Genomic DNA, 115,343 nt, shown 5'->3' on the forward strand with positions numbered 1-115,343 from the left:
GCAGGCCGTCCAGCTCCAGAATGCGCGCCGCCTCCCGCACGCGTTCTTCAATATGCGCTTTACTCATACCGCGAATTTTCAGCCCCCACGCCATGTTCTCCTCTACGCTCATATGGGGATAGAGAGCATAGTTCTGAAATACCATCGCGATGCCGCGATCTTTGGGCTCCATCTCGGTGACACGTTTGCGATCAATCCAGATATCGCCGCTGGTCACGCGTTCCAGACCGGCCACCATCCGCAACAACGTTGATTTGCCGCAGCCGGACGGCCCGACCATCACGATAAATTCGCCATCCGCCACGTCCAGCGTTAACGGTTGAATGACCTGGGTTTTGCCGTCCCAGCTTTTGGTTACTGCCTGTAGTTTTAAACCAGCCATTTTTATTTCTCACTGTCCACTAAACCACGCACAAACGCCCGTTGCATGGCTAACACAATTACGACCGGAGGGATAAGGGTGAGCAGCATTGCCGCCATCACCTGGTTCCATTGCGTGGTACCTTCGCCAGTGGCGATCATCCCTTTGATACCCGCTACGGCAGTGCCAAGATTCACGTCGGTGATAATCAACAGCGGCCACAGATACTGGTTCCAGCCGTAGATAAAGGTGATGACGAATAACGCCGCCAGGTTGGTTTTTGACAGCGGCAACACGATGTCGCGGAAAAAGCGCATCGGCGACGCGCCGTCAATACGGGCCGCCTCCACCAGTTCATCCGGAAGCGTCATGAAGAACTGACGAAACAGGAAAGTGGCGGTAGCGGACGCCATCAGCGGTAGCGTCAGACCGGCATAGCTGTCGAGCATTTTCAGGTTGGCGATCACTTCCACCGTCGGGAAGATACGCACTTCAACCGGCAGCATCAGGGTGATAAAAATCATCCAGAAGAACAGGTTACGCAGGGGAAAACGAAACCAGACGATGGCGAATGCGGAAAGCATAGATACCGTGATTTTGCCTACCGTAATGCTGAACGCCATAATGAAACTGTTAAGCATCATCAGCCAGAATGGCGCGCTATTAACACCGACGCCGTTGACCCAAATAGTTTTGATATTCTCCAGTAACTGCGTGCCGGGAAGCAGCGTCATCGGCGTCTCAAACACCGCACGGTCGTCCAGCGTCGCCGCGACAAACGCGACATACAGCGGAAACAAAATGACCGCGATCCCCAGAATCAACATGGTATGGCTGAATATTGTCAGCCCGCGACGATTCTCTATCATTGGTAACGCACCTTACTTTCCACATAGCGGAACTGCACCACCGTCAGAATGATGACGAGGAACATCAACACCACCGACTGCGCGGCGGACGCCGAGAGATCCAGGCCGGTAAACCCTTCGCGATAAATCTTATAAATCAGCGTCGTGGTGGCTTGTACCGGCCCGCCGGCGGTCGCGGCGTCGATCACCGGGAAGGTGTCGAAAAAGGCATACACCAGGTTGACCACCAGCAGGAAGAAACTGACCGGCGCAATAAGCGGCAAAGAAAGCCGGAAGAAACGACGAATCGGCCCGGCGCCGTCAATGGCCGCCGCTTCCACCAGCGAGCGGGGAATGGATTGCAGCGCGGCAAAGAAGAATAAAAAGTTGTAACTAATCTGCTTCCAGACTGACGCAAATACCACCAGGAACATCGCCTGACCGCTGTTTTGCGCGTGGTTCCAGTTATAGCCGAATTCGCCGAGGAAATGGGTGATTAATCCCCGCCCCGGGTTAAACAGGAAAATCCACAATACGGCGGCGACGGCGGGCGCGACGGCATAAGGCAGCAGCATCAGCGTCTGATAAAAACGGCTGCCGCGCACCACGTAATCCACCAGGGCGGCGAAAAACAACGAGACCAGCAGGCCGCTAAACGTGACCAGCGCGCTGAATTTAATCGTCGTCCAGAAGGCGTCGAGATAATAACTGTCGTGAAAAAGCGCGACAAAATTCTCCAGCCCGACAAATTGGCTGGAAAAACCAAACGGATCGACGCTTTGCAGCGAATACCACAGCGCTTCGCCCGCAGGCCAGATAAAGAAAATAACGGTGATAACCAACTGCGGGGCAACCAGTAAATACGGCAGCCAACGCGAGCGGAACACCGGACGGGATGATGACATGAAGGTTCTTTTCCTGGAAGGTGCCGGATGGCGGTGCAAGCACCTTATCCGGCCTACAAACGCTGTAGGCCTGATAAGCGCAGCGCCATCAGGCACTTATACACTTAAGATTTGCTCGCTTTCTCAAAACGACGCAGTAACTGATTCCCGCGATCCACTGCGGTATCCAACGCCTGTTGTGGGGTTTTCTTCCCGGTCCAGACGCTTTCCAGCTCTTCGTCCACGATAGTACGAATCTGCGGCATATTGCCCAGACGCAAGCCTTTGGTGAAGGGTAACGGCGGCTTATTCAACATCTGGCGAGTGGCGATATCCGCACCGGGGTTTTTATCGTAATAACCCTGCTCGCGGGTCAGCTCGTAGGCGGCGGTGGTAATCGGCAGGTAGCCGGTTTTTTGATGCCATTCAGCAGCGTTTTCCGGTTTTGCCAGGAAGTCGAGGAATTTGGCGACGCCGGTATAGGTTTCTTTATCTTTACCCTGCATGACCCATAGGCTGGCTCCGCCGATAATGGCGTTTTGCGGCGCGCCCTTGATATCAGCGTCGTACGGCATCATACCCACGCCATAGTTAAATTTGGCATACTGGCGGATATTGGCGAGCGAGCCGGAGGACGCGGTTGTCATCGCGCAGTCACCGTTATAAAACTTCTCGGTAGACTCGTCCTTACGCCCAACATAGCTAAAATCGCCTTTCTTATTCATCTCTTCCAGCAGCGCGATATGTTTCACCTGCTCTGGCTTATTAAACTCCAGCACCGCATCTGTACCGTCAAAACCATTGTTTTTACTGGCGAAGGGGAGACCGTTCCAGGCGCTGAAGTTTTCCAGTTGGATCCAACCTTGCCAGCCGCTGGCGTAACCGCATTTCATGCCTGCCGCTCTCAGTTTCTCAGTATAGTCAGCCAGCTCCTGCCAGGTTTTCGGCGGCTGTTCCGGATCTAAACCGGCTTTCTTAAAGGCGTCTTTGTTGTAGTACAGTACCGGCGTGGAGCTGTTAAAGGGCTGGGAGAGCAGATGCCCGCTTTTAGCATCGGTGTAGTAGCCTGCAACGGTTGGCACAAACTGGGACTCGTCAAAGTTAATACCGGCGTCTTTAAACACTTCATAAACCGGCTTAATGGCTTTCGAGGCCATCATGGTCGCTGTCCCAACCTCATAAACCTGCAATATTGCCGGCGCGTTGCCGGTACGGAATGCCGCGATCCCGGCGCTCAGGTTCTGTTCATAGTTCCCCTTATAGACCGGAACGATTTTGTAATCCGGATTGGCCTGGTTGAAACGTTGCGCCAGTGAATCAACTTCTTTGCCTAACTCCCCTTCCATTGAATGCCAGAATGGAATAGTGGTGACGGCCAACGCCTGACCCGTAAATGCCAGACTCAGCGCCAGTCCTAAAGCTGTATGTCGTAACGATATCATCGGTTATCTCTCTTTTTGTGCCGGGATGCGCGATATCACGCGTTTTATGTTCGCGGGGGTAACATGACATGCTCGAATGACAGAAAAATAACTTTTTTATTACAAAAAAAAGATAGTAAGGCGACAGAGAGATGGCAAGGCAGTGAAAGCGCCGGAAAAGAAAAGTGGGAGCTACGGCACGTCTGACAGCGTAATGCTGACCAGACATGCGTTATTTGGCTGGCGTCAGCAGTTAATCACGATGAGAATACTTTTTGTACAGATTTTGTAAGCGCCGCTGATCTCGCCGCTCACGTTCACGCTGAATGTCGGATTTTTCATCCTCCCACGTTGCACAATCCGGATGATGACGCACTTCGCAGGTCGTTGCGGCCAGTGGATAAGGCGTTGCGGTTTCTTCTTGCCAGATAGCAGGATCGCGGGGATCAAAATCGTTTGAGGTTAAGGCGTTAACACTGAACGAAGCCGCGAACAACAGCGTTCCCATTATGCAGACGCCTGAACGTATCATCCTTGCTCCTTCTTCGGTGGTTATAGTTGATAACTATTCTCAACTATAACATATTGGTACGAAAAATGTTCTACTGATTTGCCGAATGCCAAGTAATCCGCCAGGTCCGGTAAGCGGTAGCGCCACCGGGCGCGTTTGCCAGATGGCAGCTGTAAACTGCGCCTTATCCGCCCAGATAGGCGCTGCGCACCGCTTCGTTCGCCAGCAGTGCATCACCGGTATCGGATAGCACCACGTGGCCGTTTTCCAGCACATAACCGCGGTCGGCGAGCTTCAGCGCCTGGTTGGCGTTCTGCTCGACAAGGAAGATGGTCATACCCTGCTCGCGCAACTGCTCAATGGTGTCGAAGATCTGCTGGATGATGATCGGCGCCAGCCCCAGCGACGGTTCATCCAGCAGCAATAGCCTCGGCTGGCTCATCAGCGCGCGGCCAATCGCCAGCATCTGCTGTTCACCGCCGGACATGGTGCCCGCTCGCTGGATACGGCGTTCATGCAGGCGCGGAAACAGCTCGTACACCCATTTGATACGCTCCTGAAACCGATCGCGCTCGGCAAAAAAACCGCCCATCGCCAGGTTCTCTTCCACCGTCATCCGCGAGAAGACGCGCCGCCCTTCCGGCACTATCGCCACCGCTTCACGCATGATTTTCGCCGTCTGCCAGTCGGTGATGTCTTTACCGTCAAACACCACCCGTCCGCTGGAGGCGCGCGGATCGCCGCACAAGGTGCCAAGCAGCGTCGTTTTCCCCGCGCCGTTAGCGCCAATCAGGGTAACGATTTCCCCCTGGTTGATGTGCAGACTGACGTCGTGCAGCGCCTGAATCTTGCCGTAGTGGGCGCTAACTTTTTCAAACGTTAACATCGTTTTTTCCATCTTATGCCTCACCCAGATAAGCGCGGATGACGTCCGGGTTGTTGCGAACCTCTTCCGGCGTGCCGTTCGCCAGCGGCGTGCCCTGATTCACCACGTAAATGCGATCGGAAATGCCCATCACCAGCTTCATATCGTGTTCAATCAGCAAGATAGTAGTGTTGTGATGGTTACGTAGTTCGGCAATCAGCTCATCCAGCTCTTTGGTCTCTTTCGGGTTAAGGCCGGCCGCCGGTTCGTCGAGCATCAGAATTTCTGGCTGCGTCACCATGCAGCGGGCAATCTCCAGCCGGCGCTGGTCGCCGTAGGCCAGATTACTGGCCTGGCGGTTGGCATGTTCCAGCAGGCCAATACGCTCAAGCCAGGTCGCCGCGCGGTCCAGCGCTTCGCTTTGCGCGCGGCGGAAAGCGGGCGTTTTCAACAGGCCGGAAAAGAGGCCCGTTTTCAGTTGCTGGTGCTGCGCCACCAGCAGGTTTTCAATCACCGTCATTTCGCGAAACAGGCGCACATGCTGGAAAGTGCGTACCACGCCCATGCGGGCGATCTGCTGGCCCGGCAACCCTTCCAGATGCCGCTCGCGCAACGTGATCGTACCGCCTGTCGGCTTATAGAAACCGGTCAGGCAGTTAAACACCGTCGTTTTACCCGCGCCGTTAGGGCCAATCAGCGACACAATTTCCCGCTCACGCAATTCCAGCGATACATTGTTGACCGCCAGCAAACCGCCAAAGCGCATCATCAGGCCGTTAACCGCTAATAATGGCTGACTCATGCCTGCTCTCCTTTCGCCTGACCACTTTTCAGCTTCAACTGCGGACGCGTCATCGGCAGCAATCCCTGCGGGCGCCAGATCATCATCAACACCATCAAACCGCCGAGCATCAACATGCTGTATTCGTTGAAGTCGCGCATCAACTCGCGCGACACCACCAGCAGAACCGCCGCCAGGATCACCGCAAACTGCGAGCCCATTCCGCCCAGCACCACAATCGCCAGCACGAAGGCGGATTCGGCGAAAGTGAAGGATTCCGGGCTGACAAAGCCCTGGCGGGCGGCAAACAACGTCCCGGCGAAACCGGCAAACGCGGCGCTGATAGTAAAAGCGGTCAGCTTGATGCGCGTCGGGCTTAAACCTAATGAGCGACAGGCGATCTCATCTTCACGCAACGCTTCCCACGCCCGGCCCAGCGGCATACGCAGCAGGCGGTTAATGACAAACAGCGACAGGACCACCAGCAACAGGGCCACCAGATAAAGGAAAATGACCCGGTCGGATGGGTCGTACTTCACGCCAAAGAAATTGCTGAAGGTATCCCAGCCGCCTTCGCGGGTACTGCGGCTAAACTCCAGACCAAACAGCGTCGGTTTGGGGATCTGGCTGATACCGTTCGGGCCGCCGGTAATTTCAGTGTTGTTGAGCAACAGGATACGGACGATTTCGCCGAAGCCGAGCGTCACAATCGCCAGATAGTCGCCGCGCAGGCGCAGTACGGGGAAGCCGAGCAGGAAACCGGCGGCGGCGGAGACCAGTCCCGCCAGCGGCAGGCAGGTCCAGAAACCCAAACCATAATAGTGGTTGAGCAGCGCAAAGGTATAAGCGCCGATGGCGTAAAAGCCGCCGTAGCCCAATACCAGCAAACCGGACAGCCCCACCACCACGTTCAGCCCCAGACCGAGGATGATATAAATCATGGTCATGGTGGCGATATCGACGCTACCGCGCGACACCATAAACGGCCACGCCACGGCGATAACCAGCAGCGCCATCAGAAACAGCTTTTGCTTAACGGTAGAGCCATCGATCGCCGGCAGAATAAACTTCGGTCCGGAGACGTGCTTCACCGCTTTCTGGAACATCGGACGCAGCAACTGAAAGAAAAAAACCACTGCCGTACCGATAAAGATCCACTGCCAGCGAATGTCGGCGGCGGTATCCACCACCAGTTTGGTGCCGTCCAGCTCCAGTTGTACGCCCATGAAGACGCCAGCCAGAACGAAGAACATCGCCGCAGAGAACAGAGCCATCGCAATATGCATCGGTTTCATACTTTCTCTACCTCCGGACGCCCCAGGATACCGGTCGGCATCACCAGCAGTACCAGAATCAGCAGAGCGAACGATACGACATCTTTATATTCGGTACTTAAATATGCAGACGAGAGCGCTTCGGCGACGCCCAAAATCAGACCGCCGATCATCGCGCCCGGAATGCTGCCAATACCGCCCAGCACCGCCGCGGTGAATGCTTTCATCCCGGCCATAAAACCGATGTAGGGGTTAATTACGCCATAGAACTGACCGAGCAGCACGCCCGCCACCGCCGCCATTGCCGCGCCGATAACAAACGTTAGCGCAATGACGCGGTCGGTATTAATGCCGAGCAGGCTGGCCATTTTCAGATCCTCCGCGCAGGCGCGGCAGGCGCGGCCCATCCGGGAGTAGCGAATGAAAATGGTGAGCGCCAGCATAGCCAGAAAGGTGACTATCCAGATAACCGCCTGCATGGTGGTGATGGACGCGGAAAAGTTTTCGCTGCTGCCCACAATCCACTGGCCGTTAAACAGGCTGGGTAACGCCACGTCGCGCGAACCTTCCGTCAGGCTGACGTAGTTTTGCAGAAAGATGGACATCCCGATGGCGGAAATCAGGGCGATCAGGCGTTTGGAGTTGCGCACGGGCCGGTAAGCGACTCGCTCGATACTCCAGCCGTAGGCGCTGGCAATAATAATCGCGCCGATAAATCCGGCGGCCACCAGGAGCCAACTGGTGTCTATTCCCATCATCATTAGCGCGGCGATGATCATAAAAGAGACGTAGCTGCCGATCATATACACCTCGCCATGAGCGAAGTTGATCATGCCGATAATGCCGTACACCATCGTATAACCGATAGCAATCAGCGCGTAGGTGCTCCCCAGCGTGACGCCGTTAAACATCTGCTGCAAGAAATAGAGAAACTGCTCGGACATAAGGTAACCTTTTTAAACCCGCCCGGCGTGCGGGCGGTGGGATAACTTATCTTCTGGCATTACTTCGCGACGGTTGACGAGCCGTCGGCGTGCCACTGGAAGACGCCAAATTCAAATCCCTTAAGATCGCCTTTTTCATCCCATTTCAGCGGCCCAATAACGGTATCAGCCCCGTTCGCTTTAAGATCTTTCACCAGATCCAGCGGAGCATGGCTGGCGCTACGCGTCATTGCGGTCGCCAGCGACTGGACGGCGGCGTAGGTGATCCAGACATACGGACCGCTGGGATCTTTCTTGTCGGCTTTCAGCGCCTCAACAATCGCTTTATTCGCCGGGTCCTGGTCATAACGTTTTGGCATCGTCACCAACATGCCTTCCGCCGCACCGCCCGCAATATTGGACAGCGACGCGTTACCCACGCCTTCCGGCCCCATAAATTGCGTTTTCAGGCCATTAGCCCGCGCCTGGCGCAGCATCTGCCCCATTTCCGGGTAGTAGCCGCCGTAATACACAAAGTCGATATTCTCTTTTTGCAAGCGAGCAATCAGGGCGGAGAAATCTTTTTCACCGGCGGTAATACCATCAAAAAAGACAATATTGGCATTGCCCTGCTTCAGACCATCCTGCACGGAGCGCGCCAGTCCTTCGCCGTATTGCTGTTTATCGTGAATGATAGCGATGCGCTGCGGTTTCACCGTTTCCAGGATGTATTTTGCGGCCGTTGGCCCCTGGGAGGAGTCCAGTCCGGCGGTACGCATAATGTACTGATAGCCGCGCTGGGTCAGCTCCGGGTTAGTCGCCCCCGGGGAGATCATCAGAATACCTTCATCTTCATAGATATCGGATGCTGGCTGAGTAGAAGAAGAACACAAGTGACCAATAACGTATTGAATACCGTCGTTAACGATTTTGTTGGCCACCGCCACCGCCTGTTTTGGATCGCAGGCATCATCGTACTCTACGCCGACCAGCTTATCACCTTTAATACCGCCTTTAGCGTTGATGTCTTTAATGGCCTGGCGCGCGCCGTTAAATTCCATATCGCCCCATTGCGCTACCGGGCCGGACATCGCCCCGACTATGGCGACTTTAATATCATCTGCCATTGCCCCCTGCGAGACTGCTAATGCAACAATCCCTGCGATTATCGTTTTCGCTTTCCGTTTCATGTGCCTGTATCCCCATTCGTGATGTTATATGTTTTGTTTTTTGCTGGTTAAAAAGCAGACTGTACTTTTTATAAATGGTGCGCTTTTTACTGACTCATTAATGAGTTAGCGCAGCATTTAAAGCATAATAAGATTAAAATCTCTATTTTTCAGTCTATTAAGGAAAGATAATATTCTGCTTTTCGCTATAGATAAACAAAAAAAAGCACGCTTGTCAGCATAAAATAACGGCATATTAAGCGGAATAATTCACTAGCATTCAGGGAATTATGCTGCCTGTTTTCCATTCTCTAATGCTTCAAACTGTAATTATCGTTGTTAAAAAATTAATAACCTGGTAAATGACACAAAAAAGAGAAAGCATCTGGCCTGCCTGTTTCGGTACACTGATCGCATCTTTTGAAATCGGGACAAGCCGTCGATGAAGCTGACTATCCTTCGTTTAGAACACTTTAGCGCTCAGGATCAGATCGATCTGGGCAAAATCTGGCCGGAATATTCCGCCTCCTCATTAAGCGTAGATGAAACGCACCGGATTTATGCCGCGCGGTTTAACGAGCGTTTGTTGGGCGCCGTAAGAGTGACGCTGAGCGGAACGCAGGGCGCGCTGGATTCCTTACGCGTGCGTGAAATCACCCGTCGTCGCGGCGTCGGACAATATCTGGTAGAAGAAGTCATCCGCGATAATCCCAACGTCTCGTCGTGGTGGATGGCAGATGTCGGTGTTGAAGACCGTAGCGTGATGGCCGCGTTTATGCAGGCGTTAGGCTTTACCGCACAGCATGACGGCTGGGAGAAGCGCTAAAAGAAAGCCGGATGGCGCTGACGCTTATCCGGCCTACATGCCGGGAGCAAAGATAAAAACCACCTCGCAATTTTCCAAGAATTTCGCGTTGCAGGCAGGCGGCAAGTTATGAAATCCCCGGGAGCTTACATAAGTAAGTGACCGGGGTTGAATAACGTAGCCAACGCACCTGCAGCGCGAAAGGCGCCAGGAAAATTACTTAGCGTCTGTCGCCGTACCATTCGCATGCCAGTCAAACACGCCGAACTCAAAGCCTTTCAGATCGCCCTTCTCATCCCACGACAGCGGTCCCATTACGGTGTCGACCGTGGCGCCTTTCAGGTATTTGGCAATTTCCGCCGGATCGTCAGACTGGTTCAGACCCGCCTGTAAGGATTGCAGCGCAGCGTAGGTGGTCCAGACAAACGCGCCGCTAGGATCTTGTTTCTTGGCTTTGATGGCATCCACAATCGGTTTGTTCGCCGGGACCTGATCGTAGTTCTTCGGTTTGGTGACCAGTAAGCCTTCCGCTGACTCTCCGGCGATGTTAGACAGCGAGACGTTCGCCACCCCTTCCGGCCCCATAAACTGGGTTTTCAGCCCTGCGGCGCGGGACTGGCGCAAAATCTGCCCCATTTCCGGGTGATAACCGCCGTAGTAGACAAAGTCGATATTCTCTTTCTTCAGACGCGCTACCAGAGTGGAGAAATCTTTTTCGCCGGCGGTGATGCCGTCAAAGAATACGACATTAACGCCGCCTTTCTTCAGACCGTCCTGCACCGCGCGCGCCAGCCCTTCGCCGTACTGCTGCTTATCGTGGATAATCGCGATGCGCTGCGGTTTTACCTTCTCCAGAATATACTTTGCCGCCGTTGGCCCCTGGTCAGAGTCCAGGCCGGTGGTACGCAAAATCAGGTTATAGCCGCGTGCGGTCAGCTCCGGCGCGGTCGCCGCCGGGGTTATCATCAGGATACCTTCGTCTTCGTAGATATCAGACGCTGGCTGTGTGGAAGAGGAGCATAAGTGACCGATAACATACTTGATGCCGTCGTTCACCACTTTGTTAGCGACAGCTACCGCCTGTTTCGGGTCACAGGCGTCGTCATATTTCACCGCGACGAGCTTATCGCCTTTAATACCGCCTTTCGCATTGATATCGGCAATTGCCTGTTCCGCACCGGTAAACTCCTGATCGCCATACTGCGCTACCGGACCGGACATCGCGCCGACAACCGCGACTTTAATGTCCTCGGCGAATGCCATATGGCTTAATGACAGGGCGATACATCCTGCCAATAACGTTTTACCCTTCATATTCATCCTGATAATCCCCATTATTCTGGTTGTTACGTGTGTTGTGGTGTTATTGTTCAGCACTTTATTTCGATTATTGGCTAGCTACTCGTGCTTTAGCAGCATACTCTGCTAAAACATACCCGATTTTTATTATTTTGGAATAGCTAAATTTACATCCAGATAACAGATTTGTGTCGGTGGGGGAGAGGAAGGGCCCGTAGGCCCGATAAGCGAAGCGCCATCGGGCAAACGTGTTGCCGGATGGCAGCGTAAACGCCTTATCCGGCCTACAAAAAACAAAACCCCCGAATTCACATTCGAGGGTTCATTGGCAATTCGCGAAGATTACGCTTCGATCGCAGCGCGAAGCTTTTTCATGGCGTTCTTTTCAAGCTGGCGCACACGCTCAGCGGAGACGCCGTAACGATCGGCCAGCTCCTGCAACGTAGACTTATTGTCTTCGTCCAGCCAGCGAGCGCGGATAATATCCTGGCTACGCTCGTCGAGCCCCTGCATCGCGTCGGTCAGTCGGTTGGCGGCCTGCTCTTCCCAGTTATCGTCTTCAATGCCGTCGGCAAAGTTAGACGATTTATCCTGCAGATACAGCACCGGCGCCATTGGCTGGCTGTCGGACTCATCGTCCGAAGACATGTCAAACGTCATGTCCTGCGCCGCCATACGCGACTCCATCTCACGCACGTCTTTACTGGAAACACCCAGTTCGCGCGCCACCATTTCAACCTCATCCTGATTAAACCAGCCCAGACGCTGCTTGGTTTTACGCAGATTAAAGAACAGCTTACGCTGCGCTTTCGTGGTTGCGACTTTAACGATACGCCAGTTACGCAGCACGTATTCGTGAATTTCTGCTTTAATCCAGTGTACGGCGAAGGAAACCAGGCGCACGCCTACTTCCGGGTTAAAACGACGTACGGCTTTCATCAGGCCGATGTTGCCTTCCTGGATCAAATCCGCCTGCGGCAGACCATAGCCCGCATAGTTACGAGCAATATGAACAACAAAGCGCAGGTGAGACAGGATCAGCGTTTTAGCTGCTTCCAGATCGCCCTGGTAATGCAGCCTTTCAGCCAATGCCCGCTCCTCGTCAGCCGATAACATCGGCCACGCGTTCGCCGCCCGGATATAAGATTCCAGGTTGCCAACAGGGGCTAAAGCTAAATTTTGCATTTCTTTGGTCATTCAAATCCTCTCAATCAGTATTGCCTGGCACCGTCAGCGAGCAACAACCGTGCCAAAGCCGATGAGCAACGAGAATATCACCCACTCTTTTATCAGACAGTGATTTTATCCACAAGTTCAATGTAACACTGTGCATAATTTGCACAAATCTTGTGACATAAAGATGACGCGCGGGGAAGAGACAACAGGGACTCTTTCCCTGCGAACGGAAGCCCATTGCAGGGAAAGATTATACCACGATTTTATCAATCGGGAGTAAAGTGACGTAAATGTTGCACCGTGGCCAGCCAGGCGGCGATCCAGCCAATCATGGAACAGACCAGCAGCAGCAACAGGCACTCATCGAACGATAAGCCATTGAGATCAAACTTCGTGCCGAAGACCTGCGCCACTTCAGTCACCGCCGATGATAAACGCATCACCAAAATTTCAGACAATATCAGTGACAGAAACGCGCCGGAAAAACCGAGCAACGCGCCGCCGTAGAGGAACGGACGCAGGATAAAGCCATCGGTCGCGCCAATCAGCTTTTGCACGTTAATGGTGTCGCGACGGGCAAAAATGCTCAGGCGCACGCTGTTGCCGATAACGAGGAAGACCGCCGCGACCATCAGCACGCCGATCATCGCCGACACACGGCCCACCAGCCCGGTGAGCGCCGCCAGGCGCGCAAACCAGCTATCATCCATGCGGACTTCGTCAATGCCGTTAATCTGCGAGATACGGTCGCGCAGCGTATTAAGCGAGGCGGTACTTTGAAAGTCCAGCTTGGGGATCACCACCGCCACCGCCGGTAGCGGGTTCTCTTCCAGCATATCCAGCGCGCCGCCAAAACCCGACCAGTTGCGGAATTCTCCCAGCGCGTCCTCACGGGACAGGTAGTTGACCTTCTCAACGCCCTGCTCGGCCTGAAGCTGCCCAACGACCCGCGCCGCCGCGTCATCATCCAGCGTTTTTTGCAGATAAACGGTGATCTGCGGCGACGGATAATACTGAGTCGCCGCCTGGTTGACGTTCTTATAGACCATGTAACAGACGCTGGGCAGCGTCAGGGAGATGGCGATCACCATCACCGTCAGAAACGTCGCCAGCGGTTTGCTTTTCAGATCCTGCAGCGCGCCGTGCCAGGCATAGCGCACCTGCTCATTAAAGACGTTCGTTTTACGTGAGTTCGGTTTCGGCGTCGGCTTCTGGCGTCCTGGCGCGTTGCGCCCGCCGCCTGTTCCGCCGCGAGACTTACGCAGTCGATCCAACCGTCCGCCGAACTGCCTGATTTGGTTAATCGCGTCGCGCCTATTCATTGGCCAGGCCTCCATGCAGATGTCCATCGCTCAGGACGAGCTGCCTATAGGAACGACGGGAGATAAGTCCAATATCGTGCGTCGCCATCAGTACCGTCACCCCTACGCGGTTAAACTCTTCAAACAGACGTAAAATCCCTTCCGACAACGCGTCGTCCAGGTTCCCGGTCGGTTCATCCGCCAGCAATACCGCTGGCTTATTGACCACCGCGCGGGCGATGCCCACGCGCTGTTGTTCGCCTCCGGAGAGTTGAATCGGGAAGTTTCTCGCTTTGTCCAGTAGTCCAACCTTATCCAGCGCCGCCGACACACGACGACGGATATCATCGCCGCTGGCGCCGGCAATGATTAACGGTATCGCCACATTGTCATAGACCGTGCGATCCATCAGCAGATGGTGATCCTGGAAAATCATCCCAATCTGGCGGCGCAAAAACGGCACTTCGCGGTTTTTCAGGCGCGTAATATCATGCCCGCTGAAGAAGATTTTGCCGGCGCTGGGCCGCTCAATCCCACAGATTAGCTTCAGCAGGGTACTTTTCCCCGCGCCGGAGTGGCCGGTCAGAAACGCCATCTCGCCTGGCCGCATATGGAATGTCACTCCCTGCAGCGCTTGTCTCCCGCCGAGATAGGCCTTGCTGACATGTTCAAAGCGAATCATTGTTAATCCTCTCGGGCAAAAAGTGCCTCAATAAAATCGTCCGCCTTAAACGGACGCAAATCCTCGATACGTTCGCCCACGCCAATGTAACGAATAGGAATGCCAAACTGGTCAGCTACCGAGAAAATCACCCCGCCTTTCGCCGTACCGTCCAGCTTGGTCAGGGTAATACCGGTTAAGCCTACCGCTTCATGGAACAGTTTGGCCTGGCTTACCGCGTTCTGTCCGGTGCTGGCGTCAATGGTCAGCATAACTTCATGTGGCGCTTCTTCGTCCAGCTTTTTCATGACGCGAACGATTTTTTTCAGCTCTTCCATCAGGTGCGACTTGTTCTGCAGACGCCCTGCCGTATCGGCAATTAACACATCCACATTACGCGCCTTCGCGGCCTGGATAGCGTCAAAAATCACCGAGGCGGAGTCCGCGCCGGTATGCTGGGCGATAACCGGAATGTTATTACGCTGTCCCCAGACCTGTAGCTGTTCGACCGCCGCCGCGCGGAAAGTATCCCCCGCCGCCAGCATCACTGATTTACCCTGCTGCTCAAACTGGCGCGCCAGTTTACCGATAGTGGTGGTTTTACCCACGCCGTTCACGCCAACCATCAGAATAACAAAAGGCGTTTTACCTTCAATATTAAGCGGTTCGTCTACCTTCGCCAGAATCTCGCCCATCTCGTCTTTCAACAGACCATACAGCGCCTCAGCATCTTTAAGCTGTTTGCGGCTGGCGCCTTCCGTCAGATTAGCGATAATCTTACGCGTGGTTTCCACCCCGACATCAGCGATGAGCAACTGCTCTTCCAGCTCCTCGAACAAATCATCGTCGATTTTCTTGCCGCGGAACAGACTGATAAATCCGGAACCGAGATTTTCTTTGGTTTTCAGCAGGCTGCGTTTCAGGCGGGCAAAGAAACCTTCTTTAGTCGGTTTTTCCTGCTCCTGAACGATCGCTTCCACCGGCGCGTCTTCTTCCGCTGGCGGAACAACCATCACCGCCTCTTCCGCCGCCTGAGCGGCCAGCGCCTGCGCTTCCAGCTCTTCGTCGGTGAATTTCGCCGCGTTTTCGCCCTCTTCTTCTACCGCGGCAATGACCTCTACGGTTTCCGCTTCGGCCTGCCACTCTTCCGGCGAGATAGCCTCGTCTTTGACCTCTTCCGGCAGCGGCAATTCTTCGCGTTCCACCGCGATCTGCGGCGCTGCCGTCTCAACAGCCGTCGCGGGCTCCGGCTCTACCGGCTGCGGTTTTTCGCTCTCCTGAACTTTCTCAGTAACGTCCACCACCTCTTCCGCAAAGGCTTCGGTTTCTGCTTTGCTGTGCGCGGGCGTTTGCGCGTCTATGTCTGCCGCCGTTTCAACAGGGGGCTCAACCGGTCGTTGTTCCTCAACAATCTGCTGTTCTTCGGTCTGTTCCTGCTTCTGCTCTTTATCACCGAAGCCCAACCAGGAAAAGAAGCCACGTTTTTTCTGTTTTGCCATCTGCGACTACACCCCTCGCGGCGCTATATACATGGAAGCTAAAAAAATGATGAAATAGTCTATCACTTAACTTAATTCACATCACCGCCTGGAATAACTTGCAACAGGCGGTTCGAGCAAGAGAAATGAAAAAACCGACTCACTCTGGCAGCGGCCAAATCCGCATTATTGGCGGGCAATGGCGTGGCCGTAAATTACCGGTTCCGGACAGCCCGGGTCTGCGTCCCACCACCGATCGCGTGCGCGAAACGTTATTTAACTGGCTGGCTCCGGTAATGGTAGACGCCCATTGTCTGGATTGCTTTGCCGGCAGCGGCGCTCTGGGCCTGGAGGCGCTATCGCGTTATGCGGCCCAGGCAACGTTACTGGAAATGGATCGCGCCGTATCGCAGCAGTTGCAAAAAAATCTGGCGACGCTGAAAGCCAACAATGCTCGCGTCGTCAATACCAATACTCTGGCCTTCCTCAGCCAGCCGGGAACGCCGCATCACGTCGTCTTTGTCGACCCGCCGTTTCGTAAAGGGCTGCTGGAAGAGACGTTACAATTGCTGGAAACCCAGGGATGGCTGGCCGACGACGCGCTAATCTACGTAGAAAGCGAGGTGGAAAACGGTCTGCCGCCCGTTCCGGCGAACTGGGCATTGTATCGAGAAAAGGTGGCCGGACAGGTCGCTTATCGTCTGTATCAGCGCGACGCGCAAGGAGAAAATGATGTTGATTAATCTGGGCCGCTTATTAATGCTCTTCGTGTGGGCATTTTTGATTCTTAATCTGGTGCAACCCTTCCCGCGCCCGCTCAATATCTTCGTCAACGTGGCGTTGGTGTTCATGGCGCTGATGCACGGTATGCAACTGGCGCTACTGAAATCAACGATACCGAAAGCGGGTCCGCAGATGACGACGGGAGAGAAAATCCGCATTTTCCTGTTCGGCGTGTTTGAGCTGCTGGTCTGGCAGAAGAAGTTTAAGAACAAAAAATAACGTTTGCTGCCGGATGACGGTTTATTCGTTATCCGGGGTACAGCTAACAAACCCGACGAACCGCGTTCCCTTATAGCTCAGCGTACCTTGATCGCCCACCGTCAAAGCGTGGTACTGCTGCGCTTGTAAACGGAACGTTTTTTCCAGACCGCCATTGAGCGGCTTAAAACTTGCCTCATAGCGCATACTGGTTCCCGCCGGGATCACTTCCTGCTGGCGAGAGCGTCGGTCATTAACCGGCTTCTCCCGTTTACTGCTGACCACGACCAGCTTTTGCTGTAACGGCGCCGCCTCATTAGCGGCTTTTTCCCGCCGTTGCTGAACGAAGCGGAACGACGCGGCAACTACGATTAATGCAATGATTATAATGAAGAAAAGCGGTGGCTTACTCATACTGTTAACCTGTCAGAAAATGCGGAAATAAGCATACCCTGCCCGTTATAGTGTTGTCATCTGACCGTCACGGCCTCTACACTGAATAATAGAGCCGCAAGCATACCGTTTGCGAAAAAATAACGAATTCAAGGAATTAAGATGCTTTGGTCGTTTATCGCTGTCTGCCTGTCCGCATGGCTGTATGTGGACGCCTCCTATCGCGGGCCAGCCTGGCAACGCTGGGTTTTTAAGCCCGTCACGTTATTACTGTTGCTGTTACTGGCCTGGCAAGCGCCGATGTTTGACGCCATCAGTTATCTTGTGTTGGCCGGGCTGTGCGCCTCGCTGGTCGGCGATGCGTTAACGCTCTTACCGCGTCAACGCCTGCTGTACGCCGTCGGGGCATTTTTCTTATCGCATCTGCTCTACACCATTTACTTTGCCAGCCAAATGACGTTGTCGTTCTTCTGGCCGCTGCCGCTGGCGTTACTGATAGTCGGCGCGTTGCTTATCGCCGTTATCTGGACGCGACTGGAGGAGCTACGCTGGCCGGTATGTACTTTTATCGCCATGACTCTGGTCATGGTCTGGCTGGCGGGCGAACTGTGGTTCTTCCGCCCAACGGCGCCAGCCCTTTCGGCCTTTACCGGCGCGACGCTGCTGTTTATCGGCAATATCGTCTGGCTGGGTAGCCATTACCGCCGCCGTTTCCGGGCGGATAACGCGATTGCCGCCGCCTGCTACTTTGCCGGACACTTCCTGATTGTTCGCTCGCTGTACCTGTAAATAATAGCGCTTGACTCTGGAGTCGACTCCAGAGTGTATCCTCCGGTTAATGAGAAAATTATCATCAACCGGAGGACGTTATGTCGACCCCTGATACCGATGGCAAAAAAGTCCCGCCCTTTACCTCCTTCAGATTAGCCCCGGCAATACAGAAGGCCGATAGCTGCTGCTGCGAAGAACATTGCGCGTCCAGCGCGCCTGTTTCTACTGCCGTGGCAGGCACGCGCTATACCTGGAAAATCTCCGGCATGGACTGCGCCGCCTGCGCCCGAAAAGTGGAGAATGCGGTCCGCCAAATTCGCGGCGTCAACCAGGCGCAAGTGCTGTTCGCCACCGAAAAGTTAGTGGTCGATGCCGACGCCGACCTCCGCGCGCAAATTGAACGCGCCGTACAGAAGGCGGGTTATACCTTGCGTAGCGAAGATTCGCGCGACGCCGCGCCTGAATCTCGTCTTAAAGAGAACCTGCCGCTTATTACGCTGATCATTATGATGGCGATAAGCTGGGGGCTGGAGCAATTTAACCACCCGTTCGGCCAACTGGCCTTTATCGTCACTACCCTGGTCGGTCTGTATCCTATTGCCCGCCAGGCGCTGCGGCTGATGAAAAGCGGCAGTTGGTTCGCTATTGAAACGCTGATGAGCGTCGCCGCCATTGGCGCGCTGTTTATTGGCGCGACGGCGGAGGCGGCAATGGTATTGCTGCTGTTCCTCATCGGCGAGCGCCTGGAAGGATGGGCCGCCAGCCGCGCCCGTAAAGGCGTCAGCGCGTTAATGGCGCTTAAACCGGAAACGGCGACCCGTCTGCGCGACGGCGTGCGGGAAGAGGTCGCTATTAATACCCTGCGACCGGGCGATATTATCGAAGTCGCCGCCGGGGGGCGTTTACCCGCCGACGGTAAACTGGTTTCCGGTTTCGCCAGCTTTGATGAAAGCGCGCTCACCGGCGAGTCTATCCCTGTGGAGCGCGCAACGGGCGACAAAGTCCCGGCAGGCGCGACCAGCGTTGACCGTCTCGTCACCCTGGAGGTGCTATCTGAACCTGGCGCCAGCGCGATTGACCGTATCCTGACGCTGATTGAAGAGGCGGAAGAGCGCCGTGCGCCCATTGAGCGGTTTATTGACCGTTTCAGCCGCATCTACACGCCAGTCATTATGGTCATCGCGCTGCTGGTGACGCTTATTCCGCCGCTGATGTTCGATGGCGGCTGGCAGGAGTGGATTTATAAAGGGCTGACGCTGCTGCTCATCGGTTGCCCGTGCGCGCTGGTGATCTCCACGCCCGCGGCCATTACCTCTGGGCTGGCGGCGGCGGCACGGCGCGGCGCATTGATTAAAGGCGGCGCAGCGCTGGAGCAACTGGGCCGTATCACGCAGGTCGCCTTTGATAAAACCGGTACGTTGACCATTGGTAAACCACGGGTGACGGCGATTCATCCGGCAAGCGGTATCAGCGAAGCCGAACTGTTGGCGCTGGCGGCAGCCGTAGAACAAGGCGCTACGCACCCGCTGGCGCAGGCTATTGTCCGCGAAGCGCAGACACGCGATCTGGCGATCCCGACGGCGGAATCGCAGCGAACGCTGGCCGGCACCGGAATTGAAGCGCAGGTTAACGGCGAACGTATTCTGATTTGCGCGGCGGGAAAACAGCCTGCGGCAGCGTTTGCCGGGCAAATTAGCGAACTGGAAAACGCCGGGCAGACGGTGGTTCTGGTGCTGCGTAACGAGACCGTACTTGGCGTCCTCGCCCTCCAGGATACGTTGCGTGACGATGCGCGCGACGCCATCCGCGAACTGCATCAGTTAGGCGTTAACGGCGTGATTCTGACCGGCGATAACCCACGGGCGGCGGCAGCGATTGCCGGCGAGCTGGATCTGGCGTTTAAAGCCGGACTACTGCCGGAAGACAAGGTGCGGGCAGTCACCGCCCTTAACCAACAAGCGCCGCTGGCAATGGTGGGCGACGGCATTAATGATGCGCCCGCGATGAAAGCCGCCAGTATCGGAATTGCGATGGGCAGCGGTACTGACGTCGCGCTGGAAACGGCTGACGCCGCCCTTACTCATAACCGTCTGCGCGGGTTAGCGCAGATGATTACGCTGGCGCGCGCTACCCACGCGAATATCCGGCAGAACATCACCATTGCGCTGGGGCTGAAAGCTATTTTCCTGGTGACGACGCTACTTGGTTTTACCGGGCTATGGCTGGCAATCCTGGCGGATACGGGAGCCACGGTATTGGTGACTGCCAACGCGCTACGTTTGCTGCGTAAAAACTAATCTTCTCCCGCCCGGCGGCGTCGTGTCGCCGGGTTATCCCGCGATATTCCTTTCTTTATACATATTATTCACGCGAAAATTATTTATTTTCTATTACTTATCAAACCATTAATCAGAAATAGCGTGATTTGATGTAAGGTTAATTTTTATCCAACCGATATTGATCATACCGTCTACAAAATAAGGAATGTTAGGCACTATGAAAAATATCAAAGTCATCACCGGCGTTATCGCGACGCTGGGCATATTTAGCGCCTTATTGCTGGTGACAGGAATACTGTTTTATTCCGCCGTCAGTAGCGATCGGCTGAATTTCCAGAATGCGAGCGCACTGAGTTACCAACAACAGGAACTGGGCGGCAGTTTTCAGACATTGATTGAAACCCGCGTTACCATTAACCGCGTGGCGATACGCATGTTAAAAAATCAGCGCGATCCCGCCTCGCTGGACGCCATGAACACGCTGTTAACCAACGCTGGCGCGTCGCTCAACGAAGCGGAAAAGCATTTCAACAACTACGTGAACTCCGAAGCGATCGCGGGCAAAGATCCGGCGTTGGATGCCCAGGCCGAAGCCAGCTTTAAGCAGATGTATGACGTTTTGCAGCAGTCTATCCACTATCTTAAAGCCGATAATTACGCCGCCTATGGCAACCTTGACGCGCAAAAAGCGCAGGATGACATGGAGCAGGTATATGACCAGTGGCTCTCTCAAAATGCGCAATTAATAAAATTAGCCAGCGATCAGAATCAGAGCAGTTTTACCCAGATGCAATGGACGCTGGGGATAATTCTACTTATCGTGCTCATCGTACTGGCGTTTATCTGGCTGGGGCTGCAACGCGTTCTACTCCGCCCGCTGCAACGGATTATGGCGCACATTCAAACTATCGCCGACGGCGATCTTACCCATGAGATAGAGGCTGAAGGACGCAGTGAAATGGGTCAACTGGCCGCCGGTCTTAAAACGATGCAGCAGTCGTTAATCCGTACCGTCAGCGCGGTGCGCGATAACGCAGACTCTATCTATACTGGCGCAGGCGAAATTTCCGCCGGCAGCAGCGACCTCTCTTCCCGTACCGAACAGCAGGCCTCGGCGCTGGAGGAGACCGCCGCCAGCATGGAACAGTTAACCGCCACGGTACGGCAAAACACCGATAACGCACGACAGGCGACGGGTCTGGCGAAAACCGCATCAGAAACCGCGCGTAAAGGAGGACGCGTGGTGGATAACGTAGTGAACACCATGAACGATATCGCCGAAAGCTCGGAAAAAATCGTGGACATCACCAGCGTGATTGACGGTATCGCCTTCCAGACTAATATCCTGGCGCTGAACGCCGCGGTAGAAGCCGCCCGCGCCGGCGAACAGGGGCGAGGATTCGCGGTCGTGGCCGGAGAGGTACGCACGTTGGCCAGCCGTAGCGCGCAGGCCGCCAAAGAGATCAAAGTGCTGATTGAAAACTCCGTGTCGCGCATTGATACCGGCTCTACGCAGGTACGCGAAGCGGGAGAAACCATGAAAGAGATCGTTAACGCCGTGACCCGCGTGACCGATATTATGGGCGAAATCGCCTCTGCCTCCGATGAGCAAAGCAAAGGCATTGAGCAGGTGGCGCAGGCGGTATCGGAAATGGACAGCGTGACGCAGCAAAACGCCTCGCTGGTAGAGGAATCCGCAGCAGCGGCGGCGGCGCTGGAAGATCAGGCTAACGAACTTCGTCAGGCGGTCGCCGCGTTCCGCATCCAGAAACAGCCTCGTCGGGAGGCGTCGCCAACGCCGTTAAGCAAAGGTTTAACGCCACAGCCCGCCGCAGAACAGGCGAACTGGGAAAGCTTCTAATCAGAATGCTATCTGCCGTGCGGTTAATGCGCTTTACGCAATAAATAGCGGTACGGCAGACCCTCCGTCTCTTGCGCCAGCAAATCGTGTTCCATAAAGGTACAGAACCCCGGAATATCACGCGTTGTCGCCGGATCGTCGGCGATAATCAGCAATGTTTCGCCAGTTTGCATGTTGCGCACCGTTTTGCGCACCATCATTACCGGTTCAGGGCAACGCAGCCCCAGGGCGTCAAGCGTATGGTCAGGGGAGGAAAACAGATCGCTCATCTTCGTCTCAATGGTAGAAAAACGGCGATATTTTACGCCCATCTTCGTCAGTAAGCCAGGCAGGTTAACGATTGCGTGAAAATTAGCCATTGCAATGCCAGCACAAAACAGTATTATGCGGCGGTTCTTTATTGGGTTCCCTCACCCCATCCAACAAAAAGGTCACAATATGACTCCGTTTACACAATCACAGCGCGTAAAAGCGTTGTTCTGGCTATCGCTATTCCATTTACTGGTGATCATTTCCAGTAACTATCTGGTGCAGCTCCCCATCACTATTTTTGGTTTCCACACGACCTGGGGCGCGTTTAGTTTTCCTTTTATTTTTCTCGCCACCGATCTTACCGTGCGTATTTTTGGCGCACCGCTGGCGCGCCGCATTATCTTCGCCGTCATGATCCCTGCGCTGCTGGTGTCATATGTGGTGTCATCGCTGTTCTATATGGGCGCCTGGCAAGGTTTCGCCGCGTTGGCGAACTTTAATCTGTTTGTCGCCCGTATCGCCGCCGCCAGCTTTATGGCCTACGCGCTGGGACAGATCCTTGACGTCCATGTGTTTAACCGCCTGCGCCAAAATCGTCGCTGGTGGCTGGCGCCGACCGCTTCAACGCTGTTTGGCAATATCAGCGATACCCTTGCCTTTTTCTTTATTGCGTTCTGGCGAAGCCCCGATGCCTTTATGGCCGGGCACTGGATGGAAATTGCGCTGGTGGATTATTGCTTTAAGGTACTCATCAGCATTATTTTCTTCCTGCCGATGTACGGCGTTCTACTGAATATGTTGCTAAAAAAGCTGGCAGATAAATCTGAAATTTTCCCATTACCGGCAAGTTAAAGGTTCGTTTTCCGAGTTGTGATAAGATGAGCGAATGAGCCGTTATGGCCGTTTATCGAAAGGAAGAAGTCAATGCGCAATTTGGTTAAATATGCCGGTATTGGCCTGCTGGTTATGGGGCTTGCGGCCTGTGATAACAACGATACAAAAGCGTCGGCAGAAAGCGCCGCCGCAGAAAGCCAGGCCTCCGGTCAGCCCATCAGCCTGATGGATGGCAAACTCAGTTTCTCACTGCCGGCGGATATGACCGATCAAAGCGGTAAGCTGGGCACCCAGGCGAATAATATGCACGTTTATTCTGACCCGACGGGCCAGAAAGCGGTGATTGTTATCGTCGGCGATAATACCGATGAAGCGTTGCCGGTGCTGGCGAACCGCCTGCTCGAGCAACAGCGTAGCCGCGACCCGCAGCTTCAGGTCGTCACCAATAAGTCTATTGAGCTCAAAGGCCATACGTTGCAACAACTGGACAGCATTATCTCCGCGAAGGGCCAGACGGCGTACTCTTCCATCGTGCTGGGTAAAGTGGATAACCAATTGCTGACGATTCAGGTCACGCTGCCTGCGGACAATCAGCAAAAAGCGCAAACCACGGCTGAAAACATCATCAATACGTTAGTTATTAAATAACCTTTACGATGATGATGCGGCCTCCGGCAGTGCAGACGGAGGCCGTTTTTTTAAGCGCCAGGTCAGCAATAGCGCCATCGCTACCAGCCCGGCCGCCGCCAGATAAATCACCGGCACGCCCGCCCAGGTCATCACCAGCCCCGCCAGCGGCCCGGTCACCCCCAAAGACATATCCATAAAGACGGTATAGGTCGCCAGCGCCGCGCCCTGGTTCTGCGGCGGCACGGCTTTGACGGCCACCACGCCCAGCGCCGGAAAGACCAGCGAAAACCCCATCCCCGTGAGTAAAACGCCGATTTTTGCCATCCACGGCATGGCTGCTGTCCCCACCAGTAACAGACCAATAATCTCCACGCCAAAGCAGATCATGGCGACATTCAACCCGCCTAAACGATTGATACCGTTAGGGAACAACAAACGCGTGCCGACAAACGCGACGCTAAATAACGTGAGCGCAAAGGCGGCGCCATCCCAACCTTTAGCATCATAAAATAAGGTAATAAACGTCGCGATGACGCCAAACCCTGCCGAGGCCAGCGCCAACGCCATACCATACAGCCAGACACGCCCCAGCACCGCGCGAAACGGCAGCGGCTTGCCTTTGTTCGCCTTCACCGACGGACGTGGAAGGGCTAACAGTATCGCCAACAGCGCCACGCCCATCACCGTTAGCGCCAGTCCCTGTAACCCGCCCCAGGCATAACACAGCACGCCCAGCGGCGCGCCCATCGCCATTGCGCCGTAGGTGACGATACCGTTCCAGGAGATGACCCGACCAATATGCAACGACCCGACGACGCCGACGCCCCACAGTGTCGAACCGGTGCCGGCAAAACTTTGCCCAATCCCTAAAATCACGCGACCCAGCCCCAGTAGCAACAAACTGATCATCGGCCAGGCGCTGGCGATATCCGCCAGCAGGTAGCCGAGTCCGCTTAAAAAACAGCCGCATAAGCCAAAGACAACGATTTTTTTCGGCCCTAATACATCCGCATACCGCCCGGCATGGGGACGGCTTAACAGAGTGGCGAAGTATTGCAGGCTGATAATAAGCCCCGCCCAGAACGCGCTGAATCCCATCGCATCATGTACATAGCCGGGCAAGACGGCGAGCGGCAGGCCGATGGTCAGGTAGCTGGCAAAGTTAAACATCACAATGGAGACAATACGCAGATTGAGGCGCAATCCGTTTAGCGCCGGTTCAGCGACGGGTTCGGGCATGAGTATCACCGCATTTTTACAACATGTTTTCTTTTCTATCATGGCGCGCGGTGAAAATCAGTAGTGAGATTCAGATTATCGGTATCAGGGCAGCCGCTACACTTAGAAAAAAACACAACAAGGAAAACTTCATGGCAACCGCTCAACCCGACAAAACGGGTATGCATATTCTGCTGAAACTGGCCTCCCTGGTTATTATTCTCGCCGGGATTCATGCCGCGGCGGATATTATTGTACAACTCTTGCTGGCGCTCTTTTTCGCCATTGTTCTTAATCCATTAGTGACCTGGTTTATTCGCCGGGGCGTGAAGCGACCGCTGGCGATTACTATCGTGGTGGTCGTCATGCTGATCGTGCTTACCGCGCTGGTGGGTGTGCTTGCCGCATCGCTTAATGAATTTATCGCTATGCTGCCTAAATACAGCAAGGAGCTGACGCGTAAAGTCTTACACCTTCAGGAGTTAATGCCCTTCCTGAATTTACATATGTCGCCGGAACGTATGCTCCGCGGGATGGACTCCGATAAAATCATGCTCTTCACCACAACATTAATGACCGGCGTATCGGGCGCGATGGCAAGCATTGTGCTGCTGGTGATGACCGTGGTTTTTATGCTGTTTGAGGTGCGTCACGTGCCTTATAAATTACGTTTCGCGCTAAACAATCCACAAATCCATATTGCCGGCCTGCACCGCGCTCTGAAAGGCGTCTCGCATTATCTGGCGCTGAAAACGCTGCTCAGTTTATGGACGGGCGCGATTATCTGGCTGGGGCTGGCGTTAATGGATATTCAGTTTGCGCTAATGTGGGGCGTACTGGCCTTTTTGCTCAATTACGTTCCTAATATCGGCTCGGTGATTTCCGCCGTTCCCCCCATGATTCAGGCGCTGTTATTTAACGGTTTTTACGAGTGCGTACTGGTCGGCGCGCTCTTTTTGGTGGTCCATATGGTGATTGGCAACATTATGGAGCCACGCATGATGGGCCATCGTCTGGGAATGTCCACGCTGGTGGTATTTCTTTCGTTATTGGTCTGGGGATGGCTATTAGGCCCGGTCGGGATGCTCTTGTCCGTTCCTTTGACCAGCGTCTGCAAAATCTGGATGGAAACTACTAAAGGCGGCAGCAAACTGGCGATCTTGCTGGGGCCAGGCCGACCGAAAAGCCGTTTACCGGGATGAGGCGACAGATGCTACAATCTCCTCTTCTTCATAGGCAACGTTGGTCCTGATATGTACCAGATCGTTCTGGGAAAAGTGTCAACATTAAGCGCAGGTCAATTGCCCGACGCGTTAATAGCTCAGGCACCGCAGGGCGTTCGCCGGGCAAGCTGGCTGGCCGGGCGCGTGCTGCTTTCCCGTGCGCTCTCGCCGCTACCGGAGATGGTGTATGGCGAACAGGGTAAACCGGCTTTTTCCGCCGGAACGCCGCTGTGGTTTAACCTCAGCCATAGCGGCGACACTATTGCTCTGTTGCTTAGCGACGAAGGTGAAGTCGGCTGCGATATTGAAGTGATCCGCCCGCGCGATAACTGGCGTTCGCTGGCAAATGCGGTATTCAGCCTCGGCGAACATGCTGAAATGGAAGCGGAACGTCCGGAGCGACAACTGGCGGCCTTCTGGCGTATCTGGACGCGTAAAGAAGCCATCGTAAAACAACGCGGCGGCAGCGCCTGGCAAATCGTCAGCGTGGACAGCACGTTGCCCTCTCCCTTGTCGGTCAGCCAGTGTCAGCTCGATACGCTCAGTCTGGCAGTCTGTACCCCCACACCGTTTACGCTGACGCCGCAGACGATAACAAAAGCGTTATGACACATTAATTTTTCCCTCTGGCGGCGGACGTGTGTTACAAAATGCGGAGCTTCCCATGCGCCGACGCGCCATACCAAAAGGTTTAAGTCAGATGCAACGTGTCACCATCACCCTCGATGACGATTTACTGGAAACGCTGGACAGCCTGAGCCAGCGACGCGGCTATAACAATCGCTCCGAAGCGATCCGTGATATTCTGCGCGGCGCTCTGGCGCAGGAGGCCACCCAGGAACACGGTACACAAGGTTTCGCGGTACTTTCATATGTTTATGAACATGAGAAACGGGATTTAGCCAGCCGCATCGTCTCCACCCAGCATCATCATCATGATTTATCCGTCGCCACGCTGCACGTCCATATCAACCACGATGACTGTCTGGAGATCGCCGTTCTGAAGGGCGATATGGGCGACGTACAGCATTTTGCCGATGATGTTATCGCCCAGCGCGGCGTGCGCCACGGCCACTTGCAGTGTTTGCCGAAAGAAGACTAACGCCCCAGCGCCTTGCCGGGGGGGCTTCGCTTGCCCGGCCTACGTTCGCACGTCTGTCGTTTGTAGGCCAGATAAGGCGCAGCCGCCCTCCGGCAATAATGTTCACGCCATTGTGCCAATCGTTTTTCTGAAGCGTAACAGCGCTATCAGGAAGAACACGCCGCCTATCGCCAGCAAGGTCAGGAACTGCGGCCAGACGATACTCAAACCTGCGCCGCGATAAAGAATAGCCTGGGCAAGGCTGACAAAATGCGTCGTCGGCATGGTCAGCATAATATCCTGCACCGCCTGCGGCATACTTTCGCGCGGCGTGGAACCGCCGGAAAGCATTTGTAGCGGTAACAGTACCAGAATCATTAATAACCCCAGTTGCGGCATCGAACGGGCGATGGTGCCCATAAAAATCCCAATTGAAGTGGTGGCGAACAGGCTCAGCGCCACGCCCAACATAAACAATGGGATCGATCCTTCAATCGGTACGCCAAGTACGCCTTTCACCATCAGCATCAAAGACAAACCGGAAACCACCAGCACGACCAGCCCCATCGACCATACTTTTGCCATCATGATCTCAAAGGGCGTGACCGGCATCACCAACAGATGCTCTACCGTGCCGTGTTCTCGCTCGCGGATCAGCGCCGATCCGGTCAGCACTATCGCCAGCATGGTAATGTTGTTGATAATCGCCATCACGCCGCCAAACCACGCCGGGTCCAGATTCGGGTTAAAGCGCATCCGAATCTCCAGCGACACCGGCTGAACGTTATCTCCCCGCGCGCGCGCCACAAAGCTGTTGACCTCGCCGCTAATAATATTCTGGATATAACTGTTGCCGGTAAACGCCTGGCTCATGCGCGTCGCATCGACGTTAACCTGAATATCAGGCTGACGTCCGGCCAGCACATCACGCTGGAAATTCGGCGGAATATTGACCGCAAAGGTATAGCGTCCGGCATCCAGTCCGGCATCCATTTCCGTTGCCGTAATCATCTCCGGCGGCAGAAACCACGGGCGGTAAAAACTATTCACAATACGGTTCGACAACTGCGACTGATCCATATCGGCGATGGCGATAGGGGCAAGATGCAACGAACCGGGCAGGACGGTAGCGGAGGAGTAAACCGAAATCGTAAAGGCGAAGACGATCAGCGCCAGCATCGCTTTGTCGCCCAGCAGACTGCGCAGTTCTTTGACGCCGAGATTATAAATATTACGTAATCCGCGCATTACCCCTCCTGTTTTTTCAGCAGCAGAATGCTCAGACCCATCACCACCGGGACGGCAATCAGTAACGGCATAAATAACGGCCAGAGATCGGGCAGATCCAACGCTTTGGAAAACGTCCCGCGTGCGATCGTCAGAAAATGGCTGGTCGGGTAGATCTCGCCGATCCATCTTCCCGGTCCTTCCAGCGAAGCCACCGGATCGATCATGCCGGAAAATTGTGTTGCCGGAATGAGGGTAATAATCGACGTCCCAAAAATAGCGGCGATTTGACTCTTCATAAACGTAGAGATCAGCAGCCCCAGACCGGTGGCGATGATGACGTAAAGCAGCGCCGCGAGGGTAAGCGTGAGAAAGCTGCCTTTCAGCGGCACGCCGAACACAAAGACCGACAGCGCGCACAGTAGCAAGAAGTTCAGCATACCCAGCGCGATATACGGCAGTTGTTTACCCAGCAAAAATTCGCTGCGCGTCGTCGGCGTTACGTACAGATTAATCATCGACCCCAGCTCTTTCTCCCGCACCACGCTCAGGGCGCTAAGCATTGACGGGATCATCATGAGCAGCAGCGGAATGACCGCCGGAACGATAGCGGGCAGACTTTTCACATCCGGGTTATAACGATAGCGCGTTTCAATGTTGAGCAGCCCGGTCTGTTTAACCGGGTTCGGCTGACGACTTGCCGCCTCCTGCAGCCAGCTTTGGTGCATCGCCTGAACGTACCCCTTCACCGTCTCGGCGCGGCTGGGCATGGCGCCATCCACCCAGACGCCAATCTGCGCTGGCGTACCGCGAGCAATATCGCGGCCAAAATTAGGCGGGATCTCAATGGCAACCGCCAACTCTCCCGAACGCATCCGCCGGTCAAGCTCGTCATAGCTGGCGAGCGGCGGCTGTTCGATAAAATAGCGCGATCCCGCCAGATTGAGCGACCATGCCTGACTACTGACGGTTTGATCGCGGTCGAGTACGGCAAAACGCAGGTTCTCCACGTCCATACTGATGCCATAGCCCATAATCAACATCAGAATTACCGTTCCCAGCAGCGCCAGCGTGGAACGTACCGGATCGCGGCGTAGCTCCAGCGCTTCGCGGCGACTGTAGCTGAACAAACGCCGGAAGCTCAATCCCTGCCGCGACGGTTTACCTGACGCGGCGGGCGTCTGGGATGGCGGTATTGGGGTTTCAGGTGCCGCTCCCGCAGCTTCCTGTAGCCAGGAAATAAACGCCGCCTCCAGATTGGCCGCGCCCCGCTGTTGCACCAATTCCTGCGGCGTACCGCTGGCGAGCACTTTACCGGCGTGCATCAATGACATTCGGTCGCAACGTTCCGCTTCGTTCATAAAATGGGTCGAGATAAAAATCGTCACCTTATCCTGACGCGAAAGATCGACCATAAGCTGCCAGAACATATCCCTGGCGACCGGATCAACGCCGGACGTTGGCTCATCAAGAATCAGCATTTCCGGGCGATGGATCACCGCTACCGCCAGCGATAAACGCTGGCGGATACCGAGCGGCAACGAAGCGGGGAGCGTATCTTCCACCTCCGTTAGCATAAAGCGTTCGATCATCTGCGCGACGCGCGCCGGGATCTCCGCTGGCGGAATATGAAACAGGCGGGCATGAAGTTCCAGATTCTGCCGCACGGTGAGTTCGTTATAGAGCGAAAAAGCCTGCGACATATACCCGACCCGGCGACGGGTATCGATGTCGTTCGGGTCTACCGGCTGGCCAAATAGCCAAGCCTGGCCTTCGCTGGCGGGAAGCAGACCGGTCAGCATTTTCATGGTGGTCGATTTGCCGCAACCGTTTGAACCGAGGAAGCCAAAAATCTCGCCGCGCGGAATGCGGAAATTAACATGGTCAACCGCGACGAACTTACCGAAGCGCATGGTCAGATCTTTCGCCTCAATGGCAATCTCTTCCTGCTCAGCGTGATACGGCGGGATCACCACTGGCTTATGCGCCTGGCGCTGCGCTTCTGGCAACAGGGCGATAAACGCCTGTTCCAGCGTCGCGCTATGGGTTTTTGCCCGCAGTTGCTGCGCGCTGCCGGTTGCCAGTATCTCGCCCGCATTCATCGCCACCAGCCAGTCAAAACGCTCCGCCTCTTCCATATAGGCCGTTGCGACCAACACGCTCATATTGGTCTGCCGTTGGCGGATACTGTCAATTAAGTCCCAGAACTGAGCTCGGGAGAGCGGGTCCACGCCGGTGGTAGGCTCATCAAGAATCAGCAATTCCGGGTCATGAATCAGCGCACAGCACAGCCCCAGCTTTTGTTTCATCCCACCGGACAGCTTCCCGGCAGGACGGTCACGAAACGGCGCCAGGCCGGTGCTGTTCAGCAGCTCGGTAATACGCGCTTCGCGTTCAGCTTTGTCATGACCAAAGAGACGAGCGAAAAAATCGACGTTCTCATAAACCGATAACGTGTGATAAAGGTTTTTCCCCAGCCCCTGCGGCATCCAGGCGATGCGCGGACAGACGTCGCGGCGATGTTTCGCATCGCGCATATCGCCGCCCAGGACGATAACGTTCCCTTGCTCAATCACCCGCGCGCCAGAAATCAGCGACAGCAGGCTCGACTTACCCACCCCGTCCGGACCAATCAGCCCGACCATACTACGGGCGGGAATGTCCAGCGTGATATTGTTCAGCGCGACCGTTTTTCCGTAATGCTGGCTCACCCCCTCAAGCTGCGCCACGGGAGGAACAGGCACCAGCGTCAGCGACGTCATTGCGACAACCTCACGCTTAGAGCGTCAGGCCAGGGCACGCGCTCATCCAGACGAACCCAGGCCATTCCCGGCAAACCGGTTTTGACATATTCCAGATGCTGTCGCAGTAGCTCTGGCGGAATACGCGCTTTGACACGGAACATCAGCTTTAACCGTTCATCGTGGGTTTCCACGGTTTTGGGTGTGAACTGCGCCACGCTGGCGACAAAACTGATCGTCGCCGGAATACGCAGATCCGGCGCGGCGTCCAGCACCAGTCGCGCTTCGCCGCCGATCTTCAACAACCCCGCCTGTTCGGTCGGCAGGAAAAATGTCATATAGACATCGCTGAGATCGACCATGTTCAACACCCGGCCGCCAGCCGATAACACTTCGCCCGGCTCCGCAACGCGGTACTGCACGCGTCCATCGCGCGGCGCTTTTAATTCGCTGTCGTCGATGTCGGCGACAATACGCCGCTCGGTCGCCTGCGCCGCTTCCACGCGCGTTTGCGCCTGGATAATACTGGTACGCGCCGCCTCAATCGCCGCTTTTGCCGCAGATACCTGCGCTTTGGCGGTATCGAGGGCGGCGCGCGCGCTTTCCGCCGCCGCACGATCGTCATCTAACTGTTGTACAGATACCGCGCCACGCTGCGACAGCGAACGGGAACGCACGTGACGTTTAGAGACGGAGTCCAGCTCAGCTTCCCGCTGTTTGACGACCGACTGCGCGGCGCGCATTTCACTCTGGCGTTGCTCCAGCAAGGCACGGGCGGCGGCAACTGCGCTCTCGGCCTCTTTAATCTGCGCAATCGCCTCCAGCCGCTGCTCCTGCAGCACGCGGGTATCCATTTTCGCCAGCACCTCGCCCTGACGAACGAACTGCCCTTCCGAAACGAGGATGGTATCAATACGCCCGGCAATCTTAGTGGCAATATCCACTTCGGTGGCTTCAATTCTGCCGTTGCTGGCGGCAAATCCCTCCGGTATTCCCGCAGGGCGCAGCATCCACCAGGCTATCGCGGCCACCGCCACAAGAATCCCCGCTCCCCACCACACCAGATGACGCTTCATTTTGTCCATAATCGACCCGCCGTAATCCCTGTTGTCTAACCATGCGTGTCACAAAGTCCGCCAAGCGTGCGCTCAGCGGGGGTTTCCATCCGGGATAAGAAGGAATGAAAAACAATGGCCATTGAGCGAGCAAGCGTTAAGGCAACGCGCGCCGCGAAGGAAGTGAATGACGAAAATGCTGTGAAATCGGGTAGTAATGTTGTCATCATCAGCGTTCCTGGCCGGAAATGAAACACGCATACTCATAACTGCTGTCTATTGAATACTAACACCTGGATTCAATATGTCTATTCGGTTGTAGCACAGATGTTGCAGACAAAAAATCGTGCCCGTCAATCTATTTACCGAAGGGGCTGGTAACGAAAGCATGCGTGATTACCCCTGCTCAAGTCGCCGGGCCCGGCTAAAAAACATGGATACAGCCCACGGCATCAAATATTCGTACTTCTAATAAGGAAACCCTCCTGCCGGAGGAAAAATACGATAATATTTTATCCACTTTCCTGCCCCTATTCTCCGCCCTACTCAGCATATATGTTGTCAAACAGTTACGGCCTGAAATATAAAAATTTATAATTTTTATAAAATTACAACCGTAAATAATTAATGCCCCACACATATGTATAATTTATTATATATATAAGCACATGATTTTAATGATATTTAATTAGAATAGATAATTTTTTATCTTTTCTACCCACTCTGTGAGATGCTTCATAATATTCATGCGTATAAAAAATTATATTCTCACATGAACACTTGGTTCTTATTTATGGACAGGCGAAGGTTTATGAAAACATCCAATTTTCAAAAATGGTTGATGGTCATTCTTCTGGCAATCGGAGGAGGGACCATTTTTAAATCGATGTACCTCAGGGAAGTATTTTATTATCCCTGGAATGAATTCATGGGAGTGAATAACACGGATTCAGGCCTGCTGATGAGCTGGCTGGGGTTTGTGGGGATTGTTTCATCTTCAATTGCCGGGGTGATTATCGATAAGGTGAACAATACCCGACTGATTATTTCTTTTACCTTTCTGGCTGTGGGCGTAACCACATTATGGCAGTCAACAGCACCGGGCCTGGCTACGCAGTATGTCATCATCGGCATATTGTCTTTCCTCGCAAATGGTCTTTTCCTAGTATCGATGGTGCGCGCAACCCGTCTGATTGGTAATGCCAGTGACCAGGGGAAACTGTTTGGTTTCCTGGAGTCCGGACGTGGTATCGCTGGGTCAGCCATCTCTGCCGTTGCCGTGGCATGGTTCGCCATGTCTGCAACCGAAGTGGAAGGGATTGGCAGTGTGCTACATGCATACGGCTTTCTCTACCTGGCGCTGGGTGTTCTGATGTGGTTCGCCATGCCACGTGATAACCATAATTCTGCTTCCGGAGAAAAAAAGGCCAAAGAAAAAATATCTGTACACGATATTCTGGCTGTCATGAAGGTTAAGGAAGTCTGGTTTGCAGCTTTCTCCATCTTTGCAACCATCTCCTTCTATCAGGGGTCCTCATATCTAGTTCCTTATCTGTCTGATGTCTACGGGATGACCGCCGAACATGCCGGAATTATCGGTATGATCCGTGCTTATGTCCTCGCTATCCTGATTGCACCGGTTGTGGGTCTGCTCGCAGACAAAGTCGGCTCGGCGATTAAGGTGATGAATTGGCTGTTTATTGCCGGGGTGATTGGTGTCGCCATGTTCCTGGTGATCCCACAGGATCCGACTATGGTATGGGTCCTGATCGGCACCCTGATGATTGTAGGCTCCATTAACTTTGCTCTGCGCGGGATCATGTATGCGCAGATTGAGGAAATGAAGGTTCCTGTTCGTCTGACCGGTACCGTTATGGGGATCATGGCCACTGTGGGATTCTCTCCGGAAATGTTTATCCATGCGTTATTCGGGTACTGGCTTGATGCATATAAGGTACAGGGTTACACCTACATGTTTATCTTCATGGGTGCCATGTTTGCTCTCGCTGTATTCACTTCACTTTTACTTCTCCGCAATGCCAAAACGGCATTTAAGAAAATGGATGGTGAACCGGCGAATACTTTCCGGACTGCGGCTGAATAAATTAAGGAAAATAAAATGAAATATGATTTTAATGAGACCTATCAGAGAACAGCATCAGAAAAATGGGAATATGACAGTGTCATTAATGGATTTCCAGTAATACCTATGTCTGTTGCCGATACCGATTTAGTTTCTCCCGTCGAGGTTCGTCAGGCACTGATTGAAGTCTGTAACCGCAGAGAATTCGGATATCCGGCCTATCATGACGATTTTAAGGATGTTCTGGCATCCTGGTATGAGCGATATTATAACTGGCGGCCGGATACGGCTGATATTATTGAAACACCGCCTTTACTGATGACGATGGGTGCTTTTATCAGAGGAATGACACAGTGTAATGAATCTGTTGTGGTTATGACACCTGTCTATCATTCTTTTGCCAGAACCATCCGTGAAAACCACCGTGCTGTAACTGAGTGTGATCTGCTGCGTGATGAAAAAAAATCATTACACTATTGATTTTGAAAAACTGGAAGATACCTGTTCACGCCCGGAGAATAAAATTCTGATTTTCTGTAATCCTCATAATCCAGTGGGGCGTTGCTGGACTGGAGAGGAAGTCAGGAAAGTCGCCGCAATTGCTCAGAAAACAGGAACAATCCTGATTTCTGACGAAATTCATGCAGATTTTGTCTATGACGAAAAATGCTATACGCCGGTCATGAAAGCTGCGGAAAATTTAAATGGCATTATCGTTTTTTCATCCGGAGGGAAGCTGTTTAACATTGGCGGTATTTTTAGTTCCTATGTCTTCACGGCCGATCCTGTATTTAAAAAACAGATGGCAGTTGTCCTGAAAGAATTACATTTTCAGCCCACTGCGTTCGCGCATGAAGCCGCATATGCCGGATATAAATATTGCCATGACTATCGTGAAGAGGTGGTGAATCATATCCGTAAAATGCAGATTAAACTGGTTAACGGGCTCAATAACATGCCATATCCGGTAAAAGCCAATCAGCCGGAAGCCACTTATCTTGTATGGGCCGACTTTAATGATACGGGCTGGTCAGGTGATCGCATTCAGGAATTTTTAGTGCAGGATGCGGGACTCGGGTTTAACCGGGGAGATCAGTTTGGTGTTGCCGGTACCGGATTTGCCCGAATTAACTGTGGTGTTCCGGAGTCGCGTATTGATGAAGCACTGAGTCGTCTGGAAAAGGCATTCAGTAAGTATTTTTAAGGAACAGAAGTGAAAGAGATTATTTTTACAGAAAAAACGCCGGCAGCAATTGGGCCATACCGCCAGGGTAATACGTTGGGTAACTTTATTTTTACCTCCGGACAATTGCCCATTAACGCTGACAGTGGCAAAATTGAAACCGATGATATTCAGGAACAGACTCGTCAGTCACTGCTTAATCTTCTGGCTGTGGTTAAGGCGGCAGGCGGTGACACCGATACGGTACTGAAAACGACCTGTTTTTTGAGTGATATGGCTGATTTTTCCGCGTTCAACGATGTCTATGCCAGCTTTTTTAAGGTAAATCCGCCAGCACGTAGTTGTTTTGCTGTAAAAACTCTTCCTATGGGTGCCAGAGTTGAGATTGAAGCTGTGGCATTTCGTCGATAACAAAGGTGGTTGCCACTGAGGTGGCAACCAGATTAACCATGAAAAACACTTGTCTTGAACCTTATGAATTTCTGATCGATTTCCTGGCCGATTATTTTGGTGAAAATACGGAAGTTGTTCTGCACAATCTGTCTGATCTTGAGTCTTCCATACACAAAATCAGAAATGGGCATATCAGCGGCCGCTCTGTCGGAGATCCCATCACCGATCTGGTAGCCCGTGCCATGAAGAACAATGACAGTGAGGTACATTACCAGTGTAATTATCTCAGCAAAACACGCGATGGCAGACGACTTAAGTGTGCCACTTTTTTTATCCGGAATAAGCAGGGAGAAATTGTTGGCGCGCTGTGTCTGAATACCGTCGTTGAAGATTTAATTGCCCTGAATGATAAACTTAGTCATTTTTTAAGTATTTTTGTCGGGCAGACTGACAATAATAACGGCACTCAGCTTGATGAACATATTGGACTGACCATTCCTGAAATGGTTGATCTCAAAATTAATAATGTAATCAATATTGAAAATATTAACCCAGAGTCACTGAATGCTGAAAATAAAAGCCATATTATTTCATTACTAAATGATGAAGGCGTATTTCTGCTTAAAGGGGCAGTAACGAAAGTAGCCAAAAAGCTTAACATATCAGAACCCACTGTTTATAAATACATACAAAAATTAAAATAACACAAGAGACTAACGGATCAATCTACAGTAACGTCTAATTATACAGGCGGACATATGGAACATGCAGAAGACAAATCGATTAAAAGGCATAACCTGATTTTTTTTATTCTTCTGGCAGTTGGTGGGGGAACAATATTCAAGGCTATGTATTTGCGTGAAGTATTCTACTATCCGTGGAATGAATACTTTTCACTGACAAATACACAATCGGGCATGTTAATGAGCTGGCTCGGGTTTGTGGGCATTATATCAGGTGCTGTTTCAGGCATCATCGTTGACCGTTTCAAAAATCCTAAAAACATTCTTACCATTGCCTATCTCACAATGGCAGCCCTTGCCATCTGGCAGTCCTTCCGGCCGTCCTATCAGGCCATGTTTATTATCGTCGGATTTATGTCCTTTGTCGGTAACGGGCTGTTCCTGGTTTCCATGACAAAAATTGCCAGACTCCTCGCATCAGACAATGAACAGGGGCGGTATTTTGGATTTCTGGAGTCCGGTCGTGGAATTGCTGGCACCGTTCTGACATTATGTGCCGTGGCCATTGTTGGCCTGCATGGCTCCAGTGCTGTCAGCATTGGTTTTATTTTACGGTTTGACGCAGCTATTTACATTATTCTGGGGTTCACCTCTTATTATTTATTTCCGAAAGGTGTTAGTGCTATTGAAAATGCGGCACCTAAAAAAATGTCGGATCTTATTTCACTACTCAAAAGTGTAAAACTTTGGTTGGCAGCATTCATTATCAGCTGCGTTATTTTTGTTTACCAGGGCGGAGCTTATCTGGTACCATACCTCTCCGATGCCTATGGAATGACTCCCGACCAAACTGCCGTTATCGGGATGATTAGGGCATATTTTCTCGCTTTTATTATTTCGCCTTTTGCAGGCCTGCTTGCAGATAAGATTGGTTCTTCCCTGAAAGTTATGGCCAGCTTCTTTATTCTCGGCGCACTGATAACTGCATCTTTTATATTTATTCCTCATGACTCACGATTTCTGATCCTGCTTATTACTCTGGTTTTATTATTGGGAGCACTTACATTTGGCATGCGCGGTATAATGTATGCGCAGGTAAATGAAATTCGCATACCGAAAGTGTTTACCGGGACCGCAATGGGGATATTAATCTGCATCGGATTCAGCCCGGAAGCTTATGTCCATCTTATCTTCGGATACCTTCTTGATACGTATAAAGAATTCGCATATACGCTGATGTTTGCCACTATTGCAGTTGTTCTTTTTGCTGGCGCACTGTGCAGTGGTTTGCTTTACAGGATTAATAAGAAAGTATGATTCCCCGTTGTAAACAGTGTAAATATCGACTACATACTACCAGAAGGCCCTGTCAGGGGCCTTATTCTGTATCCGATTTTGTTGGCCAGTATCCGACCTGAATGCGGTCTGCTTCAAAACCCAACTGAGATTAATACATTCATAATGAAAATGGTTAAACATATTTCATTCTGATTATAGATATCGTCTAACAAATTTTTATCTCTAAACTTGGTTCTGTTTTGAGCCAACGCAAATCGGGCAATCACCCCAAAGTAACATCCAGAACAGATGTTCAATCTAAAGTTATTCAGGCTCCCGAGCTGAAACCATTTATCTGGTTTTACTGCCACGACCTTATAGCGAAAACCACCGTCCACATTCCCCATTGTTAAAATGAAATCGGTGGTCATGACATGTAAAGTGAGTGCCCCTTGTCCGGAATACTTCTGACTAAAAGATGCTATAGGCAAGATATACGGCAATCAGTCGAATGAGACCAAAAAACACATAATATCAATTAGTTAATTTTTAACGCTATCAAATCCTGCGCGCAGGCCCAGGCGCTCGACCACGCCCACTGGAAGTTATAGCCGCCCAACCAGCCGGTGACGTCCATCACTTCGCCGATAAAATAGAGACCCGGCACGCGGCGCGCTTCCATAGTCCGCGATGATAGTTCGTTTGTATCCACGCCGCCCAGCGTCACTTCCGCTGTCCGATAGCCTTCGGTGCCGTTAGGCTGCACTTGCCAGGCCGTAAGCGTGTCAACCAACGCCTGCTGGTCACGAACGTTCAACTGCCTGAGCGATACATCCGGGATGTGCCCCAACTGTTGTAAACACTCCACCAACCGTTTCGGCAGATGCATCGCCAGCGTGTTCTTCAGACTCTGGTTCGGGTGCGCGTTACGCTGTTCATTGAGAACGTCTTCCAGCAAGAGGTCCGGCAATAAGTTAATGCTCACTAACTCGCCCGGTTGCCAGTAGCTGGAAATCTGTAAAACAGCGGGGCCGGACAGCCCACGATGGGTAAAAAGTAGGTTTTCCCGAAATACCGTGCCATTGCGGGCGGTAATTACGCAGGGCACAGAGACGCCAGACAGCGTCTGGAGCTGTTCTAACAGCGGCTTATGTAGCGTAAAGGGCACCAGCCCGGCGCGCGTCGGCAACACCTTGAGACCAAACTGTTCGGCGATTTTATAGCCAAACGGTGATGCGCCAAGCCCCGGCATCGACAGGCCGCCGCTGGCAATCACCAGCTTTTGCGTAGTCACCGTCTCGCCGTTCAACGCCAGTACGAAACCCGACTCATCACGCTCGACGCTCAATACCTCGCTACGCAGGCGCATCGTTACGCCGCCTTTGTCGCACTCGGCAACCAGCATATCGACAATGCGTTGGGCGGAATCATCGCAAAAAAGCTGTCCCAGCGTTTTCTCATGCCAGGCTATCCCATACCTGTCGACCAGATCGATAAAATCCCACTGGGTATAGCGGGCTAACGCTGATTTACAAAAATGGGGGTTCTGGCTCAAATACGCAGCAGGCTCAACATAAAGATTAGTAAAGTTGCAGCGTCCACCGCCGGACATGAGGATTTTACGCCCTGGCTTCTTGCCATTATCGATGAGCAGCACGCGGCTACCCGCCTGTCCTGCCTGCGCGGCGCAAAACATGCCCGCTGCGCCAGCGCCTATAATAACGGCATCAAACCTTTCCACGTCGCCTTCCTCTCTCAAATTCGGGCGGGAATTGTAAAGTTTCCTCAGTGGTCGCACCAGCGCGAAAAGCGCCTGAAAATGGTATTTATCTGAAATATATAAGATAATTCTTTAGTGATATCAAACAAAGCACGAAGTACATCAAAAAAAGTCTATATTTCACTTTGCCCGCGCCGCCAAAGTCACTGATAATGCGCCGCGTTCATGTCCTCAAAATGGCGTAACGTCCTATGCTACATTTGTTTGCTGGCCTGGATTTACATACCGGGCTTTTATTATTGCTTGCTCTGGCTTTTGTGCTGTTCTACGAAGCAATTAACGGCTTCCATGACACAGCCAATGCAGTCGCAACCGTGATTTACACCCGTGCGATGCGTTCGCAGCTGGCGGTTGTCATGGCGGCGGTGTTTAACTTTTTTGGCGTTTTGCTGGGGGGTCTCAGCGTGGCGTATGCCATTGTGCATATGCTACCAACGGATCTCCTGCTCAACATGGGTTCCGCGCACGGCCTCGCTATGGTCTTTTCCATGTTGCTGGCGGCGATTATCTGGAACCTCGGTACCTGGTATTTCGGGTTGCCGGCGTCCAGTTCCCACACGCTGATTGGCGCCATTATCGGCATCGGTTTAACCAATGCGATGATGACCGGCACGTCAGTGGTGGATGCGCTTAACATCCCGAAAGTTATCAATATTTTCGGTTCACTCATTATCTCCCCTATTGTCGGTCTGGTATTCGCCGGCGGTCTGATTTTCTTGCTGCGCCGCTACTGGAGCGGTACTAAGAAACGCGCCCGTATCCACCTGACGCCAGCCGAACGTGAAAAGAAAGACGGCAAGAAAAAGCCGCCGTTCTGGACGCGTATCGCGCTGATCCTCTCAGCTATCGGCGTGGCGTTTTCGCATGGCGCGAACGATGGTCAGAAAGGCATTGGCCTGGTCATGCTGGTGCTGATTGGCGTCGCGCCTGCGGGTTTCGTGGTCAATATGAATGCCTCCAGCTACGAAATCACCCGTACGCGCGATGCTATCAACAATGTCGAAACGTACTTTGAGCAGCGTCCTGACCTGCTGAAAGCCGTCACCGGCGTTGACCAACTGATTCCCTCTCCGGAACCGGGCGCGACTGAACCGACTGAATTCCACTGCCATCCGGCTAACACCATTAACGCGCTTAACCGTGCGAAAGGGATGCTGGCAAACGTGGAAAGCTACGACAAGTTAAGCGTTGAACAGCGTAGTCAGTTGCGTCGCATTATGCTGTGCATTTCCGACACGACCGATAAAGTCGTGAAATTGCCTGGCGTAAGCAGCGATGACCAGCGCCTGCTGAAAAAGCTGAAGACCGATATGTTAAGCACCATTGAGTATGCGCCGGTGTGGATCATTATGGCAGTGGCGTTGGCGCTGGGTATTGGTACGATGATCGGCTGGCGTCGCGTGGCGACCACTATCGGCGAGAAAATTGGTAAAAAAGGCATGACGTATGCGCAGGGAATGTCGGCGCAGATGACGGCGGCAGTCTCTATCGGTCTTGCCAGCTACACCGGTATGCCAGTTTCTACCACTCACGTACTCTCCTCTTCAGTGGCGGGAACCATGGTCGTTGATGGTGGCGGGTTGCAGCGTAAAACCGTGACCAGCATTCTGATGGCCTGGGTATTTACGTTACCGGCGGCGATTATTCTTTCCGGCGTGCTGTACTGGCTTTCCCTGAAGATTATTTAAGCCAAATGGGCCGGATAGCGCTGTCGCTAATCCGGCCTGTCAGGATGAAATGCCACAGGCCTGACAGGCCGCTGCAAGCGGCGTCATCCGGGAGGCTTATCTAACACGAGCGGGTCAGGAAACTGGCCCGCTTTTTTCATTCAGTGCCAAATCATGAGCGCAATCAAGCTCACCACCACCAAACCGCATAACGCGCTGGTCAGCAGAAACTGGCGGCGCACGCGTTCACAACGGCGAATAAATTCTTCATCATGATGATCGCGATAGCGCTGAGCGTAGATATACCATACCAGGCGCACCTGTTTGTTGGGCTGACCATGCGTGGTAAAGAAGCCGCCGCCATCGACATATTGATAGAGCAAAGGATCGCAACCACGAAGTACCACTAACAGTGCGCGTAGTGATGAGAAATAGCGCGCCATATTAACAATGCAAACGACACATAAAGCCCAGAATAGTGAGACGGTGCTTATCATATCTCCTCCCCGGCGACCCGCCCACGGAGTTCCTCTCCGGGACTACCGCTCCCCGATACCCTGCCAGACAATCAGTGAAAGAGTACTACGAAAGCCGTCCATATTAGCGCTCCGCATTCGAACGGCTCTTATACACATTGTAGGAGATCAGTTAATTTTTTTACCAGAAGGTTAATCACTATCAATGCAATTCCCTGAAAATTTTGTTTAACTAACTGGCAAGCAAGGCAGATTGACGGATTATCCTGGTCGCTATAATGTAAGGATAGTTATGGTAAACGGCTGAGCTAGCCCCGCGCATAGAGTTCGCAGGACGCGGGTGACGCGGCGGCATAAGAAACGCCAGTAGCTCAATGGTCATCGACAACTTATGGAAGGAGTAACACTATGGCTTATAAACACATTCTTATCGCAGTTGATCTCTCCCCGGAAAGTAAAGTTCTGGTTGAAAAAGCGGTCTCTATGGCGCGCCCCTACAACGCGAAAATCTCCCTCATCCACGTTGATGTGAACTATTCTGACCTGTACACCGGTCTGATTGACGTCAATCTGGGCGATATGCAGAAACGTATCTCCGAAGAAACCCACCACGCGCTGACCGAGCTGTCTACCAACGCTGGCTACCCTATCACTGAAACCCTGAGCGGTAGCGGCGATTTGGGCCAGGTGCTGGTTGACGCCATCAAGAAATACGATATGGATCTGGTCGTTTGCGGTCATCACCAGGACTTCTGGAGCAAACTGATGTCTTCTGCGCGCCAGCTGATCAACACCGTTCACGTTGACATGCTGATTGTTCCGCTGCGCGACGAAGAAGAGTAATACTTGCCGTGCCGGCTGGCGGCTAAGACCGCATCTGGTCTATAGTCAATCAGGTTGGCCTGAACCATCAGGCAAATTCCGGCTATCAACAACAACGCCCGCTTATGTGGGCGTTTTGTTTATCCCCCCTTCTTCGCAGTACTCAGTACATCATTCCATCACACCAAACATAATTAGTGTGATCCACTAATTAGTTTGCGTATCATTTGTATAATAACCTATTGACCAGGCTAATAACCGCAGTCTATATCAGGGTAAGTCTTTTCGGCGCGTTTTGATATACGCGCTCATACGTTTCGGGATGGCATTAAAAGGCGAAGGAATATGAATACAACTGCACCTACGGGCTTGCTGCAGCAACCTCGTCCATTCTTCATGATCTTTTTTGTAGAATTATGGGAACGATTTGGCTATTACGGCGTCCAGGGCATCCTGGCGGTCTTTTTCGTTAAACAATTGGGTTTTTCTCAGGAACAGGCCTTTATTACCTTTGGCGCTTTTGCAGCGCTGGTTTATGGCCTGATCTCCATCGGCGGCTATGTTGGCGACCATCTGTTAGGGACTAAACGCACCCTGGTCCTGGGCGCGATTGTGCTGGCGATTGGCTATTTTATGACCGGCATGTCGCTATTAAATCCCGATCTGATTTTTATCGCACTAGGTACGATTGCCGTGGGCAACGGGTTATTTAAAGCCAATCCCGCCAGCCTGCTCTCTAAATGCTATCAGCCTAAAGATCCCCGGCTGGATGGCGCTTTCACCCTGTTTTATATGTCGATTAACATCGGTTCTTTGTTATCGCTATCGCTGGCGCCGGTGATTGCCGATAAATTTGGCTATGCGGTGACCTATAATCTGTGCGGCGCTGGTTTAATTGTTGCGCTTCTGGTGTACTTCGCCTGCCGTGGCATGGTGAAAAATATCGGTTCTGAACCGGATCATAAACCGCTACGTTTTCGCAATTTGCTGCTGGTACTGCTCGGCACCGTCGTCATGATTTTCCTCTGCGCCTGGCTGATGCACAACGTTAAGATTGCCAATCTGGTGCTCATCGTCCTTTCTATCGTCGTCACTATCTTCTTCTTTCGCGAAGCGTTTCGTCTGGATAAAACCGGCCGCAATAAAATGTTCGTGGCGTTTATTCTGATGATTGAAGCCGTGCTGTTTTACATTCTGTATGCGCAGATGCCTACCTCGCTGAACTTCTTTGCGATTAATAATGTGCATCATGAAATTCTTGGATTCGCCATTAACCCGGTGAGTTTTCAGGCGCTGAACCCATTCTGGGTGGTCGTCGCCAGTCCGGTACTGGCAGCGATTTACACCCGACTGGGTAGCAAAGGCAAAGATCTGACTATGCCGATGAAGTTTACGCTTGGCATGTTCCTCTGCGCGCTGGGTTTTCTGACCGCCGCCGCCGCCGGGATGTGGTTTGCCGATGCGCAAGGATTGACGTCGCCGTGGTTTATCGTGCTGGTGTATCTGTTCCAGAGTCTGGGCGAGCTGCTGATTAGCGCGCTGGGGCTGGCAATGGTCGCCGCTCTGGTGCCGCAGCATCTGATGGGCTTTATTCTGGGAATGTGGTTCCTGACCCAGGCCGCCGCCTTCCTGCTCGGCGGTTATGTGGCGACCTTCACTGCCGTACCGGAAAACATCACCGATCCGTTACAGACGCTGCCAATTTATACCGGCGTCTTTAGCAAAATTGGTCTGGTAACGCTGGCGGTCACCGTGGTGATGGCCATTATGGTGCCGTGGTTAAACCGAATGATTAATACGCCAAGTACCGAACAGTAATACTCAGTGCCGGATGCGGCTTACGCCTTATCCGGCCTACAAATAATTGAGAATCGTAGGCCCGATAAGCGCAACGCCATCGGGCAATCCGTTACTCCGTCAGAGGGGTTCCGGCATAAATATCAAACCGATGCCCTTTGGTGACGATGGCGTTGGGCGTCGCGACATCCGCCAGCGGCGGCGCATAATCGGGACGTTTGACCACCACGCGTTTGGTCGCCAACTGACGCGCCGGTTCCAGCAGTCCGTCGGCGTCTAAATCCGGCCCCACCAACGACTGAAACACCCGCATCTCTTTCTTCACCAGCGCGCTTTTCTGCCGGTGAGGAAACATCGGATCGAGGTAGACCACCTGCGGGCGCGGCGTGATATCGGTTAACGCCGTCAGGCTGGAAGCATGAATCAACTGCAAACGCTCCTGAAGCCAGCCGCCAATATCCGCATCGGCGTAGCCGCGCGCCAGACCGTCATCGAGCAACGCGGCGACCACCGGATTACGCTCCAGCATCCGCACGCGGCAACCGACGGACGCCAGTACAAACGCATCGCGCCCCAGTCCGGCCGTGGCATCGACCACATCCGGCAGATAATCGCCCTTAATACCGACCGCCTTCGCCACCGCTTCGCCGCGCCCGCCGCCGAACTTACGTCGATGGGCCATCGCGCCGCCGACAAAATCGACGAAAATGCCGCCGAGCTTCGGTTCGTCGCGCTTGCGCAGCTCCAGATGTTGCGGCGTCAATACCAGCGCCATCGGGTTGTCTTCGTCATGCTCCAGTCCCCAGCGGGCAGCCAGAGCAGATAAGGCGCCGTCTGTGGCGCCCGTTTCATCCATTAAGCAGATTTGCACGTAAAATCAGCCTTTAATCCCGTAATGCTCCAGCATCGCGTCCAGTTGTGGTTCACGGCCACGGAAGCGTTTAAAGAGTTCCATCGGCTCTTCAGAACCACCGCGAGTCAGGATGTTATCAAGGAACGACTGACCGGTCTCACGGTTGAAAATGCCTTCTTCCTCAAAGCGGGAATAAGCGTCCGCCGCCAGTACGTCGGCCCACAGATAGCTGTAGTAGCCTGCCGCATAGCCGCCAGCAAAGATATGGCTGAACGCATGTGGAAAGCGACCCCATGTCGGTGACGGCACCACGGCGACCTGTTTTTTAATTTCAAAGAGCGTCTCAAGAATTTTCGCCCCTTGCTGCGGGTTAAATTCCGCATGCAGACGGAAATCAAACAGACCGAACTCCAGTTGACGCAGAATAAACAGCGCCGCCTGATAGTTTTTCGCCGCCAGCATTTTATCCAGCAGTTCCTTCGGCAACGGCTCGCCGGTTTCATAGTGGCCGGAGATAAACGCCAGCGCTTCCGGCTCCCAGCACCAGTTTTCCATAAACTGGCTCGGCAGTTCGACCGCGTCCCACGGCACCCCGCTGATACCGGAGACCCCGGCGGTCTCAATGCGGGTCAACATATGATGCAAGCCATGACCAAACTCGTGGAACAGGGTGATCACTTCGTCATGGGTAAACAGAGCGGGTTTACCGTTCACCGGACGGTTGAAATTACAGGTCAGATAAGCGACCGGCTTTTGCAATGTGCCGTCCGCCTTACGCATCTGGCCGACACAGTCGTCCATCCACGCCCCGCCGCGTTTGTGTTCGCGCGCGTACAGGTCAAGGTAGAAGCTGCCGCGCAGCTCGTTATTTTCGTCATACAGTTCAAAGAAACGTACTTCCGGGTGCCAGACATCAACGTCAGTACGCTCTTTGGCAGTGATGCCGTAAATACGTTTCACCACTTCAAACAGGCCATTCACGGCTTTGTTTTCCGGGAAGTACGGACGTAGCTGCTCATCGCTGATGCTGTACAGGTGCTGTTTTTGCTTTTCACTGTAGTACGCGATATCCCACGGTTGCAGCTCCTCAACGCCAAATTCGGCTTTGGCGAAGGCGCGCAGCTGGGCCAGCTCTTTTTCCCCCTGCGGACGGGCGCGTTTCGCCAAATCGGTCAGGAAGTCGAGCACCTGCTGCGGATTTTCCGCCATTTTGGTGGCCAGCGATTCATGGGCATAATTTTCGAAGCCCAGCAGTTGCGCCAGTTCATGGCGCAGCGCAAGAATTTCTTCCATCACCGGGCTGTTATCCCACTTACCGGCGTTCGGCCCCTGATCGGAGGCGCGAGTGGAATAGGCGCGATACATCTCTTCGCGCAACGCCTGGTTGTCGCAGTAGGTCATGACCGGCAGATAGCTCGGGATATCCAGGGTCAGCAGGTAACCTTCCTGCTCTTTGGCTTCCGCCTGGGCCTTTGCTGCCGCCAGAGCGCTTTCCGGCATTCCCGCCAGCTCGGCTTCGTCGGTGATGAGCTTCGTCCAGCCCATAGTGGCATCGAGCACATTATTGCTGTACTGGTTGCCCAGCTCAGACAGGCGAGTGGCGATTTCGCCGTAACGCTGCTGTTTCTCTTTCGGCAGGCCGATGCCGGACAGTTCAAAATCACGCAGCGCGTTATCGACCGCTTTCTTCTGCGCGGTATTCAGAGTGGCGTAATGATCGCCGTCGCGCAGGTCGCGGTACGCATTGTACAACCCTTCATGTTGACCAACCCAGGTGCTGTATTCAGACAGCAGCGGCAGCGTCTGTTCGTAGGCCTCACGCAGCTCCGGACTATTTTTCACCGAGTTTAAGTGGCTAATTGGCGAGAAAATACGCCCCAGAACATCGTCGGCTTCCGCCAACGGCTGGCAGAGGTTTTCCCAGCTATACGGCGCGCCATGCGCCACAACGCCTTCTACCGCCGCCCGGCAATCGGCCAACGCTTTGGTGACCGCAGGCACCACATGCTCCGGTTTAATTGCAGAAAAAGGCGGCAGTGAAAAAGACGTTAGTAATGGATTGGTCATATGCGCAGTCCTGTAGAAGAAGGTGAGTGGAGCGCGCTTTTGGCGCTCTCGCGATGAGATCTAGAATGGGGGATAGTAAGGGGAATTTCAATGATGGACAGCGTACAGACGTGGGTATCGCTGCAATAAGCCGCCTTTAACATCATCCCGGCTTACGTTTTATAAGCCGGGTGACAACGTCAGCGCGTTTTTCTCGCCATCTCGTAAGCAGCGGACAGATCCAGACGCTGCCAGAACTGTTGATCCTCGGTCTCGCCCGACAACGGATATCCTGCCGGTAACGCCGTCTCTTCCATTAACGCCTGACGCTGCGCTGGCGACAGGTTCGGCAGCGCTGTCTGTAGCAGAACATCGGCACCTTTTGGTATTTTCAACGGCTGATGCTCGCCTTTCTGTTGCGGCAGGTTATAAGTCATGGTGAAGCGGTAGAAGGTATGCATAGCCGGATCGCGGTACGGATCGTCTTTTCCGGCCGATGCCGCGCATTCGACAATCGTCGTACCGCACTCTTTCACCAGCGCCTCGCGCAGTTGGGCGCGAGCTTCGTTGAATAACGTACGGTAATACGGATCGTTAAGATAATGCGCGACATTACGCTGCGCGACCATCCGCGCGCCCATCACATCCAGCGGATAGTGTACGCCAAGGACCAGGCGAGAATAGCCATAACGCGCGCCACGAATCACCAGCGCATCAAAGCGTTCCGGGATCATTTCCGCCATCAACAGCGCATCCGTATAACCGGTATTCGTGTGTCCGCTGGGAAAAGCACCGCCACCTGCGGTATAAGGATGACCATCTTTTACCACCACATCATCCGGCGTCAAATGGATAGTATTACCCGGCACCTGGTAAGGACGCGGGTAATGAAAATATTTTTTCGCCGCGCCGGTGCTGACTTCCGAGGCTTTAATCAACGCTGCCGCTTTGCCCAACTCACCTTTATCATAAGCGGCGAGAAATGCCCGCCCCAGCCGTGGCCCCATTGCGTCGCTCAGGAAATAGAGATACTCCACGCTTTCCGCATCCGCCAGCGCCTGGTGACGGGTATTAACATCGGCATCGTGATTAATCGCCGTCACCGTCGCCAGATTGTCTTTCAATACTGCTTCCGGCAATGTATTGAAGGCGGAAAGTAGGGTAATCCCCATCTGTTGATTCTCAGTAGTATGAAAATCATAACCGCTAGCCTGTAACCAGGCATTATCCGCCTGGATGGAATTCTGTCGCATCTGAGCCAGGGCGTCGCGAGTCAACGCGGCGGTATCGCCTTGTAATGCCTTACGCAACTGTGTCAGCCATTGAGCCTCAAGGTCATTAAAGGCGACGCTCGCCGAGTCGGGCGTCACGCTTTTCGCTATCGACTCCGCCTGGGACAGGGGAATATCTTTCGCCAGTGCCGGCATCGCCAGCGCCAGAGATGACGCCAGTACAGTAATGTGTAGTTTCATTATGGTTCCTTTCATTAAGAATAACGCCAGGTCAAAACCACTACCTTGCCCACAGGCGATGCTGGCCTGCGCAGTTGACGGTTTGATGATACGAACACGTCTTGCAATACTTTCACAACGCGCGAAACAACATGGCGGTACTGGGGTAATCTGCGCGGATCTGCGGTAAACTATCGGCTAACTTGTTTACTTCCCGGAATATCTGCATCCATGCTCAGTTATCGTCACAGCTTTCACGCTGGCAACCACGCCGACGTCCTTAAACATACCGTTCAGAGCCTGATCATCGAGTCGCTAAAAGAGAAAGAAAAACCGTTTCTCTATCTGGACACGCACGCGGGCGCGGGGCGTTATCAGTTGGGCAGCGAACATGCTGAACGTACCGGAGAGTATCTGGAAGGCATCGCCCGTATCTGGCAGCAGGACGATCTGCCCGCCGAACTGGAACCGTATATTAGCGTCGTAAAACATTTCAACCGCAGCGGGCAGTTACGCTACTATCCGGGCTCTCCGTTGATCGCCCGCCAGTTGCTGCGTGAGCAGGACAGTCTGCAACTCACGGAATTGCATCCCAGCGACTTCCCACTGTTGCGCGCGGAGTTTCAAAAAGACAACCGCGCCCGTGTGGAACGCGCTGACGGCTATCAGCAACTGAAAGCCAAATTGCCGCCGGTTTCCCGCCGCGGTCTGATCCTCATTGACCCGCCTTATGAAATGAAAACCGACTACCAGGCGGTAGTCAGCGGCATCAGCGAGGGTTATAAACGTTTCGCCACCGGGACATACGCGCTATGGTATCCGGTGGTGCTCCGCCAGCAAATTAAGCGCATGATTCATGATCTGGAAGCCACCGGCATCCGTAAAATCCTGCAAATTGAGCTGGCGATCCGCCCGGACAGCGATCAGCGCGGGATGACGGCGTCCGGTATGATCGTGGTTAACCCGCCGTGGAAACTGGAGCAGCAGATGAACAACGTGCTACCGTGGCTGCACAGCAGGTTGGCGCCAAACGGTCACGGACACACTTCGGTAAGCTGGATCGTGCCGGAGTAATCACAGCCATCGGTGGAACCTTTCACCTTCAGGTATACAATCGCGAATATTTTGGCGGGTAGCGCAGAATCTATCCGTCCGACAACGAACATAAAGGAGCGGTCATGACCAAACACTATGATTACATCGCTATCGGCGGCGGCAGCGGCGGTATCGCCTCGATTAACCGCGCCGCTATGTACGGCCAGAAATGCGCGCTCATCGAAGCCAAAGAGCTGGGCGGCACCTGTGTTAACGTGGGCTGCGTGCCGAAGAAAGTGATGTGGCATGCCGCGCAGATTCGTGAAGCGATTCATCTGTATGGCCCGGACTACGGTTTTGACACCACGATTAATCAGTTCGACTGGAGCAAGCTGATTGCCAGCCGTACCGCGTATATTGACCGCATCCATACTTCATACGACAACGTGCTGGGCAAAAATAACGTGGATGTGATTAAAGGCTTTGCCCGCTTTGTCGATGCCAAAACCATTGAAGTGAACGGCGAAACCATCACCGCCGACCATATTTTGATCGCTACCGGCGGCCGTCCAAGCCATCCTGAGATTCCAGGCGTGGAATACGGCATTGATTCCGACGGTTTCTTTGCGCTGTCTGCCTTGCCGGAGCGGGTCGCGGTGGTAGGCGCAGGTTATATCGCCGTTGAACTGGCTGGCGTTATCAACGCGCTGGGGGCGAAAACGCATCTGTTTGTCCGTAAACATGCGCCGCTGCGCAGTTTTGACCCGATGATTAGCGAAACGCTGGTTGAGGTGATGAACGCCGAAGGCCCGCAACTGCATACTCACGCCGTGCCGAAAGCGGTGGTGAAAAACGCCGACGGCAGTCTGACTTTGGAACTGGAAGATGGCCGCAGTGAAACCGTTGATTGCCTGATCTGGGCCATTGGTCGCGAACCGTCGACCGACAATATTAATCTGGCGGCTGCGGGCGTGAAAACCAATGAAAAAGGTTACATCATTGTCGATAAATTCCAGAATACCAACGTTGAAGGCATTTACGCCGTTGGCGACAATACTGGCGCGGTAGAACTAACGCCAGTCGCCGTCGCCGCCGGTCGCCGTCTCTCCGAACGCCTGTTTAACAACAAGCCGGACGAGCATCTGGACTACAGCAACATCCCGACCGTGGTCTTTAGCCATCCGCCTATCGGCACCGTCGGGTTAAGCGAGCCGCAGGCGCGTGAGCAGTACGGCGACGAGCAGGTAAAAGTCTATAAATCATCGTTTACCGCTATGTATACCGCGGTGACGACGCACCGCCAGCCGTGCCGTATGAAGCTGGTCTGCGTCGGGCCGGAAGAAAAAATTGTGGGTATCCACGGTATCGGCTTCGGCATGGATGAAATGTTGCAGGGCTTCGCGGTAGCACTGAAGATGGGCGCTACCAAGAAAGACTTCGATAATACCGTCGCTATTCACCCGACCGCGTCGGAAGAGTTTGTGACCATGCGTTAATATCTTATGCGCCCATCTTCGAGGGTGGGCGCACAGGCCTTCATGATTAATACGTACTGAAATAATTCTGGCTCAGTTCCGGATTACGCGTCTGAGTTAGTGCCGTCATCAGCAACACCCGCGCCTTCGCGGGGTTGAGCGAGTCAGACACCAGCCCTGGCTGCCCTTGCGCCATCGGCGCTGATTGCCGACGCGGGCCGCATTGCAGCAGTAAACACCACCGGTTTGTCGCTTTTCACGGTCAAATTAAGAAAGTAGGCGGTTTCATCGAGCGTGTCAGTGCCATGAGTAATGACCACACCGTCAACATCGTCCCGCGCCAATAACGCATTCACCTTCTGTGAAAGTTTCAGGATAATATCGCTGGCCATATTTTTTCAGGAAGTTTAACGCGCGTTCATCCACCGCCCGCGTATTGCCCTCGGAAAACTGGAAGAAGAAAGGCGTATTCGCATCGGTAATTTCAAACGACCCGTGGAAAAACTCACCGCTATGAATACAGGCGGAATGTATCCATTGCATTTCCATAAAGATACAGGCGAGGATTCGCCATAAATGACTCATAATGTATTATTATTTTTATATGACATTTAAAGACATATGATCAAGATGGAAACCAAAAAAAATCGGGATCCGCGATCTGGATCCCGATTCAGCCTGCTCTTCGTTAGCGTAATGCTGACATCATACGGTAAACCGTATTTTATCGCCGACAATCAACTGTTGCGAAACGCAGGAGAGTTCTCCTTTGTTATCAATCATTTCACTTTTTATCAGGATCAGCGGATAACCCTCGTTGACGCCAAGATAATGGGCGACTTCAAAGCTGGCATAAACCAGTTCGATCATCTTACGGGAATGGGTAAACCATAAATGGTATTTCTCGCGTAAGCATTCATACAAAGAGTGATTATTAAGATCTTCGTCCAGCAAAAACGCAAAACGTGGGGGGAGATGTACGGTTTCCAGCGATACCGCCACATCGTCGGCATAGCGGATACGTTCAATGACGATCGCTTTTTCGCCATCGTTCATATTCAGTAACGCTTTTGTCTCATCGTCTACCGATTCAAAAACGGATTTGATAGTGCGTGACCCCGGGCGACGTCCCTGGGACTGGCATAACTCGCTGAAACTCATGATGCCGGTCATGCTACGCTGAAATTTCTCACCAGAGACAAAGGTGCCTTTGCCGGAGACACGGGTCAGCAAATTTTCACGCGTCAGCGCATCCAACGCCTTACGGACCGTGACCCTGCTCACCTGCCAGCGCGCACTCAGTTCATTTTCCGTCGGGATCTGCTGGCCTGGTTTATACTCTCCACGCGCAATGGCCTCTTTTAAGGCGGCTTCAAGCTGCTTATAAAGCGGTTTGGCGCTTTTACTGTCGGGTTGCTCGATCATTTGTATCCATTTGTATTACCATAGTGCCATAGCTTGTATTATAACTATTTACGTTACCTTTGCTTGTGAATCCACGCCATGCGGCGACGTAGTGATACCGCTATGAAACGAATGTTCTGATTTTAGGTCTGGGGCGGGCGTCATGAAAATAGGATTTTCGCAATATTATTCAGTAAGTTATGAAGTGTTTTTCTTGAGAGACAAATTGCAAAATGTGATCTATCGCACACTTTGCCACTCAGGTATCGAAGCGAATGTCTACGCTTAATAGACAGCCGGGCAACACCCGTATCTTTTACGACGCAAGCCGGAGGTCCTTGTCATTATGCTCAACCAGAAATTAAACCCCACGCCTTCTGAAGATCTGACTATTGATGTCGATCTGCTTTATGAAACAGACCCGTGCGAGTTAAAGCTGGATGAAATGATCGAGGCGGAACCGGAGCCGGAGATGATCGAGGGGCTTCCCGCCTCTGACGCCCTGACCCCTGCCGATCGGTATCTCGAACTGTTCGAGCATGTACAGTCAACAAAACTGTTTCCAGACAGTAAAACGTTCCCGGACTGCGCGCCGAAGATGGACCCGCTTGATATCCTGATCCGCTACCGTAAGGTCAGACGCCACCGTGATTTTGACTTACGCCGCTTCGTCGAGAACCATTTCTGGCTACCGGAAACCTTATCCAGCGAGTATGTCTCTAACCCCGAAAACTCGCTCAAAGAACATATTGACCAGCTTTGGCCGATACTGACGCGCGAACCGCAGGATCATATTCCGTGGTCTTCGCTGCTGGCGCTGCCGCAATCCTATATCGTGCCGGGAGGCCGTTTTAGCGAAACCTATTATTGGGACTCTTATTTTACCATGCTGGGTCTGGCGGAAAGCGGGCGCGAAGACTTACTTAAATGTATGGCGGATAATTTCGCCTGGATGATTGAAAACTATGGCCATATTCCCAACGGCAACCGGACCTATTATCTGAGCCGCTCGCAGCCGCCGGTTTTCGCCCTTATGGTTGAACTGTTCGAAGAAGATGGCGTACGCGGCGCGCGGCGTTATCTCGACCATCTCAAAATGGAATACGCCTTCTGGATGGACGGCGCCGAATCGCTGGCGCTCAACCAGGCTTATCGCCACGTTGTGCGGATGCCGGACGGTTCCCTGCTGAACCGCTACTGGGACGATCGCGACACGCCGCGCGACGAGTCCTGGCTGGAAGATGTCGAAACCGCAAAACACTCCGGTCGTCCGCCCAATGAAGTCTACCGGGATTTGCGCGCCGGGGCGGCGTCCGGCTGGGACTATTCTTCACGCTGGCTACGCGATGCGGGCCGGCTTGCCAGCATACGTACGACCCAGTTTATCCCTATCGATTTGAACGCTTTTCTGTATAAACTGGAGAGCGCTATCGCCAATATTTCAGCGCTGAAAGGCGAATGTGACACCGAGGCGCTATTTCGCCAGAAAGCCAGCGATCGACGCGCCGCCGTGAACCATTATCTGTGGGATGATGAAAACGGCTGTTATCGGGACTATGACTGGCGACGCGAAGAAATGGCGCTCTTTTCCGCTGCCAGTATCGTGCCGCTGTATGTCGGTATGGCGAACCACGAGCAGGCCGACCGTCTGGCAAATGTGGTACGCAGCCGTCTGTTAACGCCCGGCGGGATTATGGCGACCGAATACGAAACCGGTGAACAGTGGGATAAACCGAACGGCTGGGCACCGCTGCAATGGATGGCGATTCAGGGCTTCAAACTGTATGGCGACGATATGCTGGGCGATGAAATCGCCCATAACTGGTTAAAAACGGTGAACCATTTTTATCAGGAGCACCATAAACTGATCGAGAAATACCATATTTCCGGCGGTACGCCCCGCGAAGGCGGCGGGGGCGAGTATCCGCTACAGGATGGGTTCGGCTGGACCAATGGCGTGGTGCGCCGCCTGATTGGCCTTTACGGAGAGCCTTAACCTGCTCCGGCCTCAGTGAATCGCATCATAAATGGCTGACTGAATTTTCAGCCATTTTTTATTGTCTGCGCTGGGCCGGGCCTGAGCGCGCAGTCGGGCCTGCTCCGTATCGTGCTGCTGGCGCGTCACAACAGCCGGAACGGTGCAAAACGTTTGCAAATAGGTTTTATGCATCGCGGTCAGCGGCGCGCCGCTCGACATATCATGACTTAACGTTGTGATAAATCGTCGGCAGGGTTTGACCTCATCCATCAGCGCGGGATAACGCAACAACAGTTGCAGCACCTCGGTATGTCCTGCCGCAAACGCCTGCTCCGTCCACGCGAGCTGCCAGTTCATTCCGCCCTGGAGGAACAGCGCCGTCACCCGCGTATCATTGCGCTCTATCGCCGCCCGCATGGTAAACGCATCCCAGGTAATCCCCATATGATTGAGCGTTTCCCGCGCGGAAGGCGCCTCGCGCGGCGGTTCATCCTGCGCCATTGCGGGAGTTTGCCCGTTATCGGAGCCTGGCGACGGCGAACTAAATAGCCAGAACGCGCCCGCCAGTATCGCCAGCGACATGACGCCAACCCCGGCCCACAAAGTGCCGGAAATAAGTTGCTCACGCTCTTCAGGCGTACGCGGAGGCCGCTTACGCGGTGGTTCTATGCTCTCGCTAATCTCATGCTTATCTCCCCCGGCCTGCCGATCTTTAAGCCGCGCGGTTTCCCAGAACTGGCGCAATTCACGTTCATCCGCCAGCAGAAACGAAGCGGGATTCACGCGGGTACGTTTTTCGGCATAGGCGCGCTGGATGGGCCGAACGATTTGCTGATACTGAACGTTTAGCAGCATAAGCTGCGCTGAGGTGAGCGGCTGCCTGGCGATAACCTCGTTTCGCGCGAGGCGGCAATCATCCAGAAACATACGCAGGGTGGTGCGCGACTCGGCGAACAGCGTTAACGCTGAGGCGTCATTAAAAATTCTGACGTAATGACGGGCAAACAATTTTTTATCGACCACCATAAGCGCCAGTTCGCTGAACAACATGCCTTCCAGCGCATGTTGATCTTCTCCCTGTTTTAACCACTGGCGCAAACGGTCCGGGCCAAAATGTTGCTTGAGGTAGTGATTCAGCGACGCCCGATCCGGCCATGCGCGCGCAATAAGCGCTTTTAACGTCAGTTCTATCGCCCGAAGCTGACGCTGCGCCTCAAGATGCGCCTCCTGGTCGGGGTCTTCCAGCTCAGTTTGATACGTCAGTAGCGGCTGCTGCTGACGTAGATGTTCCAGCGAGGTGACAAAACGCAACGCGGCAAGGAGTTGATTTTCGCTCACCTCTTGCCCGCTGTCATACTGGGGAACATGCTGCTGAAGGTGACGCAGTTGCAGCATAAACTGGCTCAACTGCGCGTCATTTATCCGCAATTTTTTCGCCACCGCGCCCCAACCGCCCAGGTTAAGACGCGCCTGCTCAAGTTGTTCCATGAACCACCGGGGCTCTTTTCCCTCAGTGGTATGAATACCCAGCAGCAGCAGGATTTCTATTGATGCCTGGCGGATAATCCCCAGGCTATGTTCAAAAGGCGCACGTGTCGCCTGCGAAGCGCTATTCGTCATTATCTTCCCTAAAAAGACGATCCCGCGACGAGATCTTCGTTTTCTTTTAATTATGTTTTTTCATAGATATAACAGATTTAGCCACATTTCAGTGACTTAATCTTAATGATTGCAAATTTATAAGAAGATCGGTTACTAACCAAAAACATCAGTTTTTCATTCTGTCAACGCGGCGTGACGCTGAACGGCATAGACCTTTTTCCTGCCTGCGTTTGGCCGTCTGACCGCTAGCCACGCTTGCAGCACACTTTATAATCGCGCTTTTTATGAGAAAGATGCCATGCCGCACATTTCATCTCGCTTTAGCTCCGCCTGCATCGCGTTTATTAAACAGTGGCAGGGTCTGTCGCTGGAAAAGTATCGCGATCGGCAGGGTAACTGGGTGATTGGTTACGGGCATATGTTGACGCCGGATGAGACGCTGACGTTCATTACGCCCGAACAGGCGGAGGCATTCTTGCTGGATGACCTCAATAGCTGCGATATGCTGCTACAGAATTGTTTGCCGGAACTTAATGATCGGTTTCAACGCGAAACGCTTATTGCGCTGATGTTCAGCATCGGACATCAGCGTTTTTTATCATTAATCAATACGGGTGATATTTCACAGCCAGAAATAAGCGGACTGCGAATTTAACGCCGTTAATTCGATTCATTTAACATCATGGCGGCCTGGGTACGATTTTTTACATCCAGCCGCCGGTAAAGCGACTCCAGATGCGCTTTAACCGTCCCGGTACTAATATTTAACGCCCGCCCAATTTGTTTATTTGATTCTCCTGCGGCAAGCATCTGTAAAATTTCCCGCTGGCGGGCGCTTAACGCTTTTATATCACGGGACTCCAGCTCCGTTGAATTTAACCAATCCCCCGGTAAAAACATCATCCCGCGAGCGACAGCATTGAGCGCAAGGACAAAGGTTTCGGCATCAGAATCGCGTGGCACCACGGCCTGAACGTTAAATTGCATCACTTCATGCAGCCACTTTTGACTGCCACCCATCGCTGTGATAATAATCTTCACCTCCGGAAATTGCTGCGCGGTTCTTTGTAACACCTCGCGGCAAAATTCAGCATCCAGGCCGCTATCCAGCATGACCAGCGCATCCGGCGCGCTTTCTATTTTTTGCCAGAGTTCTTCTGCCTGACCGACACTCTGGATACTTATTCCTGGAATGTGCTGCTGCAAACTGATTTTCATTCCATGAATAAATATTGACTGCCTGTCAAACATGATTACCTGCATTACTTTTCTCCACCTGGGTAAGATAATAGTCTCAAGATGAGGAAGGGTATTACCCGTAGGGTAAAATAAGAAGTCGCTATTTGGTATAGGCCATTTTACCGATAGTCATTGGTTGAGGAAGGGAAAGGTTATGAATATTTACAGCTTCAACATCGGGATTACAGAATTCGCTAAAATTAGCGTTTTAAAGTAAGGAATATCTTATTAGCGCGAACAGCCAAGGCTAATTTGAATATTAATTTAATGAAGAGTACGCCTGGCGTGTCACAAAGGAAATATCTGCTTTTCACCTGATGTGTTACAAAAAATAAAGTAGCACATTTTGTTAAAAAATAGCCAATCCGCCTGAAAACCGCGACGATGGGTCAATGACAATACCGTGTATGTACATGCATTTCTCTCTCCCACTGCACCCGCGGCTATCAGCGTGTTTTACCGCTCTCGTCCCGTTTATCGGCTTGTTGGCGCTAAAAAGCCTGGCCGGATGGCGATAAATCCGCCGCGCAACGTGATCAGACGTATTTGTCACGCGAGCAATGATTGCGAAAGGGCTTATTAGATGCTAGAAAATCAATAAAACCAGCCGCTTCAGCGTCACTGTTTCAATAAAAACAATAATAGAGCCTGATGATGGATAAAATATATGCAATGAAATTGTTTGTACGCGTGGCGGAACGGGAAAGTTTTTCCCGTGCAGCAGAGGATATCGGCCTTCCCAAAGGCAGCGTCTCACGGCAAATACAAGCGTTAGAACATCAACTGGGCATCCGCCTGCTCCACCGCACCACCCGGCGGGTACAGCTTACTCAGGACGGAATGGTTTACTACGAACGGGCAAAAGATTTGTTGAGTAACCTGGATGAACTGGAAGGTCTTTTCCAGCCTGATCCCGCCAGTATCAGTGGCAAAATACGGGTAGATATACCGCCATGTCTCGCAAACAGCCTCATCATGCCGCGCCTGCCCACTTTTTTGCATCAGTATCCCGGCATTGCGCTGGAACTTTGTAGTAGCGATCGACAGGTCGATTTACTACGGGAAGATTTCGACTGCGTGGTGCGTACAGATCCGCTACATGCGCCAGGGATACTTACGTGCCCGCTTGGCAAACTGAGAAGGGTGAACTGCGCCAGCCCACAATACCTGGCGCGCTTTGGGTATCCAGAAAACCTTGACGACCTCGCCTCACATGCGGTGGTGCATTATTCATTAACGCCGGGAGTCTCTTCACCGGGTTTTGCCTTTGAAACTCCCCACGGTATGCAGTGGGTAAAAACCGGCGGAATGCTAACGGTAAACAGTACGGAGACCTGGCATACGGCCTGTCTGGCAGGATTAGGGATCATTCAGACGCCGCGCATTGCTGTACGGGAGGCGTTACGCGCCGGAACGCTCATTGAAATTTTACCGCAATATCGCGCCGCTCCACTGCCGGTGACGCTGCATTATCCCCATCGCCGTAATCTTTCCCGCCGGGTACACCTGTTTATGGTATGGCTGACGGAAACCATTAAAGAGGCCGCAGAGTAGCCGCATTTTCAGCATCCACCGGGGAGAAGCTATACTGACATATTCTATTAATGATGAAGGACTACCGACCTGATGACGCAGGAAAATGACGTAAAACGCCCTATTCAGGAACTGGAGCACGACCCGATACAAAAAATAGAAACGCAGCCGCATGACGCCCCGGAAAAAAACGAAAAGGCAAATCAGGCGTTGCATTCCGTCACCTCCCTGGTGCAAAAAATTCAGCGTCAACCAATGGTGGCCCACCTCATTCGCGCGACCGAACGTTTTAACGATCGACTGGGTAATCAGTTTGGCGCGGCTATCACCTACTTTTCGTTTCTGTCGATGATCCCGATAATGATGGTGTCCTTTGCCGCGGCAGGTTTTATCCTCGCCTCGCACCCTAATCTACTGGAAGATATTTTCAGCAAGATATTGATGAATGTGAGCGATCCTACGCTGGCGTCCACGCTTAAAAATACGATTAATACGGCGGTTCAACAGCGTACCACGGTAGGGCTGGTCGGACTGGGTATCGCGCTCTATTCCGGCGTTAACTGGATGGGCAACCTGCGGGAAGCGATTCGCGCCCAGTCACGGGACGTCTGGGAGCGCAAGCCGCAGGATCAGGAGAAAATCTGGCTCAAATATCTGCGCGATTTTATCTCGCTGATTGGATTATTAATCGCTTTAATCATTACGCTGTCCATTACTTCCATCGCCGGTTCCGCCCAGCAGATGATCATCTCCGCCTTGTATCTCGACAGCATCGAATGGTTAAAACCGGCCTGGCATTTGATCGGTCTGGCCATCTCTATTTTTGCCAACTATCTGCTTTTTTTCTGGATTTTCTGGCGACTGCCTCGCCATCGTCCCCGTAAAAAAGCGTTGATTCGCGGGACATTTATCGCCGCTATCGGTTTTGAGGTGATTAAAATCATTATGACTTATACGCTGCCGTCACTGGTGAAATCGCCTTCCGGCGCGGCGTTTGGCTCCGTACTCGGTCTGATGGCATTCTTCTACTTTTTTGCCCGCCTGACGTTATTCTGTGCGGCCTGGATAGCCACCGCCGAATATAAGGACGACCCGCGAATGCCGGGTAAAACGCAACGCTAGTCTGCGGCTTGCTGCCGGATGGCACGCACGGCGTCGTCATTCGGCCTACTGATGTGTAGACCCAGGCCGGGCATGTAAAGCGTACCCGGCGGTACAATCAGGCACGTCCTTCCGCCTCATCTCATTGTTTCAGCATATAAATCCAGTAATTAACTTTTATTTAACCCGAAACCAGTTTTATCCACCAATTCTAAAATTATGTGAAGCATTTCATAGACGCAAAATGGCTGGCTTAAACATTATCCCCTTTTTGCGCTTTTTTTGACCATTTTTGGCTTTTGTTACACATTGAAATATAACTTTTGCTGTGCGTAATATGGCTATTCGTTCGCTAAAAATAAGAAAATAGTATGCAAGCAACCGCCACAACACTCGACCATGAGCAGGAACATGTTCCGGTAAACTCACGCAATAAAGTCGTTATTGCCTCGCTTATCGGCACCGCGATTGAGTTCTTCGACTTCTATATTTACGCCACCGCTGCGGTGATCGTGTTCCCCCTTATCTTCTTCCCCCAGGGCGATCCCACTGCGGCAACGCTACAATCGCTCGCTACCTTCGCTATCGCGTTTGTGGCGCGTCCGATTGGCTCTGCGCTATTCGGCCACTTCGGCGACCGGGTAGGCCGCAAAGTCACGCTGGTGGCTTCGCTGCTGACGATGGGGATCTCCACGGTCATTATCGGTCTGTTACCGGGCTACGCGACGATAGGTATTTTCGCGCCGCTGCTGCTGGCGCTGGCGCGTTTCGGTCAGGGACTGGGGCTGGGCGGCGAATGGGGCGGCGCGGCGTTATTAGCGACGGAGAATGCGCCGCCGCGCAAACGCGCGCTGTATGGCTCCTTCCCGCAGTTGGGCGCGCCGATCGGCTTCTTTTTTGCCAATGGCACCTTCCTGTTGCTCTCCTGGCTGCTGACCGACGAGCAGTTTATGAGCTGGGGCTGGCGCGTGCCGTTTATCTTCTCGGCGGTGCTGGTGATTATCGGCCTGTATGTGCGCGTGTCGCTGCATGAAACGCCGGTGTTTGCGAAAGTCGCCGCAGCGAAAAAGCAGGTAAAAATACCGCTGGGCACGTTGCTGACGAAGCATGTCCGCGTAACCATTCTCGGCACGTTTATTATGCTGGCGACCTACACGCTGTTCTATATCATGACCGTCTATTCCATGACTTACAGCACTGCCGCCGCGCCGGTGGGGCTTGGCTTGCCGCGCAATGAAATACTGTGGATGCTGATGATGGCGGTGATTGGTTTCGGCGTGATGGTGCCCGTCGCCGGCCTGCTGGCGGACGCATTTGGCCGTCGGAAAAGCATGGTCATCATTACCACGCTCATCATTCTCTTCGCGTTGTTCGCCTTTACCCCGCTGCTGGGTTCAGGCAATCCAGCGCTGGTATTCGTATTCCTGTTGTTAGGCCTGAGCCTGATGGGACTGACCTTCGGCCCAATGGGAGCGCTGCTGCCGGAGCTATTTCCGACGGAAGTGCGCTATACCGGCGCATCGTTTTCCTACAATGTGTCATCAATTCTGGGCGCTTCCGTCGCGCCATATATTGCCGCATGGCTGCAAAGCCACTACGGGCTGGCGGCGGTAGGGGTTTACCTGGCGTCAATGGCGGCGCTGACGCTGATTGCACTGCTGTTAACCCATGAGACGCGTCATCAGGCGTTGTAATAGGGCGCCGGATGGCGTCATCCGGCGCTACGTTTCACGTTACTGCTTCATCTGCGTTAAAATCGTCCGGCACTGATTGGCTTCGCCTTCAGAGGGCGAAATGAGCGCCAATAGCGCGGCGGCGGGCGTTACCAACGTCGCCAGCGCTGCCGCAACCGCGCCGCGCGCAATCAGCGGGCCGGGCTTGACGCCCGCCTGCGGATTTTTAAATGTCCCACGCACGTACAGCGGCGATCGCAGCGTAATAATACGAATCCCCTTACTTTCCGGATCAATGGTTAAATCGAGCTGTTCAGAGGCGAAGCTCGCCGTACCGGTCACGTTAATCAGCGCATTTTCTGTATCAAAAGCAAAAATTTGCGGTCGCGCCACGCCGTTCGCAATATTGAGATTCGCCGCCGCGCAGTTAACCCGCACTTCGTCATCGCCAAAAATCTGCCCGACAATATAGTTGCCGACGTTCAGCCCCACGATTTCCATCAGGTTGCGGCTAATCAATCCATCATTCATCAATAATTTGAGATTGCCGTTACTGTTGCCAAGCAGCGCGGCGACCGAGTTGCCCGTCCCGCGAATATCCGCATCGCCGTTCAGCTCACCCAGCGTTTTCTGCATCAGCTCCACATCCGGCATCAGTTCTTTAAGCTTCAGCCGACGCGCCTGTATATCCGCCCGCCCCTGCATTGGCTTTTTATCCCCTTCCAGATGGATGTTGGAGACAATACTGCCGCCTGCCAGACCAAACTTCAGCGGCTGTAGACGTAAGTCGGCGTTTTTCAGGATGATATGGGTCGAAAGATCGCTAATCGGTAGACTGCCGCCATGCTCAATACGCCGGCCTTTAAACCGGACATCGGCGTCCATAACGTCCCATTTGTCGGTTTCAAAGCGATCGTAAGGCAACACTTTATCCGCCGGCTGAACATTCTTCTCGCCTTTGCGCTGTTCAGACCGTTTCGACTGCTCAGCGTCTTTCCCGGAATCCACGCCAATCAGCGGCCCAAGATCGGCCAGTCGTAACTGGCGCGATTCGACATCGCCTTCCAGTTTAGGGCGCGGTTTACCGGTGGTATAAGTGAGGGAGCCGTGGATATCACTGTCGCCAATGCGCCCGTTAAAACCGCGATAATCAAATACCGATGACTTTTCGGCGTCAATTTTCGCCACCAATCGCCCATCGGTCTCAAACGGCGGCGTATCCGGCAGCAGCACGCCGGTTAAATCATATAAATCACCCAGTGAATCGCCAGAGAATTTAAGCCGCAGATCGACGCCGCCCATTTTCATCGGTTCGTTCACCACGCCGCTAAAAGCCACCCGCGTATTACCAGAGCGGAAATCGGCCTGCACAGGAAAAGGCGTACTTTCGCTGCGTAGCGCCAGCATACCGCCTATTTTCCCCGTACCGGTCAACGGTTCCCCGTTATAACGCCCCTGCGCCTTCAGGCCGAAGACATAGTCGCCCACGGTGGATTTGTCTGCTTTGCCTTTCGTTCCCGTCACTTCGCTGAACGGCAACGGTTTGCCTAACGGATCGATCAGAATAGTGATATCCGCTTTGCTGACCTTATCATCGATCGCGATTCGCCCCTGGTCGAAGAGAATATTATCCAGCCGGAAGGACCAGGCGGAAGGTTTAGCATTGGGGTCCGTATTCTTGTCTTGCGCGAGGTTAAAGGTCCAGTTATTGGTTTTCTCGGACAGACGAATAAGACGCGCGTCGGGTTTCACCAGTTTGATCCACGGCAGCCAGACGGTTTTGGTCAGGAGCGCCAGCGGAGCAAGCGTCGCCTCAACGCGTGGCAGATGCACCATCGTAACTTCCGGAATATCCGGCGGATTGCCGAGAATGACGTCTTCCGCGTGAACATGCGGCCACGGTACCCAGCTTCGCCAGCCGGTCTCCTGTTTTTGGCGTTCCCACACCACGCCTAAATCGCCGCGAATAGCGAAAGGCCGGTTCAATTCGGTAGAGACTTTCTGGTTGATGGTCGGTTTGAGGCGGTTCCAGTCAAATGTTGCGATCAACAAAATCACTATGGCGATCAACAACAAGAAAGTCCCTGTGATGGCGGCGGTTATTTTGCCTGCTTTAGTCATGTGTTATTTCCTCACTTCTTCCCTTGCCTGTCCTAAAGATAGTTCAGCCAGACGAAAAAGGAGGATGACCGCGCCTCGTAATACCACGTATTACGGGAACAGTCTGGCGTTACAGGGTCAGAATCACCTCTTCGAGCGATATCAGCGGCACGGGTCGAGAAAGAAAATAGCCCTGGGCGGCAAAGGCGGGCGAACGCTGCACATCACGCCACTCTTCCAGCGTCTCCACGCCCTCGACAATAACGCCGCGGCAGTAGCGGTTCATCAGTTGCAGCAGCAGAGTGAACAGGTTGCGTCCCTCCGGGGACTGACGCAGCATGACGAACAGCTCTCGCGCCACTTTAATGTAGTCATAACGCACTTCGCTCAGCGCTGAAAAATTGGCCATACCAGTACCAAAATCATCCAGCCACAGCGGGCCGAACTCACACATCGAGGCGAAAGAGGAGTCTTTCGGCAAACGAATATGTTCCACCAGTTCGAAACGCAGCCAGGGTAAGCGCTCCATCGCGGCCAGAATGTCCGGCTGTCGTCGCATGGCAATCAGCGTAGGGCCGTCGACATTGACCGATGCCAATAAGTGATGGCGAGTGAAAAAATCCGCTTTTTGTTCAAGCTGATGAAGTTGTTCTTTCACTACGTCAATGCGGTGTCGAACCGCTAACTCCGCGAAATAACGATCCGGGGCAATACGTCTGGAAGGGTTATCAGGATGGGTGACGACAGTGAGAAGTTCAACCGCCATCAGACGGCCATCCGTCTGGTATATCGGCTGGTAAGTATAGGCACGCTCGCATTGCAGCCAATAGCGCCGTTCCTGCAAATTCTCTATACCTGCATCAGGAACGCGTAGCTGCTGGATAACCTGCTTTATCATCTCAGTTGTCCTGTTAATGGGAGTGTGACTGTCCGGACTCGTCAAAGGTTATCGGCGTTCAGGCAGAGAACTTTACCCTCGGTCCCTGGCAAAATAAAAACAGCCCCCGAAACTTGTCAAAAATACGCACTTGCTCAAAAAAATAATGGACCGATGTTTTAATATTATTGACCACTAAACATCCACAGCGCACACTAACGCTAATTTTTACAGATCAGGTTCACGACTATGTCTAAAAAGATTGCCGTGATTGGCGAATGCATGATTGAGCTGTCGCAGAAAGGCGCTGATGTTCAGCGCGGCTTCGGCGGCGACACGCTGAATACCTCCGTTTATATTGCCCGTCAGGTCGATTCTGCCGCTCTGGCCGTTCACTATGTGACGGCGCTGGGTACCGACAGTTTCAGCCAACAGATGCTGGAGGCGTGGCAGCATGAAAATGTGGATACCTCGCTAACGCAGCGGATGGAAAATCGCCTGCCAGGCCTCTATTACATCGAAACCGATGACACTGGCGAGCGTACCTTCTACTACTGGCGTAACGAAGCGGCAGCGAAATTCTGGCTGGAGAGCGAGCAGTCAGCGGCTATCTGCAAGGCGCTGGCGACCTTCGATTATCTCTACCTGAGCGGCATTAGCCTCGCGATTTTAAGCCCGACCAGCCGTGATAAGCTGCTGTCTTTATTGCGTGAATGTCGGGCCAACGGCGGGAAAGTCATTTTTGATAATAACTATCGCCCGCGTTTATGGACAAGTCGCGAAGAAACGCAGCAGGTCTATCAAAAGATGCTGGAATGTACTGATATCGCCTTCCTGACACTGGACGATGAAGACGCGCTATGGGGTCAGCAACCCGTGGAAGAGGTCATTGCCCGCACCCATGCGGCAGGCGTGCAGGAAGTGGTGGTAAAACGCGGGGCGGACTCTTGCCTGGTCTCGATTCCGGGCGAGGCGCTCATTGACGTTCCGGCAGTGAAACTGCCGAAAGAGAAAGTGATAGACACCACTGCCGCAGGCGACTCCTTCAGCGCCGGTTATCTGGCCGTTCGTTTGACGGGCGGCAGCGCGACGGATGCCGCGAAGCGCGGACACCTGACGGCCAGCACGGTGATTCAGTACCGTGGGGCCATTATTCCGCACGACGCGATGCCGCAGTAAGTCATTCGCTCTTGCCCGGTGGCGCTGCGCTTACCGGGCCGACAGGCGGCAGCTTACTGTGCCGCCGGTGTCTCCGTCACTTCCGGATGCGCCTCATCTGCTTCAACAGCGGCGGCAGTTGTCGGGACCATGATTTCATCCCACGTCGCCTTTAACGCCTTCATATTAAATTCCGGCTCGCCTTGCGGTTGCAGCAAAATTAATGCCATCTCCTGCGATAGCTGCTGACGTAGATTCTGATTGAGCATATCGACGGTCAGGCTGTTGAGGAAATTCTGACGCAACTTCTGATACTGCTCCGGCGCGATATCCACCACCTGATTCTGCAGCGAGCGCATACGCTGTCCAGTCAAAATGTCAGTATCGGTACGCGCGTAGGTCGCGAACAGCTTTTGCAATTCGAGATTTTTCTGCGCCACCAGCGCAGTAAACTCCTCTTCCGACAGACCTTTATCGCGTACTTTCGCCAGTTCATTCGCCACCAGGCTCAAATTGGTATTGAGCTTATCATTAGGTGATTCAATGTTGATGGCGCACTGCGCGCGCAGAAACAGAACCCGGCAGTCAAACCCCAGACCAATATCTTTCGCGTTATTTTTAGTAAGCTCTTGCTGGATATGCCAGAACAGCGCTTCGCGCGCCAGATCTGCCTGCCAGTAGCGCAACAGCGCCGCCGACTCGCGAATCGGTTGCCACGGCGTATCCCACATAATGGAGAGACGATCCTGGCGCACCGCATCGGTCATAATGCTCACTGATTCCGCCCGCAGCGGCGAAAGCGTCGGCACCGGGGCGGGCGTTTCGCGTTTACCTTTCAGCGTACCGAACGTTTTATTGATCTGCTCGGCGACGGAGCGCGCATCAATGTTGCCGACAACAATCAGCGTCATGGCATCCGGGGTGTACCATTTTTCATAGAAAGCCTGAATTTTGGCTGCGTCTACCGGCTGCTTTAACGGTTCCGCGGGATCGTGCCCCAATAACGCCGATCCTTTCAGCCGATAACGCCACCAGCCCTCTTTAGTATCTGCTGGCCACGTCGCAACCATATCTTCGCTGCTTAACGCATGATTCACCGTCTCTGGCGTAATGGTTAATTTACCGGAGACGTTAGCCAGATAGGTCAGCGCTTCTTTCAGCAGATCGTTACGGTTATTGGGTAAACTGAGGTTATAGAGCGTGGAATCATAAGAAACAATAACGGGCGGCATGGGACGTTTCGGATCAAACCCTTGCTGCCATAAAGAACGTGCCTGTGCGGCATCCAGACCACCGCTTTGCGTCAGCGCGATACGGGGAATCGCATGGCTGAACCCGCTCTGTTGCGTACTTTCGGTGAGCGAACCGGTATTAACCTGTAGACGAACTTCAATACGATCGCTGGGGCGCTGAGGCGTAGCCAACACTTGCCACTGTAACCCATTAGCCAGCGTCCCCTGTTGCCATGCCGGATCGGGCTGGAGCGCATCTGCCTGCACATAGCCGGCAGAGGCCAACATCAACAGACTGCCCGCTAAGAGTCGAATTTTTGTGCCCTGCATGTGAACCCCTGATCAACAATCCTGGTAATAAAAAGACAGCCCCGGCAGGGATGCCTGAATATGACGTAAAAACACTTCGTGTTAGACCGCGAGAACCTAAAAATGTCACGGAAGAAGTGAAATAATCCCTAAGCATCATGCTGTATGCTTTGGGCGCAGGGGTCAATTATGCGCAAACACCCGCAGTCCTGGAAGGGACTACGGGCATAAGTGGCGAGATTAGGAGGAAATTTCGTGCGTTTTGCCATCCGGCGCACGATTATTAAGCACATCGTCCAGCTTTTGGTGATCTAACTCTTTCACCCATTTGGCAACCACCACCGTCGCCACGCCGTTACCCACCAGGTTAGTCAGCGCGCGCGCTTCGGACATAAAGCGGTCGATACCGAGGATTAACGCCAGTCCCGCAACCGGTAAATGGCCTACGGCGGAGATAGTGGCCGCCAGCACAATAAAGCCGCTTCCGGTCACGCCCGCGGCGCCTTTTGACGATAGCAGCAGCACGACCAGCAGCGTTATCTGGTGGAAGATATCCATATGGCTGTTGGTCGCCTGGGCGATAAACACCGCCGCCATCGTCAGGTAGATAGAGGTGCCATCGAGGTTGAACGAATACCCCGTCGGGATCACCAGCCCTACCACCGACTTACGGCACCCCAGTTTTTCCATCTTATCGAGCATACGCGGCAACGCTGACTCGGAAGAGGAGGTGCCGAGCACAATGAGTAATTCTTCCCGGATATAGCGAATAAATTTAAAAATGCTAAAGCCCGTTACCCGTGCAATCGTCCCCAGCACCACCACCACGAAGAGAATACAGGTGATATAGAAGCAGATAATGAGCTGCCCCAGTTGCACCAGAGAACCGACGCCGTATTTACCGATGGTGAAGGCCATCGCGCCGAATGCGCCAATCGGCGCCAGGCGCATGATCATATTGATGATGCCGAAAATGACCTGCGAAAAACTCTCAATCACATTGAAAATGAGCTGGCCTTTGCTGCCCAAACGGTGCAGCGCAAAACCAAACAACACCGCAAACAGTAAGACCTGCAGAATGTTGCCGCTGGCAAACGCGCCGATCACGCTGCCCGGTATGACATCCATCAGGAAGGCAATAATGCCCTGCTCCTTGGCTTGTGCGGCATAAACGGCCACCGCCTGCGCATCCAGCGTTGCCGGATCGACGTTCATCCCGGCGCCAGGTTGCACAACGTTGACGATGATAAGACCGATAATCAGCGCAATCGTACTGACAATTTCAAAGTAAAGCAGCGCGACCGCGCCGGTACGGCCCACCGCCTTCATGCTTTCCATGCCTGCGATGCCCGTCACGACAGTACAGAAAATGACAGGAGCGATGATCATCTTAATGAGCTTAACGAACGCGTCGCCAAGCGGTTTCATTTGTGCGCCCAGTTCAGGATAGTAATGGCCAAGGAGAATACCAATGGCGATTGCTGTCAGGACCTGAAAATAAAGACTTTTGAACAGAGAGGTTTTCATAGGGTGTCCTTGAAGTAAAAACCACAGGTCTTGCAAGGTTATGAGTAACCTGCGGCCTTAAAATAACACCCACACAACATGACAGAAATGCGCCAGGATCATAATTGAAACAAAAATGTTAAAAAGTTTGAGCTGGCTCGCACAAGCGCGACCTTTTTTAACTTTTGTAATCAGGATTTTCGTGCGACAGATACCGTTCTTCAAAGATATCCGCGGGAACGGGCCGAGCAAACAGGAAGCCTTGCGCGACGTTGACTCCCGCCTGTTCCAGCCACGCGCGTTGCGCCTCGTTCTCCACGCCCTCGGCAATCAATTGTAAATTAAGACTGCGGGCCATCAGAATAATCGCCGTCACCATACTGTGATCATCCGGTAACCCATCGACAAACATTTTATCAATTTTAAGGATATCGACCGGTAGCGACTTCATATGCTGTAACTGGCGCAGCCCCGCGTAACCCATGCCAAAATCATCCAGTGCGATACGCACGCCAGCATTACGTAACGGACGTAAGATAGCGACGGCAGCGTGCGGATCGTCGATACGGCGGCTTTCAGTGACCTCAAGAATCAGCGTACCTGGTTGAATACGATAGCGGTTTAACAATTCCAGCAGCTCCGACACCATGCCAGGGTGCATGAGCTGTAACGCGGAAAGATTGACGGAGAGCGGCAATGTCACGCCGCGCTCCTGCCAGGCGGCAAGCTGGCGACAGGACTCTTCCAGCACCCAATGGCCCACCGTGACCATCAGGCCGCAGGATTCAATGCGCTCAATCAGCCCATCTGGTAATTCCCAGCTACCGTCCGGCTGTTGCATACGTAACAAGGCTTCGGCGCTTAATACGTTGCCGCTGCGCATCTCGACCTGCGGCTGCAGCCAAATGGCAAACTGATGGTTATCCAGCGCGGTAAGGATATCGCTCTCTTCGGTAAGGCGCTGTTGAGCGGCCTCCATCTGCGCCGGGTCAAAGAACTGGATCTGATTTTTACCTTTTCGGCGCGCGGTAAAGGCGGCGGAGACGGCGCGACCATAGAGCTCTTCGGCGGTCAGATCGCCATAATACATCGCAATGCCAATACTGCAGCTTGGGCGCAGTTGAATACCCTGAATGGGCAGTCGTTCATTAATGATAGTGAGTATTTGCTGACCTAATGTGATGGCGTGCCACGGCTCTTTAACGCCGTGGGCGATAATGGCGAAGTCATACCCGCTGACCTGCGTAAGCACCATGCGCGGCGCCAGCACCGACTTCAGCTTCTCAACCAGCGTCAGTAATAGAATCTCCCGCTGCGTTTCTTGCAGCACACCTGCCGTGTCACGCAACGTTTCGCACGTCACGATGATAAGCGCGGTGGTCTGTTGGCGGGTGATAACCTGTTCCAGCAGCGCCATTAAAAAGGCTTTATTGGGCAGCTCGGAAACCGGAAAACGCATCGCGTTGTCCGTTTGCTCCTCGCGTTGACGCTGCATAAGCTGCTGGTTGAGGTTATAGCTGCGCACCAGCATCCCAATTTCATCATCCTGATGCAGACGCGGCAACGCCAGCTGATGTCCGATCAGCTCCTGCTGCGGAATGTCGTTCAGCTCGCGGGCGATTTTGCGCAGCGGATGCACAATCAGGCGGTTTACGCACCAGGCGATGGCCACCGTCAGGATCAGCGATAAAAGTAAGTAAATGGTCACTAACGTAGAGAGCGCGCTCATGACGAACTTGTACATACGGTACGAATCCGCCTGCAATACAAGGTAGGCCAGCGGTTGCGGATTGGCAGGACGCTCCAACGAATAAACCGGCAAAGAAATTTGTACCGGCAGTTCGAAGAGACGCGTCACCATAACCGGGACGGGGCGTTCAGGAATGAAGCGCTTACGCAACGCCTGGAACTGATTCGGCAATACCACATCGGCGCGACTCACCACGCCCGCAGGTTTAATACTTTCCAGAATGGTTTCCGCGCCGGGGAGATCCGCTTTTAAAATCGCGGAAGAAAGAGGTTCCCGAACAGATCGCGCGATGCTTTCCAGTTGCGTAGCCGTGTTGTAGCGGTTCTGCTGTACCAGATGGAACAACAAAACGGTGCAAAAGACAAAAACAAACACCATGACAACGGCCGCAACCATTGCCATCTGTTTAATTGTTAACGAGCGGCTGACGCGCAAATTGACTCTCCCTGGATATCCCGGACTGCCGCCTGAGTATACCCGATTGCTGCGGCATTAAGAGAGGCTGTATCTGAAAAGGACTTTTCTGAATAACGGTTAATGATAGCGTCTGATGGCGCTGCGCTTCTCAGGCCTACGATGCCTGTCAATTCGTAGGCCTGACGCAATGATTACCAGTCAGCGTAAGGCACCAGAGGCTGTGGCGGTAAATCCATATCCCCCTGCCAGCCCGCCGCGGAATAACGGACATACAGCAGCAGATGACTGGGGGTATAGTCTTTCGCCTGCTGAATATCGACAGCCGTACCCACAAACCAGTTGGCAGTGACCCGGCGTTCAATGAGCGCCCGTGCGGTATAGCCAAATCCCTGGCTGCTACCGCCGCCGTTGGTCTGGTCACGCGCATCCTCCTGATAATCCGCCGGGATCAAATTCATCAGCGGATAACGCGGCATGGTACGGTTGCGGGAGTGCGACCAGGATACCGAGCCGCCTAGCTCCCACGACCAGTTTTCCGTACGCTGCCGCCACATCACCGGCACCGCAAACGACAGGTATTCCTGCGGGCTATAATAACCGCCCTGACCCAGTGAATAACCGCTCAAATCCTTGTCGTAATGCCAGATCATGTTATTCAGCCCGACGGTAACGCGGCGGTTATTCTCGTTAATCACCTTATAGTAATAACCGGTCATCCAGCGCACGCGCCAGTTATCTTCCACATTTTTACCGCTCAACTGGTCGCCGCTGAGCGACGCCCAGACACCGTTTGCTTCGCCTTTATCATAGCTGAGACTGACGCCGCCGCCGTTGGCCCGCACGCCGCCCCATTTGGTGCCGGTATTGCTGCTGGCGTCCTTTTGCCCGCCAAACGCCAGCAGCGAACTGGAGATCGGGCGACGATGCGCATTCAGGGTATAACCCAACGGCCCGATATCGTCGCTATAGCTGACGCCGCCGACCACATCAACGACATTAAAGCCCATCGGCGTCGTGCCGATATCCCAGCGCCAGGTCTCATTCTGCCAGCCGACCGCCACGCTCGCGCCCGTATCGGCCTGGCTACGATGTCCGCTGCATTTCTCCAGCGTACAGGTACCCCAGTTATTATCGTATTTTCCGTCCGCATCCGTAGAGAAACGGCCAACATCCATATTCACCATATCAGTACGAAAGAACGCCCGTCCGTCCGACCAGGGCGCATCCACCTGAAGCATCGTGGTATGCGCCTTCAGATCGGAGTAACCGCCAGTCCCGCTCGACCCCCAATAATCGTGCGCCAACGTGACATTGAGATCCTGCTGACGGTACAGCTCCGCCGCATCGCTACGCACGCCGCGTTTTAGCCAGTCATCTTTTTCATCATTGCGCGTCAGGCGGGTAAAGGTATCGTTATCCTGGGGAAGAACCGGCGTAATCGCCGCGGCGACCATTGCCTCTTTGTAGGTCTCCAGCGCCCGCTGCGGCTCGCCCGTTTGCGCCTGAAAAGCGGCGGCGTCACGCAATACCATTGCGCTTTCCATTGATGGCGGCTGTGCTTTTGCCTGCGGCGTAATGCGGTTGAAGGTCCGCGCTGCCGCCGTGATATCGCCAAGCTGGAGCTGCGCCAGCGCGACGCGGCGCTGCATGTTAATAGAGGTGATTTGCGACGCAGGCAGCGCCGCCAGTTGAGCGCGCGCCGCGGCGTTATCGCCCTGTGCGATGTCGATTTCCACCCGCCCCAGCATGGCATCGACATTACCCGGTTCCCGCGCCAGAACGGCGTCATAAGCGGCGCGGGCCGCCGCATTATCGCCACGCTGCTGCGCCCAGTCCGCCAACGTTAACGCAATGCGCGTAGAGGGCGGCTGCTGACGTAACAGCGCTTCCGCTTCGCGTTCTTTGCCGCTATCGCGCAAGCGGTTAGCGCTTTCCAGCACCTGGTTACTTTGCAATCGGCCCGCCAGTTCCTGAATATTGCTGTTCCACTGGCTGGTCGGCAGGGTATTGAGATGCGCCAGCGCCGCCCGGTCCCGATCGCTGCCGGAAAGATAAAGCCCATAAGCATAGACCTGTTCCGGATCGTTTGGCTTCTGCTGCGCCAGAGAGCGCATTTGCGCATCGGCCTGGGCGTGCTGCCCGGCCTGCCACAGATCGCGTGACAGTCGGTACGTCACCCACACGCTCCCCGGATCTAATGCCAGCCGGCGACGGTGCAGTTCTGCGGCCTGCGCCCATTTGCCCTCGCTTTCCAGCGTTTCCGCCTGCTGCGCCAGACGGTCATTTTCCAGACTGCGTTCGATATCGTCGATACTGCGCCGCTGGCTGGCGGAAAGAGAAGCGATAAACGCGGCGGCTTTTTGCGGCGACTGCTGGCGATAAAGATTCGCCAGCCCGCGTACAGCATTGGTATTACCGCTATCCATACGCAGCGTCTGCTGATAATAACGTTCGGCGGCGGCATTATCTTTGCGCGCCATCGCCACATCCCCCAGCCCCAGTACCGCGTAGCTGTCGGTGTTATCCACTGCTCGCGCCTGCTGATAGAAACGCTCCGCCTGGGCCAGATTATTCGCTTTTAAGGCCGCGTCGCCCTGCTGAATTAACAGCCAGTAGCGATTGACCTTCAGCAGACTCTCCCACTTATCGCGGCTGCTGCTGTGCGGCGCCATCGCCAGCGCTTTTTCAAACTGCGCGACGGCGCGGGCGCGATCGCCACGCTGTGAGTATGCCTGCCCAAGCGCGCCGACCGCCTCGCTGTCGTCCTGCCGGGCGCTCACCGCCTGCTGCAATTGCGCAATGGCCTTACCGCCTTCCCCGGCATTAACCGCCGCGATGCCCTGCGAGCGCGCGCGAAACGCCGGATCGGCTAACTGTTTTTGCTGCTCGCTAAGCTGGGCGCGGGCGGCAGACACGCTATCGCCTTCGCTAAACTGCGTCAGATAGTCTTGCAACGCTTTTACGCTGGCGTCGCTCACCGGGAGATCTTTTATCTGCTGGTACCAGATGGCGGAGGCCGCGCTGCGTCCCGTACTGGATTTCGCCATCTGTTTTAGCACCGCGAATCCCTCATCGCGCCGCCCGCTGGCGAACAACAGTTGCGCCAGCGCATTTTGCAGAGCGTTATTACCCGGACTGACGGCATTGATTTTCTGTAGCTGGTTAATCGCTTCGTGACGGCGGGCGGGCAATTTCGCCACGGTCGTCCAGTATTCGACCGCCAGTTCGCCCTCCGGCGGATAACCTTTAAACAGCTTGTCGTAGCTGGCGATCGCTTGTTCAGTATGGCCGGTCGTCGCCAGTAAACGCGCCTCCTGCAAAGACTGGCGTCCTTGCGACGTGGAGAGCAGCATCGCGGTGCGGGAAGATTGATACACCGTCGACTCCGGCGCCAGTTGTGCCAGCCGATCAAGTAGCTTCTGCGCCCCGTCGCTATCCCCCTGACGCAACAGATAGCGGAAACGGGCGGCGATAACCTGTGGATCATTGGGGTCGATCAGCTCCAGGCGATAGAGCGACTGACGGACTAAGTCCTCACGGTGCATGGCCTCGCCCAGCCGAACCTGCTCCAGCAACTGTTGCTGCGCGGAGGTCGCTGCGCCGGCAAGCGGTGTTAGCGCCATACCAAGCGATAAACCCAACAATGTCCGAGAAACGCCCCTTTTGCCAGGTAAGGCGTTTCGACCGCCAGCCGGCAAAAAAGCGTGCATGAGACTTAACGTGAACTTACGCATTCCTGGCCCCAGTCAGGTAATAATTCACCTTTGACGGTGAAGCGAAAACGGTGCTGATCCCAGCCTTGTCCAAAGAGAGTCAGCACATAGTTGTAATAGGCATCGCTGCCAGGAAAATGGTCTGCGACCCGCTGTCGCTGCACGGCCTGGGCGTCGCGATTTTGTAGGAAAGGCAGTAAGGCGGCAGAAAACCCGACCGGCCCCGTCCCTTGCGCGTTCCCGCTGACGACATCCACTTTCTCCGGTGGAACGCCGTTTTTCATCGTTAACGTCGCCATCGGTTTAAATCGCGCCAGTAAACGCGCTTTTTGCGGATCGCCATCATGCATCATTCCCGCCCATAAATAGACGCGAATCGCATCGTAGCTACTGATCAGCGTCTTTTCCGCTTTCAACTGCCAGCCTTGCTTACTTTCATAACGCACCCAGTCCGGCGAGAAACCTTTCGGCGCGGTTTCCAGCAAAAGCCGCAAATTGGTTTCCCGTAGCGTCGACCACGGCGCGCCAAAACGGCTAAAGTATTGCGCCAACTGCGGCGGCAGATAGCTTGGGTTAAAACGCCAGCTATTCGCCTCGGCAAAGCCGATTTTGCCAGGTAGCAGCATTGAGCCCAGCCCCGGCACATTCACGACCTCTTCGCGAGCGATGCGTTTTAGCAACGCCGTGCCCACCTCGGTATAACGCGTCTCTTTCCACAGACGACCGGCCTCCAGCAGCGACCATGCCATCCAGATATCGCCGTCGGACGCGGAGTTGCTGTCCAGCACCGACCAGGTGTCGGGATCTTTTTGTCCCCACAGCCAGGCGGGCAGATGTTCACGCAGCGATCCCTGCGCCAGATTGTTTTGCGTCCAGTTAAACAGTTGCGCGAACGCCGGTCGATCGTTCGCCGCCAGGGCAAAGAACATGGCGTAGCTTTGCCCTTCGGAGGTGGTAATTTTTCGCGCATCGCCCGGATCGATAACGCGTCCCTGCTGGCTAATGTAATCTTTCTTGAACTGTTCCCACGCAGGCCAGCTACAGGCCGCCTGCGCATTTATTGCCGTCAGCATGACGATCATCGTTATCCATCCGCGCAGCATAGTCATCATGCGTTACTCATGGTCAGGGTCGAGACGACGGCGACTGAGAATACGTAGCAGACGCCACAATACCCACGCCAGTAATACCACACTGAGGGCCGCCAGTACCGCCAGCAGCACCGGGTGATTCGCCAGCGCATACCACAGCCGCTCAAACCACGGCAGATGTCCGACGTAATAGATATCGCCAACGCGCAGACTGTGAACGCCGGACTCGCGGATCACCGCCACGGAACCAAACATCGCGGCGCGTTTACCGCTGTCGTTCACAGCGTCGTTCAGTAGCTGGTAACCGCGCGGGCTGTCAGCCAGCAGAGCAATCACGCTGCGCTGATCATTAAACGGCGACTGGAAGCCCACCACCGCCGCCATCGGGCCGCTGGCGGTGACGGTGGACTGCGCATCCGCCGCGCGATCGGCCTCATCCGGCATAATCGACGGGAAAGCGGTCTGCCGCATCGGGGTTTTTACCCAGCTTTGTGTCGCCTGCACCAACAGATCGATACGCTTATCGTCTTTTAGCTTGCCAGGAATAGCGCCAATAATCAGCAGATCGGCGTCTTTGTCGGCTATCTGAGCGCTATCATCGGTGATTGTCAGATTAATTGCCGGGAAACCGGTCTGCCCGCCAATGGTGCCGACCGTATTCAACAGCGTTTCCATTTGCGCTTCGGTTGGGGTCTTCGGCATCACCGCCAGCGTGTCAGACAGGTCGGCCATCCGGCTGAACGGGAAACCCGCATTGGCGAACGCGCGTAAATCCGGCATCGCGATAAAGTGGTAATATTTCGAAAAATCGATAGTGGAGTCATCCCCTATCACCACATGATTCGGTACCGGCTGGAAGGTAATACAGTTGTCCACCGACCCGCCCGGCATCGGGTTCATGTAGCGGAAGTCAAAACGTAGTTGGTTCATCGCCCCCAGTTTGAGCGCCGGAATAGACACATCCGTTTTACCATCCAGCAGTCCCTGAAGTACCGGCAAGCGCAACAGGAGTCGATTAGTTTCCTGCGTGCTATTAAGGCTAAAGGCTTGCAGGAACTGGTTATTCAGACTGATATCCAGCCGTGAACTGTCTTTGGTCGGCGGCGAGGTATAACGGTAGTTGAGATCCATATCAATACCGTTGCTACGCAGCAAATAGAGGTCCGGCGGCAGATTCAAAGAAACGTTGATGGGCGCCGGCTCCAGCCCACTCGACTGGAGCTGCTCTTCATAGGTTTTCAGCTCGCCAAAAGTGACCGGGCGATCGGTACGCACCCAGTTCGGCGCATCATACGGTTTGCGCGCCAGCAGCGGTTTTACATCGTTGACCACCACGCTGGAACCACGGAAGAGAATATTCCCTTGCGCGATACCTTTTGCCGCCTGCAACAGGTCTTTATCATCACGGCCAAACACGATCAGCAACTTCACATACGGATTATCCGGATGGCTCATCATCTCGATAACCGGCGCGTTAACCGCAGGATGATCGCGCAGGAAATCGGGGCGTCGATCGTTGGTGGCGAACACGATCGCATTGCGATCCGGCAGGTGATTATACAACACCGGGAAGCGCTGACCGCGCCAGCCCGCCCGCGAGCCAAACCAGGACGCGACAATAGAAGCCGCCTGCTGCTGCGCCAGGTCCGGCATGTCAGCAAACACTATCGGCAACGTCACCGGACGGTTATCCCGCGGATCAAAAAACGGCACCGGGAAGTGGGACAGATCGTTATTCACCGCCAGCATGTTATAGGTCAGATCCAGGGCGCTATTTCGCCCGATGTCTAACCACAGAGTACTGCTGGCCGGGTTTTCACACACGTCGCGATAGTGGCCGACAAACTCCAGCCGCACCCGGTTAAAGTCGGTGATAAATAGCGGATTAATAGGTACCTGCGCCAGCGTCTTTTTCCCCAACTGCTCTTTTGTCACCGGCAATACGCCCATCAGTTCATCATTGAGATAAACCTTGAGCTGCGACTGAACCGGCAGGAGCGACGGCGAGGGCGTATATTCCAGATTCAGCACCGCTTTCGACGCCACTTCATCGCTGCGCATACCAAATTCAATGCCGCCGTTAGGGTTAACGCCACGCAGCGCCATACTACCCGGCGGCGGCGCGATTTGCGCAAAGGTCAGCTTGACCTCGCGCGAAGGCGCGGTCTGCGCCACGACGGGCGCCTCAGTTGCGGGCGACGGCGCAGGCTCGGTGGATTCAGCATTTATCAATGGCGGCGTAGCAGGCGCCGCCGCCGTCATGAAAGCAGGAAACGCGCTTAATCCTATTACCGCCGCACACATCCAGGACAATTTTCTTTTCATCGCATTATCATCATTGTTGAGCCTGAGCCATAACCCGATCCGACGGCTGTATCGCCGCTTGCCGCTCCGGGCGACGCGGAATAAACGATACAATCCAGGCAATTAACGCCGTCAACGATCGGAAAATTACTTTTACTGAAGGCGGCGCGAATTCCGCGAGGTGGCGATATCCGCGGAAGCCCAGCTTCAGAATATCCAGCAAGCTTTCCAGCGGTTTATCTTCCGGGAAGCTATCTTGCCAAAGCGCCCACGTATCGGCGCGCGCGAAGGTACACTGCACAAAATCAATATGTTGTTTGGTGGTGAGCGGCATCAGTTGTAGCCCGACCTCATTGCCCGTTACGCGCACCACCTGCGTTGGAAAGACATATTCCTGCTGCCCGCGTTTAAGCAACAGATTCACTTTCTGCCCTTCCAGCACCTGCGCCTGACCGTTGATCTTGATGCCTAACCCGCCGTCGGAGAAGTCATGTACGGTACAGGAGAACAAATGTCCATCTTCGCGGGCGATGGCCCCCGGCATGGCAATCTCGACCCGATGCGCGCGCCTGACCTGTTTACTCTCTACAGAAACCGCAACCGCGCCGCCGAGAATGACCAGGTTGTAGAAGACCCACACCAGGCTAACGATGACGGTCAGCGTTTCATTTTCCGGCCCGTAATAGTATCGCCATACGCCCGCCGCCACGCCGAGCAGGTTAAGCAAGACAAGGAAGATATACGGACGCGAGATTACCCAGTCGACGTACTTCTCTTCCACCAGCCCGCCTTTCGCCGTGACGTTAAATTTCCCTTTGTGCGGATTGATCAACGCGACCAGAGTCGGTGGTGCGATATACCATGCCAGTACCGTTTCATAGATTTCACTCCAGAAAGAGTGACGATACTTGCCCTGAATCTTCGAGTTAGTCAGGCTGGCGTGGACCATGTGCGGTATCACAAATAGCGCAATCATCAACGCAGGCGCATAAATGATATAGGCGTGCAGCAGCAGAAAAGCCAGCGGCGCGGTCAGAAAGATCAGGCGCGGAATGCCGGACAAGAAATGGAACATCGCGTTGAGGTAGCACAGCCGCTGCGCCAGTTTTAAGCCTTTACCAAACAGAGGGTTATCGAGGCGGAAAATTTGCACCATGCCCCGCGCCCAACGAATACGCTGCCCGATATGCGCCGACAGGCTTTCCGTCGCCAGCCCCGCCGCCTGCGGAATGCGCATATACGCTGAGATATAACCTCGCCGGTGCAGCCGGAGCGAAGTATGCGCATCTTCCGTCACCGTCTCAACGGCGATACCGCCAATCTCATCCAGCGGCTTACGGCGAATCACCGCGCACGATCCGCAAAAGAAAGTGGCGTCCCACATATCGTTACCGTCCTGCACCAGTCCGTAAAACAGCGTGCCTTCGTTAGGCGTTTTACGAAAACGTCCCAGGTTGCGCTCAAACGGGTCCGGGGAGAAGAAATGATGCGGCGTCTGCATCATCGCCAGTTGTTTTTCTTTCAGGAACCAGCCCATTGTCATTTGCAGAAACGAGCGTGTCGGCACATGGTCGCAATCGAAGATCGCCACAAACTCGCCTTTCGCGTGTTTTAGCGCATTGTTGATGTTGCCGGCTTTGGCATGTTCGTGCGTGGCGCGGGCAATGTAATGCACGCCAACATGTCGGGCAAACTGACGAAATGATTCGCGCCCGCCGTCATCAAGGATCCAGATATTCAGCTTGTCCTTCGGCCAGTCAATGCCAAGCGAAGCGTAAATGGTATTTTTGACTACATTAAGGTCTTCGTTATAGGTCGGTACAAAAATATCCACCGTCGGCCACTGCGACATCTCTTTCGGCAACGGCACCGGTTGACGATTTAACGGCCACACCACCTGGAAGTACCCCAGCACCAGCACAATCCAGGCGTAGGTTTCCGCAAACAGCAGAATCAGCCCGCACACCAGACTGACCGGGTCGTCCCAATTTAGCGTCGAGGTATAGCGCCACCAGATATAACGACAGGAGACCGTTAGCGACAGCACGATGAGCATCAGCGCGGAAAAGCGTCCCGGCATACGTCGTACCAACAGCGCAACGCCCCACAGCAACAGCAGAAAGATAAATTGCGATAGCGGGTTAAATGGCTGCGTAATACAGATCAGCGCCAGTATCAGTGAAAAGGTCACGATAACGCCCAGAATAAAACGCCGGGCGCCGTTGCTAAGATGTCCCAGCTCTTTTTCCTTTTCCAGGTGCGTTGTCTTTTGGCGCACCCGTTCCGGTAAGGTATCCATCCATTGATGGTAACGTCCACGAACGTCCTTCAGGCGCGCAAATGACCGCCAGCGCGGTTCATGACGTTCTTTAGTCGACGAGATCATCACCAGCCAGAGGGTCTGAATGAGGTAACGGGCCGGGTCCAGCGGGCGCGGGCGGGCGGCGTTAATATGCGGGTAAAGCGCTTTATGCCCGTCGCGAATACGCTGCCAGCGCGGATGCTCAAGCGGAAACACTATCCACGCCAGAATAGTCCACAGGCAGCCGAGCACTGCGCTAAACGGCGACGCGCCGTGGCGGCGGTAACCCTGATAGCGCTCGCTCAAGCGCGCGCTAACCGGCGGGATAAGCAGCCACCGGGAAAGGGCGCTCATCGCAGGCTCCCGGCGGACGTTTTGTCGCCCGCATCATGCAGCAGGCACCAGTTCGCCAGCGTTAACACCTCTTCGGCGGCTAACGAATCGCTGCGATATTCGCCTAACGGTTGTTTCGACGCCATGCACTCCGCCATCGCCTCATCGCGATGGATCACAATGGGCAGCAACCGGCGCTGGCTTTGCAGCCAGACCTGGTACAGATCGTCCTGTAACTGACTGCCAATGCGTAAGTCATTGATCAGAATATGCGCCCCGGCAGGCAACGCCTGCTGATGAAGGCGAATATGGCAGTTAGCGTCAACCTGGGCTATCGCCAGCGTATGGTCGCAGAGGCTCACCAGCTGCCGTGTCAGCGGTGACGCGCCGTAGGGCAAGTCCAGTAAAATCCAGCTATAACGCCCGCTCGCTTTCAGCGCCTGGATAGCCGATCCGATCTCTCCCAGCGTCTCCTGCCAGGCCTGCGGATTTTCCCGCTCTTGCGCGGTGAGCTGTCCAAACGGCAGTAGATCAAGCTGTGAGGTATAACGTAATCCGGCATCGCGCCAGTCCTGGCCGTCCAGCAACGATCGCGCCCAACCGCCCTGATGGACGAAGTCGACGTTAAACGACATACGCAGCAGGTTATCGGGGCTGGCGTCAATCACCAGGACATTTTCCCCTAAGATTTGTAACGCCCAGGCGAGTGCTGCGGTGAGAGATGTGGTTCCCACCCCGCCGCGCACGCCCTGCAGTCCCAGAATCGCCATTCATGGCTTCCTTAATGAATGTGGTTGCGCAAATTCAGCCAGGAGTGGCCATCTTTTAATCGCCGCCGCCAACTGTTCGCGTTGGGAAATATCGGTATAATCTATTTCGGGTAGTGAAAACGCCTGGCTTAATGCCAGAAAATCATTTTGAAAAGTGTAGCCCAACGTTGGATCGGACTGAGCGCCAGGTTCATTGTTATACATTCTGGTTGCTCCTTTTTAAATATTTCTCACTGGCAGCATTACGCCCCGTCGTCAATACGGGAGAACGCGCATTTTTCATCTTTCCGTGACATCATTTATAATGTGTAAAAATGCAAAGCGCAGAGTTACAGGGCATCCTGCCGGACAAATTGATTCACATGCTAAATCTGATGCGTTTTAATTTCAATGTTAGGTTTATTTCTGTGCTTTCGCTAGTAAACTGATAAACAGTTAAAATAGTGACATGAGGGACACTGTGGACCCCGTATTTTCTCTCGGCATCTCATCATTATGGGATGAACTGCGCCATATGCCAACCGGCGGCGTCTGGTGGGTTAACGCCGATCGCCAGCAAGATGCCATCAGCCTGGTGAATCAAACGATTGCGTCACAAACGGAGAATGCAAATGTCGCCGTCATCGGCATGGAAGGCGATCCTGGCAAAGTAATCAAATTAGATGAATCTCACGGTCCGGAGAAAATCCGCTTATTTACCATGCCGGATTCAGAAAAAGGGCTATACTCTTTGCCCCACGATTTGCTTTGTTCTGTTAACCCGACGCATTACTTTTTCATTCTTATTTGTGCAAATAACACGTGGCGGAATATAACGTCAAAAAGCCTGCATAAATGGCTGGAAAAAATGAATAAATGGACTCGTTTTCATCACTGTTCATTGTTGGTTATTAACCCTTGTAATAATAGCGATAAACAGTCCTCGTTGTTGATGGGCGAGTATCGCTCACTTTTCGGCCTCGCCAGTTTACGTTTTCAGGGCGACCAACATTTGTTCGATATTGCCTTCTGGTGTAACGAAAAAGGCGTCAGCGCCCGACAGCAGTTATTGCTGTGTCAGCAGGACGAACGCTGGACGCTATCCCATCAGGAGGAGACGGCAATTCAGCCGCGTAGCGACGAAAAACGCATTCTTAGCCACGTCGCCGTCCTTGAAGGCGCGCCGCCGCTCTCGGAACACTGGACGCTTTTCGACAATAACGAAGCGCTATTCAACGACGCGCGCACGGCGCAGGCCGCGACAATTATTTTTTCGCTTACACAGAACAACCAAATCGAGCCGCTTGCTCGTCGCATTCATACTTTGCGACGCCAGCGGGGAAGCGCGCTGAAAATTGTCGTGCGCGAAAATATCGCCAGTTTGCGCGCCACCGATGAGCGCCTGCTGCTGGGCTGCGGCGCGAATATGATCATTCCCTGGAACGCCCCGCTTTCACGCTGTCTGACGCTTATTGAAAGCGTGCAGGGGCAGCAGTTCAGCCGTTACGTACCGGAAGACATCACCACGCTACTGTCGATGACGCAGCCGTTGAAACTGCGCGGTTTTCAGCCGTGGGATACCTTCTGCGATGCCATCCATACGATGATGAGCAACACCCTGCTCCCCGCCGATGGGAAAGGCGTTCTGGTCGCGCTGCGCCCAGTGCCGGGCATTCGGGTTGAGCAGGCGTTAACATTATGTCGGCCAAACCGAACCGGCGATATTATGACCATCGGCGGCAACCGTCTGGTGCTGTTTTTATCATTCTGCCGGGTCAACGATCTGGATACCGCGTTAAACCATATTTTCCCTTTGCCGACGGGCGATATTTTCTCTAATCGTATGGTCTGGTTCGAAGATAAACAAATCAGCGCCGAGCTGGTGCAGATGCGCTTATTGTCGCCGGAACTGTGGGGAACGCCGCTACCGCTGGCAAAACGCGCCGACCCGGTAATAAATGCCGAACACGATGGCCGTATCTGGCGTCGTATTCCTGAACCCCTGCGATTGCTCGACGACACCGCGGAGCGTGCATCATGATGACCATCAGCGATATCGTGCAAATTATTCTTTTTTGCGCGCTGATTTTCTTTCCGCTGGGGTATCTGGCGCGTCATTCGCTACGCCGTATCAGTGATACGACCCGGCTGCTATTTGCCAAACCTCGTTATGTAAAACCAGCCGGAACTCTGCGCCGCGCTACGAAAGTCAAGGCAGACAAAAAATGACTCAGCATACTCAAACTCCTTCAATGCCTTCTCCGCTCTGGCAATACTGGCGCGGTCTTTCCGGCTGGAACTTCTATTTTCTGGTCAAGTTTGGCCTGCTATGGGCAGGCTATCTGAATTTTCATCCTTTACTGAATCTGGTATTCATGGCGTTTCTGCTCATGCCAATACCAAAGTATCGCCTTCACCGGTTGCGCCACTGGATTGCCATTCCCGTCGGCTTCGCGCTGTTCTGGCATGATACCTGGTTGCCCGGCCCGCAAAGCATTATGAGCCAGGGGACGCAGGTGGCGGAATTCAGCTCCGGTTATCTGCTCGATCTGATCGCCCGTTTTATTAACTGGCAAATGATCGGCGCCATCTTCGTACTGCTGGTTGCCTGGCTTTTTTTATCACAGTGGATTCGGGTCACGGTGTTTGTGGTCGCCATCATGGTATGGCTGAATGTCCTGACATTAACCGGCCCGGTTTTTACGCTGTGGCCGGCAGGCCAGCCAACCGATACGGTGACGACGACTGGCGGTAATGCGGCCGCTACCGTCGCGACAGCGGGCGATAAGCCGGTCATCGGCGATATGCCTGCGCAAACCGCGCCGCCGACGACCGCAAATCTGAACGCCTGGTTGAACACCTTCTATGCCGCGGAAGAAAAGCGGAAAACGACGTTCCCGGCGCAGCTTCCGCCTGATGCGCAGCCGTTCGACCTATTGGTCATCAATATTTGTTCGCTCTCCTGGTCGGATGTCGAAGCGGCAGGCTTGATGTCACATCCGCTATGGTCGCACTTTGACATTTTGTTTAAACACTTTAATTCCGGTACGTCTTACAGCGGCCCGGCGGCCATTCGTCTGCTGCGCGCCAGCTGCGGTCAACCATCGCATACCCGACTTTATCAACCAGCCGATAATGAATGTTATCTGTTTGATAATCTGGCGAAACTGGGCTTTACTCAGCATCTGATGATGGATCATAACGGTGAATTTGGCGGCTTCCTGAAAGAAGTTCGCGAAAACGGCGGTATGCAGAGCGAACTGATGAACCAGTCCGGCCTGCCAACCGCCCTGCTGTCATTCGACGGCTCGCCGGTATATGACGATCTGGCGGTCCTGAACCGCTGGTTGACAGGGGAAGAACGTGAAGCCAATTCCCGCTCCGCGACTTTCTTTAACCTGCTGCCGCTGCACGATGGCAACCACTTCCCTGGCGTCAGCAAAACGGCGGATTATAAAATCCGCGCGCAGAAACTGTTCGATGAACTGGACGCCTTCTTTACCGAACTGGAGAAATCCGGGCGTAAGGTGATGGTGGTGGTCGTACCGGAGCACGGCGGCGCGCTGAAGGGCGACAGAATGCAGATCTCAGGCCTGCGCGATATTCCCAGCCCCTCCATCACCAACGTCCCGGCGGGCGTGAAATTTTTTGGCATGAAAGCCCCGCATGAGGGCGCGCCGATTGATATTAACCAGCCGAGCAGCTACCTGGCTATTTCCGAACTGGTCGTACGCGCCGTGGACGGTAAGCTCTTTACCGAAGACAGTGTGAACTGGAACAAGCTGACCAGCAATCTGCCGCAAACCGCGCCGGTTTCAGAAAACGCTAATGCGGTGGTGATTCAGTATCAGGGTAAGCCCTACGTTCGTCTGAATGGCGGCGACTGGGTGCCTTACCCGCAGTAAACCGAAAAAGGCCGCAAGGTTTCCCCTGCGGCCTGGTTCGGGCGCATGTTGCCATTACGGCGGACAGACGCTCAAAACGCGTTACTTCCTGTCACGTAGCCAGTTGACGATCACACTGGCGATAATGCCAGCAATGATCGGCGCCGCCAGATCGTGCCAGAAGGCCACGCCCAACTGCGTAAGCGTCATATAGCCGCCTTGTTGCAATGGCAACCGTTCGCGGCTATCCTTGATGTGTTGAGGTTCAAGTTAGCCCCCGTCAGGTTGCCAGGTTTATACCAGTCAACGTGCGGGGGTTTTCTCTATCCAGCAACCTATGCCGCCGGGGATCAAGCCCCCGCAACATTGCGCCTCACCGGGTAAACCCGGCTTGCTGCTGATATTACGGCAAAATCCCCGTCCCGGCACGGCGCTAACGTACAATCTGCGTGACGCTTCGCAGACGATTACTTTTATTTGCCAGAATACATTCAGCATTTCTGAGGCTGGCAGTCAGCCGCTCAATTCTGTAAATTATGCCTCCTCGCGGCCAGTCCCGGTGATACCGAAACCCTCGTTCAGCATCCTGCGTCTATGACATATTCGCCTGTTGCGCCAGAGGAATGGCTAAAAGCAGGTATTACCGACGAACTTATCCGTCTTTCAGCGGGACCTGAAGATCCCGACGATATTATTCATGACCTTGAACGCGCCAGCAGAAAAGCAGCATTCTGACGATTGCTCGGCGAACCGCTGTCACCGGTTTGCCGCATCGGGTATCAAGGCACTATAGCCTGGTTATAGGCAGCATTCTTTATGAGAGAGCTGCCTATATTTTGGGCAGGGGGCTCTATGCAGGACGACACATTACCATTAAATAACAGTAACGCTACGACCACACCGCTTTCAACGAGATTACCGTTTACAAAATATGATTTTGGCTGGGTGCTCTTGTGTATCGGTATGGCGATCGGCGCCGGTACCGTCTTAATGCCAGTGCAAATCGGTCTCAAGGGGATCTGGGTATTTATTACCGCTTTTATCATCGCCTATCCCGCTACCTATATTGTGCAGGATATTTATCTAAAAACGTTATCTGAAAGCGAAACCTGTGACGATTATACGGATATTATCAGTCACTATCTTGGCAAAAACTGGGGCATTTTTCTCGGTGTAATCTATTTTCTTATGATTATCCACGGGGTGTTTATTTACTCCCTGTCGGTGGTGTTTGATAGCGCCTCCTATATCAAAACCTTCGGCCTTACTGAGGCCGATCTTTCGCAGTCTATTATCTATAAAGTCGCGATTTTCGCCGTGCTGGTGGCGATTGCCTCCGGCGGGGAAAAGTTATTATTTAAAATTTCCGGCCCGATGGTGGTAGTAAAAGTCGGGATCATTCTGATATTCGGTTTCGCGATGATCCCACACTGGAATCTTGATAATATTTCCGCCTTTCCCGCCGCATCGGTTTTCTTTCGCGACGTACTGCTCACTATCCCATTTTGCTTCTTTTCCGCGGTCTTCATTCAGGTGCTAAACCCAATGAACATCGCCTATCGTAAGCGCGAGCCTGACCGTGTGCTGGCCACCCGGATGGCGATTCGCACGCATCGCATTAGCTATATTACGCTGATTGCCATTATTCTCTTTTTCTCGTTCTCATTTACCTTTTCGATTAGCCATGAAGAGGCGGTATCAGCGTTTGAGCAGAATATTTCCGCCCTTGCGCTGGCAGCTCAGGTAATCCCTGGCCATATCATCCACATTACCTCTACCATCCTCAATATTTTTGCCGTACTTACCGCGTTCTTTGGTATTTATTTAGGTTTTCACGAAGCGCTTAAAGGTATTGTGCTGAATGTATTGAGTCGTATTATGGATGTCAAAAACGTCAACCCACTGTTACTGACATCTGGAATCTGTGTCTTTATCGTGGTGACTCTGGTTATCTGGGTTTCGTTTCGCGTCTCAGTATTGGTCTTTTTCCAGTTAGGCAGTCCGCTTTATGGCATTGTCGCGTGTATTATTCCCTTTTTCCTGATTTATAAAGTAGCGCAACTGGAAAAATTACGCGGCCTGAAAACCTGGCTTATTCTGTTATATGGAATATTGTTGTGCCTGTCGCCGTTATTAAAATTGATTGAATAAGAGCCTATCCCACCAGGCGTTATTGGCGCAGCCAGTTTGGACACGGACAGCGCGCAAAAACCGGAGCGTACACGTAGTACGTGAGGATTTTGAGCACTGCCCAGGACCAAAATGGCAAGTAAAATAGCCCTAATGGGATAGGCTCTAAGTCGTACCGGAGAGCCATGCCCCGTGGCGCTACGCTTACCAGGCCTACAGGTACGGTGTAGGCTTGATAAGGCGCAGCCGCCATCCGGCATAAAACGCAATTAACTCAACGGTTTCTGCGGGTTTTCATCCTGATCGACGGCAAAGCAGGCCACCAACTGGCCGTCGTACTCTTTAAGCTGCGGCTGTAACTGCGTGCAGGGTCCGAAGCGACGGCGGCAGCGGGCGTTGAAGGCGCAGCCCGGCGGCGGGTTCAGCGGACTTGGCAACTCGCCGGTCAGCTTAATCCGCTCACGGCGATCGTCCGGATTCAGCCGCGGCGTGGCGGAGAGCAACGCCTGGGTATAGGGATGACGTGGATTGTTAAAAATCTGCTCTTTGGTCCCTTTCTCCACGCAGCGGCCTAAGTACATGACCATCACTTCATCGGCAATGTGTTCCACCACCGACAGGTCGTGGGAGATAAAGACATAAGACAGCCCCATATCCTGTTGCAAATCCATCATCAGGTTCAGCACCTGGGCGCGCACCGACACGTCGAGCGCGGAGACCGGTTCGTCGGCAATCACTACGTCCGGATCAAGCATTAGACCACGGGCGATAGCGATACGCTGACGCTGGCCGCCGGAGAACATATGCGGATAGCGGTCGTAGTGCTCGGTTTTCAGCCCCACCTTCGCCATCATCGCCAGCGCTTTTTCACGACGCTGCGCTTTACTCAGGCTGGTATTGATCAGCAACGGCTCTTCCAGAATTTGCCCCACTTTCTTGCGTGGGTTCAGGGAACCGTAGGGGTTCTGAAACACAATCTGAATTTTCTGCCGCCGCAGTTTCTGCGCGTGCGGATCGTGTTTAAGCAGATCCTGCCCCTGGTAATAAAGCTCGCCGCCGGTTGGCGTTTCAATCATCGTCAGCAGGCGGCCCAGTGTGGATTTTCCACAACCGGACTCCCCCACTACGGCCAGCGTTTTACCGCGTTCGAGATTAAACGACACGCCATCCAGCGCTTTTACCAGCCGTTCCGGAGAAAAGATCCCCTTCTTCACCGGATAGTGTTTTTTCAGGTCGATAGCCCGCAACAGCGGCTGTTGCAAGGTGGCCTCATGCGTACTCATAGTGTGGGCCTCCCGGCATCATCGAGTGGGTAATGACATTTTGACTGACGTCCATCGTCCAGTTGGTTGAGAGCAGGTTCTTCCGCACGACATCTGTCCGTGGCGTAGGGGCAGCGCGGGTTAAGCAGACAACCCGTCGGTCGGTCATATTTCCCCGGCACCACACCCGGCAGCGACGCCAGACGCGCTTTGTCCTGAGCAAACTCTGGTAACGCGCGTAGCAGTGCCTGGGTGTAGGGATGACGCGGCGCGCGGAAAATATCCTGCGCAGCGCCGGTTTCGACGACCTGCCCGGCGTACATGACGATAATTTTGTGCGCCGCTTCCGCCACCAGCGCCAGGTCATGGGTAATCAGCACCAGCGCCATGTTCTCTTTTTGCTGCAACTCCAGTAGCAGCTCAATGATTTGCGCCTGAATGGTCACATCCAGCGCCGTGGTCGGTTCATCGGCAATTAACAGCTTTGGTCGACAGGCTATTGCCATCGCAATCATCACGCGCTGACTCATGCCGCCAGAAAGCTGATGCGGATAGACATCCAGACGAGAAGCCGGATCGGGAATGCCCACCTGGTTCAACAGGTCAATCGCTCGCTGACGACGGGTTTTCTTGTTCCCGCCCTGATGTACCTTGATGGCTTCCATAATCTGAAAGCCAACGGTATAGCAAGGATTGAGGCTGGTCATCGGGTCCTGGAAAATCATCGCCACTTCAGCACCCACCAGGTTGCGACGTTCCTTCTCGGAAATGCGCTTCAGATCCTGTCCGTTAAAGAGCAGGTTTTCCGCCATCACGCGGCCTGGGTAATCGATAAGCCCCATAATCGCCAGCGAGCTGACGGATTTGCCGGAACCAGACTCGCCGACAATACCGACCACCTCACCCTGCTTCACGCTGTAGCTAATGCGGTCGACGGCTTTAAACGGTGTCCCTTCGTCGCCGAAGTGCACCGATAATTGATCTACATTTAATAACGCCATCTCGAACCTCTTACTGCTTCAGTTTGGGATCGAGCGCGTCACGCAGACCGTCACCCATCAGGTTAAATGCCAGTACCGTCAGCAGAATCGCCAGCCCCGGGAAGGTCACGACCCACCAGGCGCTTTGCGCGAACTGCAATACGTCAGAGAGCATGGTGCCCCATTCCGGCGTAGGCGGCTGTGCGCCCATGCCAAGAAAGCCGAGGGCGGCCATATCGAGAATGGCGTTAGAGAAACCGAGCGATGCCTGAACAATCAGCGGCGCAAGGCAGTTCGGGAAAATATTGACGAACATCTGACGCATTGCGCCTGCGCCCGCCACGCGGGAGGCAGTCACATAATCGCGGTTCACCTCTACCAGAACCGCCGCGCGGGTTAAGCGGACATAGTGCGGCAGCGCCACAAACGTCAACGCCAGCGCCGCGTTGCCGATGGAGGGGCCGAAGATCGCCACCAGCACCAGCGCCAGCAGCAGGCTCGGCAGGGCCAGCATAATATCGACCACGCGCATGATGATGTTATCGACCAGACCGCCGAAGTAGCCCGCGACCAGGCCGAGAATAATCCCCATTACCAGCGACAGGACGACCACCAGACAGCCGACCAGCAGTGACAAACGCGCGCCATACATCAGGCGCGAGAGGACATCGCGACCAACATCATCCGTTCCCAGAATATGCGCCCAACTGCCGCCTTCCTGCCAGACCGGCGGCGCCAGCAGCGCATCGCGGAACTGCTCTGCCGGGTTGTACGGCGCAATAAAGTTGGCAAACACCGCAATCAGGATCACGATGAGAACATACGCCAGCCCGACGACCGCGCCTTTGTTGCGTTTAAAATAGTGCCAGAACTCCCGCAATGGCGTCATGGGCGCCGGTGCGGCATTAACATTATTTTCAGTAACCTGTGACATGATGGCCCCTTACTTCTTATGCCGAATACGCGGGTTCACCACGCCGTACAGCAGGTCTACCAGCAGGTTGACGAGAATAATCATCGTCGCTACCAGTAACACGCCGCCCTGCACTACCGGATAATCGCGGCGTTGCAGCGCATCAATCAGCCAGCGCCCCAGACCGGGCCACGAGAAGATAGTTTCTGTCAGAATTGCGCCCGCCAGCAGCGTCCCGACCTGCAGGCCGATCACGGTGACGACTGGCAGCATGGCGTTACGCAGAGCATGGACGATAATGACGCGCATCCTGGTCAACCCTTTGGCGCGTGCGGTACGGATGTAATCCTCCCCCAGCACTTCCAGCATCGACGAACGGGTCATACGCACAATGACGGCCAGCGGGATTGTGCCGAGCACCATCGCAGGCAGGATCATATGCGCCAGCGCATCAATAAAGTTACCCTCTTCGCCCCAGATAGCGGTGTCGATCAGCATAAAGCCCGTCAACGGATTGGTATCATCAAGGAACACCATATCGCTCACGCGCCCGGAAACCGGCGTCAGGTTCCAGTGGACGGAGACCAGCATGATCAGCATCATGCCCCACCAGAAGATAGGCATAGAGTAACCGGTCAGCGCCAGGCCAACGGCAGTGTGATCGAAGATAGAACCGCGCTTCACTGCGGCCAGCACGCCCACCGGAATCCCCACGGCGACGGCAAAAATCATGGCGCAGACGCCAAGTTCCAGCGTCGCTTTAAAGCGAGGTACGAACTCGTCCCATACAGGGATTCGGCTTTTCAGCGAGATGCCTAAATCGCCATGCATCACCCCCCAGATATAATGGAGGTACTGCTGCCACATCGGTTTATCAAGACCGAGTTCAGCCAGCAGTTGAGCATGACGCTCAGGGGAAATACCTCGCTCACCCGCCATGATCATCACCGGATCGCCGGGGATCATGTGGACAAAGGCAAAGGTGAGAAGGGTAATACCGATAAACGTCGGGATAACGAGTCCCAAACGTCGGAGAATGAACTGCAACATAACCCGAATTCTCTCTCATGACGCACGGCCTGGAACCGTGAGTCTGTATTGCTCACAAATCTTATCCCACGCAAACTGCATCGCGGATAAAGCATTACGCCGGATGGCGCTGCGCTTATCCGGCCTACACAACACCGGGGCGCAGCGCTCTTTTAATTATTCGACAGAGACGTTTTCGAAGTGATGTTTGCCTAATGGATCAACCACATAGCCTTTAACTTCTTTACGCACTGGCTCATAAACCGTGGAGTGAGCGATGATCAGCGCTGGCGCCTGGTCATGCATCACAACCTGGGCCTGTTTATAGAGCTCAATACGCTTGTTGTGGTCATCGGTCGCACGCGCAGGCTGAATCAGGTCTTCAAACGGCTTATAACACCATTTTGAATAGTTGGAGCCTTGCTGGGCGGCATCGCAGCTGAACAGCGTGGCGAAGAAGTTATCCGGATCGCCATTATCGCCGGTCCAGCCCATCATCACCGTCTGGTGCTCGCCATCTTTAGCGCGCTTGAGGTATTCGCCCCATTCATAGGTGACAATTTTGGCCTGAACGCCAATCTTCGCCCAGTCCGCCTGGATCATTTCCGCCATACGACGCGCATTCGGGTTATAGGGACGCTGTACCGGCATCGCCCACAGATCGATGGTGAAGCCTTTTTCCAGACCGGCTTCTTTCAGCAGCGCCTTCGCTTTTTCCGGATCGTAGCCGTAGTCTTTAATATCGTCGTTGTAGCCCCACATTGTCGGCGGGATCAGGTTTTTCGCCGCAACGCCCGCGCCCTGATAAACGGCTTTGATGATGGCCTCTTTATTCACGGCATAGGTCAACGCCTGGCGAACTTTGACGTCATCCAGCGGTTTTTTCTGCACGTTATAGGAGAGATAACCCACGTTCAGGCCAGCCTGCTCCATCAGGTTGATGTTTTTATCTTCTTTCATGCGCGCAATATCCGCCGGGTTCGGATACGGCATCACCTGACATTCGTTCTTCTGCAGTTTGGCGTAACGCACAGAGGCGTCAGGCGTGATGGAGAAGACCAGGCGGTCGATCTGCGGCTTCGTGCCCCAGTAGCCGTCAAAGGCTTTGTAGAGAATGCGGGAATCTTTCTGATATTGCACCAGTTGGAACGGGCCAGTGCCGACCGGGTTCAGATCCACTTTTTCCGGCGTACCGGCTTTCAGCATGTTGTCAGCATATTCTTTAGAAAGAATAGAGGCGAAGTCCATGGCTAAATCGGCAAGGAACGGCGCTTCCGGACGCGTCAGCACAAACTGCACCGTGTGATCGTCTACCTTCTTCACTTCGCTAATCAGATCCGGCAACCCCATGCCTTCAAAGTATTCATAGCTGCCGCCAGACACTTTATGGTACGGGTTCTGCTCGTTTTTCTGCCGGTCAAAAGAGAACACGACATCATCGGCGTTCAGCTCGCGCGTAGGTTTGAAATCCTTGCTGGATTGCCATTTCACCCCTTTACGTAGGTGGAACGTATAGGTTTTACCGTCTTCGCTGATATCCCACTTCTCAGCAAGACCCGGGATCACTTCCGTGGTGCCGGTTTTGAATTCAACCAGACGGTTATAGATAGGTACGGAGCTGGCATCATAGGTGGTGCCAGACGTAAAGAGCTGTGGGTTAAAGCCTTCCGGCGAGCCTTCTGAACAATAAACCAGGGTTTTGGCCTGCACGCTTGCTGCAACGGTCATGGCCACCAGGCTCAAACCAAGCTTCAGCATCCCTGACTTCTTCAAGGAAATACTCATTCTTCTGCTCCAATTGTGATGTATGTTGTTTTGCCCTTTGCAAAGGCTTTTACCGCCCGGCCTTTTTTGTTTTTTACCTGGTCAGGTCAGTAGTGAGAGGTGGGGATTCCGTTCGCATAATCGACTGAGTTGCAGTGCGGATTCTCCATAAAATGCCCCTCATTCCCTACAATCTGTCAATAGAATGTCAAAACGTCAATACAGGTAACCAGCTTTTACAACAACGGTGAGAATTAACAAACAAAGATTAAAAAAAGTTCAGAAGGGTATTTTCAGCAGGGAAATTTGTGCTATAGGCAGAAAGGCAGAGTTATTCACTTAATATTTTGCAACAGTTAGTGATTAACAATTAGACATTAATTGAAAAATTTCTTTCGATATGTTGATTATCTGAGCGATTAATACCACTAACGCTAAAACGCACAGGCGAAAATGCTGAGGTTATCCATAAGCCGTGTGCAAAAAAGAGTTATCCGGACATTGAAAAACACCATCGAATATGTCACAAAATTGTAAATAAGTAGGCCGTCGTGCGGCCTACCGCGATCACAAAAACTAACTTTTGACCCTGGCCTGCGTGCGCTTTTCGCTCCAGTTAAACAACGAGTTCACCAGAATCGCCGTCAACGTCCCCGCTGCCATGCCGTTGCCAAAGACCATCTGTACGCCCGCCGGGAAATTCTGATACAGGCCGGGTACCAGTATAGGTAGCATTCCCATGGCCAGCCCCATCGCCAGCGCGTAGGTTTTACCCGGCGTATGCAGTGGCTCACGCGCAATCATATCAATACCGATAACCCCGATAATGCTGAAGACAATCACCGCCGTACCGCACACCACCGAACCTGGCAGACAGGTCGCCAGACGTACCAGCGGCGCGAATATGGCAATCAGGATTAACAATCCTCCGGCAGCCGCAGTCACGAAACGCGATTTCACATTAGTGGTGCGTACCACCCCAATATTTTCGCCGGAGGTGATAATTAAGGAGGTGCCAAAAATCCCCCCCAGCAGCGACATTACCGCATCACCACGAATGGTACGTGGAATCGCCTGCTGCACATTTTGCGTGGAATTGACTATTTCCGCGGTCGCAATCGTTTGCCCGGTTGCTTCAGCCATAGAGATGACCGCGTAAATCAGCAACGGCAGCGAGGCGGAGAGATCAAAAATCGGCCAGCCGAACGGCAAAAGCTGTGGGAAACTAAACAGCGGTCCGTGACTAACACCGCTAAAATCGGTGCTGCCCAGCGCCATTCCCAGCAGCGTCCCCGCTAAAAGGCCGAACATCACCGCCAGCTGGCGCAAAATACCGCTAAACGCCAGCGCGAAAATCAGCGTTATCAGGATAGTCCCCAGCGATAAAATGATACTGGTTGGATGAGCGAAGTCGGCGCTCCCTGGCTGGCCAATGATCAACCCGCCGTACAGGCGAATAAGGTTAATCGACACCATTAGCAGCATGATGCCAATGATAAAGGGGGGAAAATGGTGCAGGCAGCGGCGGAAAATCGGCAACGCGATAAAGTAGAACAGCGAGGTCAGAATTACGGCGCCAATCGCGGTCTGGATATTGGTCTGTAAAGCGATCGCAACGAAAATCGCAATCGGCGCGCCCCCCGGTACCATAATAAACGGCAAACGCGCGCCCACCCCTTTCACACCCAGGCTTTGCAAAATAGCGCCCAGACCGCACATCAGAAAGGTCGCGCTAAGTACCGAGGCGGTCACCGTATCGGTAAAGTGGAGCGCTTTGGCGATCAGGAAGACGGAGGTAATGGGGGTGGCGGCAACGACCAGCACATGCTGAAGCGCCAAAAGTAAGGTGGTTTGCCAGGGTAATGCATCGTTATCCGGCGTAGTAAGGCCAGGCTGCGGCATGATTAACTCCCATAAAACATCAAAAAAATAACCGCCAGCGCGGGCTGGCGGTCTGCATTATTTCAACCAACTAATGGCATCAGCGGCATAGCGATGCGCACGGAAGGCGCTGTTCTGTTTTCCAGGAATAATGCCTTTACTGAGGTGCTCCGGATATTCATTAAAGAACGGAATGATATATTCCCATACCGTTTCGCCTTCCGGAGTAACTTCAAACAGGCGGCCAAACGCCGATTCACAGATAAAGGTGTTGCCGTTCGCCAGCCGCTGCGCGCTCCCCATATACGGCGAGAAAAACGCCGGCGGGAAGATATCGCGATACTGCCAGGTAATCGCTTTGGTCTGCGGATCGAACTCCAGCACCGTGGAATGCGGCGAGGTGACGCCGGGACGCAGGTTGCCGTTATCGAAAACCAGAATCGACCCGTTCTCCATCTCAACCGGCGTGTGCTGCTGCGCTACGACTTCCGGCCCTGCATGCCAGATAACCTTCCCGCTCTCTTTATCCACGGCAATGACACCGGAAGTGGTACGCAGGCTCATCAGTACCAGGCCATCACGGGTGACGGACAGGCCGTTAATCATCGGCCAGTGGCGGCGGTCGAAAATATCATGAATCGGGAAATCTTCCGGATTCAAATGCTCCCAGGCACGCCATTCCCAGACCACTTCACCGTCGCGATTGACCTCTTTGACGACGTCGCTCTGAATGATGCCGTCCGGCGCATCGCGGCGCGGGTCGCCGCCGGTAACACGGGCGGCGATATCGGCAGGTAACGGCGACGCGGCGGTATACAGCAGGTTACCGTTTTCCAGCCACTGCGCATCGTGGTGATGGTAAATATCTTCGTAATGCCAGACGATTTCGTTATCCGGCGTCACTTCGTAGAAGTCGCCGCCGTGCCAGAGATCCCATGCCGGATAGAGGTTCGCTGAAGTGCGGTGGCTGCCGTTATAACCCAGATTACCGTTCGGCAGCAGCACCGCATCACGCCCGGCGCGAACCGGAAGCTGCCACTGATGCGCGACTTCGCCCTGCTCGTCCACCAGGTAAACCCGCCCTTCGGCGGTTTGCGGCGCAAAAAGCGTATAGCCGCCAAAGCTCTTCGCATTATCAGCGTAGATAAGGCCCGCCGGACGGCGTCCAAGGGTGAAAGTCGAGTCCTGAGTTAAGTGTGCCACATCGCCTCCTGAGGAATAAATTTGCGCCAAAATACCCCATTAAAACGTTTTAATGAAGAGTTTTTTACGATCCTCACTGAAAAAAAGCAAACGTTACCGTCTGGTAAATATGCTACCCTGTGCGCAAATTTTCGCAGGTCAGGAAGCAGATGGCTGTTCAAAATAAAAAACGCGCAAAGTTGATTGATGTTGCCCGCCATGCAGGCGTGTCGCCAGGGACAGTATCCAATGCCTTGCACAACACCCGCTTTGTCGAGCCGCAGACGCGACGGCGTATTGAAGAGGCCATTGTTGCGCTCAACTACACGCCGAATATTCGCGCCCGCCAGTTGCGAACCGGCAAAACCAATACCATTGCCTTGCTCTCTTCGGTGCCGCTGACAATTGCCTCCGGCGCGTCACGACTGGGATTTATGATGGAGGTGGCGTTAACGTCCGCGATGATGGCGCTGGAAAAACAGCATGCGCTGATTCTGGTGCCGCCGGGGGCAAATCCACTGGATGCCGTCAGCTTTGACGCGGCGATCCTGATTGAGCCGGCGGAGAACGACCCGCAGCTCCAGGCGCTGGCGCAAGCGGGCATTCCCTGCGTCACCATTGGCCGCACGCCGGGCACCGACACACCTGTGCCGTGGGTTGAGCTGCACTCGGCGGCAACAGCACAGCTTCTGCTCGCTCATCTGGAGGCCTCCGGCGCCAGCAAATGTGCGCTATTTGTCGGTAACACACGGCGAACATCAGTTCTGGAGAGCGAAGCGGCTTACCAGCGCTGGTGCGCGGGACGCCAGGCCCCCGTCGTCTACTCTCTCAATGAAAGCGAGGGTGAAAATGCCGGCTACCAGGCCGCGCAGCAGCTATTACAGGCGCATCCCGACGTTGACGGGGTGCTGGTGCTGATCGATACCTTTGCCAGCGGCGCGGTACGCGCTTTTCAGGAACAAGACATCGCCATACCTGAACAAATGCGAGTGGTTACCCGCTATGACGGTATCCGCGCGCGCGAATCGCTGCCGCCGCTGACGGCAGTGAATATGCATCTTGATGAGGTGGCGCGACAGGCAATCACACTATTATTTGATTTGCTGGCGGGCAAGAAGGTCAGTCACAGCGACGGGATCATGCCTGAACTGGTGGTGCGAGCGTCCACTTCGCGATAAAACGCGTAGAAGATAGCTGAGCTACAGACGCAAAAAAGCCGCTCAGAGAGCGACCCAACAGCCAGAAGCCTACTAAGATAGCGTATACCCCTGTCTTGGTGAATTCGGCTTGTTAGGAAACGCCAGCTTCAGTTGCTTTGAATCCACCATAGGTTTTAAGTAATTCTGGCGAATACTCTGCGCCTTACGTCCCAACAATATTTCCATTACCGCGACAGATAAATAGTGCCCATCGCACAACTGGACAAGCAGCGCCTTCATTACCCCGGCTTCCAGCCGACGGTGCTCCCGCGATGGCGCAGCTAATGCTTCAAGTACATCCCGAAATCCATCGCTCAGTTCGTCAAGATCATCAATAAACGGTTTATCTAGCAAGTGACTGATAAATCTGCCGTGTTCATCTCTTCCCTGATGACTATCCCCTAAGTCAGGAGCGCTATGCGTTAAGCTGATGTCACTATGCGTTAAGTCCTGTGCGTTATGCGTTAAGTTCGATGTAGAGCTTAACGCATTAGCGAAAACTTCTTCCGGAGACGGCAACTCCATTCCAGGTAAGCTGTATGATTTATCTCGCTTTTCACCACTGGCGACAAGAAAGCCCTTATCCACTAACTTTGGAAATGCCAGGGTAACATCACGGGAATGTCTGCTTGTGAGCTGACATGCTCTCTCATGGTTTACCCAACCTTCTGTCGCCGCCGTGATAACGATCATTCGTTCGAGATCATCAAGCAAATGAAAACGTTGACCAAATAAATCATCAAGCCGCTCAGTCACCTCCTGTGATACAAGACTTACCGTCGACAGCTCAAGCAGTGTTTGTTCAGAAGGCTCTGTTTTCTCATACAATTTTGGTGTGCGCCAGTTCGCCCATTTCCAACCGCTCATGATTTTGGGCACACCAGATCCTGCACGTTCACCTGCGCCAATCATTAAGAACATCTGGTGCATACGGCGGTTACGGCAATCGCTTTCCCCGCCCTTCACTGCAATTTCCGGCGGTATCCGCATTAGCCCAGGATTACGGAAGCCAAAAAGATCCGGCCGCCTGACGACCAGGATAGAGCTTCGGCCCGTGTAATCAGCATGCACCAGAGTATTAACAAGCGCCTCGCGGATAGCTTCATGAACCTTGGTTTCATCCAGCCGAATGCCATCCTGCAATTCAAAAGGCACCTTAAGGTCGGAAATGAGCTTTCGATATGTCCGGCGATAAAAATCGAAAATATTGCCTGACCATGAACCATCCGGATAGATGCGGTCGATCCAGCGGGAATCCGGTTGCGTGTCATCCCGCTCACGATAATCAACAAAATAGTTTGGAACCGCATCCTGAATAGCATTCCAGGTACCAAACATCAGGATAGCCGCAAGAGTGATGCCTTCTTCCCCGCTCTGGCGGTTTTTTCGCCAGCCACCAATGTTCCTGAATAAATCGATGATATCCAGCTCCAGCCAGGGATGCTGAGGCTTCGCAACCGCAAAGAGGTTACGGTAAGCACGCAAACTGTCCTGATCGATATCGCTGAAATCAAACCCTGCCAGGATCCGGTCATCACGACTATCCTCGACCTGCTCCGCGAGCATTCTTTTGATTTGCTCTTCAGAACAGTGGCAGTCCCCTTCGTGGCGACGGATGTATGTTTCCGTCATCGGCTGGTTATTAAGATAGACCGGTTTTTGCTCACGTCTTGCTATGGGGATCTCAATGACAATGACCATTTTATTATCAAGATTAATGACCTGTACCGATTGATCGGTCAGTAAATTGACATTTACTTTTTTCTTGTTATTGGCAATATCAAACAGTTGCTTCATAACAGTAGCAATATCGCCGATCCCCTCAACGATAAAGTTCCCTTTCTTTTCTCTGACGCCCAGCACGACATAGCCACCACGGGTATTCGCCATCGCGCTGTATGTTCGCCAGAAATCCTCCGGCAGCTTACCTTTACCATCCGCTCCCTGCGCCAGCTTAAACTCCAGTTCAACTGATTCAGAAAGTGTTTGTAAATCCAGCAAATCACTGACAGGAAACATAATCGGGTCGGCACCTGTTTAATTTAACAATCCAGGAAGAGAGAAGGACAACCTGAGCGAATAGTTAATTGTATTATCAATACAAACGCCTGCGGCGCATCCAAAATTTCAGTATCCGTCTCAAAACGCATAATACATCATGCTCTCGCATGAATGATAAAACCATTAATTATCAAAATATTACAATAAACAATTGCTTGACCATTGCATCCTGAATGCTATGTTTACAGCAACTGACGCAGTCCCGGGACTGCAAAAGAGCCTTCAGGCGATGCCTGAAAAAGGGCAGCTGCCGAAAGCTACGATTGTGCGAACTTGAAGTTTTCAAGTATGTCTGCTCTAAAACGGTGACAGATGCCAGCAACAATTAATCTGCTTCACCTGCGCCCAAAACGCCGGAATTCGCCCGACAAACGCCAGTGTATCTGGCCGGGGCGTCACTTTGGATGCGCCTGATGCACAAAGTGACGCCGGTTCACTCCGCTGCGTCATTCGCTTTACGGTTTCCAGCTTACCGTCTGCGCGACAAGGCTCCAGCGCTGCAATAACCTGCTGTGCCGTGAGTTCATCAATGTTGATCTCTCCGATATGGGGAAACACATACCGGTTTAACGAGTTCCAGATATCCTGCAACGTATGGGGTTTCAGCCCCACCGCTTTTTTCATTTCATACCAGTTTGCGGCGACATTTTTAAACGTATTCATCCTGACGCGGCGGACTTTCTCCTGGCTGTCGCGCTGCTCTTCAAGCGGGTCGATAAACTTTGCCAGTAGCCTTGGCGTTCTCTCGCTTCGCTCGGGTCGAACCTCTTGCCCCCGGAGGTTCTCATCCTCGTCAGGCTTCAGATACAAAAAAACCCTGCTCATTGAGCAGGGTTTCTGAATTTGGTCGGTGATAGAGGATGACTCGCCACTGCGTGGCTCGCCCTGCGGGCCGTTGCTGACGCAACGTTCTCTCGCTGCGCTCGAGTCGAACCTCTTGCCCCCGGAGGTTCTCATCCTCGTCAGGCTTCAGATACAAAAAAACCCTGCTCATTGAGCAGGGTTTCTGAATTTGGTCGGTGATAGAGGATGACTCGCCACTGCGTGGCTCGCCCTGCGGGCCGTTGCTGACGCAACGTTCTCTCGCTGCGCTCGAGTCGAACCTCTTGCCCCCGGAGGTTCTCATCCTCGTCAGGCTTCAGATGCAAAAAACCCTGCTCGTTGAGCAGGGTTTCTGAATTTGGTCGGTGATAGAGGATGACTCGCCACTGCGTGGCTCGCCCTGCGGGCCGTTGCTGACGCAACGTTCTCTCGCTGCGCTCGAGTCGAACCTCTTGCCCCCGGAGGTTCTCATCCTCGTCAGGCTTCAGATGCAAAAAACCCTGCTCGTTGAGCAGGGTTTCTGAATTTGGTCGGTGATAGAGGATTCGAACCTCCGACCCCTTCGTCCCGAACGAAGTGCGCTACCAGGCTGCGCCAATCACCGAATGCGGGCGCATCTTACTGCTCAGGCGCACGCCCGTCAATCCCTTAGTCGCAAAATACAATTCAATCGGCGAGAAAGTCGGCAGACAACCTACTTCGCGGCGACTTTCTGCGCATCGGGAATATGGCACCAGTTGTTGTTCTGGTTAATGCCGCCATTCGGCGATGTATACCCCAGGCAGCCCATTATCGTATCGTATAGCTCCACATGACGACGCGGCACTTTGATCTCCGCCTGCTGCTTCAGGTGAGCGAACATCTGCGCATGTTGCGGACTGGCAAGATATTTATCCGACATCCATACCAGCATCGGAACACGGAATTGCTCCGGCGGCGCCATATTGCGCGGCGTACCGTGCAAATGTTCGCGTTCGTTAATCGACTCGCCGTGGTCAGCCGCGTAGAACACAATCGCTTTTTTATCACGTAGCTGATCGAACACACTGGTAATAAAGTGATCCACATAGGTCACGGAGTTATCGTAAGAGTTGATCATCTGCGCTTTCGTGCAGCCGCTATCGACCCCAATACATTCGGGCTTCCACTGAGCGTAGCTGCGCGGATAACGTTGCGTATAGTTAAAATGCGACCCCTTAGTATGCAGGATAATCAGATGCTTACCCTCCGGGTTCTGGGCAAGCGAGTTCTGCATCTCATCAATCAACAGCATGTCATCAACCGTTTTACCGCGGTTACGCGGCTCGGCGCCGATCTGCTCGCGGTAGGAGATATTATCCGCCATGGTATTGCTATAGAACCACATCTCGCTCTGCATGGCGTACAGATCGGAACTGAATCCGAGCTGTTTGAGTACGGCAAAAACATTCTGCTCTTTTAACGTACGCTGCGGGTTATTATCCGCCCCGCCTTCCCGTACAAACATACAGCGTAAAGAAAGCTTCGTCGCGGTATCGCAGGAATAGCCGCGGAACGCCGCCAGATTTTTTTCCTGCGCCAGCTTCGGCGTGGTATTACGCTCGTAGCCGAAAATCCCCATGTGATCCCAACGGGTCGTCTCACCGATAATGAAAACGACGTAGGTGTCATCCCCATCCTTCGGCGCAACATAGGTAAATTTCCTGGCCGGGTTTATTAACGAATTATTGTCCGACGACTCATCTACCTGCGCCCAGGCATACAGCCCTAACGCAGATAACCAGTTTGAAGGCAGATAGGAGTTCGCCACCACGCCGCCATAGCTGGGTAAGTCGATACCTGTCGCCCGTTCAACCTTTTTTTGCTGTATATCCAGCAGGCGGATAGGCGCCCACACCATTACGCCTGCGAGTACCACTACAGCGGCGCTGCGAAAACGCTGCCCCGGCGTACGTAGCTGGCGCAACAACGTGTAGCGACAGTGGTTACTCCAGATAAAGATGAGCGGAAGCACGCTCACGGCAATCAGCCACAATACGAAGTGCAGCCCCACCACCTCTTTCGAGAGATCGATATCGGTGGTCATAACAGACGCAATAATGCCGTAGCCAATCACCACGTTCAGGAAGGTCATGTAATAACTGGCGCCAGCGGAAAACAGCACCACCAGCGTGGCCAGCACACGCCAGACGCGTCGGCCAAACAGTGAAAGAAGACGAAGTAAGAAGAAAGTGACCAGCACCGTGGCGCCAAGTTCGACAACTGCGGAGAGGCCTTTCCAAATGGTAAATTCTTGCGCATAACTGCCGAAACGGCGGTAAAACACGGCGCAATTCATAAACAGACCGATATAGAGCGCAAGCAAGAAACTAAGTTTCTGCTGCGTCATCGATTTAATGTATCTCATGCAAACAAACCCTGGGAATCGGGATAAAAACGACCTGTACAACGATTTTTTAATCAAACAGGTAAATATGCGGCTAACGCAGATGTGAGAAAGTCTACCAGCGCGGCTAAGTAGACCACAGGAAGCGCAAAAAGTGTCTATAGAGAATGTGATTGACCTATATATTTTTGTAAATATATAGACAGGGTATTAGATGAACTTCTAATAAGTCCAGGCGGCGGTTTATCTCGTTAAAAGCGAGCGCTCACCCCCAGGGTATACAAATAATCGCTATCCGTAGCGCTATTTTCCGCCTGGGAAAATGCCGCATACGCCGCCATGTACGGGTTAAGTAACACGTCCGCGCCTACGGTGACATCCAGCCAATTTCCCGCCTGATTTCCTGCGGTCATACGACTCAACCCGGACTGCGCTTTCCAGATATTTTCCCCAAACTGTTGGTTATAGCTAATTTGCGCCCAGGGACGGACATCGCCGAACTGCGAGTTTACCCGCCAGCCTAACGTACTGACGCTGGCGTGCCATAACGGATCGGTAAGCGCTAATATCGTCGCGCTATCGCCATATTCGTTATACATTGATGACGTCGAACCGTCGTAATGCAGCGCCGCGACCGGCCCAGTGGTCACGCGTCGGGAAAGCGGAAAATTCCAGCCCATACTGATACCGCTGGTCGCATCAAGCGGGGTTTCATCCGCCAGGCTAAGCACCGGCCCCACCGTATTTTGCGTAGACTGAATACGTTCGGCCAGTATGTCGTTGTAATTCGGTTGGTGATCGCTGTCCCAGGTATAGCGTTCCGTCGTATGCCCCGGAGCCGCTTCAGCGATATATTCTTGTTGCCAGGCATACGTGGTATTGATAAAAAACGAGCAGGCCATAAGGCCCGCCAGACAACGCAATGTCCGGCGACCACGGCGTTTTCTTACAATCATCAACGCGACTCCAGAGTAGAGCCGAATTCGGCGATATTATTGTCATTGAATGAAGGATGTCGGGCATCAGCCCTGTATTAACTATTGTCCTTTTAGCGAGCCCGTCAAGGCGGGTTGAAGGAAATTTTCGCGGTAACCACAATAACGAGGAAGTCTATGCAGCGTTGCGACTGGGTCAGCCAGGACCCCCTTTATATTGCCTATCATGATAACGAGTGGGGCGTGCCGGAAACCGATAGCAGAAAGCTGTTTGAAATGATCTGTCTTGAAGGTCAGCAGGCCGGTTTATCCTGGATCACCGTGCTTAAAAAGAGGGAGAACTACCGCGCCTGTTTTCATCAGTTTGACCCGGTACGCATCGCAGCTATGCAGGAGGAGGATGTTGAACGCCTGCTGCAGAACACGGGCATCATACGACATCGCGGTAAAATTCAGGCCATTATCAGTAACGCCCGCGCCTGGCTTGCGATGGAGCAAAACGGCGAGTCTTTCGCCGATTTTGTCTGGTCATTCGTTGATGGCCAGCCGCAGATCACCCAGGCGGCCAGCCTGGATGAGATCCCTACCTCAACACCTGCGTCCGATGCGCTTGCTAAGGCATTGAAAAAACGCGGTTTCAAGTTTGTCGGTACGACTATCTGTTACTCCTTTATGCAGGCGTGCGGACTGGTCAACGACCATATTACCGGCTGTTTTTGCCATCCGGGAGAAAAACATGATTCGCAAATCCCAGAGTGAAGACATGGCGTCTATTCTGGCGCTGTGGATGAAAAGTACCATTTATGCCCATCCCTTTATCGAAGAACGTTACTGGCACGAGAGCGAAGCAATTGTACGCGATGTCTATTTACCCGCCGCGCAAACCTGGGTATGGGAGGAAAATGGACAACTGAAAGGCTTCGTCAGCGTACTGGAAGCCCGTTTTGTCGGGGCGCTGTTTGTCGCCCCCGACGCGTTAAGACACGGCATTGGCAAAGCGCTTCTGGAATATGTCCAGCAACGTTTTCCTCTGCTGAGCCTTGAGGTTTACCAGAAAAATCAATCCGCCGTAAACTTCTACCATGCGCTTGGTTTTCGTATTGAAGATAGCGCCTGGCAGGAGGATACCGCCCACCCCACCTGGATTATGAGTTGGCAGGCGGATCAAACGCCGTAAGCGGTAGCGCCGGGCCGGTATATTTCTCAAACCAGACCAGCGCGGTGTTGCCCGCACAACCGTTCCCCAGCCGGGAACTGGGAAGATCTTTTGTCAGGACGTTTACCGCGCCGTTTTTGCATATGCTGCCTGCGGTAGGTTCAGGGTCCGGCCATGCGCCTTCGTGAATACAGATAACGCCAGGCCGAATTCCGTCGGTAACGACCGCGCCCGCCAGAACCTGCCCGCGATGATTCCAGACGCGTACCGTATCGCCATCGACGATTCCGCGCGTTGTCGCATCCTGCGGATGAATCGTCACCGGTTCGCGTCCGGCTACCGCATACCGCTCCCGTAACGAACTGTAGTTAAGCTGGCTATGCAGACGGTGCGCCGGATGCGCGGAAAGTAGCTGAACCTGCCTCGCATCGGCGTTCCCGTGCCACTCATCCGGTACCAGCCACATCGGATGACCGGGACAATCCGCGTAACCATAGCTGGCAATGCGCGCAGAATAGATTTCGATTTTGCCGCTAGCCGTTTTTAGCGGATGGTTATCAGGATCGCGGCGAAAATCCGCGAAGCGCACAAACTGCGCGTTGGCGGGATTTTCCGGCATCTCCAGTAAACGGTTAGCCTGCCAGAATGCGGCAAACGGCGGCAGCGTCACCCCCTGGCTGGCGCCACGCTGGGCGGCAATATTGTAGAAAGTCTCCAGCCACGCCAGCTCACTTTTTCCTTCGGTGAACCGAGCGTAACCGCCGGCTTCCCACCGTTCGCTCAGTTCAGCAAAAACGTCAAAATCATTCCGCGCCTCCCACCGGGGCAACACGACCTGCTTCATCGGCGCCAAATGTTGATTGCTATAGTCGCCGGTCATGGTTAAATCGTTACGCTCATAGCTGGTGGTCGCAGGCAGAACAATATCCGCGTGTTTCGCGGCGGCCGTCCAGAAACATTCCGAGATAACGACCAGTTCCGGTTTTTGCCACGCGCGAATCAGACGGTTAGTATCCTGATGATGGGTAAAGTTCGCGCCGCCCGCCCACCAGATAAAACGAATATCCGGGAAGCGGCGATCCATCCCATTGTGTTGGTAAAACCCACCGGGGTTTTCCAGCGCCTCGACAATACGCGCCACCGGTATTTTATCTACCGCATCGACCCCGCCAGGGATGCTTCCCTGCATCGAGGCTAACACGGCGGCGCGGCGCGTCGGGTTTCCGCCGTTAGCAAAATGATAAGAAAAACCAAACCCGCCGCCAGGCGTACCAATTTGCCCCAGCATTGCGGCCAGCGTGACGATCATCCAGTGCTTTTGCTCGCCGAACTGCTGACGCTGCATTCCCCAACCGGCCATCAACATGGTGGTGTTATGATGAAATATTTCCGCCAGTTCGCGGATTTTCACCGCAGAAACGCCGCAAATTTCCGCCGCCCATTCCGCTGTTTTGGCCGTACCGTCGGTCGTGCCCAAAAGATAGTCGGCGAAGCGGTCATAACCCGTTGTGCAGCGGGCAAGGAACGCTTCATCCTGCCAACCGTTTTCCACCAGCGTATGGGCGATTCCCAACATTAACGCCACATCGGTGCCCATATGTGGGGCGATCCACTCCATCTTATCGCCAAAAAAGTCGACGCTTTCCGATCGCATCGGATCGATGCAGATCAGGCGCTTGCCGCTTTGTCGCAACGCCGCAAAATAGTCGAGCCCCTGTTCATCCGAGGCGTTCCAGGCAATTTTCAGAGTATTCAGCGGGTTCGCGCTCCAGAGCACCACCACCTCGCTGTGTTCCAGCACCACCGGCCAGCTAGTCTGCTGCTGGTAAACCTCGTTGCCACCCACTACATAAGGCATGATAGCCTGCGCCGCGCCGGTGGAATAATCGCCAAGATGGCCGGTATACCCTCCCGCCAGCGCCATGTAACGCTGCAATAGCGTAGCCGCTTTATGCAATACGCCGTTCGAACGCCAACCGTAGGAGCCAGCGAAGATGGACGATGGCCCATAACTTTCGCGAATACGTTTGTGCTGAGCGTGGATCAGATCCAGCGCGTCATCCCAACTTACGCGAACAAACTCATCCTGCCCGCGTATGCCTTGCGGCTTATCGGGAGAAGCCAGGAACCCTTTACGCACCATCGGGAAGCGAACCCGCGTTTTACTGTGCACCTGGTCATGCACAACGGTTTGCAGGGAGTTCTGGTGTACCGTCGGGAGTTCACCATACGAGGCAAAAATGCGTTCTCCGTCGGTTTCAACGCGGACTGGCCCCCAGTGTGCGGCGGTCAATACCGAATGACGCGATGGTACGTGGGTCAAGGTTCGCTCCTGAATTATTGGGATTATTTATTTTGCCGATCAATGTTACTTACAAATTTCAGGGTTTTCCCTGGAATTTTCTTCATGTGCAGACGTCATAATCAACCGCCACGGTCGCTGTGGTAAAAATAAAAAAGTGATAAGGATTTAAGATGAAAAAACGTGTATTTGTGATTGCTGCCATCGTGAGCGGCGCCCTGGCAGTATCTGGCTGCACAACAAACCCTTACACCGGCGAACGCGAAGCAGGTAAATCCGGCATTGGCGCGGGTATTGGATCGCTGGTCGGCGCAGGCATCGGCGCGCTCTCCTCCTCCAAAAAAGATCGCGGTAAAGGCGCGCTGATTGGCGCGGCGGCTGGCGCGGCGCTGGGCGGCGGCGTGGGTTACTACATGGACGTACAAGAAGCGAAACTGCGTGACAAAATGCGGGGCACAGGCGTTAGCGTGACGCGAAGCGGCGATAATATCATTCTGAATATGCCGAATAATGTCACCTTCGACAGCAGCAGCGCGACGCTGAAACCGGCAGGCGCTAACACGCTGACCGGCGTGGCGATGGTGCTGAAAGAGTATCCCAAGACCGCCGTCAATGTGGTGGGCTACACCGACAGTACCGGTAGCCACGATCTGAATATGCGTCTGTCGCAGCAGCGTGCTGACTCCGTCGCCAGTTCGCTGATCACCCAGGGCGTCGACGCCAGCCGTATCCGTACCAGCGGAATGGGTCCGGCGAACCCGATCGCCAGCAACAGTACGGCAGAAGGTAAGGCGCAAAACCGCCGCGTCGAAATTACCTTGAGTCCATTGCAGTAAACTACCGTACCGGGTAAAGCGGTATGCTTTACCCGGCCTGCATTACTCCCTCGCCATTCCCTCGCCAAACCGGACACATCGCGCATTACTCGGTATTCATTCATTATTTACCACGACACGGCTGCCGACAGCGGGGAAATTGGCTGGTCGATGATGGCTAAACGGGTTAATAATAAGCCTGTTCCGGTTGGCGCATGCCGCGCTTACCTTTTGATTTACGGAGAGTCGCATGAAGCCGTCCATCATTCTCTACAAAACCCTGCCTGATGATTTGCTGCATCGCCTGGAGGCGCATTTTACCGTCAACCAGGTACCGAACCTGCATCCGGAAACGGTAGCGCGACACGCGCAGGCATTTGCCAGCGCGCAAGGCCTTCTGGGCGCCAGCGAAACCGTTAACCGCGCGCTGCTGGAAAAAATGCCGGCGCTACGCGCGGCGTCGACCATCTCGGTGGGATACGATAATGTCGAGGTGGACGCCCTTACTGCTCGCAAAATAGTCCTGATGCACACGCCTGCCGTTTTGACGGAAACCGTTGCCGATACGGTGATGGCGTTGATGCTGGCCACTGCCCGCCGCGTGGTGGACGTCGCAGAACGGGTTAAAGCGGGTGAATGGACGGAAAGCATTGGCCCGGCATGGTTTGGCGTCGATGTGCATCACAAAACACTCGGTATCGTTGGGATGGGGCGTATCGGGATGGCGCTGGCGCAGCGAGCGCACTTTGGGTTTACCATGCCGGTTCTCTATCACGCCCGTCGGCGGCATCAGGAGGCGGAAGACCGGTTTAACGCCCGCTACTGCGATCTGGATACGTTGTTGCAGGAGGCTGATTTTGTCTGCGTGATCCTGCCGCTAACGGCAGAAACGCGACATCTGTTTGGCGCAACACAGTTTGCCAAAATGAAATCGTCCGCCATTTTTATTAATGCCGGGCGCGGCCCGGTGGTCGATGAAAACGCGCTGATTGCCGCGCTGCAAAACGGTGAAATATATGCGGCAGGTCTGGATATCTTTGAGCATGAACCGCTATCCGTGGATTCGCCCCTGCTGAACATGTCTAATGTCGTCGCGGTGCCGCATATTGGCTCGGCAACGCATGAGACGCGCTACAACATGATGGCCTGTGCGGTGGATAATTTGATTGATGCGCTGCAGGGAAAAATAGAGAAGAACTGCGTCAATCCGCAGGCGGCGGGATAGCGCTACAGGCCCGATAAGCGCTGGCTTGCGCTTATCGGGCAGACTGTCATTACTGGGTCGCGTTTACCGCCGCCGTCCAGGCCTGATTAAACGCCTGATGCTGCGAGGCTAACGGCCCAATCAGCGCATTATATTGGCTGGCCTGCTGTGAGGTCGGGAACTGAATGCCGTTCGCGACGAAGCTCACCTGCTCGCCCTGTTGCGCAATATAATCGCCCACTTGTACCAACTGCTGCGTAAAGATCTGCGCCGCCGGGATCAGCGGCTGCAAAGCATCTGCCGGCACGGTGACTACTTTTTTGTAGACCTGATCAAACACAGGTTTCAGGTCATCGGCCTGCTTTAACGCGCCATGCGCGGCATCAGCCTGCAGTTTTGCATTCTGCAACTGTTGCGCCAGCACGCCTAACGAACCATTTGCCTGCCGCAGCGGCTCACGTTGCGTCATATAATCCTGCGGAACGCGGATGGCGTTAACGCTATCGACCACCGGGCGCAGACCGGAATCCATCGCCTGGTTTACCTGCTGCGAGTAGCCATACAGTATCGCGTAATCAGACACGAACGGACCAAACTGTTTTTTCTGATCGGCCGTCAGCGTTGGTAAACGCTCTCCGCTACGCATTGCTGTATTCTGCAGGAAATCGACAAACGCTTTGCGCTGATCGCCTTCTTTATCAAAACACCCGCTCAGGCTAAACACCATTAATAACGCCACAACAGGCGCAAACCAGCGAGAGCAGGACTTACCTGTCGCCATTGTTAATACTCCTTTCACCCAAAAATGCGCACAACGACACCTGCGTGCCTGACGGCTTACAAGGATAGTCCAGGTCAGGCTTGCAGGATACCCTTTCCACGCGATCTTGTAGCGGAAAATTATGTTTATCTGCATCAATGCTTAATTTGTTATTTTATTGTTAATTTTCGACCTGACACTACGATAAAAAACGCGGCAAGAAAGCTTTCCAGCGGGGAATGTAATATTTTTTTAATCTTTACAATTATTTTCTGAAAGACGGATATACCTTCCTGGATCAAATTGTTAGTGTCCTAAAAGTCGCGTAGCGTAAGGCATCGAAACGAATCGATAGCGCTTCCTGGCGGCGCGTCGCCCCCACCCGCAAGTTTCCCGACTATTCTTAAGAGGCTTCGATGCACTTCACGATCCCGCTGTGTGATTTACAGGAGTTCTCAATGGAATATAAAGATCCGATGTTTGAGCTGCTGAGCAGCCTGGAACAAATTGTTTTTAAAGATGAAACGCGAAAGATCACCCTGACGCAAAAACCCAATCCTTTTACCGAATTTGAACAGTTACGGAGAGGGACGGGACTAAAAACAGATGAATTCGCCAGAGCGCTGGGCGTAACGGTTGCCATGGTTCAGGAATGGGAATCGAAACGCGAAAAACCCACGCCAGCAGAGCTCAAATTGATGCGCCTGATACAGGCAAACCCACGCTTAAGTAAGCAATTGATGGAGTAATTTTTACCCCTTTCTGTTTTAACGGTCCTGCGCAAGGACCGTTTTCCCCGCTCGATTCCTGACCTGGAGAAATAAAGTAAAATAAAAGTTGCATCGCCCGGCATTACATGAGTTAATGTGCTCAACGGTTTGACGTACAGACCATTAAAGCAGTTTAGTAAGGCAAGTCCCTTCAAGAGTTATCCATTAGATACCCCTCGTAGTGCGCATTTCCTTAACGCTTAAAAAATCTGTAAAGCACGCCATAACGCCGAAAGGCACACTTATTTTTTAAAAGGTAATACACTATGTCCGGTAAAATGACTGGTATCGTAAAATGGTTCAACGCTGATAAAGGCTTCGGCTTTATTACTCCTGATGACGGTTCTAAAGACGTGTTCGTACACTTCTCCGCTATTCAGAACGATGGTTACAAATCTCTGGACGAAGGTCAGAAAGTTTCCTTCACCATCGAAAGCGGCGCTAAAGGCCCGGCAGCTGGTAACGTAACCAGCCTGTAAGCTTAAAAAGCTCAGAATTTTGAATCCCTGCCTGATGGCGGGGATTTTTTTTATTCCAATTCCCCCTCTCCCCCAGCATAACTTTGCATTACTTTACCCTGCGTTCCTTTGACCTTTCCCTTAGGGGAACCCCTATAGTAGGCAGGGAGATTGTTCACAAGGAATTGAAGTTATGTCGAAATCATCATGGTTATTACTTTTGGGTTTATGCGCCAGCGGCTCCGCGCTTGCGGCATCCGCAGAATCCGCTTTTCTGGCGCAACATGGGCTGGCGGGAAAAACGGTTGAGCAGATCGTGGATACGATTGATCAGACGCCGCAGAGCCGTCCTTTGCCTTACTCCGCGTCGATTACCAGCACCGAGCTCAAATTATCTGACGGAGAGCAGATTTATACGCTGCCGTTAGGCGACAAATTCTATCTCTCTTTTGCGCCCTATGAATGGCGGACACACCCCTGTTTTAACCACAGCCTTTCCGGCTGTCAGGGAGAAATGCCGAATAAACCGTTCACTGTAAAAGTGACAGACAGTAAAGGCGCTGTCATCGTACAAAAAGAGATGCAAAGCTATCGAAACGGATTTATCGGTGTTTGGCTACCGCGCAATATGGAAGGGACGCTGGAAGTAAGCTACAACGGTAAAACGGCGTCACATGCCATTGCCACCAGAGATGACAGCCAGACCTGTCTGACGGAATTACCATTACGTTAAAAATAAAAAAACCTGCCCGAAAGCAGGTTTTTGTTTAATTAACTGAACGCTTATTGCAGTAACGAAATATCCGCAACCTGCAGGAACAGTTCGCGTAGTTTCGACAACAGCGTCAGGCGGTTGATACGGATATCTTTCTCTTCCGCGTTAACCATGACATTTTCGAAGAATTCATCCACCGGCGCGCGCAGAGCAGCCAGCTCAATCAACGCTTCCTGATAACGACCATCGGCAAAGTACGGCTGAAGCTTATCACGCAGCACAACCAGATGTCTGGCCAACTCAATTTCCGCCGCTTCTTTCAGTACGGAGGCGTGGACGATATCGTTCAGCGGCTCAGTGGCTTTCGCCAGGATGTTGGAGACGCGCTTGTTCGCCGCCGCCAGCGCAGAGGCTTCTTCCAGGGTGCGGAAGTGCGATACCGCTTTCATACGAGCATCGAAATCTGCCGGACGGGTCGGACGACGCGCCAGTACCGCCTGGATGGTGTCGACGGTGTAACCTTCGTCCTGATACCAGGCGCGGAAGCGACCCAGCATAAAATCGATCACATCATCGACTACGTTAGCATTGGTCAGCTTGTCGCCATACAGACGCGCCGCTTCTTCGGTCAGCGTTTGCAGATCAAGAGCGAGGTTCTTCTCAACGATGATGCGCAGCACGCCCAGCGCGGCACGACGCAGCGCAAACGGGTCTTTGTCGCCTTTCGGATGCTGACCGATACCGAAGATACCCGCCAGAGTATCCATCTTGTCAGCGATCGCCAACGCGCAGGCCACCGGGTTAGACGGCAGGTCATCACCGGCAAAGCGTGGCTGATACTGCTCGTTCAGCGCCACGGCCACATCTTCCGCTTCACCATCATGGCGCGCGTAGTGCATCCCCATCACGCCCTGGGTGTCGGTGAACTCGAAGACCATGTTGGTCATCAGGTCGCACTTGGAGAGCAGGCCCGCACGAGTGGCGTGGTTAACGTCAGCGCCAATCTGACCGGCAATCCAGCCTGCCAGTGCCTGAATACGGTCGGTCTTGTCGCGCAGCGTGCCCAGCTGTTGCTGGAACAGCACGGTTTGCAGACGCGGCAGATGATCTTCCAGACGTTTTTTACGGTCGGTATTGAAGAAGAATTCAGCATCCGCCAGACGCGGACGCACCACTTTCTCGTTACCGGAGATAATCTGGGTCGGATCTTTCGATTCGATATTCGCGACGAAGATAAAGTTCGGCAGCAGCTTGCCCGCGTTGTCATAAACCGGGAAATACTTCTGGTCGCCCTTCATGGTGTACACCAGCGCTTCGGCAGGCACGGCGAGGAATTTCTCTTCGAATTTCGCCGTCAATACCACCGGCCATTCCACCAGCGAGGCGACTTCTTCCAGCAGGCTTTCGCTCAGGTCGGCATTACCGCCAATCTTGCGTGCTGCTTCTTCAGCGTCCGCTTTGATTTTGGCTTTACGCGCTTCGTAGTCCGCAATGACTTTACCGCGCTCCAGCAGAATTTGCGGGTACTGGTCAGCATTGTCGATAGTGAACTCCGGCTCACCCATAAAGCGATGGCCGCGAATGATGCGGTCAGACTGAATGCCCAGGATGGTCGCCGGAATGACCTTATCGCCCAACAGCAGGGTCACGGTGTGCACCGGACGCACGAAGTGGACGTCAGACGCGCCCCAGCGCATCAGTTTCGGGATCGGTAGTTTCGCCAGCGAGGTGGCTACCATGTTCGGCACCAGCGCTTCGGTACTTTCGCCCTTCACGTGGGCGCGATACAGCAGCCATTCGCCTTTGTCGGTCTTCAGACGCTCGGCCTGATCAACGGTGATCCCGCAGCCGCGCGCCCAGCCTTCTGCCGCTTTGCTCGGTTTGCCTTCGGCGTCGAACGCCTGAGCAATCGCCGGACCACGTTTTTCGACTTCGCGATCGGGCTGCGATTCAGCAAGATTCGCCACTTTCAGCGCCAGACGACGCGGGGCGGCAAACCATTCAACGTTACCGTGCGCGAGGCCGGCGTTATCCAGCTCCGCAGTGAAGTTCGCAGCAAAGGACTCAGCCAAACTGCGCAGGGCTTTTGGTGGCAGCTCTTCAGTGCCGATTTCCACCAGAAAAGTTTTCTCAGACATGGCCGCCTCTTACTTGTCTTTGTTGCACATCGGGAAGCCGAGGGCTTCACGGGAAGCATAATAAGCTTCTGCCACTGCTTTGGTCAGGGTGCGAATACGCAAAATGTAGCGCTGACGTTCGGTGACGGAGATAGCTTTACGCGCATCCAGCAGGTTGAAGCTATGGGCGGCTTTCAGAATACGCTCGTAGGCCGGCAGCGGCAGCGGGTTTTCCAGCGCCAGCAGCTGCTGGGCTTCTTTCTCATACTGCTCGAAGCAGGTGAATAAGAAATCCACATCGGCGTATTCAAAGTTATAGGTGGACTGCTCCACTTCGTTCTGATGGAACACGTCGCCGTAGGTGGTTTTACCCAGCGGGCCATCGCTCCAGACCAGGTCGTAAACGCTGTCCACGCCCTGGATATACATCGCCAGACGTTCCAGACCGTAGGTGATTTCACCGGTCACCGGCTTGCACTCCAGGCCGCCGACCTGCTGGAAGTAGGTGAACTGCGTCACTTCCATGCCATTCAGCCACACTTCCCAGCCGAGTCCCCAGGCACCCAGCGTCGGGTTCTCCCAGTTATCTTCCACGAAACGGATATCGTGGATCGTCGGGTCCATACCCAGCTCTTTCAGAGAACCGAGATACAGCTCCTGAATATTCTCCGGAGACGGCTTAATCACTACCTGGAACTGATAGTAGTGCTGTAAGCGGTTCGGGTTTTCGCCGTAGCGGCCATCGGTCGGACGACGAGAAGGCTGCACATAGGCAGTCGCCATCGGCTCTGGCCCCAGCGCGCGCAGGCAGGTCATTGGATGAGAAGTTCCCGCGCCGACTTCCATGTCCAATGGTTGAACAATGGTGCAGCCCTGGCGAGCCCAGTAATCCTGTAAGGTCAGGATCAAGCCCTGGAAGGTCCTGGTATCAAACTTTTGCATA

General features: G+C 53.7%; 98 protein-coding genes, 1 tRNA gene, 3 other RNA genes and 3 pseudogenes (1 of these 105 cut by a window edge). 42 read left to right on the forward strand and 63 right to left on the reverse strand.

What is annotated here, in order from left to right; translation table 11 throughout:
• From NAZ64_RS09850 to livK, 10 genes are all read right to left on the reverse strand, one after another.
• On the reverse strand, positions 1 to 382 hold the 5' end (the start) of the coding sequence (locus NAZ64_RS09850) for a sn-glycerol-3-phosphate import ATP-binding protein UgpC (protein ID WP_000907842.1). It extends 689 nt beyond the left edge of the window; the window shows 382 of its 1,071 coding nt (coding positions 1–382); its start codon is at positions 380 to 382; the stop codon falls past the left edge of the window.
• 2 nt (positions 383 to 384) lie between these two features.
• Positions 385 to 1,230, reverse strand: a complete 846-nt coding sequence (gene ugpE, locus NAZ64_RS09855; protein ID WP_000572196.1) for a sn-glycerol-3-phosphate ABC transporter permease UgpE — start codon at positions 1,228 to 1,230, stop codon at positions 385 to 387.
• A complete protein-coding gene (ugpA, locus tag NAZ64_RS09860; RefSeq protein WP_000099306.1) occupies positions 1,227 to 2,114 on the reverse strand; it encodes a sn-glycerol-3-phosphate ABC transporter permease UgpA in 888 nt (295 codons plus the stop codon). Before ugpA ends, ugpE begins: the two co-directional genes overlap by 4 nt.
• Positions 2,115 to 2,218: 104 nt before the next feature.
• On the reverse strand, positions 2,219 to 3,535 hold the full coding sequence (gene ugpB, locus NAZ64_RS09865) for a sn-glycerol-3-phosphate ABC transporter substrate-binding protein UgpB (protein ID WP_483640922.1): 1,317 nt from the start codon (positions 3,533 to 3,535) through the stop codon (positions 2,219 to 2,221).
• A gap of 232 nt (positions 3,536 to 3,767) precedes the next feature.
• Entirely contained in the window at positions 3,768 to 4,046 is a 279-nt protein-coding gene (locus NAZ64_RS09870) for a hypothetical protein (protein WP_076935785.1), read from the reverse strand.
• A 163-nt stretch (positions 4,047 to 4,209) separates the two neighbouring features.
• Positions 4,210 to 4,923 carry a high-affinity branched-chain amino acid ABC transporter ATP-binding protein LivF gene (gene livF, locus NAZ64_RS09875; RefSeq protein ID WP_000416114.1) on the reverse strand — a complete coding sequence of 238 codons (714 nt, stop codon included), beginning with the start codon at positions 4,921 to 4,923 and terminating at the stop codon, positions 4,210 to 4,212.
• A gap of 1 nt (position 4,924) precedes the next feature.
• Entirely contained in the window at positions 4,925 to 5,692 is a 768-nt protein-coding gene (gene livG, locus NAZ64_RS09880; RefSeq protein ID WP_024797726.1) for a high-affinity branched-chain amino acid ABC transporter ATP-binding protein LivG, read from the reverse strand.
• Positions 5,689 to 6,966, reverse strand: coding sequence for a branched chain amino acid ABC transporter permease LivM (gene livM, locus NAZ64_RS09885; RefSeq protein WP_000803766.1), 1,278 nt, complete (start codon positions 6,964 to 6,966; stop codon positions 5,689 to 5,691). Before livM ends, livG begins: the two co-directional genes overlap by 4 nt.
• Positions 6,963 to 7,889 carry a high-affinity branched-chain amino acid ABC transporter permease LivH gene (livH, locus tag NAZ64_RS09890; RefSeq protein WP_000003007.1) on the reverse strand — a complete coding sequence of 309 codons (927 nt, stop codon included), beginning with the start codon at positions 7,887 to 7,889 and terminating at the stop codon, positions 6,963 to 6,965. Before livH ends, livM begins: the two co-directional genes overlap by 4 nt.
• 59 nt (positions 7,890 to 7,948) lie before the next feature.
• Positions 7,949 to 9,058, reverse strand: a complete 1,110-nt coding sequence (livK, locus tag NAZ64_RS09895; RefSeq protein ID WP_000822976.1) for a high-affinity branched-chain amino acid ABC transporter substrate-binding protein LivK — start codon at positions 9,056 to 9,058, stop codon at positions 7,949 to 7,951.
• A gap of 421 nt (positions 9,059 to 9,479) precedes the next feature.
• Between livK and panM the strand changes: the two genes are divergently transcribed.
• Positions 9,480 to 9,863 carry an aspartate 1-decarboxylase autocleavage activator PanM gene (gene panM / locus NAZ64_RS09900; protein WP_000778873.1) on the forward strand — a complete coding sequence of 128 codons (384 nt, stop codon included), beginning with the start codon at positions 9,480 to 9,482 and terminating at the stop codon, positions 9,861 to 9,863.
• Entirely contained in the window at positions 9,841 to 9,975 is a 135-nt protein-coding gene (locus NAZ64_RS09905; RefSeq protein ID WP_131046763.1) for a hypothetical protein, read from the forward strand. The genes panM and NAZ64_RS09905 overlap by 23 nt, the downstream gene beginning before the upstream one ends.
• An 83-nt stretch (positions 9,976 to 10,058) precedes the next feature.
• Here the strand turns inward: NAZ64_RS09905 and livJ are convergent, their stop codons facing one another.
• From livJ to ftsY, 5 genes are all read right to left on the reverse strand, one after another.
• Entirely contained in the window at positions 10,059 to 11,162 is a 1,104-nt protein-coding gene (gene livJ / locus NAZ64_RS09910) for a branched chain amino acid ABC transporter substrate-binding protein LivJ (protein ID WP_001533929.1), read from the reverse strand.
• A gap of 321 nt (positions 11,163 to 11,483) precedes the next feature.
• Positions 11,484 to 12,338 carry an RNA polymerase sigma factor RpoH gene (gene rpoH, locus NAZ64_RS09915; RefSeq protein WP_000159621.1) on the reverse strand — a complete coding sequence of 285 codons (855 nt, stop codon included), beginning with the start codon at positions 12,336 to 12,338 and terminating at the stop codon, positions 11,484 to 11,486.
• A 245-nt stretch (positions 12,339 to 12,583) separates the two neighbouring features.
• Positions 12,584 to 13,639: a permease-like cell division protein FtsX gene (ftsX, locus tag NAZ64_RS09920; RefSeq protein ID WP_001081707.1), complete on the reverse strand. Its 1,056-nt coding sequence runs from the start codon at positions 13,637 to 13,639 to the stop codon at positions 12,584 to 12,586.
• Positions 13,632 to 14,300 (reverse strand): cell division ATP-binding protein FtsE, encoded by a 669-nt coding sequence (ftsE, locus tag NAZ64_RS09925; RefSeq protein ID WP_000617729.1) that lies wholly within the window; start codon positions 14,298 to 14,300, stop codon positions 13,632 to 13,634. The genes ftsX and ftsE overlap by 8 nt, the downstream gene beginning before the upstream one ends.
• A 2-nt stretch (positions 14,301 to 14,302) precedes the next feature.
• The gene (ftsY, locus tag NAZ64_RS09930; protein ID WP_001118680.1) at positions 14,303 to 15,778 is read right to left on the reverse strand and encodes a signal recognition particle-docking protein FtsY; all 1,476 of its coding nucleotides are present in this window, start codon (positions 15,776 to 15,778) and stop codon (positions 14,303 to 14,305) included.
• Positions 15,779 to 15,903: 125 nt separating this feature from the next.
• On the opposite strand from ftsY, the gene rsmD reads away from it, so the two are divergent.
• Together rsmD and NAZ64_RS09940 are read left to right on the forward strand one after the other, a co-directional pair.
• Positions 15,904 to 16,500, forward strand: a complete 597-nt coding sequence (rsmD, locus tag NAZ64_RS09935) for a 16S rRNA (guanine(966)-N(2))-methyltransferase (RefSeq protein ID WP_000743275.1) — start codon at positions 15,904 to 15,906, stop codon at positions 16,498 to 16,500.
• The gene (locus NAZ64_RS09940) at positions 16,490 to 16,759 is read left to right on the forward strand and encodes a DUF1145 family protein (protein WP_000906760.1); all 270 of its coding nucleotides are present in this window, start codon (positions 16,490 to 16,492) and stop codon (positions 16,757 to 16,759) included. The genes rsmD and NAZ64_RS09940 overlap by 11 nt, the downstream gene beginning before the upstream one ends.
• Positions 16,760 to 16,780: 21 nt before the next feature.
• Here the strand turns inward: NAZ64_RS09940 and NAZ64_RS09945 are convergent, their stop codons facing one another.
• On the reverse strand, positions 16,781 to 17,152 hold the full coding sequence (locus NAZ64_RS09945; RefSeq protein ID WP_220569588.1) for a DUF2500 domain-containing protein: 372 nt from the start codon (positions 17,150 to 17,152) through the stop codon (positions 16,781 to 16,783).
• 141 nt (positions 17,153 to 17,293) lie between these two features.
• On the opposite strand from NAZ64_RS09945, the gene NAZ64_RS09950 reads away from it, so the two are divergent.
• The 3 genes from NAZ64_RS09950 to tcp all read left to right on the forward strand — a co-directional run bounded on the left by NAZ64_RS09950 (position 17,294) and on the right by tcp (position 22,042).
• Positions 17,294 to 17,920 (forward strand): lysoplasmalogenase, encoded by a 627-nt coding sequence (locus NAZ64_RS09950; RefSeq protein WP_000964735.1) that lies wholly within the window; start codon positions 17,294 to 17,296, stop codon positions 17,918 to 17,920.
• Between the two features lie 80 nt (positions 17,921 to 18,000).
• Complete coding sequence (gene zntA, locus NAZ64_RS09955) at positions 18,001 to 20,199, forward strand: Zn(II)/Cd(II)/Pb(II) translocating P-type ATPase ZntA (protein ID WP_000106657.1); 2,199 nt, start codon at positions 18,001 to 18,003, stop codon at positions 20,197 to 20,199.
• A gap of 199 nt (positions 20,200 to 20,398) precedes the next feature.
• On the forward strand, positions 20,399 to 22,042 hold the full coding sequence (tcp, locus tag NAZ64_RS09960) for a methyl-accepting chemotaxis citrate transducer (protein WP_000789678.1): 1,644 nt from the start codon (positions 20,399 to 20,401) through the stop codon (positions 22,040 to 22,042).
• Positions 22,043 to 22,065: 23 nt separating this feature from the next.
• Here tcp and tusA read toward each other — a convergent pair whose 3' ends face one another.
• The gene (tusA, locus tag NAZ64_RS09965) at positions 22,066 to 22,311 is read right to left on the reverse strand and encodes a sulfurtransferase TusA (RefSeq protein ID WP_001541054.1); all 246 of its coding nucleotides are present in this window, start codon (positions 22,309 to 22,311) and stop codon (positions 22,066 to 22,068) included.
• A gap of 169 nt (positions 22,312 to 22,480) precedes the next feature.
• On the opposite strand from tusA, the gene NAZ64_RS09970 reads away from it, so the two are divergent.
• Together NAZ64_RS09970 and NAZ64_RS09975 are read left to right on the forward strand one after the other, a co-directional pair.
• Entirely contained in the window at positions 22,481 to 23,146 is a 666-nt protein-coding gene (locus tag NAZ64_RS09970; RefSeq protein WP_076936452.1) for a 7-cyano-7-deazaguanine/7-aminomethyl-7-deazaguanine transporter, read from the forward strand.
• 72 nt (positions 23,147 to 23,218) lie between these two features.
• Positions 23,219 to 23,776, forward strand: coding sequence for a DcrB family lipoprotein (locus NAZ64_RS09975; protein WP_001245277.1), 558 nt, complete (start codon positions 23,219 to 23,221; stop codon positions 23,774 to 23,776).
• A gap of 3 nt (positions 23,777 to 23,779) precedes the next feature.
• On the opposite strand, the gene NAZ64_RS09980 is transcribed toward NAZ64_RS09975, so the two are convergent.
• A complete protein-coding gene (locus NAZ64_RS09980) occupies positions 23,780 to 25,039 on the reverse strand; it encodes an MFS transporter (protein WP_077684039.1) in 1,260 nt (419 codons plus the stop codon).
• 89 nt (positions 25,040 to 25,128) lie between these two features.
• On the opposite strand from NAZ64_RS09980, the gene NAZ64_RS09985 reads away from it, so the two are divergent.
• The 3 genes from NAZ64_RS09985 (at position 25,129) to nikR (ending at position 27,301) form a co-directional block, all read left to right on the forward strand.
• Positions 25,129 to 26,178 carry an AI-2E family transporter gene (locus tag NAZ64_RS09985; RefSeq protein ID WP_000179588.1) on the forward strand — a complete coding sequence of 350 codons (1,050 nt, stop codon included), beginning with the start codon at positions 25,129 to 25,131 and terminating at the stop codon, positions 26,176 to 26,178.
• 51 nt (positions 26,179 to 26,229) lie between these two features.
• Positions 26,230 to 26,808, forward strand: a complete 579-nt coding sequence (gene acpT, locus NAZ64_RS09990) for a 4'-phosphopantetheinyl transferase AcpT (RefSeq protein WP_220569586.1) — start codon at positions 26,230 to 26,232, stop codon at positions 26,806 to 26,808.
• 91 nt (positions 26,809 to 26,899) lie between these two features.
• Entirely contained in the window at positions 26,900 to 27,301 is a 402-nt protein-coding gene (gene nikR, locus NAZ64_RS09995; protein WP_001190057.1) for a nickel-responsive transcriptional regulator NikR, read from the forward strand.
• Positions 27,302 to 27,403: 102 nt separating this feature from the next.
• Here the strand turns inward: nikR and NAZ64_RS10000 are convergent, their stop codons facing one another.
• Genes NAZ64_RS10000 through NAZ64_RS10015 form a run of 4 tightly spaced genes read right to left on the reverse strand, consistent with a single transcriptional unit; the run spans position 27,404 to position 32,533 of the window.
• A complete protein-coding gene (locus tag NAZ64_RS10000; protein WP_001214750.1) occupies positions 27,404 to 28,528 on the reverse strand; it encodes an ABC transporter permease in 1,125 nt (374 codons plus the stop codon).
• Positions 28,528 to 31,269, reverse strand: coding sequence for a ribosome-associated ATPase/putative transporter RbbA (gene rbbA / locus NAZ64_RS10005; RefSeq protein WP_076935796.1), 2,742 nt, complete (start codon positions 31,267 to 31,269; stop codon positions 28,528 to 28,530). The genes NAZ64_RS10000 and rbbA overlap by 1 nt, the downstream gene beginning before the upstream one ends.
• A complete protein-coding gene (locus NAZ64_RS10010) occupies positions 31,266 to 32,333 on the reverse strand; it encodes an HlyD family secretion protein (protein ID WP_000359832.1) in 1,068 nt (355 codons plus the stop codon). Before NAZ64_RS10010 ends, rbbA begins: the two co-directional genes overlap by 4 nt.
• A 26-nt stretch (positions 32,334 to 32,359) precedes the next feature.
• The gene (locus NAZ64_RS10015; protein WP_220569585.1) at positions 32,360 to 32,533 is read right to left on the reverse strand and encodes a hypothetical protein; all 174 of its coding nucleotides are present in this window, start codon (positions 32,531 to 32,533) and stop codon (positions 32,360 to 32,362) included.
• Positions 32,534 to 33,114: 581 nt separating this feature from the next.
• Here NAZ64_RS10015 and NAZ64_RS10020 point away from each other — a divergent pair.
• The 6 genes from NAZ64_RS10020 to NAZ64_RS10045 are packed head-to-tail and all read left to right on the forward strand — an operon-like array spanning position 33,115 to position 37,962.
• Positions 33,115 to 34,407, forward strand: a complete 1,293-nt coding sequence (locus NAZ64_RS10020) for an MFS transporter (protein ID WP_483640923.1) — start codon at positions 33,115 to 33,117, stop codon at positions 34,405 to 34,407.
• A 15-nt stretch (positions 34,408 to 34,422) separates the two neighbouring features.
• Positions 34,423 to 34,866 (forward strand): beta C-S lyase family protein, encoded by a 444-nt coding sequence (locus NAZ64_RS10025; protein WP_483640924.1) that lies wholly within the window; start codon positions 34,423 to 34,425, stop codon positions 34,864 to 34,866.
• Positions 34,841 to 35,590, forward strand: a complete 750-nt coding sequence (locus tag NAZ64_RS10030; RefSeq protein WP_483640934.1) for an aminotransferase class I/II-fold pyridoxal phosphate-dependent enzyme — start codon at positions 34,841 to 34,843, stop codon at positions 35,588 to 35,590. The genes NAZ64_RS10025 and NAZ64_RS10030 overlap by 26 nt, the downstream gene beginning before the upstream one ends.
• A 9-nt stretch (positions 35,591 to 35,599) precedes the next feature.
• Positions 35,600 to 35,980, forward strand: a complete 381-nt coding sequence (locus tag NAZ64_RS10035; RefSeq protein WP_220569582.1) for a RidA family protein — start codon at positions 35,600 to 35,602, stop codon at positions 35,978 to 35,980.
• Positions 35,981 to 36,000: 20 nt separating this feature from the next.
• The gene (locus NAZ64_RS10040) at positions 36,001 to 36,666 is read left to right on the forward strand and encodes a helix-turn-helix transcriptional regulator (protein ID WP_237121978.1); all 666 of its coding nucleotides are present in this window, start codon (positions 36,001 to 36,003) and stop codon (positions 36,664 to 36,666) included.
• A gap of 54 nt (positions 36,667 to 36,720) precedes the next feature.
• Positions 36,721 to 37,962 carry an MFS transporter gene (locus NAZ64_RS10045; protein ID WP_094965016.1) on the forward strand — a complete coding sequence of 414 codons (1,242 nt, stop codon included), beginning with the start codon at positions 36,721 to 36,723 and terminating at the stop codon, positions 37,960 to 37,962.
• 499 nt (positions 37,963 to 38,461) lie between these two features.
• On the opposite strand, the gene NAZ64_RS10050 is transcribed toward NAZ64_RS10045, so the two are convergent.
• Positions 38,462 to 39,664, reverse strand: coding sequence for a BaiN/RdsA family NAD(P)/FAD-dependent oxidoreductase (locus tag NAZ64_RS10050; RefSeq protein WP_220569581.1), 1,203 nt, complete (start codon positions 39,662 to 39,664; stop codon positions 38,462 to 38,464).
• 230 nt (positions 39,665 to 39,894) lie between these two features.
• Here NAZ64_RS10050 and pitA point away from each other — a divergent pair, with 230 nt between their 5' ends.
• A complete protein-coding gene (pitA, locus tag NAZ64_RS10055; protein ID WP_000902764.1) occupies positions 39,895 to 41,391 on the forward strand; it encodes an inorganic phosphate transporter PitA in 1,497 nt (498 codons plus the stop codon).
• A gap of 140 nt (positions 41,392 to 41,531) precedes the next feature.
• On the opposite strand, the gene uspB is transcribed toward pitA, so the two are convergent.
• Positions 41,532 to 41,867 (reverse strand): universal stress protein UspB, encoded by a 336-nt coding sequence (gene uspB, locus NAZ64_RS10060; RefSeq protein WP_000626193.1) that lies wholly within the window; start codon positions 41,865 to 41,867, stop codon positions 41,532 to 41,534.
• 387 nt (positions 41,868 to 42,254) lie between these two features.
• Here uspB and uspA point away from each other — a divergent pair, with 387 nt between their 5' ends.
• Together uspA and dtpB are read left to right on the forward strand one after the other, a co-directional pair.
• Positions 42,255 to 42,689 (forward strand): universal stress protein UspA, encoded by a 435-nt coding sequence (uspA, locus tag NAZ64_RS10065; RefSeq protein ID WP_000323565.1) that lies wholly within the window; start codon positions 42,255 to 42,257, stop codon positions 42,687 to 42,689.
• A gap of 324 nt (positions 42,690 to 43,013) precedes the next feature.
• Entirely contained in the window at positions 43,014 to 44,486 is a 1,473-nt protein-coding gene (dtpB, locus tag NAZ64_RS10070) for a dipeptide/tripeptide permease DtpB (RefSeq protein ID WP_220569580.1), read from the forward strand.
• A gap of 91 nt (positions 44,487 to 44,577) precedes the next feature.
• Here the strand turns inward: dtpB and rsmJ are convergent, their stop codons facing one another.
• From rsmJ to NAZ64_RS10085, 3 genes are all read right to left on the reverse strand, one after another.
• Positions 44,578 to 45,336, reverse strand: a complete 759-nt coding sequence (gene rsmJ / locus NAZ64_RS10075) for a 16S rRNA (guanine(1516)-N(2))-methyltransferase RsmJ (protein ID WP_039513546.1) — start codon at positions 45,334 to 45,336, stop codon at positions 44,578 to 44,580.
• A 6-nt stretch (positions 45,337 to 45,342) separates the two neighbouring features.
• Positions 45,343 to 47,385, reverse strand: coding sequence for an oligopeptidase A (gene prlC / locus NAZ64_RS10080; RefSeq protein ID WP_000184178.1), 2,043 nt, complete (start codon positions 47,383 to 47,385; stop codon positions 45,343 to 45,345).
• A 179-nt stretch (positions 47,386 to 47,564) separates the two neighbouring features.
• On the reverse strand, positions 47,565 to 48,836 hold the full coding sequence (locus NAZ64_RS10085) for an acid phosphatase (protein WP_000766150.1): 1,272 nt from the start codon (positions 48,834 to 48,836) through the stop codon (positions 47,565 to 47,567).
• A gap of 210 nt (positions 48,837 to 49,046) precedes the next feature.
• Here NAZ64_RS10085 and NAZ64_RS10090 point away from each other — a divergent pair, with 210 nt between their 5' ends.
• Positions 49,047 to 49,889, forward strand: a complete 843-nt coding sequence (locus NAZ64_RS10090) for a 23S rRNA (adenine(2030)-N(6))-methyltransferase RlmJ (RefSeq protein WP_000954233.1) — start codon at positions 49,047 to 49,049, stop codon at positions 49,887 to 49,889.
• A gap of 104 nt (positions 49,890 to 49,993) precedes the next feature.
• Entirely contained in the window at positions 49,994 to 51,346 is a 1,353-nt protein-coding gene (gorA, locus tag NAZ64_RS10095) for a glutathione-disulfide reductase (RefSeq protein ID WP_000160773.1), read from the forward strand.
• Between the two features lie 167 nt (positions 51,347 to 51,513).
• Here gorA and NAZ64_RS10100 read toward each other — a convergent pair.
• The 3 genes and pseudogenes from NAZ64_RS10100 to NAZ64_RS10110 form a co-directional block, all read right to left on the reverse strand.
• A pseudogene (locus tag NAZ64_RS10100) lies at positions 51,514 to 51,723 on the reverse strand (asparaginase domain-containing protein); the annotation flags it as partial.
• Positions 51,650 to 51,883: pseudogene (locus tag NAZ64_RS10105) on the reverse strand (phosphoheptose isomerase family protein); the annotation flags it as partial. The pseudogenes NAZ64_RS10100 and NAZ64_RS10105, both read right to left, overlap by 74 nt.
• Before the next feature lie 147 nt (positions 51,884 to 52,030).
• Positions 52,031 to 52,750 carry a GntR family transcriptional regulator gene (locus NAZ64_RS10110; protein ID WP_076935806.1) on the reverse strand — a complete coding sequence of 240 codons (720 nt, stop codon included), beginning with the start codon at positions 52,748 to 52,750 and terminating at the stop codon, positions 52,031 to 52,033.
• Between the two features lie 325 nt (positions 52,751 to 53,075).
• On the opposite strand from NAZ64_RS10110, the gene NAZ64_RS10115 reads away from it, so the two are divergent.
• Positions 53,076 to 54,725, forward strand: coding sequence for an alpha,alpha-trehalase (locus NAZ64_RS10115; RefSeq protein ID WP_220569579.1), 1,650 nt, complete (start codon positions 53,076 to 53,078; stop codon positions 54,723 to 54,725).
• Positions 54,726 to 54,737: 12 nt separating this feature from the next.
• On the opposite strand, the gene NAZ64_RS10120 is transcribed toward NAZ64_RS10115, so the two are convergent.
• Positions 54,738 to 56,327 (reverse strand): STY4199 family HEPN domain-containing protein, encoded by a 1,590-nt coding sequence (locus NAZ64_RS10120; RefSeq protein ID WP_220569578.1) that lies wholly within the window; start codon positions 56,325 to 56,327, stop codon positions 54,738 to 54,740.
• Positions 56,328 to 56,607: 280 nt separating this feature from the next.
• Here NAZ64_RS10120 and NAZ64_RS10125 point away from each other — a divergent pair, with 280 nt between their 5' ends.
• A complete protein-coding gene (locus NAZ64_RS10125) occupies positions 56,608 to 56,964 on the forward strand; it encodes a glycoside hydrolase family protein (RefSeq protein WP_001120252.1) in 357 nt (118 codons plus the stop codon).
• 5 nt (positions 56,965 to 56,969) lie between these two features.
• Here the strand turns inward: NAZ64_RS10125 and NAZ64_RS10130 are convergent, their stop codons facing one another.
• Positions 56,970 to 57,572, reverse strand: coding sequence for a helix-turn-helix transcriptional regulator (locus tag NAZ64_RS10130; protein ID WP_023218886.1), 603 nt, complete (start codon positions 57,570 to 57,572; stop codon positions 56,970 to 56,972).
• Positions 57,573 to 58,202: 630 nt separating this feature from the next.
• Between NAZ64_RS10130 and NAZ64_RS10135 the strand changes: the two genes are divergently transcribed.
• The 3 genes from NAZ64_RS10135 (at position 58,203) to NAZ64_RS10145 (ending at position 61,876) form a co-directional block, all read left to right on the forward strand.
• Positions 58,203 to 59,102 carry a LysR family transcriptional regulator gene (locus NAZ64_RS10135; RefSeq protein WP_220569905.1) on the forward strand — a complete coding sequence of 300 codons (900 nt, stop codon included), beginning with the start codon at positions 58,203 to 58,205 and terminating at the stop codon, positions 59,100 to 59,102.
• Between the two features lie 72 nt (positions 59,103 to 59,174).
• Entirely contained in the window at positions 59,175 to 60,203 is a 1,029-nt protein-coding gene (yhjD, locus tag NAZ64_RS10140) for an inner membrane protein YhjD (protein ID WP_000191230.1), read from the forward strand.
• A gap of 350 nt (positions 60,204 to 60,553) precedes the next feature.
• Complete coding sequence (locus tag NAZ64_RS10145; protein WP_001148981.1) at positions 60,554 to 61,876, forward strand: MFS transporter; 1,323 nt, start codon at positions 60,554 to 60,556, stop codon at positions 61,874 to 61,876.
• Positions 61,877 to 61,915: 39 nt separating this feature from the next.
• Here NAZ64_RS10145 and NAZ64_RS10150 read toward each other — a convergent pair whose 3' ends face one another.
• The gene (locus tag NAZ64_RS10150; protein WP_000158674.1) at positions 61,916 to 63,976 is read right to left on the reverse strand and encodes an AsmA family protein; all 2,061 of its coding nucleotides are present in this window, start codon (positions 63,974 to 63,976) and stop codon (positions 61,916 to 61,918) included.
• Between the two features lie 109 nt (positions 63,977 to 64,085).
• Positions 64,086 to 64,853 (reverse strand): cyclic-guanylate-specific phosphodiesterase, encoded by a 768-nt coding sequence (pdeH, locus tag NAZ64_RS10155; RefSeq protein WP_000595626.1) that lies wholly within the window; start codon positions 64,851 to 64,853, stop codon positions 64,086 to 64,088.
• 228 nt (positions 64,854 to 65,081) lie between these two features.
• Here pdeH and kdgK point away from each other — a divergent pair, with 228 nt between their 5' ends.
• Positions 65,082 to 66,011, forward strand: a complete 930-nt coding sequence (gene kdgK / locus NAZ64_RS10160) for a 2-dehydro-3-deoxygluconokinase (RefSeq protein ID WP_220569577.1) — start codon at positions 65,082 to 65,084, stop codon at positions 66,009 to 66,011.
• Between the two features lie 53 nt (positions 66,012 to 66,064).
• Here the strand turns inward: kdgK and NAZ64_RS10165 are convergent, their stop codons facing one another.
• From NAZ64_RS10165 to bcsR, 9 genes are all read right to left on the reverse strand, one after another.
• Positions 66,065 to 67,552: a M16 family metallopeptidase gene (locus NAZ64_RS10165; protein ID WP_001163182.1), complete on the reverse strand. Its 1,488-nt coding sequence runs from the start codon at positions 67,550 to 67,552 to the stop codon at positions 66,065 to 66,067.
• 219 nt (positions 67,553 to 67,771) lie between these two features.
• Positions 67,772 to 69,058, reverse strand: a complete 1,287-nt coding sequence (dctA, locus tag NAZ64_RS10170) for a C4-dicarboxylate transporter DctC (RefSeq protein WP_000858228.1) — start codon at positions 69,056 to 69,058, stop codon at positions 67,772 to 67,774.
• A gap of 157 nt (positions 69,059 to 69,215) precedes the next feature.
• Positions 69,216 to 71,222, reverse strand: coding sequence for a biofilm formation regulator HmsP (gene hmsP, locus NAZ64_RS10175; RefSeq protein ID WP_001266356.1), 2,007 nt, complete (start codon positions 71,220 to 71,222; stop codon positions 69,216 to 69,218).
• 173 nt (positions 71,223 to 71,395) lie between these two features.
• Entirely contained in the window at positions 71,396 to 74,938 is a 3,543-nt protein-coding gene (gene bcsC / locus NAZ64_RS10180; RefSeq protein ID WP_220569576.1) for a cellulose synthase complex outer membrane protein BcsC, read from the reverse strand.
• Complete coding sequence (bcsZ, locus tag NAZ64_RS10185) at positions 74,920 to 76,029, reverse strand: cellulose synthase complex periplasmic endoglucanase BcsZ (RefSeq protein ID WP_000988802.1); 1,110 nt, start codon at positions 76,027 to 76,029, stop codon at positions 74,920 to 74,922. The genes bcsC and bcsZ overlap by 19 nt, the downstream gene beginning before the upstream one ends.
• A gap of 3 nt (positions 76,030 to 76,032) precedes the next feature.
• The gene (gene bcsB, locus NAZ64_RS10190; RefSeq protein WP_220569575.1) at positions 76,033 to 78,333 is read right to left on the reverse strand and encodes a cellulose biosynthesis cyclic di-GMP-binding regulatory protein BcsB; all 2,301 of its coding nucleotides are present in this window, start codon (positions 78,331 to 78,333) and stop codon (positions 76,033 to 76,035) included.
• A gap of 10 nt (positions 78,334 to 78,343) precedes the next feature.
• Entirely contained in the window at positions 78,344 to 80,968 is a 2,625-nt protein-coding gene (bcsA, locus tag NAZ64_RS10195) for a UDP-forming cellulose synthase catalytic subunit (RefSeq protein ID WP_483640925.1), read from the reverse strand.
• Positions 80,965 to 81,717, reverse strand: coding sequence for a cellulose biosynthesis protein BcsQ (gene bcsQ / locus NAZ64_RS10200; RefSeq protein ID WP_000996118.1), 753 nt, complete (start codon positions 81,715 to 81,717; stop codon positions 80,965 to 80,967). The genes bcsA and bcsQ overlap by 4 nt, the downstream gene beginning before the upstream one ends.
• On the reverse strand, positions 81,718 to 81,921 hold the full coding sequence (bcsR, locus tag NAZ64_RS10205) for a cellulose biosynthesis protein BcsR (protein ID WP_000282616.1): 204 nt from the start codon (positions 81,919 to 81,921) through the stop codon (positions 81,718 to 81,720). It abuts the gene before it with no gap.
• A 244-nt stretch (positions 81,922 to 82,165) separates the two neighbouring features.
• Between bcsR and bcsE the strand changes: the two genes are divergently transcribed.
• From bcsE to bcsG, 3 genes are read left to right on the forward strand one after another with little or no spacing between them, the layout of a single operon-like run.
• The gene (gene bcsE / locus NAZ64_RS10210; protein WP_001205775.1) at positions 82,166 to 83,737 is read left to right on the forward strand and encodes a cellulose biosynthesis c-di-GMP-binding protein BcsE; all 1,572 of its coding nucleotides are present in this window, start codon (positions 82,166 to 82,168) and stop codon (positions 83,735 to 83,737) included.
• Positions 83,734 to 83,925, forward strand: a complete 192-nt coding sequence (gene bcsF, locus NAZ64_RS10215) for a cellulose biosynthesis protein BcsF (RefSeq protein WP_000988321.1) — start codon at positions 83,734 to 83,736, stop codon at positions 83,923 to 83,925. The genes bcsE and bcsF overlap by 4 nt, the downstream gene beginning before the upstream one ends.
• The gene (bcsG, locus tag NAZ64_RS10220) at positions 83,922 to 85,601 is read left to right on the forward strand and encodes a cellulose biosynthesis protein BcsG (RefSeq protein WP_000192022.1); all 1,680 of its coding nucleotides are present in this window, start codon (positions 83,922 to 83,924) and stop codon (positions 85,599 to 85,601) included. Before bcsF ends, bcsG begins: the two co-directional genes overlap by 4 nt.
• An 81-nt stretch (positions 85,602 to 85,682) precedes the next feature.
• On the opposite strand, the gene NAZ64_RS10225 is transcribed toward bcsG, so the two are convergent.
• Positions 85,683 to 85,790, reverse strand: a complete 108-nt coding sequence (locus NAZ64_RS10225) for a type I toxin-antitoxin system toxin Ldr family protein (RefSeq protein WP_001537650.1) — start codon at positions 85,788 to 85,790, stop codon at positions 85,683 to 85,685.
• Positions 85,791 to 86,162: 372 nt separating this feature from the next.
• Here NAZ64_RS10225 and NAZ64_RS10230 point away from each other — a divergent pair.
• A pseudogene (locus tag NAZ64_RS10230) lies at positions 86,163 to 86,315 on the forward strand (PLP-dependent transferase); the annotation flags it as partial.
• 117 nt (positions 86,316 to 86,432) lie between these two features.
• Positions 86,433 to 87,731, forward strand: coding sequence for an aromatic amino acid transport family protein (locus NAZ64_RS10235; RefSeq protein ID WP_001150163.1), 1,299 nt, complete (start codon positions 86,433 to 86,435; stop codon positions 87,729 to 87,731).
• A 248-nt stretch (positions 87,732 to 87,979) separates the two neighbouring features.
• On the opposite strand, the gene dppF is transcribed toward NAZ64_RS10235, so the two are convergent.
• The 7 genes from dppF to NAZ64_RS10270 form a co-directional block, all read right to left on the reverse strand.
• Positions 87,980 to 88,993, reverse strand: coding sequence for a dipeptide ABC transporter ATP-binding subunit DppF (gene dppF / locus NAZ64_RS10240; protein ID WP_000103561.1), 1,014 nt, complete (start codon positions 88,991 to 88,993; stop codon positions 87,980 to 87,982).
• Positions 88,990 to 89,973: a dipeptide ABC transporter ATP-binding protein gene (gene dppD / locus NAZ64_RS10245; protein ID WP_001196509.1), complete on the reverse strand. Its 984-nt coding sequence runs from the start codon at positions 89,971 to 89,973 to the stop codon at positions 88,990 to 88,992. Before dppD ends, dppF begins: the two co-directional genes overlap by 4 nt.
• Positions 89,974 to 89,983: 10 nt before the next feature.
• Complete coding sequence (gene dppC / locus NAZ64_RS10250; RefSeq protein ID WP_000084690.1) at positions 89,984 to 90,886, reverse strand: dipeptide ABC transporter permease DppC; 903 nt, start codon at positions 90,884 to 90,886, stop codon at positions 89,984 to 89,986.
• A gap of 9 nt (positions 90,887 to 90,895) precedes the next feature.
• A complete protein-coding gene (gene dppB / locus NAZ64_RS10255) occupies positions 90,896 to 91,915 on the reverse strand; it encodes a dipeptide ABC transporter permease DppB (RefSeq protein WP_000938843.1) in 1,020 nt (339 codons plus the stop codon).
• A 156-nt stretch (positions 91,916 to 92,071) separates the two neighbouring features.
• On the reverse strand, positions 92,072 to 93,679 hold the full coding sequence (gene dppA / locus NAZ64_RS10260; RefSeq protein WP_000028047.1) for a dipeptide ABC transporter periplasmic-binding protein DppA: 1,608 nt from the start codon (positions 93,677 to 93,679) through the stop codon (positions 92,072 to 92,074).
• A gap of 555 nt (positions 93,680 to 94,234) precedes the next feature.
• Positions 94,235 to 95,560, reverse strand: a complete 1,326-nt coding sequence (locus tag NAZ64_RS10265) for a uracil-xanthine permease family protein (RefSeq protein WP_001136079.1) — start codon at positions 95,558 to 95,560, stop codon at positions 94,235 to 94,237.
• A gap of 57 nt (positions 95,561 to 95,617) precedes the next feature.
• The gene (locus NAZ64_RS10270; protein ID WP_076935825.1) at positions 95,618 to 96,742 is read right to left on the reverse strand and encodes an aryl-sulfate sulfotransferase; all 1,125 of its coding nucleotides are present in this window, start codon (positions 96,740 to 96,742) and stop codon (positions 95,618 to 95,620) included.
• A gap of 149 nt (positions 96,743 to 96,891) precedes the next feature.
• Between NAZ64_RS10270 and NAZ64_RS10275 the strand changes: the two genes are divergently transcribed.
• Positions 96,892 to 97,899: a LacI family DNA-binding transcriptional regulator gene (locus NAZ64_RS10275; RefSeq protein WP_220569573.1), complete on the forward strand. Its 1,008-nt coding sequence runs from the start codon at positions 96,892 to 96,894 to the stop codon at positions 97,897 to 97,899.
• 72 nt (positions 97,900 to 97,971) lie between these two features.
• On the opposite strand, the gene NAZ64_RS10280 is transcribed toward NAZ64_RS10275, so the two are convergent.
• The 8 genes from NAZ64_RS10280 to NAZ64_RS10315 form a co-directional block, all read right to left on the reverse strand.
• Positions 97,972 to 99,939, reverse strand: a complete 1,968-nt coding sequence (locus NAZ64_RS10280) for an AlbA family DNA-binding domain-containing protein (RefSeq protein WP_220569572.1) — start codon at positions 99,937 to 99,939, stop codon at positions 97,972 to 97,974.
• A 339-nt stretch (positions 99,940 to 100,278) separates the two neighbouring features.
• Positions 100,279 to 100,806, reverse strand: coding sequence for a phage integrase central domain-containing protein (locus tag NAZ64_RS10285; protein ID WP_483640926.1), 528 nt, complete (start codon positions 100,804 to 100,806; stop codon positions 100,279 to 100,281).
• A 19-nt stretch (positions 100,807 to 100,825) separates the two neighbouring features.
• Positions 100,826 to 100,959: non-coding RNA, RtT sRNA (locus NAZ64_RS10290), on the reverse strand.
• A 35-nt stretch (positions 100,960 to 100,994) separates the two neighbouring features.
• Positions 100,995 to 101,128: non-coding RNA, RtT sRNA (locus tag NAZ64_RS10295), on the reverse strand.
• Between the two features lie 34 nt (positions 101,129 to 101,162).
• A non-coding RNA gene (locus NAZ64_RS10300) (RtT sRNA) lies at positions 101,163 to 101,296 on the reverse strand.
• A 34-nt stretch (positions 101,297 to 101,330) separates the two neighbouring features.
• Positions 101,331 to 101,407: transfer RNA gene (locus NAZ64_RS10305), tRNA-Pro, on the reverse strand.
• 90 nt (positions 101,408 to 101,497) lie between these two features.
• Entirely contained in the window at positions 101,498 to 103,189 is a 1,692-nt protein-coding gene (gene eptB, locus NAZ64_RS10310; protein WP_001269258.1) for a kdo(2)-lipid A phosphoethanolamine 7''-transferase, read from the reverse strand.
• 230 nt (positions 103,190 to 103,419) lie between these two features.
• Positions 103,420 to 104,124 (reverse strand): autotransporter outer membrane beta-barrel domain-containing protein, encoded by a 705-nt coding sequence (locus tag NAZ64_RS10315; RefSeq protein ID WP_220569570.1) that lies wholly within the window; start codon positions 104,122 to 104,124, stop codon positions 103,420 to 103,422.
• A 156-nt stretch (positions 104,125 to 104,280) separates the two neighbouring features.
• Here NAZ64_RS10315 and tag point away from each other — a divergent pair, with 156 nt between their 5' ends.
• Positions 104,281 to 104,862 (forward strand): DNA-3-methyladenine glycosylase I, encoded by a 582-nt coding sequence (gene tag, locus NAZ64_RS10320; protein ID WP_001188416.1) that lies wholly within the window; start codon positions 104,281 to 104,283, stop codon positions 104,860 to 104,862.
• Positions 104,840 to 105,280 carry an N-acetyltransferase gene (locus tag NAZ64_RS10325; RefSeq protein ID WP_000619902.1) on the forward strand — a complete coding sequence of 147 codons (441 nt, stop codon included), beginning with the start codon at positions 104,840 to 104,842 and terminating at the stop codon, positions 105,278 to 105,280. The genes tag and NAZ64_RS10325 overlap by 23 nt, the downstream gene beginning before the upstream one ends.
• Here the strand turns inward: NAZ64_RS10325 and NAZ64_RS10330 are convergent.
• Positions 105,249 to 107,582, reverse strand: a complete 2,334-nt coding sequence (locus NAZ64_RS10330; RefSeq protein ID WP_411022274.1) for a molybdopterin guanine dinucleotide-containing S/N-oxide reductase — start codon at positions 107,580 to 107,582, stop codon at positions 105,249 to 105,251. The genes NAZ64_RS10325 and NAZ64_RS10330 overlap by 32 nt on opposite strands.
• Before the next feature lie 152 nt (positions 107,583 to 107,734).
• On the opposite strand from NAZ64_RS10330, the gene NAZ64_RS10335 reads away from it, so the two are divergent.
• A complete protein-coding gene (locus NAZ64_RS10335) occupies positions 107,735 to 108,397 on the forward strand; it encodes an OmpA family lipoprotein (protein ID WP_000747548.1) in 663 nt (220 codons plus the stop codon).
• A 229-nt stretch (positions 108,398 to 108,626) separates the two neighbouring features.
• Positions 108,627 to 109,601: a glyoxylate/hydroxypyruvate reductase GhrB gene (gene ghrB, locus NAZ64_RS10340; protein WP_483640927.1), complete on the forward strand. Its 975-nt coding sequence runs from the start codon at positions 108,627 to 108,629 to the stop codon at positions 109,599 to 109,601.
• Between the two features lie 49 nt (positions 109,602 to 109,650).
• Here ghrB and NAZ64_RS10345 read toward each other — a convergent pair whose 3' ends face one another.
• The gene (locus NAZ64_RS10345) at positions 109,651 to 110,361 is read right to left on the reverse strand and encodes a DUF3053 domain-containing protein (RefSeq protein WP_000190524.1); all 711 of its coding nucleotides are present in this window, start codon (positions 110,359 to 110,361) and stop codon (positions 109,651 to 109,653) included.
• A 437-nt stretch (positions 110,362 to 110,798) separates the two neighbouring features.
• Between NAZ64_RS10345 and NAZ64_RS10350 the strand changes: the two genes are divergently transcribed.
• The 3 genes from NAZ64_RS10350 to cueP all read left to right on the forward strand — a co-directional run bounded on the left by NAZ64_RS10350 (position 110,799) and on the right by cueP (position 112,301).
• Entirely contained in the window at positions 110,799 to 111,089 is a 291-nt protein-coding gene (locus tag NAZ64_RS10350) for an HTH-type transcriptional regulator (protein WP_000455790.1), read from the forward strand.
• Between the two features lie 287 nt (positions 111,090 to 111,376).
• Positions 111,377 to 111,589 carry a transcription antiterminator/RNA stability regulator CspE gene (gene cspE, locus NAZ64_RS10355; protein WP_000014594.1) on the forward strand — a complete coding sequence of 71 codons (213 nt, stop codon included), beginning with the start codon at positions 111,377 to 111,379 and terminating at the stop codon, positions 111,587 to 111,589.
• Between the two features lie 172 nt (positions 111,590 to 111,761).
• A complete protein-coding gene (cueP, locus tag NAZ64_RS10360; RefSeq protein WP_000047140.1) occupies positions 111,762 to 112,301 on the forward strand; it encodes a copper-binding periplasmic metallochaperone CueP in 540 nt (179 codons plus the stop codon).
• A 50-nt stretch (positions 112,302 to 112,351) separates the two neighbouring features.
• Here the strand turns inward: cueP and glyS are convergent, their stop codons facing one another.
• On the reverse strand, positions 112,352 to 114,421 hold the full coding sequence (glyS, locus tag NAZ64_RS10365) for a glycine--tRNA ligase subunit beta (RefSeq protein ID WP_001291734.1): 2,070 nt from the start codon (positions 114,419 to 114,421) through the stop codon (positions 112,352 to 112,354).
• Between the two features lie 9 nt (positions 114,422 to 114,430).
• Positions 114,431 to 115,342: a glycine--tRNA ligase subunit alpha gene (gene glyQ, locus NAZ64_RS10370; protein WP_001168556.1), complete on the reverse strand. Its 912-nt coding sequence runs from the start codon at positions 115,340 to 115,342 to the stop codon at positions 114,431 to 114,433.
• Position 115,343: the final 1 nt, after the last annotated feature.

The sequence above is a fragment of the Salmonella sp. A1325 genome (assembly GCF_056991255.1).

What these genes read in the sequence shown, in the direction of transcription:
- bcsE (WP_001205775.1), top strand. Translation starts at nt 82,166, where the DNA reads ATGAGGGACACTGTGGACCCCGTATTTTCTCTCGGCATCTCATCATTA.
- ftsY (WP_001118680.1), bottom strand. Translation starts at nt 15,778, where the DNA reads ATGGCAAAACAGAAAAAACGTGGCTTCTTTTCCTGGTTGGGCTTCGGT.
- bcsQ (WP_000996118.1), bottom strand. Translation starts at nt 81,717, where the DNA reads ATGGCGATTCTGGGACTGCAGGGCGTGCGCGGCGGGGTGGGAACCACA.
- dppF (WP_000103561.1), bottom strand. Translation starts at nt 88,993, where the DNA reads ATGAGTACGCATGAGGCCACCTTGCAACAGCCGCTGTTGCGGGCTATC.
- dctA (WP_000858228.1), bottom strand. Translation starts at nt 69,058, where the DNA reads ATGAAAACCTCTCTGTTCAAAAGTCTTTATTTTCAGGTCCTGACAGCA.
- NAZ64_RS10150 (WP_000158674.1), bottom strand. Translation starts at nt 63,976, where the DNA reads ATGACTAAAGCAGGCAAAATAACCGCCGCCATCACAGGGACTTTCTTG.
- NAZ64_RS09975 (WP_001245277.1), top strand. Translation starts at nt 23,219, where the DNA reads ATGCGCAATTTGGTTAAATATGCCGGTATTGGCCTGCTGGTTATGGGG.
- nikR (WP_001190057.1), top strand. Translation starts at nt 26,900, where the DNA reads ATGCAACGTGTCACCATCACCCTCGATGACGATTTACTGGAAACGCTG.
- NAZ64_RS10130 (WP_023218886.1), bottom strand. Translation starts at nt 57,572, where the DNA reads ATGCAGGTAATCATGTTTGACAGGCAGTCAATATTTATTCATGGAATG.
- bcsG (WP_000192022.1), top strand. Translation starts at nt 83,922, where the DNA reads ATGACTCAGCATACTCAAACTCCTTCAATGCCTTCTCCGCTCTGGCAA.
- NAZ64_RS10125 (WP_001120252.1), top strand. Translation starts at nt 56,608, where the DNA reads ATGCCGCACATTTCATCTCGCTTTAGCTCCGCCTGCATCGCGTTTATT.
- dppB (WP_000938843.1), bottom strand. Translation starts at nt 91,915, where the DNA reads ATGTTGCAGTTCATTCTCCGACGTTTGGGACTCGTTATCCCGACGTTT.
- NAZ64_RS10285 (WP_483640926.1), bottom strand. Translation starts at nt 100,806, where the DNA reads ATGAGCAGGGTTTTTTTGTATCTGAAGCCTGACGAGGATGAGAACCTC.
- cspE (WP_000014594.1), top strand. Translation starts at nt 111,377, where the DNA reads ATGTCCGGTAAAATGACTGGTATCGTAAAATGGTTCAACGCTGATAAA.
- NAZ64_RS10145 (WP_001148981.1), top strand. Translation starts at nt 60,554, where the DNA reads ATGCAAGCAACCGCCACAACACTCGACCATGAGCAGGAACATGTTCCG.
- dppD (WP_001196509.1), bottom strand. Translation starts at nt 89,973, where the DNA reads ATGGCGTTATTAAATGTAGATCAATTATCGGTGCACTTCGGCGACGAA.
- uspA (WP_000323565.1), top strand. Translation starts at nt 42,255, where the DNA reads ATGGCTTATAAACACATTCTTATCGCAGTTGATCTCTCCCCGGAAAGT.
- ugpA (WP_000099306.1), bottom strand. Translation starts at nt 2,114, where the DNA reads ATGTCATCATCCCGTCCGGTGTTCCGCTCGCGTTGGCTGCCGTATTTA.
- NAZ64_RS10235 (WP_001150163.1), top strand. Translation starts at nt 86,433, where the DNA reads ATGCAGGACGACACATTACCATTAAATAACAGTAACGCTACGACCACA.
- uspB (WP_000626193.1), bottom strand. Translation starts at nt 41,867, where the DNA reads ATGATAAGCACCGTCTCACTATTCTGGGCTTTATGTGTCGTTTGCATT.
- dppC (WP_000084690.1), bottom strand. Translation starts at nt 90,886, where the DNA reads ATGTCACAGGTTACTGAAAATAATGTTAATGCCGCACCGGCGCCCATG.
- NAZ64_RS10315 (WP_220569570.1), bottom strand. Translation starts at nt 104,124, where the DNA reads ATGATTGTAAGAAAACGCCGTGGTCGCCGGACATTGCGTTGTCTGGCG.
- kdgK (WP_220569577.1), top strand. Translation starts at nt 65,082, where the DNA reads ATGTCTAAAAAGATTGCCGTGATTGGCGAATGCATGATTGAGCTGTCG.
- tusA (WP_001541054.1), bottom strand. Translation starts at nt 22,311, where the DNA reads ATGAGCGATCTGTTTTCCTCCCCTGACCATACGCTTGACGCCCTGGGG.
- bcsC (WP_220569576.1), bottom strand. Translation starts at nt 74,938, where the DNA reads ATGCGTAAGTTCACGTTAAGTCTCATGCACGCTTTTTTGCCGGCTGGC.
- NAZ64_RS10345 (WP_000190524.1), bottom strand. Translation starts at nt 110,361, where the DNA reads ATGGCGACAGGTAAGTCCTGCTCTCGCTGGTTTGCGCCTGTTGTGGCG.
- NAZ64_RS09940 (WP_000906760.1), top strand. Translation starts at nt 16,490, where the DNA reads ATGTTGATTAATCTGGGCCGCTTATTAATGCTCTTCGTGTGGGCATTT.
- bcsA (WP_483640925.1), bottom strand. Translation starts at nt 80,968, where the DNA reads ATGAGCGCCCTTTCCCGGTGGCTGCTTATCCCGCCGGTTAGCGCGCGC.
- cueP (WP_000047140.1), top strand. Translation starts at nt 111,762, where the DNA reads ATGTCGAAATCATCATGGTTATTACTTTTGGGTTTATGCGCCAGCGGC.
- panM (WP_000778873.1), top strand. Translation starts at nt 9,480, where the DNA reads ATGAAGCTGACTATCCTTCGTTTAGAACACTTTAGCGCTCAGGATCAG.
- acpT (WP_220569586.1), top strand. Translation starts at nt 26,230, where the DNA reads ATGTACCAGATCGTTCTGGGAAAAGTGTCAACATTAAGCGCAGGTCAA.
- glyQ (WP_001168556.1), bottom strand. Translation starts at nt 115,342, where the DNA reads ATGCAAAAGTTTGATACCAGGACCTTCCAGGGCTTGATCCTGACCTTA.
- rbbA (WP_076935796.1), bottom strand. Translation starts at nt 31,269, where the DNA reads ATGACGTCGCTGACGCTGGTGCCTGTTCCTCCCGTGGCGCAGCTTGAG.
- NAZ64_RS09945 (WP_220569588.1), bottom strand. Translation starts at nt 17,152, where the DNA reads ATGAGTAAGCCACCGCTTTTCTTCATTATAATCATTGCATTAATCGTA.
- NAZ64_RS09980 (WP_077684039.1), bottom strand. Translation starts at nt 25,039, where the DNA reads ATGATAGAAAAGAAAACATGTTGTAAAAATGCGGTGATACTCATGCCC.
- livK (WP_000822976.1), bottom strand. Translation starts at nt 9,058, where the DNA reads ATGAAACGGAAAGCGAAAACGATAATCGCAGGGATTGTTGCATTAGCA.
- dppA (WP_000028047.1), bottom strand. Translation starts at nt 93,679, where the DNA reads ATGAGTATTTCCTTGAAGAAGTCAGGGATGCTGAAGCTTGGTTTGAGC.
- NAZ64_RS10135 (WP_220569905.1), top strand. Translation starts at nt 58,203, where the DNA reads ATGGATAAAATATATGCAATGAAATTGTTTGTACGCGTGGCGGAACGG.
- NAZ64_RS10335 (WP_000747548.1), top strand. Translation starts at nt 107,735, where the DNA reads ATGAAAAAACGTGTATTTGTGATTGCTGCCATCGTGAGCGGCGCCCTG.
- tag (WP_001188416.1), top strand. Translation starts at nt 104,281, where the DNA reads ATGCAGCGTTGCGACTGGGTCAGCCAGGACCCCCTTTATATTGCCTAT.
- NAZ64_RS10085 (WP_000766150.1), bottom strand. Translation starts at nt 48,836, where the DNA reads ATGAAACTACACATTACTGTACTGGCGTCATCTCTGGCGCTGGCGATG.
- NAZ64_RS10120 (WP_220569578.1), bottom strand. Translation starts at nt 56,327, where the DNA reads ATGACGAATAGCGCTTCGCAGGCGACACGTGCGCCTTTTGAACATAGC.
- gorA (WP_000160773.1), top strand. Translation starts at nt 49,994, where the DNA reads ATGACCAAACACTATGATTACATCGCTATCGGCGGCGGCAGCGGCGGT.
- pdeH (WP_000595626.1), bottom strand. Translation starts at nt 64,853, where the DNA reads ATGATAAAGCAGGTTATCCAGCAGCTACGCGTTCCTGATGCAGGTATA.
- ugpB (WP_483640922.1), bottom strand. Translation starts at nt 3,535, where the DNA reads ATGATATCGTTACGACATACAGCTTTAGGACTGGCGCTGAGTCTGGCA.
- ugpE (WP_000572196.1), bottom strand. Translation starts at nt 1,230, where the DNA reads ATGATAGAGAATCGTCGCGGGCTGACAATATTCAGCCATACCATGTTG.
- bcsB (WP_220569575.1), bottom strand. Translation starts at nt 78,333, where the DNA reads ATGAAAAGAAAATTGTCCTGGATGTGTGCGGCGGTAATAGGATTAAGC.
- glyS (WP_001291734.1), bottom strand. Translation starts at nt 114,421, where the DNA reads ATGTCTGAGAAAACTTTTCTGGTGGAAATCGGCACTGAAGAGCTGCCA.
- NAZ64_RS10165 (WP_001163182.1), bottom strand. Translation starts at nt 67,552, where the DNA reads ATGCAGGGCACAAAAATTCGACTCTTAGCGGGCAGTCTGTTGATGTTG.
- livJ (WP_001533929.1), bottom strand. Translation starts at nt 11,162, where the DNA reads ATGAATATGAAGGGTAAAACGTTATTGGCAGGATGTATCGCCCTGTCA.
- NAZ64_RS10045 (WP_094965016.1), top strand. Translation starts at nt 36,721, where the DNA reads ATGGAACATGCAGAAGACAAATCGATTAAAAGGCATAACCTGATTTTT.
- bcsR (WP_000282616.1), bottom strand. Translation starts at nt 81,921, where the DNA reads ATGTATAACAATGAACCTGGCGCTCAGTCCGATCCAACGTTGGGCTAC.
- ftsX (WP_001081707.1), bottom strand. Translation starts at nt 13,639, where the DNA reads ATGAATAGGCGCGACGCGATTAACCAAATCAGGCAGTTCGGCGGACGG.
- NAZ64_RS10015 (WP_220569585.1), bottom strand. Translation starts at nt 32,533, where the DNA reads ATGATGACAACATTACTACCCGATTTCACAGCATTTTCGTCATTCACT.
- ghrB (WP_483640927.1), top strand. Translation starts at nt 108,627, where the DNA reads ATGAAGCCGTCCATCATTCTCTACAAAACCCTGCCTGATGATTTGCTG.
- NAZ64_RS10020 (WP_483640923.1), top strand. Translation starts at nt 33,115, where the DNA reads ATGAAAACATCCAATTTTCAAAAATGGTTGATGGTCATTCTTCTGGCA.
- NAZ64_RS10010 (WP_000359832.1), bottom strand. Translation starts at nt 32,333, where the DNA reads ATGGACAAAATGAAGCGTCATCTGGTGTGGTGGGGAGCGGGGATTCTT.
- NAZ64_RS09970 (WP_076936452.1), top strand. Translation starts at nt 22,481, where the DNA reads ATGACTCCGTTTACACAATCACAGCGCGTAAAAGCGTTGTTCTGGCTA.
- NAZ64_RS10025 (WP_483640924.1), top strand. Translation starts at nt 34,423, where the DNA reads ATGAAATATGATTTTAATGAGACCTATCAGAGAACAGCATCAGAAAAA.
- NAZ64_RS10115 (WP_220569579.1), top strand. Translation starts at nt 53,076, where the DNA reads ATGCTCAACCAGAAATTAAACCCCACGCCTTCTGAAGATCTGACTATT.
- NAZ64_RS10350 (WP_000455790.1), top strand. Translation starts at nt 110,799, where the DNA reads ATGGAATATAAAGATCCGATGTTTGAGCTGCTGAGCAGCCTGGAACAA.
- livH (WP_000003007.1), bottom strand. Translation starts at nt 7,889, where the DNA reads ATGTCCGAGCAGTTTCTCTATTTCTTGCAGCAGATGTTTAACGGCGTC.
- NAZ64_RS10110 (WP_076935806.1), bottom strand. Translation starts at nt 52,750, where the DNA reads ATGATCGAGCAACCCGACAGTAAAAGCGCCAAACCGCTTTATAAGCAG.
- eptB (WP_001269258.1), bottom strand. Translation starts at nt 103,189, where the DNA reads ATGAGATACATTAAATCGATGACGCAGCAGAAACTTAGTTTCTTGCTT.
- NAZ64_RS09950 (WP_000964735.1), top strand. Translation starts at nt 17,294, where the DNA reads ATGCTTTGGTCGTTTATCGCTGTCTGCCTGTCCGCATGGCTGTATGTG.
- NAZ64_RS09985 (WP_000179588.1), top strand. Translation starts at nt 25,129, where the DNA reads ATGGCAACCGCTCAACCCGACAAAACGGGTATGCATATTCTGCTGAAA.
- NAZ64_RS10090 (WP_000954233.1), top strand. Translation starts at nt 49,047, where the DNA reads ATGCTCAGTTATCGTCACAGCTTTCACGCTGGCAACCACGCCGACGTC.
- zntA (WP_000106657.1), top strand. Translation starts at nt 18,001, where the DNA reads ATGTCGACCCCTGATACCGATGGCAAAAAAGTCCCGCCCTTTACCTCC.
- bcsZ (WP_000988802.1), bottom strand. Translation starts at nt 76,029, where the DNA reads ATGATGACTATGCTGCGCGGATGGATAACGATGATCGTCATGCTGACG.
- dtpB (WP_220569580.1), top strand. Translation starts at nt 43,014, where the DNA reads ATGAATACAACTGCACCTACGGGCTTGCTGCAGCAACCTCGTCCATTC.
- livF (WP_000416114.1), bottom strand. Translation starts at nt 4,923, where the DNA reads ATGGAAAAAACGATGTTAACGTTTGAAAAAGTTAGCGCCCACTACGGC.
- pitA (WP_000902764.1), top strand. Translation starts at nt 39,895, where the DNA reads ATGCTACATTTGTTTGCTGGCCTGGATTTACATACCGGGCTTTTATTA.
- prlC (WP_000184178.1), bottom strand. Translation starts at nt 47,385, where the DNA reads ATGACCAATCCATTACTAACGTCTTTTTCACTGCCGCCTTTTTCTGCA.
- NAZ64_RS10280 (WP_220569572.1), bottom strand. Translation starts at nt 99,939, where the DNA reads ATGTTTCCTGTCAGTGATTTGCTGGATTTACAAACACTTTCTGAATCA.
- tcp (WP_000789678.1), top strand. Translation starts at nt 20,399, where the DNA reads ATGAAAAATATCAAAGTCATCACCGGCGTTATCGCGACGCTGGGCATA.
- rpoH (WP_000159621.1), bottom strand. Translation starts at nt 12,338, where the DNA reads ATGACCAAAGAAATGCAAAATTTAGCTTTAGCCCCTGTTGGCAACCTG.
- NAZ64_RS10325 (WP_000619902.1), top strand. Translation starts at nt 104,840, where the DNA reads ATGATTCGCAAATCCCAGAGTGAAGACATGGCGTCTATTCTGGCGCTG.
- yhjD (WP_000191230.1), top strand. Translation starts at nt 59,175, where the DNA reads ATGACGCAGGAAAATGACGTAAAACGCCCTATTCAGGAACTGGAGCAC.
- NAZ64_RS10030 (WP_483640934.1), top strand. Translation starts at nt 34,841, where the DNA reads ATGAAAAAAAATCATTACACTATTGATTTTGAAAAACTGGAAGATACC.
- NAZ64_RS09870 (WP_076935785.1), bottom strand. Translation starts at nt 4,046, where the DNA reads ATGATACGTTCAGGCGTCTGCATAATGGGAACGCTGTTGTTCGCGGCT.
- livG (WP_024797726.1), bottom strand. Translation starts at nt 5,692, where the DNA reads ATGAGTCAGCCATTATTAGCGGTTAACGGCCTGATGATGCGCTTTGGC.
- ftsE (WP_000617729.1), bottom strand. Translation starts at nt 14,300, where the DNA reads ATGATTCGCTTTGAACATGTCAGCAAGGCCTATCTCGGCGGGAGACAA.
- NAZ64_RS10225 (WP_001537650.1), bottom strand. Translation starts at nt 85,790, where the DNA reads ATGACGCTTACGCAGTTGGGCGTGGCCTTCTGGCACGATCTGGCGGCG.
- NAZ64_RS09905 (WP_131046763.1), top strand. Translation starts at nt 9,841, where the DNA reads ATGACGGCTGGGAGAAGCGCTAAAAGAAAGCCGGATGGCGCTGACGCT.
- bcsF (WP_000988321.1), top strand. Translation starts at nt 83,734, where the DNA reads ATGATGACCATCAGCGATATCGTGCAAATTATTCTTTTTTGCGCGCTG.
- NAZ64_RS10265 (WP_001136079.1), bottom strand. Translation starts at nt 95,560, where the DNA reads ATGCCGCAGCCTGGCCTTACTACGCCGGATAACGATGCATTACCCTGG.
- livM (WP_000803766.1), bottom strand. Translation starts at nt 6,966, where the DNA reads ATGAAACCGATGCATATTGCGATGGCTCTGTTCTCTGCGGCGATGTTC.
- NAZ64_RS10000 (WP_001214750.1), bottom strand. Translation starts at nt 28,528, where the DNA reads ATGCGCGGATTACGTAATATTTATAATCTCGGCGTCAAAGAACTGCGC.
- rsmD (WP_000743275.1), top strand. Translation starts at nt 15,904, where the DNA reads ATGAAAAAACCGACTCACTCTGGCAGCGGCCAAATCCGCATTATTGGC.
- NAZ64_RS10275 (WP_220569573.1), top strand. Translation starts at nt 96,892, where the DNA reads ATGGCTGTTCAAAATAAAAAACGCGCAAAGTTGATTGATGTTGCCCGC.